This window comes from Gabonia massiliensis (assembly GCF_001403595.1).
Taxonomy (GTDB): Bacteria; Bacteroidota; Bacteroidia; order Bacteroidales; family Coprobacteraceae; genus Coprobacter; species Coprobacter secundus.
Genome location: NZ_LN877938.1, coordinates 150445 through 265787 on the forward strand (window position 1 = coordinate 150445; position 115343 = coordinate 265787).

Here is a 115343-nt window from a genome sequence, read left to right on the forward strand (position 1 = left end):
TTTATTTGCTTGACATAATAATGTTACCGAATAATATAAAGTTTTTGAGTATTCTTACTAAAAAAATGCAATAAATAATAAGGTAAGGGATAGGGGAATCATATAGAAGGAATTAAAAAAATTGTAATTTTTTAGTATATTTGGTAATGTGTCAATTAGCAAATTTAGAGCTTCAATAATCAAAAATTATAGATGACTCTTTTTTAAAAGAAAAATTTACAGGAAGAAAAAATATTATTTTATTTCTTTTGATTTTAAAAACAAAATAAAAAGTATGCTATAATCTTTTATTGTTGATTAAGACTTAATTTTGAAAGAAGTTTCATTCAATATTTAGTTTATAATTCAGTCGTTTATTCGAAATAATTTTCTTGATACAGTCTTTAGTAGAACAATTTGAAATTGTTTTGATAAAATCCTAAGATTTGAAATTAATGAAGCTTCCTAAGCTTTAGTATTTTCATTCCATGATTTTTTAAATGCTATCTGTCATCCTATTCATGGATACAGCTACTTCATAAGGTTGGAATCGTGCGAAATAAATAAAAAAGAGGAAGCCAATTTTACTTAACTTCCTCTTTTTTTCAGTGTCGGGGTACCAGGATTCGAACCTGGGACCCCCTGCTCCCAAAGCAGGTGCGCTAACCGGACTGCGCTACACCCCGTTGATTTCTCAATTGCAGTGCAAAGATACTGCTTTTTTTTATACTTGCAATACTTTATTGAAAATTTATCGAAAAAAACTTTCACTTTACTTTGCTTGTATAAATAATGATTTGTTATAATTTTGCATAAATATTACAGTTACAATGCTATTGAGAATATTTAGTTGTAATATCAAAAATTGCCAAATCTAAAAAATAATTATATGTTTAGAACTCAAACTTGTGGAGAATTACGTTTGAAGGACGTAGACAAAACTGTAACCTTATCTGGATGGGTACAACGCACTCGTAAAATGGGAGGGATGACCTTTGTCGATATTAGAGACAGATACGGTATTACACAGTTGGTATTCAATCAAGAAATTAATCCTACGTTATGTAATGAAGCCAATAAATTAGGTCGTGAATATGTAATTCAAGTAACAGGAATTGTAAAGGAACGGTCTAATAAAAATTTTCATATTCCGACGGGTGAAATTGAAATTATTGTATCAGAACTGAAAGTATTACATTCGTCTGATATTCCTCCATTTACGATAGAAGATGATACAGATGGAGGAGATGACTTACGTATGCAGTATCGTTATCTTGATTTGCGACGCAATTGTGTGCGGCAAAATCTGGAGCTCAGGCATAAAATGGCCTTTGAAATTCGCCGTTACCTTGATGAGCAAAATTTTTTGGAAGTAGAAACTCCTATCTTGATAAAATCGACACCTGAAGGCGCACGAGATTTCATTGTACCGTCAAGAATGAATCCCGGTCAGTTTTATGCTCTTCCACAATCTCCTCAAACATTAAAACAACTTTTGATGGTTTCAGGATTTGATCGTTATTTTCAAATTGCCAAATGTTTCAGAGATGAAGATTTGAGGGCAGACAGACAACCTGAATTTACTCAAGTAGATTGTGAAATGTCATTTGTCGAACAAGAAGATATTCTCCAAATTTTCGAGGGGTTAATGAAACACCTTTTCTATTACATTAAAGGTATAGATATGAAAGAGCCTTTTCCTAGGATGTTATGGAGTGATGCCATGAAATATTATGGCAGTGACAAACCCGATATCCGTTTCGGTATGCGTTTTGTAGAATTGAAAGACTTAACTGAAGGGAGAGGATTTAGTGTTTTTGATAGTGCGCCATATGTTGCAGGAATTTGCGCTGAAGGTTGTGCTACATATACAAGAAAACAATTGGATGGATTGACAGATTTTGTAAAAAGACCACAGATTGGGGCGAAAGGTTTAGTATATGTTCGCTGTGAAGCCGGAGGTTCATATAAATCGTCTGTAGATAAATTTTATTCACAAGAAGATTTAAAAATGTGGGCAAAGCGTTTTGATGCAAAAGAGGGAGATTTGTTATTGATACTTTGCGGAGATAAGGCGAAAACGCAAAAAGCATTGGGAGAATTACGACTTGAAATGGGGAATCGCTTAGGGTTGAGGAATAAAGACGTTTATGCTCCCTTATGGGTCATAGATTTTCCGATGTTCGAATGGGACGATGAAACAAATCGTTTTTATGCAATGCACCATCCCTTTACATCTCCCAAAAGTGAAGATGTTCCTTTATTAGAAACTGACCCAGGCAAAGTAAGAGCTAATGCTTATGATATGGTTATCAATGGAGTTGAATTGGGTGGTGGTTCTATCCGTATTCATGATAGCCAACTGCAAGATAAAATGTTCAAAATACTTGGTTTTACCGAGGAACAAGCACAAGAGCAATTTGGATTCTTAATGAATGCTTTTAAATATGGAGCTCCTCCTCATGGAGGTTTAGCATTTGGACTCGACAGGATGGTGTCCATGTTTGCAGGTTTAGATTCTATCCGTGATTGTATTGCATTTCCTAAAAATAACTCGGGTAAAGACACCATGTTAGATGCTCCTTCGGCAATTGACTCTTTCCAACTTGAAGAATTGCAACTTAAGCTCGAACCTAAAGCCAAAAATTAAAGTTGATTCGAATGAAAATTTCCGAAATAATCGATGCAATAGAAACCATAGCTCCTCTTGCTTTACAAGAAAGTTATGATAATGCAGGCATACAGGTAGGAGATAAATCGGTCGAAGCTTCATCTGCTCTTCTTTGTCTTGATGTAACTGAAGAAGTGATAGATGAAGCAATATCTATTGGTGCTAATTTGATAATAGCTCATCATCCATTACTATTTAAGGGAATAAAATCGATAACGGGGAGTAATTATATTGAACGGATACTGATAAAAGCTATACAAAATAATATCGTAATTTATGCTTCTCACACTAATATGGACAACGCATATAACGGTGTTAATTATAAAATTGCGAAAATAATAGGCTTAGACTCCCTACAAATACTTGACCCTTTACAAGGACGATTGTTAAAATTAGCAACGTATGTACCGAAAAAATTCACCGAATCTGTTAGAAATGCTCTATTTAACGCTGGTGCCGGTTATATAGGCAACTATGATAACTGCAGTTATACAATAAAAGGGGAAGGAACATTTAGAGCAGGGGAGAATGCCCATCCTTTTTGTGGAGAAATTGGTCAAATGCACAAAGAAGAAGAGGCAAAAATAGAAGTCATTTTTCCCGATTATAAAAAAGTATCTGTTATTAAAGCTTTATTGGCCATTCATCCTTATGAAGAACCAGCTTTTGATATATTACCTTTAAATAATTCTTGGAATCATGCAGGAAGTGGCATAATCGGAAATCTCAGTACAGAAACCGATGCTATCGATTTTTTAAAAGACGTAAAATCAAAATTCCAGGTAAAAAGCATTAAGCATTCTTCAATTTTAGATAAGAAGATAAAAAGAGTTGCTTTATGTGGTGGGGCAGGGTCTTTTTTGATTCCTAAAGCAATTTCGTTAGGAGCAGATATATTCCTTACGGGAGAAATCAAATATCACGATTATTTCGGTAATAACGATCGTATTATTTTGGCTGAATTGGGTCATTATGAGAGCGAACAATATACAAAAGATATTTTTTGTGATATTATTACAAAAAAATTCCCTACATTTGCAGTTCATTATACTAAGGTAGAAACAAATCCGATAAATTATTTGTAAGCATATGGCTACTGATAAAACAAAAGTTGAAAAAGAATATACAGTGGAAGACCGCCTAAAAGCCCTGTATGAATTACAAACTATGCTTTCTGAGATTGACAGAATCAAGACTTTACGTGGAGAACTGCCTCTCGAAGTTCAGGACCTGGAGGACGAAATAGCGGGTCTAGAAACTCGTGTACAGAATTTTCATACTGAAATAGAAGAATTGCAAGCTGCTGTTGCTGCAAAAAAAGTAGAAATTCAAAATGCGCAAACTTTAATCGATAAGTATACAGCTCAGCAAGACAATGTTAGAAACAATCGTGAGTTTGATTTTTTGACCAAAGAAATCGAATATCAATCACTCGAAATCGAACTATGTGAAAAACGAATCCGAGAATTTACAGCACAAGAGAAAGCAAAAAGAGAAGATGTCGAAAATTGCCAGGCTCTTTTAGATGACAGAAAACATGATTTGATCGAGAAAAAGAGTGAATTAGATGAGATTGTTTCAGAAACAAAACAAGATGAAGAAAAGCTTCGAGAAAAGGCAAAAAAACTGGAACAACATATTGAACCTCGTTTGCTAGCAGCATTTAAACGTATTCGTAAAAATGCCCGTAATGGCTTAGCTGTCGTATATATACAACGTGATGCTTGCGGTGGATGTTTTAATAAAATTCCGCCACAAAGACAATTAGACATCAAATTGCGTAAAAAAATTATTGTTTGCGAGTATTGTGGCCGTATTATGATTGATCCAGAATTGGCCGGTGTAGAATAATAAATTTCTATATAGTAAAATAAAGACGGGTATTATATCAGAGTTATAATACCCGTCTTTATTTTATATAATTGACTGTTATAATTCGTTATAATCTGGTATTTCTTTTAAGAAATGAGGACACATATTATCATAATCCATTACACAACAATAGTGATTAATGCCATTTGAAACTACCAGATATTTCACTTTTAAGGCTATATTATAGCGAATAACTTGATTAAATACTTCCTGGTTCAATGTAATATGAGGAGCCTTATATTCTATAATCATAAGCGGACTTCCATATATATCATATATAACAGTATCACATCTTCGGTTTTGTCCATTCAGTCGAAGAGATATTTCATTTCCTATAAGCCCCAAGGGATACCCTTTGTAAGATATTAAATAGGAAACAAAGTGTTGGCGTACCCATTCTTCAGGAGTAAGAGCAATGTAACGTTTTCTAATAATATCAAAAATAAACAACCTATCTTTTTCTTTCTTTATTTTATAATCAAAAGACGGTAAATTCAGAACTGTCATACTTTATATTTGTTCTTAAACATAGAATTCTGTATTTTTACTCAAAATTAGCGAAAAATGAAAACAAAACAAGAAATTGTAGAAAATTGGTTGCCCCGGTATACCAAAAGAAAAATTGAAAATTTCTCAAAACATATATTATTGACCAATTTTTCTAAATATGTGGAGATATTTGCCAATCATTTTAATGTGCCTATATTAGGTGAAGATGGAAATATGCCTAATGCCTCAGCAGAAGGTGTAACTATTATAAATTTCGGAATGGGAAGTGCTAATGCTGCAACTGTAATGGATTTATTAAGTGCCATACAGCCTAAAGCTGTCTTATTTTTAGGAAAATGTGGGGGATTAAAAAAAGTAAATAAATTAGGAGATTATATATTGCCTATAGCTGCTATACGTGGAGAAGGGGCTTCGAATGACTATTTCCCCCCGGAGGTACCGGCATTACCGGCATTCAGTTTACAACGAGCCGTTTCAACTACTGTAAGAAACCATGGCAAGGATTATTGGACAGGTACAGTATATACAACAAATCGTCGTGTATGGGAGTATGATGACGAATTTAAAAACTATTTGAGAAAAACTCGTAGTATGGCAATAGATATGGAAACTGCAACCCTCTTTACAGTGGGGTTTGCCAATCAAATTCCGGTAGGTGCATTGCTATTGGTAACAGACCAGCCGATGATTTCTACTGGGGTAAAAACTGAAGAAAGCGACATGATTGTAACTCGCAATTTTGTCGATGAACACGTTATGATAGGTTTTGAATCTTTGAAAATGATTATTGATAAAAGAACTACGGTAAAACACCTTCGGTTCGAAGAAGAATGAAATGATAATGGCAAAGAAAGAATCCAATCAACATTTACAAATCATATCTGATATTCAGCAAAAAAAATTCAAGCCTGTTTATTTTTTAATGGGCCTGGAGCCTTATTATATCGACCTGATAACCAATACTATTATAGAAAATGCATTGGATGAAGCTGATCGGGATTTTAACCAAACAATTGTTTATGGTTCAGATGTAAATATGGCTTCAGTAATAAATGCTGCAAAGAGATATCCGATGATGGCTGTTCGTCAGTTAGTAGTGGTAAAAGAGGCTCAACAACTTGATAAGATGGAAGAGCTAAGCTATTATTTACAAAAACCACAAAAGAGTACAATATTAGTCTTAAATTATAAATATGGAACTTTAAAGAATAAAAAACTATTGGCCGAAATAGAAAAAATCGGAGTTCTATACGAATCAAAAAAACTATATGATTATCAACTTCCAGGTTTTATAAATAATTATTTTTTACAGAAAGGGTATTCTATCGGGCAAAAAGAATGTACAATGCTTAGCGATGCTATTGGTACAGATTTAAGCCGGTTAACAGGGGAAATGGAAAAGTTGCTAATATCCTTGCCCAGAGAAGAAAAAAGAATCACTGCAAATCATATAGAATCTAATATAGGTATCAGTAAAGATTTTAATAATTTCGAATTATTAAATGCTGTTATAAATCGAAATTACTATAAAGCATCTCAGATTATTCAGTATTTTGAAAAGAATCCCAAAGCCAACCCTTTTATCGTAACAATAAGCGTATTATTCAATTTTTTCTCAAATCTAATGCTTTTGTACTTCATTCCCAATAAGTCAGAAACGAGTATTTCAACTGAGCTTAAATTAAAAAATATCTATCAAGCTAAAGATTATATGATTGCTTTACGCAATTATAATGCTTATAAATGTATTGATATAATTTCCTTAATAAGAATTTATGATACTCGGTCAAAGGGAGTTGGTACAGCTCCAGGAACAGCCGATTCTGATTTACTTAAAGAATTAATATTCAAGATAATGCATTAAAGAAAAATAAGATTTTTAATGTTATACATCATCTATTAGCCTAAAATCCTTTCAATATTTTTTATCAATTTAACCCCAGAGTATGAAATATCAAAATACTGTGGGGTTAATTTCTATATTGTTCAAATTTAATTTATATTCATATTTGCAAATATGAATATAATATTATTATTTTCATTTGTGATATTCAAAGTTGAATAGTTAAAGTGAAGAAATCGAAATTTGCAAATGAAAACAATTAAAAATTACAATATTAGATGAGATTATAAGAAAAACGCATAAAAGGATATCTCAAATATAATAGCAGTATTATTTGTTATTTAATTTGTTGTTTATTAATAGTTTAATTATATAATTATAAAGTTTTACTTTAGGTTTGTTGTTCTTTATGTCGAAATTATCTAAATCTGACAAAATGAAGACACTATTTATTATAAATATATATTTGTATATCAGATATATATTATAATAAATATAAACTTGTACTTTAATAATATACATAGTTGTGATTTATGAAATTCATAAACGAAATTTATAACTTTCCGATTTGGTATTTTGTGTTTACAAATGAAATTTGCAAAAATCAAACTATATTTCTACATTTGTAAATTGATGGTATTTACAAATGAAAATATTGTGAATATATATTTTTTTCGATAAAATCGGTAAAGATGAATGAAAGAATAAGATTATTGATAGAGCAATTAGGGCTAACTCAAGCGGAATTTGCAGAAAGGGTAAAAATTCAACCGTCTACACTATCAAATGCATTAAGAGGGCGTAATGAGGTGAGTAATTCTATCATTATTAAAATACATGAAGCCTACCCCGAGGTATCTATTAATTGGCTTATGTTTGGAGAAGGAGATTTAAATATTGATAATATGGTTACAAATCCCAAGAATCAATCTAATGAGATTCCTTTTTTCTCGGACAAGCCATCAAAATCTTTAGAATATTCCAAAGATTTTGAGTTAAGAAAGGATGTATTACCATTTAATGATGGACCATCTCCTATTGTTGAGAAGATTCCGAAAGATAGAAAGGTGGTAAAAATAATGATTTTTTATTCTGATAATACTTTCGAATCATTTTCTTCAGACCAAATAAAGTAAAATCAAATAAACTAAATATAAACTTTTATATTTTTCTGTAATTTCAGACTCTTTCCCTATCTTTGCAAACACATCATATGTTATTTGCTCAAATGAAGAAATACGTTCTGGATTTAAAAGTCAATACAAAGACACATCTACATGAGAATTATGTATTGTTGAAATTTACGACACAAAATGGAGAACAATTACCGGATATGCTTCCGGGGCAATTTGTAGAAGTACGAATAGATGGCTCGCCGACAACTTTTCTTCGGCGACCTATTTCTATAAATTATATTGACAAAAAATCAAATGAATTATGGCTCCTTATACAGCTTGTCGGAGCCGGAACCCGCCAATTAGCTATGGCGGAACCGGGAAATATTGTAAATATGATACTCCCGTTAGGTAATTCTTTTACATTTCCCGAAAATAAGCGAAATAAATTATTATTAATTGGTGGTGGCGTAGGTATTGCACCTATGCTATATTTAGGACAAACTCTTAAAAATAAAGGATATACACCGTCTTTTTTGTTGGGAGCTCGTTCTATAAGAGATATATTGCAATTGAAAGAATTCAAATCCCTTGGAGAAACATATATAACAACAGAGGACGGTTCTCTTGGAGAACGAGGCTATGTAACTCAACATTCAGTTTTACAAAAAATTCATTTTGATTATATTTATACTTGTGGTCCCAAGCCTATGATGATGGCTGTAGCCAAATATGCCCGAAACAACAATATTTGCTGTGAGGTTTCTCTTGAAAATATGATGGCTTGCGGGATAGGTGCATGTCTTTGTTGTGTAGAAAATACAATCGAAGGACATGTATGTGTATGTAAAGAAGGGCCCATTTTTAATATAAATAGACTGTCATGGCAAATTTAAATGTAGAAATTGGAAATTTAAGACTGAAAAATCCGATAATGACTGCTTCTGGAACTTTTGGTTATGGAGAAGAATTCGCCGATTTCATCGATTTATCACGGTTAGGAGGTATTCTTGTAAAAGGCACAACGCTTCATCACCGTGAAGGCAATCCTTATCCTCGTATGGCCGAAACTCCAGCTGGAATGTTAAACGCAGTAGGTCTTCAAAATAAGGGTGTCAATTACTTTGCTGAAACAATATATCCGAGAATACGTACTATAGATACAAATATTATTGTCAATGTTTCGGGGTCTACTGTAGAGGATTATATTGCAACGGCTGAAAGAATTGCCCAGTTGGAACAAATTCCTGCAATTGAACTGAACATTTCTTGCCCTAATGTAAAAGAAGGAGGGATGGCTTTCGGAACATCTTGCAAAAGTGCTTCAAAGGTTGTAAAAGCTGTTAGAAAAGTTTATCCGAAAACATTGATAGTAAAATTATCTCCCAATGTCACAGATATAACAGAAATAGCTAGAGCTGTAGAGGCTGAAGGTGCAGATAGTGTTTCTTTAATAAATACATTATTGGGTATGGCCATCAATGCCAAGACACGTCGCCCCATGTTATCGACCGTAACTGGAGGATTATCGGGAGCTTGTGTTAAACCTGTTGCTTTGCGAATGGTATGGCAAACTTGTAAAACTGTAAAGATACCTGTTATTGGATTAGGCGGGATAATGAATGCAATGGATGCTGTTGAATTTTTATTGGCAGGTGCGACTGCAATTCAAATAGGTACGGCAAATTTCATTGATCCTCAAATAACTATAAAAGTTATAGATGGTATCAATGCTTATCTTGAAGAGCAGGGATGTGATGATATTAAAGATATAATAGGGGGACTAATTTATTAAAAGTATACTAAAAAGCCCTGTGAAATCTCAGGGCTTTTTAGTATACTTTTAATATGTACTTATTATAACAATTCTACTGAGCGTTTTACAAACTGGCTTAAAGCTTCACCTTTTAACATATTGTTTGATAATAAGGCTAAATCAACTAATTGTCGAACCAGATTGTTCGATTTAGCGTAATTAGAAAGAAGTTCTTCTTCTTTTTTCTTCAATTCGGTTATTTTTGATTCTTTCGTTTTGATATCCTCTTTCTCGGTTACAGATATTTCATCGTCCTTCTTTCCTTTATGATTCTCTCTCAATTTTTCAACACTTTCCTGTAAAGTTTTGATTTCTCCTTGTATGGGTTCTATTTCTGTTTTGCAGGCATTTTCCGTGTCTTCTATGATTTTTTTAGACAATGGATGTTCTGTATTGACGATTAAATTGAAACTATCGGGAAGCTCTCCATAGAAATTCATTCCTGGCTGCATGGCTGACATATCTTTCATACGACGCATAAATTCATTTTGAGTAATAATGACCGGTTGGGCATTTTCTCCAATAGGTTCAAACATTACAAGAAAATCAGCTTTTTCAATTGCCGGAATTTGTGATTTGAAAACAGTCGTCATCATCTCGCGTTCTTCCGAAGTAAGGACAGTAGCACTCTTATCCTCTTTCTTGACCAAATTTTCTACAATATCACTATCTACACGAACAAATCGACTTTTTTCCAATTTTTGTTCCAACAAACCGATAAAGTGGATATCTAATTGTCCATCCATCAGCAGCACATCATATCCCTTGGCTTGAGCCATCTCAATATAGTTATATTGTGCTATATGGTCTGTTGCATAAATGTATATCAAATTCTTATCTTTATCTGTCTGATTGGATTCTATAAGAGTCTTATATTCATCAAGAGTATAATATTTATTTTCAGTATTTTTCAATAAAGCAAATTTTTGAGCCTTTTCATAGAACTTCTCATCTGACAGCATTCCATACTCGATAAATAACTTAATATCATCCCATTTATCTTCAAATTGCTTGCGATCATTGTTAAATATCTCTTGTAAACGATCTGCTACTTTTTTGGTAATGTATGTCGATATTTTCTTTACATTAGAATCGCTTTGCAAATACGAGCGGGATACATTCAACGGAATATCAGGGGAATCTATCACTCCTTGTAGTAACATCAAAAATTCAGGGACAATACCTTCTACTGAATCAGTGACAAATACCTGGTTACTATATAACTGTATTTTATTCCGATTCAAATCAAAGTTTGATTTTATCTTTGGAAAATACAAAATTCCAGTCAGTTTAAATGGATAATCGACATTTAAATGTATCCAAAATAAGGGTTCATCTGAAGCAGGATATAATTCTGAATAAAAGCTTTTATAGTCTTCATCTGTTAATTCAGTAGGCTTTTTAGTCCATGCCGGAGCCGTATCGTTTATAATTTTGTCTCTGTCGGTATCTACATATTTACCATCTTTCCATTCTTGTTCTTTCCCGAATATAACAGGTATAGGTAAGAAACGACAGTATTTTTTTAACAGAGATTCAATCTTTGGTTCTTCCAAAAATTCTTTATTTTCATCATCAATATACAGAACAATATCGGTACCTCTTTCTTTTTTATCAATGTCAGACATTTCAAATTCAGGAGAACCATCACATGTCCACATTACTGCTTGGGCATTATCTTTATAAGATAAAGTTCTGATTTCAACTTTTTTAGAAACCATAAAAGATGAATAGAATCCTAATCCAAAATGGCCAATTATAGCATTTGCATCATTCTTGTATTTATTTAAAAATTCTTCAGCTCCAGAAAAGGCTATCTGATTGATATATTTTTCAATTTCTTCTGCGGTCATACCAATACCATGATCAGAAATTGTTAAAGTTCCCTTTTTCTGATCAAGAGAAACTTTCACATTCATATCACCCAGTTCTCCTTTAAAATCACCAAATGAAGACAGCGTTTTCAGTTTCTGTGTAGCGTCAACAGCATTTGAGACTAATTCACGAAGGAAGATTTCATGATCACTGTACAAGAACTTTTTGATAATGGGGAAAATATTATCCGTAGTAACCCCAATTTTACCTTTTTGCATAGTTATTTTATTTTAAATTTATTTTTACACAACTGAATAGTAAGAAGCAAAAAAAATGCCAGACTCAATGGAATCTGACATTTTGACTTATTCAAGATGGTTCTGTCACTTTTCAGTTTTCGAATCTTTTATTTGAGTAACGATTTTCTGGTTCTCTTTATCAAAGTCGACAATAATAGTGTCTCCTTCATTTACCGTTGCTCTAATTATCATTTCTGCCATTTCATCTTCAAGATATTTTTGTATAGCTCGTTTCAATGGTCTTGCCCCAAATTGAATATCATAACCTTTCGATGCGATGAAATCTTTTGCTGCATCTGTTATAATTAATTTGTACCCTAAGGCTTCAACTCTTTGATAGAAACCTTTCAATTCCAAATCAATAATCTTATAAATAGCATCTTTACTCAACTGATCAAACATAATAATATCATCTACACGATTCAAGAACTCAGGAGAAAATGCCCGATTTAATGCTTTTTGAATAACTCCACGAGAAAAGTCTTTATTATCATTTGAGGATGTAGAAAAACCCACTCCATGTCCAAAATCCTTCAACTGACGGGTTCCGATATTTGATGTCATAATCAGAATCGTATTTTTAAAATCAACACGTCGGCCCAAACTATCAGTCAGCCGTCCCTCGTCCATTACTTGTAAAAGTAAATTAAAAACATCTGGATGTGCTTTCTCTATTTCATCTAAAAGCACAACAGAATAGGGATGACGGCGTACTTTCTCTGTCAGTTGTCCTCCTTCTTCATATCCTACATATCCAGGAGGGGCTCCAATCAATCTTGAAACAGTAAATTTTTCCATATATTCACTCATATCCATTCGTATCAATGTATCTTTTGAGTCGAACAGATATTCAGCCAACATCTTGGCTAAATGTGTTTTACCAACACCGGTAGGACCTAAAAACATAAATGTACCGATAGGTTTATTCGGGTCTTTCAATCCAACTCTATTTCTCTGTATTGCCTTTACAATTTTATCCACAGCTTCGTCTTGTCCTATTATTGAATGTTTGAGGACATCAGCCATCTGCAAAAGTTTACTCCCTTCTGCCTGTGCTATTCGTTGAACAGGGACTCCTGACATCATTGCTACGACTTCAGCAATTTTTTCTTCATCAACTACTTCGCGTTTTTCCTGAATCTGTTCTTCCCAACGTCGCTTTGCAGCGTCTAATTCAGACTGATATTCTTTAGTCTTGTCACGAAAACTTGCAGCTAATTCATAATTTTGAGATTTTACAGCTTTCATCTTGTCCTCACTTGTTGCTGCAATCTTCTTTTCAAGTTCCTCAATCTCTTTGGGTACAGTAATATTTGATATATGTACTCTTGAGCCGGCTTCATCCAATGCATCAATTGCTTTGTCTGGGAAATTACGGTCACTGATATATCTCTCTGTTAATTTCACACAAGCCTCAAGAGCCTCCGGTGTATATATTACATTGTGATGATCTTCATATCTACCTTTGATATTTTTAAGTATCTGTAAAGTTTCTTCAGGAGTTGTAGGATCTACCATAATCTTTTGAAAACGGCGTTCTAAGGCTCCATCTTTTTCAATATTTTTACGATATTCATCCAATGTTGTAGCTCCAATACATTGTATTTCACCTCGTGCTAATGCAGGTTTTAGCATGTTAGCTGCATCCAAAGTACCTGTAGCACCTCCCGCTCCGACAATAGTATGTATTTCATCAATGAATAATATTATATTGGGGTTTTTTGAAAGTTCATTTAGAATAGCTTTGATTCTTTCCTCAAATTGTCCTCTATATTTTGTCCCTGCGACGATAGATGCCATATCTAAAGAAACCACTCGTTTATCAAATAAAACCCGAGATACTTTTCTTTGAATAATGCGAAGAGCCAGGCCTTCCACAATTGCTGATTTTCCGACTCCCGGTTCGCCAATTAATACTGGATTATTTTTTTTTCTACGGCTCAAAACTTGGGCTAATCGCTCTATTTCTTTTTCGCGACCAACAACAGGATCAAGCCTATTTTCTTCTGCAGCTTTGGTCATATCTGTACCAAAATTGTCTAAAACTGGAGTATCATTAGAGGTTTTGGTATATGAATTTCCAAGGCCTTGTTTACTTTGCTCGCTCCGATAATTCTTTTCATCTTCTAAATCATCGTCATCATCATCAGAAAAATCTGCTCCCATGTTCCTTGGCATAACATTCTCTTCTGAACCTTTTTTCAAAAAGGACAAAACATCATTATATTCTACATCGTTTAATTTAAGAATATTGGCTGCAACAGTATCCTTTTCTTTCAAAATTGCTAGTAAAAGATGTTCTGTATCAGTTACATCACTTTTTAGAAGTCTGGCCTCTAATATGCTCATTTTTAAAACTTTATCTGTGCTTTTACTAATAATCAATTCCTCTCCGGATACATGTTCCGGCAATTCTCTTAATGCTTCTTCAACTGCGGATTTCAGTGAGCTTGAATTAACACCAAGATAATGTAAAGCATCCAGAGCACGTCCTGTCCCGTCTCTCAAGATACCCAATAAAAGGTGTTCCGGTCCAATATAATGGCTTTGTAAACGCTCAGCCTCTTCACGACTATAACCTAACACATCTTTTACTCTTTGTGAAAAGTTTCTTTCCATATATAATCCTTCTCTATCTTTTTTTCTAATTATTCTAATACAAAGATACAATTAATATCTCAATAATGTTATATCACAAATATTATGCCGTTTTTGTTCATATCAAAATGCATGAAATAAAATGCTATCAAAAATACTTAATAATAATGTATATACCTAATTATGTAGAGAGCCTAAATTTGGTGTTCTAAAACCCTAAAAATACCTCAAAAAACTTTTGTAATCGGAATGAATGTAGTAATTTAGTGCAGTTTTTCGTAAAAAAGTTTAATGTATAACCAATCTATATTTAAATGATTGACCAAGATAGAATTATAAAAGTAAATATTGAAAACAAGATGAAATCGGCTTACATCGACTATTCGATGTCCGTCATTGTTGCACGGGCTCTTCCCGATGTAAGAGATGGATTTAAGCCGGTACACAGACGTGTTTTATTCGGGATGAACGAGTTAGGAAATACGTCAGACAAACCGTATAAAAAATCTGCGAGAATTGTCGGTGAGGTATTAGGTAAATATCATCCTCATGGAGACTCTTCTGTCTATTTTGCCATGGTACGTATGGCTCAAGAATGGTCTTTACGTTATCCATTGGTGGACGGACAGGGAAATTTTGGTTCAGTAGATGGGGATAGTCCTGCGGCAATGCGTTACACAGAAGCACGTTTAGCTAAGCTTGCCGAAGAAATGTTGCGCGATATTGATAAAGATACTGTAGATTTCAAAAATAACTTCGATGATACATTAAGAGAACCTGTAGTATTACCTACACGAATTCCTAATCTTTTAATAAACGGAGCATCCGGTATTGCCGTTGGTATGGCAACTAATATGCCTCCACATAATCTTTCTGAATCAATAGATGCAACAATTGCACTTATTGACAATCGGGATATGGAGATAGCAGATCTTATGCATTATATAAAGGCTCCAGATTTCCCGACAGGAGGTTATATATATGGATATAGTGGTGTAAAAGAAGCATTTGAAACGGGACGGGGACGTATTGTAATCCGTTCGAAAGCAGAAATAGAAACAGATAATAACAAGGAAAAAATTGTTGTAACTGAAATTCCTTATCTGGTAAATAAAGCTGAACTGATTAAAAATATAGCCGATTTAGTCGAAGAAAAACGATTGGATGGAATATCGAATATCAATGATGAATCTGACCGAACTGGTATGCGCATTGTTATCGATATTAAAAAAGATGCGAATTCGAGTGTCGTACTGAATAAGTTGTATAAAATGACAGCTTTGCAGTCTTCATTTAGTGTCAATAATATTGCTCTAGTCGATGGACGTCCACAGATGTTAAATCTAAAACAATTACTAGAAGCATTTATCGAACATCGGCATAGTGTTGTTATCCGCAGGACTCGCTACGAATTGGCCGAAGCAGAAAAGAAGGCTCATATTCTCGAAGGATTAATCATAGCATGTGACCATATCGATGAAGTCATCCAAATTATACGTTCTTCCAAGAGCCCTGATGAAGCCCGAGAACGATTGATGGAGCGTTTCAGTTTAACAGAGGTACAATCCAGAGCTATCGTAGAAATGCGTCTACGTCAGCTAACCGGTCTTGAACAGGACAAACTTCGTGCTGATTACAAAAATCTTATGGATCAAATCGATTATTTCAATCGTATATTGTCTGATGAACAACTTTGTATGCAGGTTGTGAAAGACGAATTAATCGAGATCAAAGAAAAGTATGGAGATGCGAGAAAAACAGAAATAATATATGCCTCTGAAGAATTCAATGCCGAAGATTTCTATGCTGATGATGAAATGATTATTACGATTTCTCATATGGGGTATATAAAGCGTACCCCATTGACCGAATTCCGAGCTCAAAATAGAGGTGGAGTAGGTGCCAAGGGTAGCGATACTCGCGAAGAGGATTTTATCGAATATATTTATCCGGCATCTATGCATAACTATATGCTATTCTTTACTCAAAAAGGCCGGTGTTATTGGTTAAAGGTATATGAAATACCAGAAGGTGCAAAAAATGCAAAAGGACGGGCAATACAAAATATGTTGAATATTGATGCGGATGATAAAGTCAATGCATTTATTAGAGTAAAACAGTTGCAAGATCCTGAATATAATACTACTCATAACCTTGTATTCTGTACTAAACGAGGAGTCATAAAGAAAACAAAACTCGAAGCATACTCAAGACCTCGGCAGAATGGGGTCAACGCTATAACAATCAGAGAAGATGACCAAGTAATACAGGTAAGACTTACCACCGGAGATAGTCAAATTATCATGGCAAATCGAAATGGTCGGGCTATTCGTTTTCATGAAAGTACTGTTCGTGAAATGGGTCGTATTGCAACTGGAGTACGTGGTATGACCCTTGATGGCCCGGATGATGAAGTAATCGGTATGATTTGTATTAAAGACCCAGAAAAAGAAACTGTAATGGTCGTTTCAGAACAGGGTTATGGCAAACGCTCAGAGATAGAAGATTACCGTATTACTAACCGAGGCGGAAAAGGAGTAAAAACTTTGAATATTACGGAAAAAACAGGTAAATTAGTTGCCATAAAAAGTGTTACTGATGAAAATGATTTGGTAATTATAAATAAATCGGGAATAACTCTTCGTCTAAAAGTTTCAGATGTACGAGTTATGGGTCGAGCAACACAGGGTGTACGCCTGATCAATTTGGAAAAACGAAATGATGAAATAGCATCTGTATGTAAAGTTCTTTCAGAAAGTGTAGATGAAGATATGCAAGATGAGAACGTTACAGAAGTAGGAGAATAATATTTAAATGTAATAAAGTTCAAGCTTAAAAAACGGAAAAATGAAAAAGACCTTTTTAACTGCAACACTTTGCCTGGCAGCCACTGGAGCTTTTGCACAGATGAAATCTGTCAACCAGGCTTTTAGCGAAGCTAAAATGGAGAATCCGAACTTTAAAGAAGCTCGTGCCACCATTCAACAGACTTTGACAAATCCAGAAACTGAAAATGTTGCTAAAACATGGTATGTTGCTGGCTTTATCGAAAATAAAGCCTTCGGAGCAGATCAGAAAAAACAATTGTTAAACCAAAAAGTTGACGAAAAAAATTTGTACAATGCTTTATATGATAATTACAAATATTATATAAAAGCTGTAGGGTTAGATACTTTGCCTAATGAAAAGAATAAAGTAAAGCCTAAATATCTGAAAGATATTCGCAACACACTAAAGAATAATCATGTTTATTTCTGGAATGCAGGTGGATATTTTTTCAATGCAAATGATTTCAAGACAGCTTACAAAATGTGGAATGTTTATCTTGATATTCCCAAATTAGGTTTCATGGCTCCTGCTGAAATCAAGATGGATTCTACCTACACTATGATTAAGTATAATGCTGCAATAGCAGCTATTCGAGCTGAAGATAATAAGTTGGCAATCAAATGTCTGGAGGAATTAAAAAAGGATAATTACAATCCTCAAGATGTATATAAATTATTGACTTATGAATATGAATTAGAAAAAGATACAGTCAATTTGATCAATACATTAAAAGAGGCAGTAAACAAATTCGGTAGTGCCGATAAAGATTCTCAATTTATGCTTCGACTAATTAATTTGTATATCTATACGGGTAAATCTCAAGAAGCTATTGATTACTTAAAAAAAGCTGTAGAAGCAGAGCCTCAAAATGCTGAATATTGGAAAGTAATGGGAGGGCTTTATTACGAGAGTCTTAAGGATGAAGAAAAGGCCATTGAATGTATCCTAAAAGCTATTGAAATTAAACCCGATTATGCAGAGGCTTTAGGTGAACTTGGACGCATATATTATAATAGAGCTGTAAACTTCAATACGGAAATCAGTAATATCAGAGATAATAAAAAATATCAAGAAGAAAAAGAGAAAAAAGTTATTCCAGCATTCAAAGAAGCATTGCCTTATTATGAAAAAGCTCATCAATTAAAACCAGACGAGAACGAGTACAAAATAGCGTTAAGAGGCATTTACTATAATTTGGATGATGCTGAAAACTTAAAGAAAATTGAAGCAGAAATGGGAGCTTTGGTTCAATAAAAATATTATGAGTCTTATTAAAAAAAAGAGTTGCAAAATTTTATTGCAACTCTTTTTTTTGGCATAAAATGAATTTTAATTAGGTAAATATATTAATACATGGGAAAAGTGATATTTATAAAGAAAGAGGTTATATTGACGTTTACTTCAGAAAATTCTATTTAACATAATATTGATTATGTAACAAATAAGGGAATGTATATTTAAATCAAATTTCACCAGATAAACGGATATCAATCTCAAAATATAAGGAAGAAAATAAGTATATTTGTTCAAAAATATTTTTATGCTTATGCGACTGAATGAGGCTTTCTACAAATATATTTATGAACATAAAGATGACAATACGAATGTTTTAAGATTACAACAAAAAGAAAGTGAAGAATTTGATGTACTATTTGCAATTGACCAAATTGAAGCTCGAAAAAAAATAAAAAACAAATTACCTCATTGGCATCAAAATATTTATTTGCTATTTCCATCTGTTATTTCTACGGAACAAGCTTCTTCAGAAGAAACCGCTATTTACAAATCAGAATTATTATCGGATAAAGATGTAATCAAATTGTGTGATTTGACTGGAGGTTTAGGTATTGATACCTATTATTTTGCTCAAAGAGCATCTTCTGTTACATATATAGAACGATATCCCCTATATTGTGAAATTGCTCAACATAACTATAAGGTATTAAAAGCCAGTAATATAACTATAATAAATGATGATTGTAATAATTTCGTATTAAAAAATAATCAGTATTTTAACATTTGTTATATTGATCCTGCTCGACGTGGAAAAAATAATAAACGAGTATTTGCCTTTGAAGATTGTGAACCTGACATTTTATCTTTACTTCCTAATTTGTATCGTTTTTCCGACCAGATAATTATCAAGGCTTCTCCTATGATAGATATAACATCTGCTATAAATCAGTTGTCCGATATTGCAGAAATACATATCGTTTCTGTAAAAAACGAATGTAAAGAATTACTTTTCATTTTACAAAAAGACATGTTGTCTATATCTAATCCTCAAATAATATGTGTCAATATTTGCTCTAAAAATAAAGAAGTTTTCTCTTTTTCTTATTTGCAAGAACGTATGCTCCCCTGTTCAAATTACGCATCGTCTATTTTGACATATCTATATGAACCTAATTCTTCTATCTTAAAATCAGGAGCATTCAAAATGTTAGGACAAGTGTTTTGTGTAGATAAATTACATGTTAATAGTCACTTATATACATCAGATAAGTATATGGAAGATTTTCCTGGAAGGAAATTCAAAGTCATAGATATTTATGATTTCTCGTCCAAAAACTCAAAAATAATAGCTCAAAAATATACAAAAGCCTCTATTTCTTCCCGAAACTTTCCTTTGCGACCCGATGAGTTGAAAAAAAAGTTGAAAATAAAAGATGGTGAAGAATATTATTTGTTTGCGACTACTTTATATCCTAACAAAAAAATTATTATAATAACGCAAAAAGCACAAAAATAAAAGGGGATGATTAACGCTTAAATGCTCTATCCATTGTACGTTTATCTTCACGTTCTTTTATAGATTCTCTTTTGTCATAGGCTTTCTTACCTTTTGCAACAGCTACGACAACTTTAGCCAAACCTTTATCACTTATAAATATTTTAGTTGGAATGACAGAATATCCAGCTTCCTTCGTCAATCTTTGAATTTTTTGCAGTTCTTTTGCTGTTAAAAGTAATTTTCTATCACGACGAGCATTATGATTATTATATGTACCATAGAAATACTCAGCAATATACATATTTTTTATCCATAATTCTCCATTATTAAAGAAACAGAATGTATCTACCAAACTAGCTTTTCCTAATCGTATAGATTTTATTTCTGTACCAGTCAGCACTATACCTGCTGTATAAGTATCAAGCAATTCGTAATCAAATGATGCCCGTTTATTCTTTATATTTATCTGTGGTAACTTCATATTTCAATTTATAACCTAATTTCTAATACCTGGCATTAATATAAACATAATCCGCTCAATAATAATCGGTGATAGCAATATAATAAGCGAAACCAAGACAATAAAAGTCATTCTTTTAGAGTCAGGAACATTAAAAAAATACTTCAGGCCTTCCCATGCAACATAAATAACATATAGAGGAGCAAACCTGATAAATGAAAAATTATCAGGTAAAATATTCATAGCAATTGTTACAATCATAAGCAGGCTTAATAAATAACCAGCAAATTTTTGGGATAACAAGGGATTTTTATCTTCTTCCAAAAGTTTTTGACGAATTTCATCTATCAAAAATGCTGATACAAAAAAGCCTACAAAATATTGAACAAAGTTAATGGTTACCCATTTTAAAGCCTGTTCCAGAGTAAATCCTGGAGTTAAAAAGCCTCCAAATGCAGACAGAGCAGTCAATCCCATCATCGGATATAGAAAGTAATTCAAGAAATGATCATGAGATTCTTTCTTCTCGGCAATCTGCTGCCAGGCTTTCGCGGGAAATACTACTAACAAAAATAAGCTACTTATTATATTCCTTATCATTTATTTTTCCGATTAATCTTGACAAAAATAATAATTTATATTGTATTGCTTGCAAGCGTTTTTATATTATGAACAAAAAATACTTGTTTTATATGGCAAAGAGTAATAAATTTGCAGAGAGAAACAGAAATTAATATAGAAAATAACAGACAGAATAAACATAATGCCGACAATATCCAACCGGGGAGAAATTATGCCAGCATCTCCCATACGTAAACTTGTTCCTTTAGCTAATGAAGCAAAGCAAAGAGGAATAAAGGTATATCATCTAAATATCGGTCAACCGGATCTTCCGACTCCAGAAGTAGGATTAAATGCGGCCCGTAATATTGACCGCAAAATTTTGGAATATAGTCCCAGTGAAGGAATACGAAGTTTTCGGGAGAAATTGGTGAAATATTATGCAAAATTCAATATTATTGTTGATGCGGATGATATAATTATTACTACTGGAGGCTCAGAAGCTGTTTTATTTTCTTTTTTAGCATGTCTCGATCCCGGGGACGAGATTATTGTACCTGAACCGGCTTATGCTAACTATATGGCATTTGCAATATCTGCTGGAGCAAAAATCAAGACTCTCCCCTCCTCTATTGATGAAGGTTTTGCTTTGCCTTCTGTTGAAAAATTTGAAGAGCTCATTACTGAGCGCACTAAAGGCATTTTAATCTGTAATCCTAATAATCCTACAGGATATCTTTATACACAGAAAGAAATGAATCAAATTAGAGATTTAGTAAAAAAATATGATTTATTTCTGTTCTCCGATGAAGTATATCGCGAGTTTTGTTATACAGGAGCACCCTATATTTCTGCTTTTCATTTGAAAGGTATTGAGGATAACGTGGTGCTAATTGATTCGGTATCAAAGAGATACAGTGAATGTGGAATACGTATAGGTGCATTGATTACGAAACACAAAGAGCTAAAGAAAAATGTGATGAAATTTTGTCAAGCTCGTTTAAGTCCACCTCTTATAGGACAGCTCATAGCTGAAGCTTCTTTGGATGCTCCTGATGATTATTTATTATCTACTTACAATGAATATGTCGAACGTCGAAAGTTTCTTATTGATGGTTTGAATCGTATTCCCGGATGTTATTCTCCTATTCCGATGGGTGCTTTTTATACAATGGCCAAACTGCCGGTAGATGATGCTGATAAGTTTTGTGCTTGGTGTCTTAAAGAGTTTGAATATGAGGGACAAACTGTGTTTATGGCTCCAGGATCTGGTTTCTACACAACACCCGGATTGGGAGTAAATGAAGTTCGTGTTGCATATGTTTTGAAAAAAGAGGATTTGGCGAAAGCTTTAATTGTATTAGCTAAAGCATTAGAAGCCTATCCTGGACGAATATTATGAATCTAGAACTCTTTATAGCAAAGAGAATACATTTCGGCAAAGGTGGCGAGATTCAAAAAGTCTCGCCTCCTGCTATTCGTATCGCGACTATCGGTGTAGCATTAGGCCTTTCTGTAATGATTTTAGCTGTAGCTATAGTCATAGGTTTTAAAAAAGAAATTAGAGATAAGATTATAGGATTCAATTCTCATATTCAAATTTCAACTTTTGATAATAATCTTTCCTACGAAACTCATCCGATATCTATTTCTACACAACAAAAAGACTCTTTAATGCAATATCCCGAAATAAAGCATGTTGAAACTTTTGCGACGAAGCCTGGAATATTGAAAACTAATGATTCGTTTATGGGTATTGCTCTAAAAGGTGTTTCAACAGATTACGATTGGTCATTTTTTAAAAGTAGCCTTAAGGAAGGAACTTTACCTCAAATATCAGATTCACTTGTATCCGATGAAATAATTATATCCCAGTATATTGCAGACAAATTGCATTTATCTATAAATGATAACATCTTATGCTATTTTGTACAAGAAAATATTCGGGCTCGTAAATTTAAAATATCAGGGATATACCAGACTAATTTTACTGATTATGACAAATTTTTTATTATCGGTGACGAAAAACAAATACAAAAACTGAACGGTTGGGAAAAAGATCAGCATAGTGGTATAGAAATACAATTATATAGTTTTAATGATTTGGATCGTCTAACAGAAGAATTGTATTTCAAATTTTTAGACCAAACAGACGCATATGGAGAAAATTATTACGTAAAATCCATAAAAGACCAAAATCCTCAATTATTTAGTTGGTTAGATTTATTAGACCTTAATGTATGGGTTATTCTGATTCTAATGTCTATAGTTGCTGGCTTTACAATGATCTCGGGGTTACTTATTATAATACTTGAACGGACAAATATGATAGGGGTTCTTAAAGCTTTGGGTGCATCAAATTTGTCTATTCGGAAAATATTTTTATATGTTGCTGTATTTCTGGTCGGAAAGGGGCTTTTATGGGGAAATGTAATAGGTTTAGGATTATGTGCAATACAATACTATTTCAAAATAATAAAACTTGATCCCGAAATATATTATATTACATCTGTTCCTATCAGTCTGAATATTACATATATAATATTATTGAATATAGCTTCTATGGCAATATCTCTTCTCATGCTTTTAGGGCCTTCTTATTTAGTATCCCTAATCAGACCTGCCAAGTCAATCAAATTTGAATAAGGTATTTGTTCTACTCGATAATGGTGTTTCACTTCAGCAACTCTTGCAATTTGATGCGAAGTTCTTTTTCATTCATTCCTTTTGCTGCTATAGAACCATCCGGATTAATCAACATTAAATGCGGAATACTATTCACTCCATAAACCTTTGTTGCTTCTGCATCCCATCCTTTAAGATCTGACAATTGTACCCAAGGAATGTGTAAATTTTCAATCGCATTTACCCATTCTGTCGAATCTATATCCAATGAAACTCCCACAACATCTACACCTTTGTTTTTATATTCATTATATATATCAATTAATTCCGGTAAAGCCACTCGACATGGACCGCACCAAGATGCCCAAAAATCTACTATAGTAAATTTTCCCTTTCCTGCATAATCAGATAATTTTCCAGGAGTTCCATTCGGCAATCTCAAGTTCATATCAGCAAACATTTTTCCTTCAGCAACAGAGGCAATACGTCTCAATCTTTCTGCAATTTGTTTCACCCCTATTTCATTTTGGAATGCAGTTTCAGACTTGGATATAATATTTTCAAGTTGTTTATCCTCAAATAAATTTTGGTATCTTACTAATACAAAAGCACCTGACACATTATCTAAATTTGATAAAATGAAATTTTGAATATGTTCGATAAATAATTCATTAATAGAATCGTATTTATTTGAAAGCCGAATTTCTATATCTTCAGTCAATGTATTATCTGCAGCCTTTTCTAAATATATTTTCTCTAATGCTTTCATCTCTTCATCAAAAGTTTCATTTTTCTTTATAAAAGATTGGAGCCGATTGTTTAGGTTGCTTCCCTTTACGCTACTTTCCGAACCTAATACAGCCACTAATTCTGCATTTTCGAGAATAAAAGATGTATATATATCTATATTATCATTAAATCGTAAATAGTATACAGCTGGAATATCCTGAATACCTTTAAATTCGAAATTTCCTTCCTCCACCATAACACTATCTACATTGACTAATTCTTCTCCAGATATCCGTGATAAATAAACTATCTTTCCATTCAATTCCGTATCTGTTACTTGCCCTGAAATATGATATGATTTAGGGGATTGATTACAACTTATAGAGATAATTGTAATAGCTAACAACAAATATATTTTTTTCATAACTCTGATTCTCTACTTTTCTTACAAATATAGTAAAGCTATCCCTATAACTATACAAATCTAATAAAAAAAGCGTTAAGGTAATAATATCTTAATGATAGTTTATAAAGTTATATGTTTTCATATTTCTTATTAGAATAATAATATAATAGAAATATGATAGTAAAAATAATTTTATAAAATCATTATGATAAAAATTATTTTATATCTTTGCAGAAACAAGATATGAAATAATAATATTTAAAATAATATTGATTATGTGTGGAATAGTTGGAGTATTTGATTTAAGTGAAGACCCTCAACAGATGAGAGGCAAAGTTTTAAAAATGGCAAAAAAAATCAGGCATAGAGGGCCTGATTGGTCTGGAATTTATTGCAACAATAAAGCTATTTTAGCTCATGAACGTTTATCAATAGTGGATCCAGAGTCTGGGGGGCAACCATTAAAAAGTAAGGATGAAAAGCTTATATTATCAGTAAATGGCGAAATATATAATCACAGAGAAATCAGAAATGAAATGAAAAATGAGTATGAATTTCTTACGGGATCTGACTGTGAAGTAATATTAGCCTTATATAAGAAAAAAGGAATCAATTTTCTTGAAGATATAAACGGCATTTTTGCATTTGCATTATATGATGAAGAAAATGATTGTTACCTGATAGCCAGGGACCCTATCGGTGTCATTCCTCTATATATGGGTTGGGACAGTAGCAAACAATTCTATATTGCTTCGGAATTAAAAGCATTAGAAGGAATATGCAACCATATCGAAATTTTTCCTCCTGGACATTATTGGTATAGTAAGGAAAGACAATTGCAAAAATGGTATACTCGTGATTGGGAAAAATATGAGAATATAAAAAATAATGCAGTAGATATAAATGAGTTACACGAAGCTTTAGAGAATGCTGTAAAAAGGCAGCTTATGTCAGATGTTCCTTATGGAGTTTTATTATCTGGAGGTTTGGATTCCTCTATAATTTCAGCTATTGCTAAAAAATATGCATCCAAACGTATTGAAACAGATAACAAATCTGATGCTTGGTGGCCACAATTACATTCTTTTGCTATAGGACTTAAAGGTGCTCCGGACCTGAAAGCTGCTAAAGAAGTAGCTGACTATATTGGCTCAGTACACCACGAAATCAATTATACTATACAGGAAGGATTAGACGCTATACGAGATGTTATATATTACATTGAAACTTATGATGTAACTACCGTCAGAGCTTCTACTCCCATGTATTTATTAGCAAGAGTAATCAAATCAATGGGTATCAAAATGGTCCTTTCGGGAGAAGGGGCCGATGAAATATTTGGAGGTTATTTGTACTTCCATAAAGCTCCGGATGCAAAATCTTTTCATGAAGAAACCGTTCGAAAATTGAGTAAGCTACATCTTTATGATTGTTTAAGAGCAAACAAGTCATTAGCAGCTTGGGGTGTAGAAGGTAGAGTTCCATTTCTCGACAAAGAATTTTTAGATATAGCTATGCGGATAAACCCTGAGGCAAAAATGGTAAAAGATGGAAAAATAGAGAAGTGGATAATTCGCAAAACTTTTGAAAATATGCTTCCAAAGAATATCGTTTGGAGACAAAAAGAACAATTTTCTGATGGTGTTGGATATAGTTGGATTGATACTCTAAAAAAAATTACTTCAGAAAAAATATCGGATGAAGATATGTCTCACGCCTCTGAGCGTTTTCCTTTAAATACTCCCCAAAATAAAGAGGAATATTATTATCGAACTATTTTTGAAGAACATTTTCCTTCAAACACTGCAGCGCTTACTGTTCCTTCTGTACCTTCTATTGCCTGTAGTACAGCTGAAGCATTATCTTGGGATGAGTCTTTTAAAAACATGAATGATCCTTCGGGGCGCGCCATCAAAAATGTTCATGTAAAAAGTTATTAAAAAACGGCTCAAAATATACAAAAAGCCGATGCCTCCCGACATCGGCTTTTCTATGTAACAGATTCTTTTTAATGAATAACATTGCATTTAAAAAACAATGTGTTCGGAGATCAATTGGTATTAAATTCTACAATTTATAAAGATTGTATTATTTAGAAAGTATTTTTACAAATACAAAATAATAAAATCTCTATTACGATTTTATTACAGTGGATTTAAAAATTGATTATGTTATTAAATATCTTTGTTAATATTTTTTTTCCGATATTAATTTCCCTCTTTCATTCCACATATACCAAAAACCAGTTTTACGTCCTTCTTTATATCTCATTTCATATCTTAATATTCCGTTATCATCCCAAATACGCCATATCCCATTTTTTTTACCTTTGTTATAATGGGCTTCAGCAATTAGAATTCCATTTTTGTCGTATGTTCTCCAAGTTCCATGAAATTTTCCTTCATAATACGAACGGACTTCTTCTATTTTTCCACTTTCAAAGTATACAACATATATGCCATCAGGCAATCCATTTTTAATAAACATTTCCAATTTCAACGCTCCTGAAGGATATATCTCTGTATATGGCCCTGTATATAAAGTACTTTGTGTATTATCTGTATAATAATATCCATTGTGTAATACCAGTTGTTGCGAAAATATCTGATATGAATATAACAGAAGGAACAATATAAATGTCAATTTTTTTGTCATTCTTATAAAATTTAATACCCTCATGTATTTATACATGAAGGTATATTTTAGTTTAATTACATGAAGATAAATCAATATTCGGTATTTTGAGGATCAAAATTGGTCCACCCAGCCGTCCAGTCGTTAATTCCATCAAAGGCTCCTTTATAGCTAACCTTATCAAACCCTTCTACTAATTCAGGGTCGTCAAAAGATGCGTTTCCAATCTTTGTCTTATCTACCGACATAAAATCTGCATTTTGAGTAATTATTTCATTAGAGGAGTCATACATAGTGTTCCCCAAAGATGCAGTTTCGAAATATTTTTGACTGGTTACATCCATGAAGTTTTTCCACATTCCAGCAAAAATACAATTCTTCACTGTTGCCCCGGTATTTGCATTTTGTAAATATAAACCATAAGGCCAGCCTGTAAATATTGAATTATATACTTTTAATGACGAATTACGTCGTATATGCATAGCAGCTTGGAACTGACCACCCTTAGCTCCATTGACATTATCCGTAGTATTATACAATATATCATTTTCTGTTTTTGATGAAGAGTTTCCATAAAATGGGCCTATAAGTGTCACATTAGAGAATACAGGAGTAGTCAGTGGCATATTAGTAGAACCTGAAGCATCATTATCTGACTCAAATCCATTAGACTTTGATGTATCTGCAAATTTTGGATCGCGTATACCCAATAAAAATTGTAATTTACCACTGAAGCCATTATCTGTATCAAACTCATCATCCCATCCCTTATAAGCAATAAGATATTTACAATTTACGTTACCACCAAACCATTCATATGAATCATCTCCACAATAAGAGACCTGTATATGATCTATAATTGTGTTTTTTCCTACTGCTCCCAGTGTAAGGCCATTAATTTCCTGGTTAGGGCGCAATGGGTATCCAGGGAACTCGATACGCACATATTGTAATGTGCCAGAATTATCTTCATCATTAGTTCCTCCGTAAATTGTACGAGGTCCTCCCTCTATTTGCGGTCTGTTTGAATTGACACGAGCATTTCCACAAAGGATAAGGCCTCCCCAATCTCCATAATTTCTCTGTCCAGCAGGTTGATCAGAAGTGAATACAATGGGTTTATCGACTGTACCCTTAGCTATGATTTTAGAACCCGGTTCAATAATTAATGCGCCTTTTGTAGCTTTTTCTCCTTTAATTACAGTACCTGCAGGAATAGTCAAAACCGAGGGATTATTTACGTCAGGCGTATACACATAAACAAAGCCTCTCAAAAGATAGACTTTATTGGCATCTAAAGTTTTTTCTCCAATAATTTCTCCTTCGAGAATCTCATCATAATGAGTAGAGCCGATTGCCGGTTGAGGCTCATCGTTATTGTCATCGTTGCTACAAGATGTAAATAACATCGATAAAAAAATCACGGCTATCGAAGCCAATTGAAAAAAAATCTTTTTCATAAAAAACTAATTTGATTAATAATATATTGGGTTATTAAAACTTCACAGATACACCTAAATTGATTTGCATTCCGGGACGATATGATTTTACAAGTTGCTCAACAGTATGGGTACTTTCCTCTTCCGTAATTTTCAAAAATTGTTTATATACGATTTTTGTGTTTAATAAATCAACTATACCTCCTTTAATTTCAACATATTTTCCTATTTTTTTCGATATAGAAAAATCTAACATATTACGAGGCATCTCATAAACATCAGGAATATCATCATTCGGATTTTGTTTAGGTATGCCTACAGTCTCGATACGTTTGCCTATTACATTATAAAGTATTGATGCGGACCATCCAGCTTTATCGTTTTGATAAAACATTCCTGTATTTATAAGGTAAGGAGATTGTCCTTGCATAGGACGGTTACGTTCAAAAGCCCCTTTTGGGAAATAGATGCGACTATATATATAGGCTCCATTGAAAATAAAATTGAAATCTTTCATTCCTAAAAAGGAAAGATTCTTTTTTACATCAAGTTCAATCCCGTAACATACTGCACGGTCGGCATTGTGATAAGTATACTGAACACCCGAGCCGGCTTCATGATATGTCTGTTCTATTGGGTTTTTGAAATCTTTGTAAAACAGTCCGAATGAAACAGTTTCTCCTGCTGTAGGGTAAAATTCATATCTTAAATCATAATTATTAATGTATGCTTTTTTTAGGTCAATATTACCTGAAATATTGGCAAATACATCAAAATTGTAATAGACATAAGGGACAATTTCTCTAAATTCGGGCCGGTTAACTGACCGTCCGTAGGCTACACGAAACAGATTTTTATCAGTCAAATGATATGCTATATTTACAGAAGGAAAAATATCTATATTTTTTTGGTCTATATTCACAGGAGTAAGTCCGTCTGTACTGTAACCATCTATTTTGAGATTATAGTATTCAGCTCGAATTCCAATATTAGTATTCAACTTATCCGAGTAATTGAAGTCTGCAGAAACATATGCTGCTCCCAAAAGATTGTCAGATGTATAGGAATCACATTTCTCTGTTTTATCGATCAGATATATACGATCTTTACCAATATTATTTTCATCAAAGAGATTAGAATAATCCCAATCTGTATAACGAGAATAGCCATCGCCCAAAAGATTATACTGAAATTGGCGTGCATTGAATTTTCGTCCTTTGTATTCACCGTAAATGCCGGTTTTCAACACCGAAGAAAAATATTCAGATGTATTAAATCTATGCTCATAATTAGCTGACAATGAAAAAGAATTATCATGGAGTTTTTGATAATATTTTTTTGCATCATCTACGTAATAACGATTTATTTCTCGATTCTCATTCAATTTAGAATTGATAACTCTCCTATCCGGTTCATTATATCCAGCATAAGCGTATCCGATAACCCATGCCATTTTATTTGTATTTTCTTTTAGCTTATGTTCTCCACTAAGTTGAGAAGAATATGTTGTCCGTGCTGTGTAAAAAGATTCCCAATAACGTACAGCTATATCAGAATAATAGTCATGTCCCTCTCTTTGGGTTAAAGCAGTAGTTCCACGCTGATTGAAGAAATTGCGAAACTCAAACTTGTTCTTATCCGAAAATAATAGCCAGTTGAATAAAGCTCCTAATTTGGTTGTATTTTTATAAACATCGTCAATATATTTATTATCATACTGGGATGCACCATCTCGATAAGACTGATAACGGTTGTTCTGCATATTGTTATATGCATTATAACCGGTACTGTAATTTACCGCTGAAATATTACTCAGTTTCCAATTCTCTAACTCAAATTTGTGTTGTAAAGAAAAACTAAGTTTCTGGTCAGGTATAGCTGTAAAGGAGTTGATTCCCCATTTGCCATTAATCCTTTTTGTAAAATCTACAGCATCTTGTATCGGAACAACTCTTAAATCAGAAGGTGTGTTGGTTGGTAAACTTCTTTTTCCTGCACCAAATCCAATATAATCACATTTATATCCGTCAAGCAATCTTATATTAGAGAATGTAGTTCCTGTGATAAATGATGTACCATATTGAAATGAAACCTGATTATCGACCGGTGTATTCTGTGTAAGAATGCTTACAAAACCACCGGTAAAGTCTGCTGGCAACTCTGCTGACATGGACTTATATACCATCATATTATCTATTAATGAGGACGGAAGGACATCAAAAGAAAAAGCTCGGCTATCGGCCTCACTGGATGGAGTAGTTGCATTATTTAGCCATACATTGTTATATCGTTGGGCTAATCCTCTGATAATGACAAATCGATCATCTACTATTGTAATGCCCGGTATGCGACGCAAAACTTCAGAAGCATCACTATCTTGCGTTTTAGATATCTGCTGATGAGATATACCACTCATTACCGGTAATGAATTTTTTACTGTATTCAACACTGATAAATCGGTATTCAACCTCCGTTGAGCCATTACAACAACACCTTGCAAATCAAGAGAGGCATCTTCCATTTCTATATCCAAAAGAATTTTTTTGCCTTTCTCTACTTTTATATTATTTAGAGTAACGGTTTTGTATGATATATAACGCACTGTAATTGTATATATCCCTGGTTTAATATTATCAATACTATATTCTCCGTTGAGATTTGCAGCAGTACCATATGGCGAGTTATCCAATTGAACTGTTGCTCCCATAAGGGGTTCTTTTGTTTTCTTATCTGTAATTACACCATTGACACTGCCTCTTTCAATATTAACAGCAATTGAGGAATAAGAAATTAATATATACAAAATGCAATGGATAATTCTTTTTAATTCTTTTTTCATATAACTCACATATATTTTGCACTGCAAAATTGAGAGTTAATAATTACAAAAAAAGAACAACGGCTATACAAATTCAATACATATTTATTACAAAAGTGAAACATATATTTATATTATAATACATCTTTCAATGTAGATTTTTTCTACAAAATTCCCCAAATATTTCTACATTTGCAGCCGATTTTGTTTCATAAACATTTATTAATAGGTAGTTGTTTATCAGTAAACTATAATCAATAACACATAACTGGCATATATTTTGTATAACTGTCAGCATATGAAAGAATAGTATTCACTTTAACCAGAGTAAAAAATTTTATGAAAAAAAACAAAGTAACACTAATCATTATTGCCATAATTCTATTAGCGGGGTTGATAATATGGTATATCTTGCATAATAAAAAAGAAGAAGATATACGTCCTGTCGTCGAGATAGAAAAAGTAACAACTGATGATGTAAGAATCTACGGAGAATACGTCGGTCGTATCCGTGCCCAGCAGTTTGTTGAAGTTCGAGCCCGTGTAGAAGGATATCTTGAAAAAATGCTCTTTGATGAGGGTTCGGTAGTGGAAAAAGGACAACCATTATTTATAATAAATTCTGCTCTGTACAAAGCTAAAGTAGATAAAGCTAAAGCTCAATTAAAAAAGGACGAAGCACAAGAAGCTAAAGCCCAAAGAGATGTTGAGCGTTTAAAGCCTCTATATGAACAAAATGCTGCCAGTCAGCTTGATTTGGATAATGCTATTGCTGCCTACGAAAGTGCCCAAGCTAATGTTGCTATGAGCCAGGCAGATTTGGCTCAAGCAGAATTGGAACTGGACTATACTACAGTACGTTCGCCATTTTCTGGGCGTATCAGTGAAAGAAATGCCGATATAGGGACTCTGTTAGGGCCGAACGGAAAGTCATTATTGGCAACAGTTGTAAAAAGCGATACGGTTCTTGTAGATTTCAGTATGACAGCTTTAGATTATCTTCGTAGTCAACAAAGAAATGTACGATTGGGAGAACAAGATACTACCCGTTCTTGGCAACCTAATGTTACCATCACACTTGCCGATAATTCTGTTTATCCTTTTACCGGATTAGTAGATTTCGCAGAACCTCAAGTAGACCCTAAAACTGGGACATTCTCAGTTCGGGCTGAGTTACCTAACCCCAAACAGCAATTATTACCTGGACAGTTTACTAAAGTAAAGCTCTTGCTCGATATACAAGAAAATGCAGTCGTTGTGCCCAGAAAAGCAGTTTCCATTGAGAAAGGTGGTGCTTACATTTGGGTTATGCGTTCAGATGAAACTGTTGAAAAACGATTTATAGAACTTGGTTCTGAGCTTGATAATCGTATAGTTGTTGAACGTGGTTTGGGCAAAAAAGATATTATTGTTACGGAAGGATATCATAAATTATCTCCAGGAATAAAAGTTCATCCCATAAAAGCTGAGAGCAAAAAAGGTATGTCAGATTCAGAGGGTAAAAAGCAATAAAGTCGAATGTATTATCATTCATCCACCTAAATAAAAATATAGAAATGAAACCAGGATTCTTCATAGACAGGCCCGTATTCTCTATCGTTCTTTCCATACTTATTGTTATAATAGGGATAATCGGGCTTATTATGCTTCCCATAGACCAATATCCACAAATTACACCTCCTGTAGTTAAAGTGAGTGCCTCTTATCCTGGAGCCAGTGCATTGACTGTATCCCAGGCAGTAGCCACTCCTATAGAACAAGAATTGAACGGAACTCCTGGAATGATTTATATGGAATCAAACAGTTCCAATTCCGGAAGTTTTTCTGCTACAATAACTTTCGATATCTCGTCAAATCCAGACTTAGCTGCAGTTGAAGTGCAAAATCGAATAAAATTAGCAGAAAACCGTTTACCCGCAGAAGTTATACAAAACGGTATATCAATAGAAAAACAAGCTCCGAGTCAATTAATGACTATTAGTTTAAGTTCTTCTGACCCTCGTTTTGACGAAATATATTTAAGCAATTTTGCAACGATCAATGTTTTAGATGTTATTCGGCGTATACCTGGTGTCGGAAGAGTATCAAATGTTGGCAGCCGTTATTATGGAATGAATATCTGGGTCCAACCGGATAAATTGGCCAACTTCGGATTGACAGTAAAAGATTTACAAGATGCACTGAAAGACCAAAATCGAGAATCTGCAGCTGGTATATTAGGGCAACAGCCGATAACAAACTTAGACATAACTATTCCTATTACTACTCGTGGAAGACTATCTACCGTCTCCGAATTTGAAGAAATTGTATTAAGAGCAAATTCTGATGGTTCCATTATCCGTTTAAAAGATGTGGCAAGAGTTTCACTGGAGGCCTCCTCTTATAATACAGAAAGTGGGATGAATGGGGAAAATGCAGCTATTTTAGCCATCTATATGCTTCCTGGGGCTAATGCAATTAAAGTTGCAGAAGAAGTAAAAAATGCAATGGATGAAATCAGTAAAAATTTTCCAGAAGGTATAACTTATGACATTCCGTTCGATATAACGACATATATATCAGAATCGATTCACGAAGTATATAAAACTTTGTTTGAGGCTCTTTTTCTTGTAGTCTTGGTTGTTTTCTTTTCTCTTCAAAGCTGGAGATCGACATTAATACCTATCATTGCTGTACCTATATCTTTAATTGGGACGTTTGGTATAATGCTTATTTTCGGATTTTCACTTAACATGCTTACCCTACTGGGGTTGGTATTGGCAATTGGTATTGTCGTGGATGATGCTATTGTTGTGGTAGAGAATGTAGAACGATTGATGGAGGAAGAGCATCTCAGTGCCTATGCAGCGACACATAAAGCGATGGAGGGATTAACAAGTGCCCTAATAGCAACATCTTTGGTTTTAGCGGCCGTATTTGTTCCTGTTAGTTTTTTAGGTGGAATCACAGGCCAATTGTATCGTCAATTCACCATCACAATCGTAGTATCGGTACTTATATCGACAGTTGTAGCCTTAACGCTTAGTCCTGTCATGTGTTCTTTATTATTAAAACCGGTTGATATACGGAAAAAGAAAGTTCGGATATTCCGTATTATCAATTATTATATAAACCGATGGAATGCAAAGTATTTAAGTATTATAGGTCTTTCTATACATCATCCTAAGCGAGTATTATCCATGTTTGGTTTTGCTGTTATTATCATATTGATTTTAAATAGAATTATACCTACAGGATTTATTCCAGAAGAGGACCAAGGATATTTCAAAGTGGAACTTGAACTGCCAGAAGGCGCGACACTTGAGCGAACCAGAGTTGTAACCAATCGTGCTGTAGAGTGGTTAAAAGCACAGCCAGGAATAGAATATATACAAAATGTTACCGGTTCAAGTCCTCGTGTAGGAAGTAATCAAGCAAGGGCTGAATTAACAGTAATTTTGAAGCCATGGGAAGAACGGGAAGATGAAAACATTACTTTGGAAGAACTTATGGATGCAACATATAAAGAATTTGAAACATATCCTGAATGTAAAGTGTTTTTAAGTAAACCGCCTGTAATACCGGGGTTAGGTAGTGCTGGAGGTTTTGAAATGCAGCTCGAAGCAAAAGGGGACGCAAGTTATGACGATTTGGTAAATGCATCTGACACATTACTATATTATGCCTCGAAACATCCAGGTATTTCCGGTATTTCATCTTCTTTACAAGGAGAAATACCTCAATTATATTTCGATGTAGATCGTGATAAAGTAAAATTATTGGGTATCCCGCTTGCTGATGTTTTTTCAACAATGAAAGCATATACGGGCTCTGTGTACGTAAATGACTTCAATATGTTCAATCGTATCTATAAAGTATACATACAAGGGGAAGCTCCCTATCGGGCACATAAGGAAAATTTAAATTTATTTTTTGTCAAGGCTCAAGACGGAACAATGGTACCGTTGACATCCTTAGGTGCAACTGATTATACTACAGGTCCCGGTAACATGAAACGGTTCAATATGTTCAATACAGCTGTAATACGGGGTACTGCCGCTAATGGGTATAGTTCTGGTGAAGCGATGACCATAATGGAGGAGATTGCAGAAAGACATTTACCTTCAAATATGGGTGTAGAATGGAGTGGTTTGTCCTATCAGGAAAAACATGCAGGAGGACAGACCGGCATTATTATGGCTCTAGTGTTCCTCTTTGTATTTCTGTTTTTGGCAGCTTTATATGAAAGTTGGCTCGTTCCTGTTGCTGTCCTCCTCTCTCTTCCTATTGCCGTATTAGGAGCTTATGTAGGTATTGGAGTTTGTGGACTCGAAAATAATATCTATTTTCAAATCGGACTGGTCACACTTATCGGACTGGCAGCAAAGAATGCAATTTTAATTGTGGAGTTTGCAAAAATTCAAGTTGATAAGGGTATTACACCAGAACGAGCAGCCTTTCATGCTTCACAGTTAAGATTCAGGCCTATTCTTATGACATCACTTGCCTTTGTTTTAGGTATGCTCCCTATGGTATTGGCTTCCGGACCAGGCTCTGTAAGTCGGCAGGCAATAGGAACAGGTGTATTTTTTGGTATGATATTGGCAACCACTATCGGTATTGTCATGGTACCGTTCTTCTTTGTAATGATTTATAAAATAAAACGGAAGGTAAGTTTTTTGACTCCACAACGGATTGAAAATGAGGTAAAGAAGGTAAAAAAAATTAGATTGAAACGAAATGCAGAAAAATAAAATTCGTATGAGAAACAAATATATAATAGGATTGTTTTCTATAGCTTGTATATTTTCTTCTTGTAAGATAGGGAAAAAATATACCCGTCCGGAGCTGAATCTACCCGATAAAATTATAGCGACACAAACTGATTCTCTAACTATTGCAGATGAAAGTTGGTGGACAATTTACTCCGATACCATATTACAAAATTTAATTAAACGTGCTCTTGAATATAATAAGGATATGCTTACTGCTGCATCTCGGGTAAAAGAGATGGCCGAACGAAAAAGGATATCTTTCTCAAAGTTATTTCCAGAATTGGGAATTAACATCCATGGAGAGAGAGAAACTTTTAATTTAGGCAAGGATAATGCAAAAAATGATGATACTTTCGAGGCTAAAGGTATCCTTTCTTGGGAACTTGATTTATGGGGTAATTTACGTTGGTCGAGAGTTGCTGATATTGCAGAATATTTAGAATCTGTGGAAGCTCAAAGAGCTTTGCAAATGACATTAGTGAGCGAAGTAGCTCAAACATATTTCGAATTAATTGCTTTAGAACAGGAGCTTCATATTGTAAACCAGACAGTAGAAGCCCGAAAAGAGGGTGTGCGATTAGCAAAATTGAGATTCAATGGTGGCCTGACATCTGAAACAGCTTATCAGCAATCGGAAGTGGAATTGGCCAAGACGCAGACATTAATACCTGAATTAGAACGAGATATAAGATTAAAACGAAATGATCTTGCCTTTTTGACCGGGGATTATCCTCATGAAATAGAGACCGGAAAATTGATGCAAATGCAACAATTACCTTTAGAAATACCGGTAGGATTACCTTCTACCCTTCTCCAACGTAGACCTGATATACGTCAAGCAGAACAAAGACTTATTGCAGCGAATGCTAATGTAGGAGTTGCTTTTACCGATATGTTTCCTCGTATAGCTTTAACAGGAAAGTTCGGATTGGAGAGTGAAGCTTTAAGCGATTTTCTAAAATCTCCATATGGTTTTATTAGTGCAGATTTACTTTCTCCATTATTTGCTTTTGGAAAAAATCGGGCTAACTGGAAAGCTTCAAAGGCTGCTTATGAACAAGAAGTATACCAATATGAAAAAAGTGTTTTACAAGCCTTTAAGGAGGTAGACAATTCATTAATGAACTATCAGAAAATGAAAGATGTCTATAAAACTCAATATAATTTAGAACAAGCAGCATATAGTTATCTAAGATTAGCGAATCTGCAATATATAAATGGCATCATTAGTTATATAGATGTATTAGATGCTCAGCGTGCATATTTTTCAGCACAAACAGAATTAAACAATGCTATTCGGGATGAGCTGATTTCTATGGTACAATTATATAAGGCTCTTGGTGGTGGTTGGCAATAATAATCTGAAAATCTCTCCTTTTTATCTTCAATAATTTACAAATATAAAAAATCGACGTGGGAACAGAAAAATGTAGAGACTAAAATAGGTTGTTATAAACAATAATATCTTCGCTAATGTATTAGTTTGCTGCGAATCCCTTGTAGAGTGTAATTAAAAAAATAACTGAAGAAGATAAAAATAAATATATGAGATGACCTAGAACCTGCGAATGGATGTTCTGATACGACAGTTGGGGCAACAAGTTATATAATCCTCAAAAAACACAGTAGAATTTGGTTTACATTTTTGTAAGATATAATTACAAGTTAGGGATAATTTTATAATTTAAATACGATATTATTCCCTTATTTTCGGAACTGCGTTTCCATTCCGAAATTCTAGTGGAGAACAACCAATTTTGCAGCGGAAGAATCGGCACATGTAGGATGTGTCCTCGAAATTTAACCGCTCGGCGATTTCAGAGACGGGCAGTCGGGTATCTGTGAGATAGCTTTTTATCTCAACAAGAAGTTGCTGTTCTATCAAGGCTTTGGGAGACATTCCGTATGCACGGTGGCAGACCTTGTTCAGGTAGTCAGGAGTGATATGCAGCGCATTCGAGTAAAACTTGACAGCTCGTTCACGGAACGAATGCTTCGTCAGGAGCGACCAAAAACGGCAGGTAATATCCCACGCCCTGTCTTTCCGTGTCATAGTCTTGTTTTTGAGTGCTTTATCAAGTTCTTTGTCAATGGCGAAGAACAGATTGTAAACGTTGTTGTTCAGCAGCGTAATGCGGTCTGGGTCGGTGAACTTCGCCAATATCCAATCCATTTGCTCCATCCATCCCATTACGAGGCTTCGTTGTTGTGGTGACAATCTCAATATAGGAACATGATGAAGGTAATCCCACATGGAAGCGCTGGTTATCTTATAATAAGCAGCCTCAATCATGGTTTCCGATAAGGCGACGTAACGCGAGGAAAAACCGCTTGAAACTTCCGATACTGAAAACCATACATCGGGGGTCAGTACCGCCATATTTCCCTGTCGGAAAATCATTTTCTGCATATTTACGGATACGGACGCTCTTCCACCTGTACAGAAGAGAAACACACAGCCGTCGGTCTTTATGGCGCGTCCGACGCTTTTCCTCCAATCGGTTGTGCCGCTTGATTCATTCGGGTAAGTTGATGTAATCATACCGCAAAATTAGCTAAAATAGGGCTGTAATGGAAGCTATTGTATTGAAAAGTTCCATAAAACACCGAAAAATCACCTAAACCGTTCCAAGATAAATCTCTAAATTTGCATTCGCTAAATTTAGAGATAAATATTGTGTTGGAAAATGATGCGTAAACTATTTCATAACATACATTTATGGTTCTCCATTTCGTTTGGATTGCTCATAACACTCGTGTGTTTTTTGGGGCCATGCTTGGTTTTCGAGGACAATATAAAACAAATTATCCATAAAGAAACTTACCATATCGGACACAATGAATCTTTGCCTATAGGACAGTTGCTTGAAAAAATATCCGTAGCCTTATTGGACAGTGTGAAAATTACAGGAGTCACAATCCCTTCCGAAAATGAAGGGACTATATGGTCAGCTTGTCGCAGCCTCATCGTGCCGCGGTATATGTCAATCCTTATACGAGAGAAATAATGGGACGTAACAAACAATTCGGATTTGCCTTGCATTGGACAGTTATGCTTTTGACGGCATGGGCGGAGAGATTACCGGCTTTAGTTTGCATAAGGGTATCGACTGGGAAACGAAAGTATGGGACTGGACTTACTCCGTTCATGTTGGTAGTTGAGGAGGTATATTGACCAAATTCCTCATGTTCATAGCCGCTATACTTGGAGCGATACTTCCTCTGACCGGTTATTATTTGTGGATAAAACGATTGAGAAGCAAACGTAACTGATAATGATTTTAATGAAAAACAAGTTATATGGAAAATAGAAATTTGGATCGGGATAAACTTGATTTTGCAAAAGGCGAAATCGGCCCGTTGTTCCGGGCTTTGTTTTTCCCGACGCTTGTCGGGATGATTTTCAACTCGGCCTTGACGCTCATCGATGGGATTTTTGTTGGTCAGGGTGTCGGAGCCGAAGGTATCGCGGCAGTAAATATCGTCGCACCGATCTTTATGGTCGCTACCGGTATCGGACTAATGTTCGGTATCGGCTCTTCGGTGGTAGCAAGCATCCGGCTGTCGGAAAACAAGGTGAAAGCTGCCCGTATCATCATGACACAGGCCTTCATCGTGGGGTTGGTGCTTGTCGGGATTATCTGTGTCGGAAGTATGGTATTCCCCCGGCAGGTCGTTCACCTGCTTGGATGCAGCCCGCTGCTTGAACTGAAAGCTGTAAGCTACCTACTTTGGCTGCTACCGGGGCTTCCGTTCCTTTTCATCGAGTGCGTGGGCATGATGCTCATTCGTCTGGACGGGTCGCCGAAGTATGCCATGTCTGTGCAGATCGTGGCAGCGGTCGTTAATATCGTGCTCGACTGGTACATGGTATTCCCTCTAGACTGGGGTGTGATGGGGGCTGCATTGGCTACCTCGATAGCTTGTGCTACCGGAGGGATGATGGTCTTGGTCTATTTCCTTTGTTTCCCGAATAAGCTGAGGTTTTACCCGTTAAAATGGTCGCTGACCTCGCTTTTGTTGACTTTGCGCAATACGGGATATATGGCACGCATTGGTTTTGCCACTTTTCTGACCGAACTGGCCATGAGCGTCATGATGCTCACGGGTAACTACATGTTCATCTCTCTGCTCGGTGAGGACGGTGTCGCCGCATTCGCCATTGCTTGCTATCTTTTCCCGGTGGTCTTCTCTATTAGCAATGCCGTCGCACAGTCGGCACAGCCGATTATCAGCTACAACTACGGAGCGCATCTGACGGAACGTATCAGCCGGACTCTGCGCGTATCGCTTTTTACCGCTATTGTCTGTGGTTTGTCGGTAATGGTGTGCCTATGGTTAGGTGCGACGGGAATTGTGCGCCTGTTTCTCGACCCACAGGAAAACGCTTACGGTCTGGCTGTTGAGGGCTTGCCGCTCTTTGCCATGTGTGCCGTGTTTTTTGCGGTCAATATCGCCTTTATCGGCTATTACCAAAGCATAGAGAAAGCAATGGTGTCCACCGTTTATACCCTGCTGCGTGGAATATTCTTTCTCGTACCGTGCTTTATCCTATTGCCCTGTCTGATTGGTGTTCCGGGTTTATGGCTCGCCATTCCCGCTGCAGAGCTGCTGACCTGCATCGTTATTTCTGTCCGATATGTCCGGAGGGAATAACGATGTAAAGAAGGGATATATTCAGTTGATTGCCTTGTATTCGTTCGGTGAAATGCCTATTTCCTTCTTGAATAGCCGACTGAAGTATTTCGGATATTCGAACCCTAATTTATAAGTAATCTGGCTCACGGTTTTGTCACCTTGATGGAGTTTGTCTTTCGTATCATTTACCTCTATTACGCTATGTGTATAGGTTTGGCAAGGTTGACGAACCTATTGCAATACGATTTGCCCAGTGGGTACTGTATTAGGATTCCTTTCCCGTTATTCATTGTTCTGTGTCATCATAGACGAATTGAGATGTATCATCTGTAGGGTGTGTTAACGGTGATATATCCAACTATCGGGCATTTGCCTGATTCCTTTATTTTGCTTATGTTGAGATAGAGCAGTATACCAGATTTGCTTTTATTTATTTCATGGCATCAGTTACGAACGCTATTTTTCTATTCAACAGTTACTGACTTTGCCAGATTTCTAGGTTGATCTACATCTCTCCCTTTATTGACTGCAATGAAATAGGCCAAAAGCTGTAAAGGTATAGAAGAAACAATAGGTTCAAATTCCTCTATCGTCTTAGGTACTTCAATACACACATCAGCTATATCCTTGACTACAGTGTCACCTTCTGTTACAATAGCAATTATTTTCCCTTTTCGGGCTTTAATTTCTTGAATATTACTAATCGTTTTTTCATAAATACGATCTGCCGTAGCTATGACAACAACAGGCATTTCTGTATCAATCAACGCAATTGGCCCGTGCTTCATTTCTGCAGCTGGATAACCTTCAGCATGTATATATGAGATTTCTTTCAGTTTCAATGCCCCCTCTAATGCTGCCGGATAATTATATCCACGTCCTAAATAGATGAAATTATGTGCGTAAGTAAATATTTTAGAGAGTTCTTTGATTTTATCAGACTGTTTCAAAACTTCGGTAAGTAATGCGGGAATATTTTTTAGAGCTTGTACCTTCTCCTCATATTTTTTATGGGGGATACTTCCCTTTTCCTTGGCAATAGTTAAAGCCAACATACTCAAAACTGTCACTTGTCCAGTAAATGCTTTGGTAGATGCGACTCCAATTTCTGGTCCCACATGAATGTATGATCCTGAGTGAGTAGCTCGAGCAATAGACGAACCGATAACATTACAGATACCGTAAATAAAGGCTCCTTTTGACTTTGCAAGTTCGACTGCGGCAAGAGTATCGGCTGTTTCTCCAGACTGAGATATGGCAATAACTACGTCGTCAGCATGTATCACCGGATTTCGATATCTAAATTCCGATGCATACTCTACTTCGACTGGAATACGGCACCAATCTTCAATCAAATATTCTCCTATTAAAGCTGCATGCCAAGAGGTACCACAGGCAACAATAATAATGCGAGAAGCTCGAACGAATTTGTCACGATTATCGATAACCCCGGACAGAACGATATTATTACCTTCAACATTGATACGGCCACGAATACAATCAAGTAATGTTTTAGGTTGTTCGTAAATTTCCTTTAACATAAAATGTGGATATCCGCCTTTTTCTAACTGACTGAGATTCATAGCCAATTTTTTTATCTGAGGAGTAATAATCACATTTTTCAAATTTATGATTTTTAGAGGTTTATCTCTTTCAATTTTAGCGATCTCTTCATCATTAAGATACACAACTTTATCTGTATATTCAATAATAGGTGTTGCATCAGATGCTAAGAAAAATTCATTATCTCCTATACCTATTACTAGTGGACTACTTTTACGAGCCGCAATTATACAATTTGGATTACCTTTTTCTATGACAGCTATCGCATATGCTCCGACAATTTGATGAAGGGTCAATTGGACAGCTGTACATAAATCTACATGATTTGTTTGTTGTATATATTCTACTAAATAGACAATTACTTCGGTATCTGTATTGCTTCTGAACGTATATCCTTTGCTTTCCAACTCGGTCCGGATAGTACTGTAGTTTTCTATAATACCGTTGTGTATCAATGCTAAATTTTCAGATTGAGAATAGTGTGGATGAGCATTTACATCATTAGGTTCTCCATGTGTAGCCCAACGCGTATGGGCAATACCTATAAATCCAGTTACATCTTTTGACTGGGCAAATCGTTCTAAGTCAGCGACTTTACCTCTCGACTTATATACATTCAATGTTTTATTATCTGCAGCTATTAATGCCAGGCCGGCACTATCATAGCCTCTGTATTCCAATCGATGTAATCCTTTTATCAATATAGGATAAGCATCCCGAGTTCCTATATATCCTACGATTCCACACATATTCAATTTTTATTTATAATTCAAGATCTCTTCTGATAGTCTCCTTCCATGAAATTAATAAATGCATTATTTACTAATCGGTTTCCTCCTGGTGTTGGATAATCTCCAGAAAAATACCAATCACCTGGATGATTCGGTATAGCCCGATGTAATCCGTCTAAAGTCTGATAAACAATTTCCACTTGGGCATTTGTACCAGTTGGCGTCAGCATTTCTGCAATTTTTAAAGAAATTTCTTCTTGAGAAAAAGGAGCATAAATATTTTTTACATAATTCACAATTTTTTCTTTAGGCAAGAATTGTTGTTTTTTCGATTTTTCATATACTTCGGTTAATAAACTTCCCATACCTTTTTCTTTCAGTAATCCTACGGCAGCTTTAAAAGCGATAAATTCGCTCATACGAGACATATCTATACCATAACAGTCCGGATAGCGTACTTGCGGAGAGGATGAAACGATTACGATTTTTCGAGGTTGTAGTCGGTCCAATATTTTAATAATACTTTGTTTCAGCGTCGTTCCTCTTACAATACTATCATCTATAACAACTAAATTATCAACCAAGGGAGTTACTGTTCCATATGTTATATCATAAACGTGTGCTGCCAAATCGTCCCGAGTTTCACCTTCTGCAATGAAGGTACGTAACTTGATATCTTTTATAGCGACTTTTTCCGAACGGACTTTCATTTTCAGAATTTGATTCAGTTCATCGCTTTTCATGTCAGGTAATTTCCTAATTTGTTCAGCTTTGTATTCATTGAGGTTGCTTTCTAACCCTTCCAGCATTCCATAAAAAGCGACTTCAGCAGTATTCGGAATAAAAGAAAAGACAGAGTGTTCTAAGTCATTATCGATATTTTTGAGTATCGGTTCTACTAATAAACGACCCAGTTCTTTCCTCTCTTTGTATATATCGACGTCACTTCCTCTTGAAAAATAAATTCGTTCAAAAGAACATGCACTGTAATTGAGTGGTGGTTGAATTTGCTCGAGAATAACTCGCCCACTTTTATTGATAATGATTCCTTCTCCAGGATGCAATTCTTTTACTTTGTCTGTAGTCAGGTTCATAACAGTCTGTATTACCGGACGTTCCGAAGCTATTACCACAATTTCGTCATCGACATAATAAAATGCAGGTCTTATACCTCTCGGGTCTCTAAAAGAAAAGGCATCACCACTTCCGGTAATACCACAAATTACATATCCTCCATCCCATATATGCGAAGCTGAACGCAAAATTGCACCTATATTTAAATTATCTTCTATCTTTTTGGTAAGTTCTATACCTCGCAGGCCTTCCTGTTTAAACTGGTCATATAAACGCTGATTTTCTATATCAAGAGCGTGTCCGATTTGTTCTAATATAATGAACGTGTCAGCGTAATTTCTGGGGTGTTGTCCTTCTGATACGATATGTTCAAAGATTTCATCAACATTGGTCATGTTGAAGTTTCCGCAAAGTGTCAAATTACGGGCTTTCCAATTATTTCGTCGTAAAAACGGATGGACATAGGATATTCCCGATTTTCCGGTCGTACTGTATCTAAGATGGCCCATATATATTTCTCCGACAAAAGGTAAATGTTGCGCTGACCATTCAGTATCAGATATATCTCCGTGAACGTTCGCCATTTGAATATGTACATTCGAAAAAACTTCCTGGATAGCACCGGTTCCCATAGCCCGTTCTCTGAAAATGTATTCTTCTGCCGGTTGGGCTTTAAGTTTAACACAAGCCAATCCAGCGCCTTCTTGCCCCCGGTTATGCTGTTTTTCCATTAACAGGTATAACTTGTTTAGACCGTATAAATATGTTCCGTATTTTTTTTGATAATACGATAACGGTTTTAGCAATCTTACCATAGCTATACCGCACTCATGCTTAATTGCTTCTGCCATTTTCTTTATTCTTGTTATAAACGTATTTCCTTGAAAAAGCACTACAAAGAGAAATGTTTCTCCTCACTTCTGAAAGAAAAATATGTTTATTTTCGTCTACATATAACATAATTTAATACCGATAAAACGACGTAGTCAATATACACGATTACTTATTTAATGTTTTTAACGTATTCGTCTATTTTCGATGCGGTCTTTCTTCCTGACGCAATAGCTTTGACTACAAGGCTGGCACCAAAAGCAGAATCTCCTGCAGCAAAGACTTTATCTACAGAGCTTTTGCCATCGACTACTTCCACATTCTTTCGAGCATCCAACTTGACCCCCAATTCTTCCAATAGACCTTCGTAAACCGGATGTACGAAACCCATAGCTAATAAAACCAAATCTGCCTCAATAATTTCAGAACGATTGGTTCGTTTCAATTGGGGATGTCCGGCCTCATCTTTTTCCCATTCGACTTCTACAACCTCTACTTTTTTTACAATCCCATTTTCACCGATAAATCGTTTGGTATCTAACAGCCAACGTCGATTGCAACCTTCTTTATGGGAACTCGAAGTTTTCAATATCATAGGATAATAAGGCCACGGTGTATCGGGATTATAATCTACGGGAGGTTTAGGCATAATTTCTATCTGGGTTACTTCCGTTGCTCCTTGCCGGATAGATGTACCGACACAGTCGGACCCGGTGTCTCCGCCTCCGATAACTAATACTTTTTTCCCTTTTGCCGAAATACGGTCTTCTTCAGGAATCGGACAACCGGCAATTACCCTATTTTGTTGCTTTAAAAGGTCCAATGCAAAATAGATACCTTTCAAATTCCGACCTTCGACTTTCAAGTCTCGGGGAACTCCTGAACCGATAGCTATGCATATTGCATCGTATTCATTCAAAAGTTTTGCAGCTTTTATTTGTTTTCCGACTTCTACTGAACATTTAAATATTATGCCTTCTTCTTTCATCAGTTTTATTCTCCGGTCGATAACCGATTTATTCAGTTTGAAATCAGGAATACCATATCGAAGTAATCCTCCGGGCTTTTCATCTTTCTCAAATACTGTTACCGTATATCCTTTTCGATTCAAGCGGTTGGCACAAGCCAATCCTGAAGGCCCCGACCCAATAACAGCAACTTTCTTGCCATTCCGAATTTTCGGCATTTGGGGTGTAATATATCCTTCTGCAAAGGCTTTTTCTATAATTGCAGCTTCATTCTCACGAATCGTCACGGGTTCACCGATTTTATTCAAGACACAACCTTTTTCGCACAAAGCCGGACACACACGGCCTGTAAATTCAGGAAAATCATCAGTAGCAACCAATAGTTTGTAGGCCTCTTTCCATTTTCCTTTGTATAGTGCATCTTGCCACTCCGGTTGTTTATTTCCCAGCGGACAACTCCAATGACAAAATGCTACTCCACACTCCATACAACGGGATGCTTGTAATTGCCGATCTTCTTCATTGAGAGTCTGTTCTACTTCCCCATAATCATATATTCGTTCATTCACGGGACGATATCCCGCTTCTTTTCTTTTTATAGTCAAGAAAGCTTTTGGGTTTCCCATATCATTTCATCCTTTAAAATAATGTATCATCTCAATTAATAATCTCTTTGTACTTCGGCTATTTTTTGTTGCAATGCCAACATTTTTTCATCGTGAAGTACTTTTTTATATTCTATCGGTATTACTTTAATAAACTGATTGACATATTCGTTCCAATTGTCGAGCATACGTTTTGCCAAGGGGCTTCGAGTATAGTCAAAATGTCGGGTAATCAGTTCGTGTAATTCCCGATTGTCGGTTGTTTCTTCGATTAAGGAAAGTTCAACCATCTCCATATTGCAGAAATAATCGAAATTTTCATCTTTATTCCATACATAAGCAATACCTCCGCTCATACCTGCAGCAAAGTTACGTCCGACCGTTCCTAATACCACGGTTCTTCCGCCAGTCATATATTCACAACAGTGGTCTCCGACTCCTTCAACAACAGCAATGGCTCCACTGTTTCTCACACAAAATCGCTCGCCTACTCGTCCGTTTATATACACTTCTCCTGAAGTAGCACCATAGAGCAAAGTGTTTCCCGCAATAATATTTTCTTCAGGAGCAAAAGACACTCCCCGAGGAGGAACAATCAGGATTTTCCCTCCGGATAGTCCTTTACCCACATAATCGTTAGCGTCACCTTCTAATCGGAAAGTTATTCCATGTGATAAGAAAGCACCGAAACTTTGTCCGGCAGAGCCTTTAAATTTGCAGTAGATAGAATCGTCAGGTAATCCCTTCTCTCCATATTTTTTGGCAATAACTCCCGACAGCATAGCCCCGACAGCACGGTCAGTATTATAAATAGGAAAGTCCAGCTCGACCGACATTTTTGACTCTATCGCCGGAGCGGTTACTTTGATAAGCATACGATCGGGGATATCGTCTATCTTATGATCTTGTTCAACAATTTTTCGGACAGCATTTACCGATGCTTCTTCCGGTTGATAAATTATTTTAGAAAAATCCAAATTTTTCGTTTTCTTGACAGATGTATCTTTTATCGTTATCAAATCCGAGCGTCCTATGATGTCTTCAAATTTTGTGAACCCCATTTCTGCCAATAATTCCCTGACTTCTTCTGCCAAAAATGTAAAGAAATTAATCAGATATTGAGAACGTCCAGTAAAGCGTTTTCTCAGTCTTTCATCTTGAGTCGCAACACCTACAGGACAAGTATTCATGTGGCACTTACGCATCATTACGCAACCTAAGACAATAAGAGCACTTGTGGCAAATCCGAATTCTTCTGCTCCGAGCAAAGCTTGGATAATTATATCGTGACCGGTTTTGAGTTGTCCGTCGACTTGTAACTTTACCTGTCCTCTCAGATTATTTATAACTAAAGTTTGTTGTGTTTCGGATAATCCTAATTCAGAAGGTAATCCTGCATGACGGATAGAACTTGTAGGACTTGCCCCTGTTCCCCCTTCACAACCGCTGATAACAATCAAATCGGCCTTTGCTTTGGCTACTCCGGCAGCAATAGTTCCTACCCCACTCTCTGATACCAATTTCACACTGATACGAGCTTGTGGATTGACATTTTTTAAATCAAAAATCAACTGCGCCAAATCCTCGATAGAATATATATCGTGATGAGGAGGTGGTGATATTAAAGATATACCCGGAATAGAATGCCGAGTCTCTGCAATAATTTTATCCACTTTAAATCCGGGTAATTGCCCTCCTTCTCCCGGTTTAGCACCTTGTGCAATCTTTATTTGTATTTCATCTGCATTGACCAAATATTCAGCCGTAACTCCAAAACGACCGGATGCCACTTGTTTTATTGCACTACGAGCAAGGCTGCCATCTTCTCTCGGGATAAAACGAGAAGGATTTTCTCCTCCCTCTCCTGTATTACTTCTACCACCGAGAGCATTCATCGCTATAGCCATAGCTTCATGCGCTTCTTTGCTAATGGAACCGAATGACATAGCTCCGGTAACAAACCTTTTAGTAATTTCCGACACTGGTTCTACGAGAGAAATATCGATAGGATTTCTTTTGAAATCCATAAAATCTCGGATAAATACAGGTTTTGGTTTATTATCTACATAGGATGTATACTCTTTAAACTTCTTATAACTACCCAGCCTTGTGGCCAATTGCAATGTAGCAATAGTTTCAGGATTCCACGCATGGTATTCTCCATCTTTACGATAAGTATATATTCCATCGTGTCTTAGAGGAGAATCTGTCTTGAAGTCAGCTGAATAAGCTGCTTGATGGGATAATAATATATCGGCTACCAATTCATTGATATCGATACCTTCTATTTTCGATACCGTACCTTTGAAATAAGTCTCTATCAATGTAGATGATAATCCTATAGCTTCGAATAATTGTGCTCCTCGATAACTGCAGATTGTCGAAATACCCATTTTCGATATAATTTTCAACAAACCTTTATCTATGGCTTTGATATAATTTTTCTCGGCTGTATGATAATCCAATTGTATTTCTTTACGTTCTACCAAATCGTTGACAACAGCAAAAGCAAGATAGGGATTTATGGCACTGGCTCCATATCCTAATAAAAGAGCAAAATGCATCACTTCTCTTGCTTCGGCTGTTTCTACAACTAATGCAATTTGTACCCTTTTTCTTTGAGATATGAGATAGTGATGAACAGCCGAAACAGCTAATAAAGACGGTATGGGGGCTGTATCTTTATCGATATTTCTGTCGCTCAATACAATATAGTTACAGTCTTCATCTACAGCTTTTTCAGCTTCATGACAAAGATTTTCTATGGCTTTTTCTAATCCCCGAGTACCTTCTTTTACAGAGAAAAGCATGGGTAATTTCCGAGTACGGAAACCTTTGTATCTTAAATTGCAAAGAATGTCAAGTTCGGTATTCGTCAATATCGGACGTTTCAGTTCGACCATTTTGCACAACTCTGGCGAGGGTTCCAGTAAATTTTGATGAATCGCCCCGATGTAGCTACTTAAAGACATTACCAGTTCTTCTCGCAGAGGATCAATCGGAGGATTCGTTACTTGGGCGAATTGTTGACGGAAATAACTGAACAATCGTTGAGGTTGGTCGGATAATACGGCCAAAGGTGTATCGTTTCCCATTGAACTAACCGGTTCTTTGGAATCAACTATCATAGGAGTCATTATTTTTTCGACATCTTCTCTATGATACCCGAATACTTGTAATAGTTGAGGATAGTCTTCTATACTATGTTTTACTGTACGTCCCGAGCTGATTTCATCCAATTTAATCCGATTTTTCGAAAGCCATTCTTTATATGGAAATGCTCCTGCCAATTCTTCTTTCAGCATCGCATCTTTATAAATTTTACCTTTTTCCATATCGATAAGCAACATCTTTCCCGGGCGTAAACGTCCTCTTTCTTTAATTTCGGCCGCTTCAAAAGCTAAAACTCCGGTCTCCGATGCTATAACCATCATATCGTTTTGGGTAATCAAATAGCGTGCTGGTCTCAAACCGTTCCTGTCGAGCATACCTCCGGCATATCGTCCGTCTGAGAAAAGTAATGTTGCGGGGCCATCCCACGGTTCCATCAAAATACTATGGTATTCATAAAAAGCTTTCAAATCTGTCGATATTGGATTTTTATCATTGAAACTTTCAGGAATCAACATCGCCAATGCTTGAGGTAAGCTCATTCCCGCCATAACAAAATATTCGAGCACATTATCCAATGAGGCACTATCACTCATATCAGGCTGTATAATTGGAGTAAGAGGTTCTTTTCCGAGATTCGACGGTTGCAGAACGCTTTCACGGGCTTCCATCCATAAACGATTGCCTCGTATAGTATTTATTTCTCCATTATGTCCCAATAGCCTAAACGGTTGTGCCAAATCCCAAGTCGGAAAAGTATTGGTACTGAAACGGGAATGCACCAATGCCATTCCCGACGTAAAATAAGGGCTTATTAAATCGGGGAAATAATAACGCAATTGTAAAGATGACAACATCCCTTTATATACGATGTTTTGAGACGAAAGACTGACAATGTAAAAGGCTCTTTTATTTTTAAAAGCCGAATCTAAGATTTGTTTTTCAATCTTTTTGCGAAGGACATATAATTTGGGTTCAAGTAAGGTATTCTCGGTTGTGTCGGTAATGAATAACTGCTTAATATCTGGTTCAGTGGCTAATGATCCGGTACCTAATACAGAACTGTTAACAGGAACGTCTCTAATTGCCAACAGGGAAAGGCCTTCTTCTGTAATGATCTTACGTATTACGTCCAACATCTCAGATTGTTCCTCAACATCTTTTGGTAAAAATACCAATCCTGTGCCATAACGACCTTTTTCGGGTACAGCGATTCCTTGTAACAGAATAAATTCGTGAGGTATCTGCACCATAATGCCGGCACCATCTCCGGTTTTCGAGTCGGCACCTTCAGCTCCGCGGTGTACCATATGCTCTAAAACCTGTAATCCTTTTTCTACAATTTGATGAGACTTAACCCCATGTATATTAACCAATAGCCCCACTCCACAAGCGTCATGCTCGTAGCTGGGGTCATATAATCCTTGTCGATGTGGTAATCTATACTGTTGCATAATTTAATAACTTGGTAAAAACGGTTACGGAACTTGAAAAGTAACGATAAGAATTTGAAAAACGTGAAACGAGAAACATGAACTAAAAACTATATCTTTTCTCCTTCCGTAACCGTAAAAAAACTATCGAATAAATAACAATTCTCTGTATTTGGGCAATGGCCACATTTCATTATCGACCATCAGCTCAAGTTTATCAATATGGTAACGTATTTCATCCATCAATGGGGCAACCGTATCATGATATGCTATGGCTTTTTCTCTCTCAGATTCTATTTTATTGGCAACCTTCCGGGCTTCGATCATCGTATGAACTTTCTCTTTTATCACCAATAAATGGGCTGCAATTTTTTCGATTACTTCCATATCCTGATTTGCGATAACTTCACTCTTTTCGGCTGGGAACAAACTCTTAATCTTAAAAACATTATCCAGCAAAAGAGATTGATAACGAGTCGCAACAGGGACAATATGATTTATTGCCAAATCTCCAAGTACACGAGCTTCTATCTGTATCTTCTTGGTATACGTCTCCCATTTTACCTCATTTCTGGCATGAAGTTCTACTTCTGAGAATACATGTGTGTCGGTAAACATCTTCACACTTTCTGGTTTCAAATAATTATCGTAAATTACAGGAACACTGGTTTCGCAATCTAATCCGCGGCGAGCAGCTTCAGCTTTCCATTCATCGCTATAACCGTTTCCATCGAAACGAATATTTTTCGATTCGTTTATATATTCTTTTAATACGGATAGTATTGCTTTCTCGGTAGATTCGCCTTTAGCGATACGACTATCCACTAACGTTTTGAACTCTTGTAACTGATCGGCTACTGCAGCATTTAAAGCAATCATTGCCGAAGCACAGTTTGCCGAAGATCCTACAGCTCTGAATTCAAATCTATTACCAGTAAAAGCAAATGGTGATGTTCGATTACGGTCGGTATTGTCACGAAGTATTTCTGGGATTTGGGTAACTCCCAAATCAAACCCTTCTTTACCGTTCATCTTAAAATCATCTTTTGAATTGAAAGATGCCATAGTATCTAAAATCTCGCTGACCTGTTTTCCCATAAATATAGATATGATAGCGGGCGGTGCTTCATTGGCTCCTAAACGGTGTCCATTAGTAGCCGATGCAATACTTGCTTTCAATAGTCCATTGTGGCGATAAACTGCGGTCATCACATTAATAATAAATGTCATGAACTGTAAATTTTCTTTCGGAGTTTTTCCCGGTGCAAAAAGTAATATGCCGGTATCAGTACCTAAAGACCAGTTATTGTGCTTACCTGACCCATTGACTCCCTTGAACGGTTTCTCGTGTAACAAAACTCTGAAATTGTGACGACGTGCGACTTTTTTCATCACACTCATCAACAAGAGGTTGTGGTCGTTTGCAAGATTCACTTCTTCAAATATAGGCGCCAACTCAAACTGGTTAGGAGCAACCTCGTTATGACGGGTTTTGGCTGGTATACCTAACTTCAGACATTCTATTTCGAGGTCTTTCATAAAAGCCGAAACTCGGGTAGGTATAGCACCGAAATAGTGGTCTTCAAGCTGTTGGTTTTTCGCGCTATCATGTCCCATCAATGTGCGGTCTGTCAACAAAAGGTCAGGGCGAGCCGAATACAAAGCTTCATCTACTAAAAAATATTCTTGTTCCCAGCCTAAATATGAAAAGACTTTCTTTACATTAGGGTCGAAGTAATTGCATACAGCAGTAGCGGCTTTATTCACACTATTCAAAGCCCTTAACAAAGGTGTCTTATAATCTAACGACTCTCCGGTGTACGAAACGAATATCGTAGGAATACATAGAGTATCGTCTACAATGAAAGCGGGAGATGATGGGTCCCAAGCAGAATATCCCCTCGCCTCAAACGTATTACGAATACCCCCGTTAGGGAAGCTCGATGCATCAGGTTCTTGTTGAATCAATAATTTTCCGGAGAATTCTTCTACAACACCACCTTTACTATCGTGTTCAATAAAAGAATCATGTTTTTCGGCCGTGCCTTCTGTCAAAGGGTGAAACCAATGGGTATAATGAGTAGCTCCCATTTCCATTGCCCATTTTTTCATTCCAGCTGCAACACTATCTGCTATTTCTCGATTAAAAGGTGCACCGTTATCAATTACATTTACCAAGGCATCATATGTTTTTTTCGGTAAATATTTAAACATTTTTTCGCGATTAAACACATACTTGGCAAAATATTCTGAAGGACGTTCTGCAGGTTTTTCCACTGCTACAGCTTTATGGGTAAAAGCCTCTTCTACTACTTTGAATCTTAATGTTGACATAACAGATAAATTTATTCGTTATCGTGTGTAATTATTTTTTATATTTTCCAGTTTTTCAGACGTTCTATAGCTTCGAAGGTGTCTTCATACTTTCCGAATGCAGTAAGCCGCAAATACCCTTCACCGGACGGACCAAATCCAACACCTGGAGTTCCGATGATATGTCTTTCAAAAAGTAGTCTATCGAAAAACTTCCACGAAGTAATACCCTTCGGAGCTTTCACCCATATATAAGGAGCGTTTACACCTCCGAAAACTTCTAATCCTATCGATTTTAAATTATCGTGCAACAATTTCGCATTTCTCATATAATAATTGATACGAACTTTAGTCTGAACTTTCCCTTCAGGAGTATAGATTGCTTCTGCTGCTCGTTGTACTATGTAAGCAGTACCATTGAATTTCGTACTTTGCCGTCGGTTCCATAATCGGTTCAATGAGATTTTATCTCCAGCGAAATTAAAGGCCTTTAGTTCTTTCGGTACAACCGTATATCCACATCTTAAACCAGTAAATCCTGCTGTTTTAGAGAAACTTCGGAATTCAATTGCAACTTGTTTTGCTCCTTTGATTTCATAAATACTATGAGGAACATCCTCTTCCTGGATAAATGCTTCATAAGCAGCATCAAACAAAATAAGGATATTATTGGATATTGCATAATTCACCCATTTTTTTAGTTCCTTTTTTGATAAAGCTGTTCCGGTAGGGTTATTCGGATAACACAAATAAATCACGTCGGGACGTATCTCTGGAAGTTCCGGAATAAAATGGTTTTCTGCATTGCAAGGAATATAAACAATATTGCTCCAACGGCCGTCCTCGTTTTTCTCTCCTGCACGACACCCCATCACATTGGAATCGATATATACTGGATACACCGGGTCGGTCACCGCAATGCGATTGTCTTTGCTTAATATATCTCCTATATTCCCTGTATCGCTTTTGGCTCCATCATTGATAAAGACTTCATCCGGGTCTAAGGAAATTCCTCTTGTTTCATAATCATGTTTGATAATCGTATCGATTAAAAAACGGTATCCCTGTTCTGGACCATACCCTTTGAATGTCTCTGAAACGGACATTTCGTCTACAGCCTTGTGCAATGCATCAATAACTGCTTCTGGCAAAGGAAGAGTTACATCTCCAATTCCCAATCTGATTACTTTTGCTTCAGGATGAATCACTTTAAAAGCGTTTACTTTCTTAGTAATTTCACTAAAAAGATAGCTCTCCGATAATTTTAAAAACTGCTCATTAACTAATGCCATATAACTAAATATTTCTCGTCTCTTTTCATACTTTATTAAAATCGATCGACTGTCTCCCCTTCAAAAACGGTAATTGCATCTCCCGTCATATAGATATGATTATCCAAATCATTCCATTCTATTAGCAAGTCACCTCCTAATAAATGAAGCACAGCCTTCCTTTCTGCAAATCCATTCAGTACCGCAGCTACTAACGTAGCACAGGCTCCTGTTCCGCAAGCAAGAGTTTCTCCTGTCCCTCTTTCCCACACTCTCATCCGTATATTGTTTTTTGATTCTATTATTGCAAATTCAACATTTGTTCGTTGAGGGAACAGAGGATGATGTTCGATAGAATAACCTGTCTGATGTAAATCTATATTATCAAAACTTTCCAAAAAGATAACGGTATGAGGATTTCCCATAGATATGCAAGTTATCTTATATTGTTCATCCCCGACAGAAAATGGTTCTCCGATGATGGAATCACCTATTTTCGATACGGGAATTAGAGAAGGAGAAATAATAGGTTCTCCCATATCAACACACACGTTTTTTACTTTATTTTTTGTAACTGTAAATTTCAGCTTTTTTATTCCGGCTTTAGTTTCAAGAGTAATTTCCTTTTTATCAGTTAACCCTTTATCATATACATATTTTCCGATGCATCTGGATGCATTACCACACATCTCCGCTTCCGAGCCATCTGGATTGAACATTCTCATTTTGAAATCACACCTTTTCGACGGCAAAATAATAACCAATCCATCTGATCCGACACCAAAATGCCTGTCACTCAATTCTATGGCCAACCTTTCAGGATTTTTTATATTTTCTTGAAATCCGTTTACATATATATAATCGTTACCAGCACCCTGCATTTTAGTGAATCTCATCTTATTTTTACATTTTGTAAACTGAAAAACTAAATAATATATCTTTTTGTTATTATTTTTCTGCAAATATAAACATATTGATATATTATATACAAAAATATTGTGTACAAAAATTACATAAAAAAATTATTTATTACAATATAATCATAAAAAATACAATATATATAACAAATTGTTATCATATTACTATATATACTGTGCAATTTGTTATTTCAATTAAAAATAGAAAAATAATATATGAATATATGCCGATATTTCATTTTTTTTCTTTAGCTTTGCATGGTTTTTACGATAGAAACCACCTTACTATAACAATAATCACATTAATCTATCGTATATGCAGAATATAAAAAGCGTCTCTCTAATCTTAGATGACGGAACTGTATTTCGGGGAAAATCATTCGGTTATGAAAAAGCTACAGCCGGAGAAGTTGTTTTTAATACGGCAATGGTGGGATATCCCGAGAGTCTGACAGATCCTTCTTATTCAGGTCAAATTTTGGTTATAACATTTCCGTTAGTTGGAAATTATGGGGTTCCTCCCCGTTCTTTTAACAATGACAATTTATCCACTTTTTATGAATCGGAGAAAATACACGTCGAAGGCGTTATTATCTCCGATTATTCGTTTGAATATAGTCATTGGAATGCGACCCGAAGTCTTGCCGCTTGGTTAAAAGAGGAAAAAATACCCGGTATTTTCGGAATAGACACGCGGGAACTGACGAAAAGGTTGAGAGAAAACGGTTCGATGAAAGGAAAAATCGTTTTTGATAACGATAATGAAATCGATTTTATAGACCCTAATATGGAAAATCAGGTAGCAAGAGTTAGTTGTAAAGATATTATCACATATGAACGGGGTCGAAAGCGTATCGTTTTGGTCGACTGTGGGGTGAAACATAATATAATTAGATGTCTATTGAAACGAGATGCAACAGTGGTACGAGTTCCCTGGGATTACGATTTTAATATGCTCAGTTATGACGGATTATTCATATCGAATGGTCCGGGAAATCCAGATTTATGCAATGCTACTGTCGAAAATATTCGAAAGGCCATGAAAGAGGATAAACCGATTTTCGGTATCTGTATGGGAAATCAGTTATTGGCGAAGGCCAGCGGAGCTTCTACTTATAAGTTAAAATACGGACATAGGAGCCACAACCAACCGGTACGTATGATTGGTACCGACCGATGCTTTATAACTTCACAAAATCACGGTTTTGCCGTAGATAACAACACACTAAGTGATGAATGGGAACCTCTTTTTATCAATATGAATGACGGTACAAATGAAGGTATAAGACATAAAGCCAAACCGTGGTTTTCTGCTCAATTCCATCCAGAAGCGGCCAGTGGACCTACTGACACGGAATTTCTCTTCGACGAATTTGTAAATATGCTTTAAACTTGTAAAAATAGAAATAGATGAGCCATATAAAAGATAACATTAAGAAAGTTTTGATTCTGGGTTCCGGTGCTTTGAAAATCGGAGAAGCCGGGGAATTTGACTATTCAGGTTCACAAGCTCTGAAAGCTTTGAAAGAAGAAGGTATTTATACCGTACTGATAAACCCTAATATTGCTACGGTACAAACGTCGGAAGGTGTCGCTGATAAAATATATTTTCTGCCTGTGACTCCGTATTTTGTCGAAAAAGTAATACGAAAAGAGACACCGGATGGTATTTTACTGGCATTCGGAGGGCAAACAGCCCTGAATTGCGGTGTCAAATTATATCAATCTGGAGTATTGGAAAAATATAATGTGGAAGTCTTAGGAACTCCGGTACAAGCAATCATTGATACTGAAGACCGAGAACTTTTCGTGAAAAAACTGGATGAGATAAATGTAAAAACAATAAAGAGTATTGCTACCGACAATTTAGGAGGTGCTCTGGAAGCAGCTGATGAATTGGGTTATCCGATTATAATCCGTGCAGCTTATGCTTTAGGTGGTTTAGGTAGTGGGTTCTGTGACAATCCTGAAGAACTGAAACGTATGGCCGAAAAAGCGCTATCGTTTTCTCCCCAAATATTGGTCGAAAAGTCGTTGAAAGGCTGGAAAGAAATCGAGTATGAAGTGGTGCGGGACAGATTTGATAACTGTATTACAGTATGTAATATGGAAAATTTCGACCCATTGGGTATTCATACGGGAGAAAGTATCGTTGTGGCTCCATCTCAAACTCTTACCAATAGTGAATATCATAAATTACGAGAGCTGGCGATACGAATTATCCGGCATATTGGTATTGTAGGGGAATGTAATGTCCAATATGCTTTTGATCCACAGTCGGAAGATTACCGGGTTATCGAAGTCAATGCCCGATTGAGCCGTTCTTCGGCCTTGGCCTCGAAAGCAACGGGGTATCCTCTTGCTTTTGTCGCAGCAAAGCTGGGTTTAGGATACGGATTATTTGATTTGAATAATTCGGTTACAAAAACGACATCTGCATTTTTCGAGCCTGCATTAGATTATATCGTGTGCAAAATACCTCGTTGGGATTTAGCCAAATTTCAAGGTGTAGACAGAGAGTTAGGCTCGAGTATGAAATCAGTGGGTGAAGTTATGGCTATCGGTCGTACATTTGAAGAAGCTATTCAAAAAGGGCTGCGCATGATTGGTCAAGGAATGCATGGATTTGTTAGCAATAAAGAGCTTATTATTACAGATATAGACAAGGCTTTAAGAGAACCGACCGATAAACGTATTTTCGTTATTTCGAAAGCATTCCGGCAGGGATACACCATAGATCAAGTACATAAACTGACTCATATAGATAAATGGTTTTTACAAAAACTTCATAATATCATCAGGACAGCTATTGAACTTGAAACTATCCAGGATATAGAGAAAATACCTGAAGATTTATTGAGAACAGCTAAAAAGCAAGGCTTTTCGGATTTTCAAATAGGCCGCTCGATATTGCAAGACAAAATGGACGATGCCGAAGCTACGATACTTACGATACGGAATTTAAGAAAAAAGAAGGGCATAACTCCTGTAGTGAAACAAATCGATACTTTAGCTGCAGAGTATCCAGCACAAACCAATTATCTATATTTGACGTATAACGGTGCAGAAAATGATGTAAAATACTGGGGAGATCAACGGTCGATTATCGTTTTAGGCTCTGGAGCCTACCGTATCGGTAGTTCGGTTGAATTCGACTGGTGCAGTGTCAACGCTCTTAATACGATTCGAAAAGAAGGCTGGAGATCGGTAATGATTAATTATAATCCTGAAACTGTCTCTACCGATTATGATATGTGCGACCGACTTTATTTCGATGAATTGACTTTCGAACGGGTGATGGATATCATCGAACTCGAAAATCCTCATGGTGTCATACTTTCTACCGGAGGACAAATCCCCAACAATTTAGCAACTCGCCTTGATGAACAGAATGTAAATATTCTGGGAACTTCAGCTACATCTATAGATAATGCGGAAGACCGACATAAATTTTCGTCGATGCTTGACAGACTGGGAATCGACCAACCTCGTTGGAGAGAATTAAGTACTCTCAACGATATTTTTGATTTTGTCGACGAAGTGGGCTATCCAGTATTAGTACGTCCTTCTTATGTATTGTCGGGTGCTGCAATGAATGTATGTTCCAATGATACGGAGTTGAAACAATTTCTTCAATTAGCAGCTAATGTTTCGAAAAAACATCCGGTAGTTGTAAGTGAATTTATACAACATGCAAAAGAAATCGAAATGGATGCTGTTGCTTGCAACGGAGAAGTAGTTATGTATGCTATATCGGAACACATAGAATTTGCCGGAGTACATTCTGGGGATGCAACGATACAATTTCCTCCTCAAAAATTATATGTGGAGACCGTTCGTCGCATAAAGAAAATTGCCGGTCAAATCGCTAAAGAATTAAAAATATCCGGACCTTTCAATATCCAATTTTTGGCTAAAAATAATGATATCAAGGTAATCGAATGTAATTTGAGAGCATCGAGAAGTTTCCCATTTGTTTCAAAAGTATTGAAAATAAACTTTATAGAATTGGCGACAAAGGTGATGATGGGACTTCCGGTAGAGAAACCGAACAAAAACGAATTTGATTTGGACTATGTCGGGATAAAAGCATCTCAATTTTCTTTTTCCAGATTGCAAAAGGCAGATCCGGTTTTAGGTGTAGATATGGCATCTACCGGAGAAGTCGGTTGTATTGGAGACGATACTTATGAAGCTGTGTTGAAATCGATGCTATCTGTAGGATACTCTATTCCAGAGAAAAATATCTTGTTATCAACGGGTACGGCAAAGCAAAAAACTGATATGCTCGATGCTGCTGTCATGCTACATAACAAAGGATACAAGCTTTTCGCAACAGGCGGGACCCATAAATTCTTGGCAGATAATGGAATCCCTTCTACACGGGTATATTGGCCCAGCGAAACTAAGCAATTTCCCCAGGCTTTGGATATGATTCACAATAAAGAAATAGATTTTGTTGTAAACATTCCTAAGAATCTGACTCAAACTGAATTAGACAACGGTTACAAAATACGTCGAGCAGCTATAGACTTCAATATTCCATTGATTACAAATGCTCGTTTAGCTTCGGCTTTTATCGGAGCATTTTGTAGTATGAATATCAGTGAAATACAAATTAAGAGTTGGGAAGAATATAAATGATTCTGTAAAAAGATAGAAAGAAGGAGGTATACTGTTTTCGGGATACCTCCTTCTTTCTTGTGATTACTTCAATTAAAATCTCACGTCGATACCTCCCATCGCGATAATTCCCGGCATGGGAAAGCCTTCGTTGATTGTATACGAAGTATTCGTTAAATTCTCACCTTTTACAAATAAAGTTATATTACGTTTGTCATTTCCGAAACGATATGCTATCCGAGCATTCAAAAGAGTATAGTTTTCTTTATCTACCGGTTTTGTAGTAACATAAAGATTGAAAATGGACTGAGTATTAAGTGTAAAGCTCCATTTTCCAGGGGTATAGTCAATTTCTCCGAATAATTTATGTTCAGGAGCACCGACCAAAGGTTTATTCATGTGTAAATAACTATAGTTAGTTCCGAAATTCCAGTTTTTAAGAAAGTGGTATGATAAATCAAATTCCACCCCTTTGTTATAAAATTTTCCCGTATTTATATTTTTCATTTTCCCGTTAACGGGAGTCGCCACAATGGTATTTTTTCCATCGATATAAAATGCTGTAATTTCCGCATGCAATTTCCCATTTAAGAATTGTTGTCCGACCGATATTTCATAATTGAGCATACTTTCCGGTTTCAAATCGGGATTAGCCGGAGCATACATGTATAGTTCTCTTATATTCGGACTTCTGAAACCTTTAGAAAAGGATGCTTTAATCGTATTTCCGTGGAAGGGATTAATCGTCAATCCGGCTTGCGGAACCCATTCGTTTCCGAATGTAGTATTATGTTCATAACGGACTCCGGCATTCAAGTTCAAAATGCTCCACAATTCTTGTTGCATAACAATATATCCAGCCAGTTCATGCACGCTTTTATCTATAATTAGTTTTTCTGTTCCGTCGAAGTTATCATTCCATGCATGTCCTCCCCAATTCTTATAATCTACCCCTAAAGTAAATTGATTTCCGGGAAACAGAAAGAACGATTCATATGCCAAAACGCCATAATTGAAATCGGTAGAACGGAAATAATATGTGCTGGGGATATCTGTATTCTGTCCATCGTCTATTTTATGATTCCCCCAATTATAAAACAGTTGTATTGCACCGTTATGTTTATCGAATTTATTGGACAAGGAGGCAGAAGCTGTACCTCTCCATATTTTCATCCAGTTATGATACATAGGTTCATCTATCGTACCGGGATTATGAGTGTCATAGTATGCTAAACTGACATCTCCCATCACTGAAAAGTGGTTATTTATATTATAGCCTAATTTGCCGAAACCATTAGTTATATTAAATTGAGAATTGGGACGATGACCATCAGTACGGTCGTGATTGATAGAGAAAAAGCTGTTGAATTTACCCAATTTCACTCCATTGTTCACCATATATTTCTGCGTATTATACGACCCATACATTATCCGGGCATGTGTTGTAACCCCTTCTTCGTGTTGGCTACGGGTTATGATATTCACGACTCCGCCCATAGCATTGGAACCATATAGTAAGGAGCCTGGGCCTCGTATCACTTCTACTCTATCTACGTCGGAAGCTACATAGGTATCGGGTAAGCTGTGCCCAAAAACTCCTGCCCATTGAGGTTGTCCGTCGAACAACATCAGGACTTTGTTCCCAGCCCCGACCCCTCGAATATTTACTGCCCCTGCTCCTCCATTCGATACACCGAATCCTGTGATACCTTTCTGAGTAACGAATAGTCCGGGAACTCGTTGTGACAATACTGGTAATAGAGCCGATTCACTACTTTTATCTATTTCTTCCCTTGTTATAACAGATACAGATAGTGGAATATTGTTCTTATTTACCAAAGTTTTATTAGCAGTTACAACGACTTGCTCTATTTCTAAGGTATCAGATAATGAACGGTCTGCTTTAGCGGGATTATATCCTGCCAAACAAAACACGAATAATGCTGTAATTTGAAGTTTTTGTTTCATTTTTTATTTATTATTTGTAATATCTTTTCATAAAATCGTGTTACGATAGAATCGTATTTAGTTAGTTGTAAAATATTTCAACCTACATTTTTCAAATATGATACATAAAATAATTATTTCTTAATATATTATTTGAGCACAAAAAAAATGACCCTTAATTCGTGTTATTATTTTTCTGAATCGTGTTACTTTGTACCCCAAAAAAATTAATCTGCCCGACTCATAACCAATTTACCGTGTTTAATATCCCGTATGGAGACCAATTTGTCTGATAACTCTGTCAATCGATAAGCTTCTCCTTTAACCGTAGCAATATGCAAGCAAAAGTTTTTATTCAGATAATATTGTGCCGATGATAAAATAACATCTTGATAAAATTGTTGTATTTCGTCGATTCGCTGAGGTATATTTTTCTTAGACTGGTCATACATAATAATTATCGTTCCTGCAACGATATGATTGCATTGCCATTTTTTTTCCGCTATGTTTTTTTCTACAAGAAAACGAATAGCCTGTGAACGATTGGCAAAACCATTATCTATAACAAACCGGTCAAGAGAATTGACCAATTCCTCATCTAATGAAACACCAAACCTCTTTAATGCCATATTGCAAATTTTATCTTATTTAATACTAATTTCGTTTGCCATAAGTTAAAACAAGTTCAATAAATATTTGTTTACATAATAAGTAAAAACATTTCTGCATTAATCTTGTTTTAACCTAAGAAACAACATTAATATGACAAATTATTTTATCATAAAATACACCCACAACAAAGACTATATAAATGCCACCATTGACCAGCAATGTGATGATATATCTCTTGGTGAAGGTCTCAAAGATATATGTCTTTATTTGAAAAATAATCATTCTCAAATATTTACAGAAATACAATTATCTGAAAATAGAGAATTTACTATTTCGTGGGAACAAGATATTACATCCTCCAATTATCTTTTAATGCCTGGTCACGATATTATCCATCGGCTGAAAGAGTTAAAGAATGTCATAGAAAATTCCCAAAATTTTGAACAAAAATACAAAAAATTTGACTTTATAACAGACAATATGAATATTAATATCGACGATATCATTGTCTGCCTCTCAGATAAAGGAAAAAAAGAAGCAATAAGTAAATATTCTGAAGAATTGGCTTTTTTGATGACAAAAGTCGTTCCGAAGTTAATTCCTCTAAATCAAATAAAAATAGAAGTTTCCGGTATGAGTTTTATTATGGTGAAAAATATTCTATCGGAAATATACGAGCAAATACCCGGCGAAAGAAAAAACAAGTTCCACTATCAAATAGATTTTGATGAACTTGTTTTTAGATGATTATGTGTTGATGAAAACGAGGCTGTCTCAAAATATATATTGAGATGGCCTCTATTTTATTCTAAACATGAATCATTGATATTCTTTAAAAAAGAAATTTTCCTCATTCCTTTTCCGTGGTTTCTCTTACCGGAGATTTTCTTGTACAGTTTTGAATATCATTTTTAATATATGATACAAAAATAAGCTTTGACAGAAAAAAGGTAGGTTTTGTCAGATATTTTTATCAATAAGCATTGACACAAAAAAGCTGCCCCAAATTTATTTTGAGACAGCTTTTCTATTTTCTTATGAGTTAAAGATTTTCTTTTTCTTTGGCTGGATTTTTATAATATATCTTCCCTTCAATATATNTGGATAATAATTGGCTATACAAAATTGTCTTATGGAGTTTAAAATAGTTTCTTCATATAAACCTACCGGAGACCAACCGGAAGCTATTGATGAATTGAGTCAGGGCATTAAGGATAATATTCCTTATCAGACTTTGTTGGGGGTAACCGGTTCAGGAAAGACTTTTACAATGGCTAACGTCATTGAAAGGGTCCAAAAACCGACGTTGATTCTTAGTCATAATAAAACTTTGGCAGCACAATTGTACGGTGAGTTTAAGAGCTTTTTCCCGGATAATGCTGTGGAATATTTTGTATCGTATTATGATTATTATCAGCCGGAAGCTTATATCCCAACCACAGATACGTATATAGAGAAAGATCTTGCGATAAATGATGAAATAGAGAAACTCCGGTTATCGACTACATCGTCTTTGCTATCCGGGCGGAAGGACGTCATTGTGGTTTCGTCTGTGTCTTGTCTGTATGGTATCGGGAATCCTGAAGATTTTCATAGTAATGTTATCGACCTTCATGTAGGCATGAAACTGGAGAGAAATAATTTTCTTCGTTCTTTGGTCAATAGCCTTTATTCAAGAAATGAAGTCGTACTGGATAGAGGTAATTTCCGAGTGAAAGGCGATACTGTCGATATATTTTTGGCTTATGCAGATATTATATTAAGAGTTATTTTCTGGGGTGAAGAAATAGAATCCATTGAGAGTGTAGATCCGGTGAGTGGACATACTATTACTCTTTTCAATGATTATAAGGTATATCCTGCTAATATTTTTGTTACAACAAAAGAACGTATAGATAGAGCAATAGGAGAAATAGAAATTGATTTGGGTAAGCAGGTTGAATTTTTTCAGTCGATAGGGAAAAATCTGGAAGCCAAGCGTATACAAGAAAGGGTTACTTATGATTTGGAAATGATTAGAGAGGTTGGCCATTGCTCTGGAATAGAGAACTATTCGCGATACTTTGACGGACGAGCAGCCGGGACACGGCCTTTCTGTCTTATGGATTACTTTCCAAAGGATTTTATGGTTATCATAGATGAAAGTCATGTTACTATACCTCAAATACGAGCTATGTACGGAGGGGATAATTCTCGTAAAGCTAATTTGGTGGAATATGGGTTTCGCCTGCCAGCAGCTATAGATAACCGTCCGTTAAAGTTTGAAGAGTTTGAGGAATTGGCCAAACAGGTAATTTTTGTGAGTGCTACTCCTGCCGATTATGAACTGGAGAAGAGTGAAGGTGTCATTGTAGAACAGGTGATACGTCCTACAGGATTATTGGATCCTGTTATAGAAGTTCGTCCAAGCCTAAACCAGATAGATGATTTGTTGGAAGAAATTCAAGTACGTATAGAAAAAGATGAACGGGTATTGGTAACTACGTTGACCAAACGTATGGCGGAAGAGTTGAATACATATCTTCTGCGTCTCGATATCCGTTGTAACTATATCCACTCGGATGTAGATACTCTGGAGCGGATAAAAATCATCGACGATTTACGTAATGGATTGTATGATGTCCTTATCGGAGTTAATTTATTAAGAGAGGGGCTTGACTTGCCCGAGGTATCATTGGTAGCGATACTTGATGCTGATAAAGAAGGTTTTTTAAGGTCTCATCGGTCCCTGACTCAGACTGCAGGTCGTGCTGCCAGAAACTTAAACGGAATGGTAATCATGTATGCCGACAGGATTACGGAAAGCATGCAGAAAACTATAGATGAAACCAATCGCCGAAGGGAGAAACAGTTAGCTTATAACGAAAAGCATAATATTACTCCTCAAGCCATTCAAAAGGCCAAAAATTCTGTTCTTAATAGGGAAAATACCGGTGCAGAACCTATTTTGTATAGAGAAGAATACAGCCAGAGTGCGAATATAGCTGCCGACCCGGTAATACAATATATGAGTAAAGACCAATTGNTATATATTGAGATGGCCTCTATTTTATTCTAAACATGAATCATTGATATTCTTTAAAAAAGAAATTTTCCTCATTCCTTTTCCGTGGTTTCTCTTACCGGAGATTTTCTTGTACAGTTTTGAATATCATTTTTAATATATGATACAAAAATAAGCTTTGACAGAAAAAAGGTAGGTTTTGTCAGATATTTTTATCAATAAGCATTGACACAAAAAAGCTGCCCCAAATTTATTTTGAGACAGCTTTTCTATTTTCTTATGAGTTAAAGATTTTCTTTTTCTTTGGCTGGATTTTTATAATATATCTTCCCTTCAATATATTCTTGAGTTGCAATCAATGTGGGTTTTGGCAACTTTTCATAATATTTGGAAATCTCAATTTGTTCCCGGTTTTCGAAAACCTCTTCCAGATTATCATTATAAGAAGCAAATTCTTGTAATTTTTTTTCCAAATCAGCCTTCATTTCAACCGCAATCTGATTGGCTCTTTTACCAATAATACAAACTGTTTCATATACATTACCTGTATCTTCTGACAATGCGATCATATCGCGGGTCACCGTGTTAGTGGGTGCATTCGATTTTTTGTAATCCATATCTCTTTTCGATTATTCTTTTACGTATTTATTTGCTACATTAAACATGCGTTTGGCCTCTTTCATATTAGAAGATTCGGGAAATTCATTTATGAAACTGTAATATTCATCAATTACGTCCCGAAAACGGTCTATTTTCTTTTCTTCAACACTTTGAGTAGCTTCCTGAAACTTAGCTTTCAAAATAAGGAAAGATAATGTTTCTCTATATTTTGTGTAGGGATAGTCTCTCAATGCATTTTGAGCCGTTATTACTGCCGACTCATAATTATTGCCCATATAGTTCCCTAAATTATAGTACAATTGAGCACTTAACAATTCTTTTTCTACCAATTTTTCTTGTAAAGAAATGATTATGTCTTGCGCTTCTTTGGCTCTTTCACTTTTGGGAAAGTATTCCAAAAACATTTGTAACTCATCTATTGCCTTATATGTTCCTGACTGGTCGAGTGCCGGTTCGGGAGAATCCAGATAATATCCATATCCTGCGTAGAATCTGGATAATTCGGCATATTGTCCTTTAGGATAATTGGTATAATATGTTGTAAAATATTGCCCTGAGGTGATATAATCTTTGGCCAGATAATGACTTCTTGCCAGTAAATAAAGTGATTCCTCAGCTTTGTCGGTACCTTTGAATATGGTTACCAACTCTTCCAATAATGTATACGCTCTCGAATATTTTTTCTGTTCAAAATATTTCTTAGCATATTCATATTTTAGCTCATAATCTTGGCTTTTAAGTATTTTATTGTATTCGCTACATGAAGCGAAAAGCATGATTATGGCAAATAAATATATAATTTTTCTTTTCATATGCTTAAATAATGTGCAAATGTAGGAAATAGCATCGAATAACAAAAACAAAAAAATGAATTTTAACGGATATACTCTATTAAATAAATAAAATAGCACAGGTCTCTGCTGTGTATTGCCGACCTGTACTATTCTATATATATGATTATTAAAAAAGATTACAATTGATATAGTTGGTGTGCAGCCATCAACTCAAGGCTGTGTCTACGCAAAATATCGATACACATATTTATATCGTTGGGGCGAATTACCACATGTGCAACGTCGCCTGAAGAAAAGGCATACATGTATTCAATAAATACTCCTGCCTCTGACAGATAGTGCAATGCTTTTGATAAGGCTCCCGGGGTATTCGGACAATTTAGGCAGACAACTTCCGTCAATGTTACTCCGAAATGATTGTCTTTAAGTAGTTTGTAGGCCTTATCCGGGTCTGACACAATGACTCTAAGAATACCAAATTCTGCATTTTCAGCCATACTGAATGCCGATAAATTGATTCCAGCATTTCCTAACACTGAGGTCACTTCATTTATACGTCCAGTTTTGTTTTCGAGAAAAACCGATAATTGCTTTATAATCATAATATTTACAGGTTTATTGTATATTTCGGTTATCTATCACTCGTTTGGCTTTTCCTTGACTGCGTTCGAGGCTACGTGGTTCCACTAATTTTACATTTGCGGCAATGCCCAGTACGCTTTGCAAACGGTGAGCTATTTTCTTTTTTAATTCTACCATTCGGGTAATTTCGTCGGAATAGCATTCGGGACGCACTTCAACCAATACTTCGAGAGTATCCAAATTATTTTTGCGATCGACAATCAGCATGTAATGAGGTTCGAATTCTTGCATTTCAAGTATTACACTTTCGACTTGGGACGGGAATACGTTTACACCTCGAATAATCAACATATCATCGCTGCGTCCTGTAATTCGGGTCATACGAACTGTGGTTCTACCGCAAGGACATGGTTCGTATATTAACGAGCATAAATCTTTGGTACGATATCTTAGCAAAGGCAGACCTTCTTTAGTGATTGTAGTGAATACTAATTCTCCTGACTCTCCGGGGGCTAAGGGTTCTAATGTTTTAGGGTCTATTATTTCCGGATAAAAATGGTCTTCACTGATATGGGCTCCATGCTGATATTCGCATTCATGGGCGACTCCCGGTCCCATAACTTCACTGAGCCCGTAAATATCGTAAGCTTTTATGCCTAGTTTGGATTCTATTTCACGGCGCATATTTTCGGTCCAAGGTTCTGCACCGAATATGCCAACTCTCAATTTAAACTCTTCTCTCGGTATGCCAGAATCCTGTATGGCATCTGCCAAATATAATGCGTAAGAAGGTGTACAAGCCAGAGCTGTGGGCCCGAAATCTCGCATCAGTTGTATTTGTTTTGCAGTATTTCCACTTGACATGGGTATGACTGTCGCACCTAGATTTTCGACACCGTAATGTAGTCCCATTCCTCCAGTAAATAAACCATAGCCATATGATACGTGAAATATATCATTTTTATCGGTTCCGTAAGCAGAGAGACATCGCGCTACTGATTCGGCCCAAGTTACAAGGTCTTGACGAGTATATCCAACGACAGTAGGCCGTCCAGTAGTTCCTGACGATGCGTGTAAACGCACAATCTCAGACATAGGTACGGCAAAGAGGCCAAACGGGTAATTGTCCCGTAAATCTTGTTTTGTTGTGAACGGTAATTTTACAATATCGTCAATAGAATTTATATCATTAGGTGTTATTCCTATTTCCTGCATTTTTTTTCGATAAAAAGGTGTATTATGATATACTCTCTCGACAGTTTGTTTCAAGCGTATCCCTTGCAATTTGCGCATATCTTCACGCTTCATGCATTCCATGGTTTCGTTCCAAATCATTTCTAATATTCCTGCTTTTTATTGTTATTTTATGTATTTTAGGCAAAGTAAGCAAAAAATGCCGATTCATACATATATTAACGGAAAAACTTTTAATATGTTATAAAAATGGATTGATAAAATTTTATTTGAAATAAATATTCTATTATATAGAATTATAATGCTTTAATTCTATATAATGTCTCCCTAATATTGTACCATTTTTTCGTATATTCGCATCAAAATATCCATACAAATTATGTCTGAAAAAAAACTTTTACGGTCAAACAATAAAATAATAGCCGGAGTCTGTGGCGGGCTGGCCGATTATTTCGATATAGATGCTACTCTCATGAGAGTAATCGTCGTATTAGCTGCGGTATTTACCGGTTTTTTCCCGATAACTGTCGCTTACGTGATACTTATATTCATCATACCTGAAGCTCGATAATAACTGGATAATAATTGGCTATACAAAATTGTCTTATGGAGTTTAAAATAGTTTCTTCATATAAACCTACCGGAGACCAACCGGAAGCTATTGATGAATTGAGTCAGGGCATTAAGGATAATATTCCTTATCAGACTTTGTTGGGGGTAACCGGTTCAGGAAAGACTTTTACAATGGCTAACGTCATTGAAAGGGTCCAAAAACCGACGTTGATTCTTAGTCATAATAAAACTTTGGCAGCACAATTGTACGGTGAGTTTAAGAGCTTTTTCCCGGATAATGCTGTGGAATATTTTGTATCGTATTATGATTATTATCAGCCGGAAGCTTATATCCCAACCACAGATACGTATATAGAGAAAGATCTTGCGATAAATGATGAAATAGAGAAACTCCGGTTATCGACTACATCGTCTTTGCTATCCGGGCGGAAGGACGTCATTGTGGTTTCGTCTGTGTCTTGTCTGTATGGTATCGGGAATCCTGAAGATTTTCATAGTAATGTTATCGACCTTCATGTAGGCATGAAACTGGAGAGAAATAATTTTCTTCGTTCTTTGGTCAATAGCCTTTATTCAAGAAATGAAGTCGTACTGGATAGAGGTAATTTCCGAGTGAAAGGCGATACTGTCGATATATTTTTGGCTTATGCAGATATTATATTAAGAGTTATTTTCTGGGGTGAAGAAATAGAATCCATTGAGAGTGTAGATCNAAAAATTCTGTTCTTAATAGGGAAAATACCGGTGCAGAACCTATTTTGTATAGAGAAGAATACAGCCAGAGTGCGAATATAGCTGCCGACCCGGTAATACAATATATGAGTAAAGACCAATTGAAGAAAACAATCGAGAAAACTCGTAAAGCAATGGTTGAAGCGGCCAAGAAGATGGAATTTATTGAAGCAGCGCAATTACGTGACGAACTGATAAAGTTAGAAGATAAATATGCAACCCTTTAAATTTACTGATATATCGTATGAAATCGGATATAGAAATTGCCAGAGAGACCAAGTTGGAATTAATAAATAAAGTAGCTTGTTCTATAGGAATAGATGATGATGAACTGGTTCATTACGGCAAATATATAGCCAAAGTTCCGATACATCTGATAAGTGAATCAAAAATAAAACGGCATCGTCTGATACTGGTAACATCTATTTCCCCTACTCGGTTGGGAATAGGTAAAACGACAGTCAGTATAGGACTCGCTTTAGGATTGAATAAATTAGGTAAGCGGGCCGTTGTAGCTTTGCGTGAACCGTCTTTAGGTCCATGTTTCGGAATCAAAGGAGGGGCGGCAGGAGGCGGATATGCTCAAGTATTGCCCATGGAAGACATTAACCTTCATTTTACAGGGGATTTCCATGCAGTTACTTCTGCCCATAATATGATATCTGCTTTACTGGATAACTATATATATCAAAATCGCAATCAGGGAACGGTATTGAAGAGTGTTGTATGGAAACGGGTTTTGGATATTAATGACCGGGGATTGCGACAAATAATATCCGGACTGGGTGGTGGTTACAATGGCGTTCCGGCAGAAACCGGATTTGACATTACTCCGGCATCGGAGTTGATGGCAATATTGTGTTTGGCTTCGGACTTGGTTGATTTGAGGAGACGCATCGACAAGATTTTGTTAGGATATCGTATCGATGGTTCCCCTTTTTTGGTAAAGGACCTTGGTATAGGCGGTTCGATTACAGCTTTGTTGAAAAATGCGATTCTTCCCAATCTGGTACAAACGACAGAAAATACGGCAGCATTTATTCATGGAGGACCATTTGCGAATATCGCTCATGGTTGCAATTCTGTGATAGCTACTAAAATGGCTTTGACATATGGTGATTATACCATTACCGAAGCCGGATTCGGTGCAGACCTCGGAGCGGAAAAATTTTTCAATATTAAATGTCGACAGAGTGGTTTGTCTCCCAGCCTCACAGTTATCGTTGTTACTTTGCAAGGATTGAAGTTGCATGGGAATATTCCTGAAGAACAGATTAAATTGTCAAATGTGGACGGAGTTAGAAAGGGTATTGATAATCTTGACAAACATATAAAGAATATGCAGGCTTTCGGACAGACCGTATTGGTTGCTCTAAATCGTTTTTCTACTGATAGTGATGAGGAAATCGACATACTCCGTAAGTATTGTGCCAAAAAAAGTGTTCGTTTTGCAATAAACAATGCTTTTTCCGAAGGCGGTAATGGTGCACTGCATTTAGCTAAGGAAGTTGTAGAGGCGATAGGGTCTCAGCCTTCTCTTCCTCTTAAATTTACGTATGAAAATGAAGACCGAATACGTACTAAAATAGAAAAAGTGGCTTGTAAAATATACGGTGCGGGAAATGTAAAATTCAGTAAAAAGGCGGAGGAAAAGCTACTGCAAATCGAGAATTTAAAACTCAATCATTATCCGGTATGTATTGCCAAGACTCAATATTCGTTTACAAATGATCCAAAGCAGACTGGAACTGTTGAAAATTTTGAATTCGAAATAAATGATATAGTTATCAATAACGGGGCAGAATTTGTTGTCGCATTGGCAGGTGATATTATACGTATGCCGGGACTTCCGAAGATACCGAATGCTTATAAAATAGACGTCATCAACGGGGAAATAACGGGATTAAGCTAAAGGATATAATGAAAGAATATAAATTACAGGACTGGTTGCCAACTACTAAAAAAGAGATTGAACTCAGAGGATGGGATTATATAGATGTGATTCTTTTCTCGGGTGATGCTTATGTAGATCATCCTTCATTCGGGGCTGCAGTTATCGGGCGGACTTTGGAATCTGAAGGGCTACGAGTGGCAATTGTCCCCCAACCGAACTGGCGAGATGATTTGAGAGACTTTAAAAAATTAGGTCAACCCAGATTGTTTTTCGGAATTTCGGCGGGAGCTATGGATTCGATGGTAAACCACTATACGGCCAATAAACGGCTTCGGTCGGACGATGCCTATACTCCCGATGGCCGGGCCGGCATGCGTCCGGACTACCCTACCATCGTCTATACTCAAATATTGAAAAAACTATATCCTGATGTTCCGGTTGTTATCGGAGGGATAGAGGCCTCTTTGAGACGGCTTACCCATTATGATTATTGGGAAAATCGTTTGCGTCCCAGTATATTAGTCGATTCGAAAGCCGACTTATTGATATATGGCATGGGAGAAAAGCCAATAAGAGAGTTAGTTGCCCGTCTGCTCGACGGAGAAACAGTGGACTCTATAAAAGATATCCGACAAACAGTTGTAATCACCTCTATTCATGAAATTCCCAAGGAGACAGAAAATGATACGGATGTTGTTTTGGCTTCTCATGAACAATGTCTTGCGAACCGAAAATTGCAATCGGCCAATTTTAAACATATAGAAACAGAGTCGAATAAATATGAAGCTCGCCGATTATGGCAAAAATGCGGGGACGTTGTCGTAAAAGTCAATGTTCCTTTTCCTCCGATAAGTGAAGAGGAAATAGACGCTTCATTTGATTTGCCTTATACCCGCTTGCCTCATCCTAAATATAAGGGGAAAACCATTCCAGCTTATGAGATGATAAAATTTTCGGTAAATCTCCATAGAGGATGTTTTGGAGGATGTGCGTTTTGCACTATATCTGCACATCAGGGAAAATTTATTGCTTCCCGCTCGAAACAGTCGATATTAAAGGAGGTGAAAGAAATTATAAGTATGCCGGATTTTAAAGGTTACTTGAGTGATTTAGGCGGCCCGTCGGCCAATATGTACCAAATGCACGGTTCTGACCAGAGGATATGCCGTAAATGTAAACGCCCTTCCTGTATTTATCCGGAAATATGTCCGAATTTGAATACGGACCATACTCCATTGCTGGATATATATCATAGCGTGGATGCTCTCAAAGGGATAAAAAAGTCGTTCATTGGCAGTGGTGTTCGTTATGATTTACTACAATATCGTCATAAAGATGAAAAAATAAATGAAGCTAATAAAAGATATACTAAAGAACTTATTAGCAGACATGTTTCAGGAAGGTTGAAAGTTGCACCGGAACATACATCCGACCGGGTTCTAAATGTTATGAGAAAACCTTCATTCAAACAGTTTGAAACTTTTAAAAAAACATTTGACACGATAAATCAAGAAGAAGGTCTAAAGCAACAGATAGTCCCGTATTTCATATCAAGCCATCCGGGTTGTCATGAAGAAGATATGGCTGAATTGGCTGTCATTACAAAAAAACTGAATTTTCATTTGGAACAGGTTCAAGACTTCACCCCTACCCCGATGACGCTGGCAACAGAAATATATTATACCGGATATCACCCTTATACCGGAGAAAAAATATTTACAGCTCACAGCCAAGAAGAAAAATTGGCGCAAAGGCAATTTTTCTTCTGGTATAAACCTGACCAGCGGAAAAAGATAGAACAAGAGTTGATACGCATACATCGTAGAGATTTATTGCAAAAATTGTATGGTAGTTTTATTCGATATGATAATTTTGCCGATAAGCAGAAACGAAGAAAGAAATAATATAAAATAATTGTTATATATGAAACGAACAATAAACAGTTTAATTATGGCCGGAACCGTTGTATTATCAGCCTGTCAAACACAAAAAAGTGATACAGGCGAGATTATCGGCAAAAGTTCTCCGAAGATTGAAAACGGAATTATGACTCCTGAAGTTATGATGAGCCTCGGAAGAGTCGGAGGTGTAGAATTATCGCCTGATAAACAAAAGATTCTGTATGGAGTTACTTATGTAAGTATCCCAGAAAATAAAAGTAACCGGGAGCTTTTTGTCATGAATATTGATGGAAGTGATAAAAAGCAGATTACCCGGACTCCGAAATCGGAACAAAATGCTGTATGGTTCCAAAATGGAGAAAAAATAGCATTTTTGTCGACCGAGAGCGGGAATTCACAGCTTTGGGTAATGAATGCGGATGGCAGCCAACGTGTTCAGATAAGTAATCAGGAGAATGGAATAGATGGATTCGTTATATCTCCGGATGAAACCAAGATAGTGTTTTTTTCCAATATAAAATATGGACAAAGGGCTTCTGACTTATATCCTGACCTTCCCAAGGCTACGGGTCGTGTTATTGATGATTTGATGTATAAGCATTGGGATGAATGGGTCGAGAGCATTCCGCATCCATTTGTTGCTGATTTTAATGGAAAGGATGAGATAAAGAATATTTCTGATATTATGGAAGGGGAACCTTATGAGGCACCGATGAAGCCTTTTGGTGGAACAGATGATTTTGCGTGGACACCTGACAGTAAAAATATTGTGTATACATCTCGTAAGAAACAAGGTAAGGAATATTCTCTATCTACAAATTCTGATATATATATTTACAATATAGAGAGTAAGAATGCACGAAACTTGACTGAAGGAATGATGGGATATGATACTAATCCACGCATATCTCCTGATGGACATTATATGGCCTGGATGAGTATGGAGCGCGATGGTTATGAGTCGGATAAAAACCGATTATTTATTCTTGATTTACAAAGTGGGGAAAAGCGTTACTTAACAGATGAGTTTGATTACAGTCTCGATCAGCTTGTATGGGCGGAGAATAGCAAAGACATTTATTTTTTAAGTGTTGTCCAAGGGACAGAACAGATATTCAAAATAAATGTCGAAAGTAAAAAAATAGACCAAATTACTAATGGGGATTTTGATTATGCTTCCGTCTCTCCGGTTAATGATGAAACGTTGATTGCTTTGCGTCATTCTATTTCAAAGCCCGATGAAATTTATTCTATAAAAATGTCGACTAAAGAGGTGTCTGAACTGTCTTTTGAGAATAAGGATATTCTGGATCAACTAACGATGGGTAAAGTCGAGGGGCGCTGGATAGGCACTACGGATAACAAAAAAATGTTGACGTGGATTATATATCCGCCTCATTTTGACCCGAATAAAAAATATCCGACATTACTGTATTGTCAGGGAGGACCTCAAAGTCCTGTGAGTCAATTCTGGTCATATCGTTGGAATCTACAACTGATGGCAGCTAACGGATACGTTATCGTTGCACCTAACAGACGAGGATTATATGGATTCGGACAAGAATGGCTCGAACAGATAAGTGGTGATTATGGTGGTCAAAATATGAAAGATTATTTTTCGGCTATAGATACGATGAAAAAGGAAAGCTTTGTTGATGAAGACCGTTTGGGAGCTGTAGGAGCAAGTTATGGAGGATTTTCCATTTATTGGCTGGCCGGACATCATGAAAAACGATTTAAAGCTTTTATTGCTCATGCCGGAATTTTCAATTTAGAACAGCAATATGTAGAAACTGAAGAAATGTGGTTTGCCAACTGGGATTTGGGTGGAGCATATTGGGAAAAAGATAATGCTATCGCTCAACGGAGTTATGCAAATTCTCCTCATAAGTTTATTGATAAATGGGATACGCCTATATTAGTTACTCACGGTGAGCATGATTACAGGATATTGGCTTCGCAAGGTATGGCAGCATTTAATGCTGCTGTATTGAGAGGGGTTCCGGCAGAGATGGTTGTATTCCCTGATGAAACTCACTGGATATCTCAACCACAAAATGCAATTTTGTGGCAACGTGTATTTTTCCGTTGGCTTGACCATTGGCTGAAACCGGAAGAGAACAAGTGATTTGTTGCTTTATTGAAATAAGGAAAGAAGGTGTCTGAAAAGGGTGCCTTCTTTTTTGTGTACACTCCCTTTTTGAAAGGACTGTATTTTTGTTTAAAATAAAAGCGAATTATTGAGTGTATATAAGATAAGGTGTGCTATCCACATATTACTAAATAGACTCTTTGCCTCAACGGGCAATTGATTTAAGGAGCAGTTTGACAATAAACTAATCGACAGCCAAATAGGAAAAGAAACGAAATAAACTATAGAAAATTAATGTGTTAAAAACGAATGATTATTGGTAATATTTATTATTTTTGTAATTGGATTGAGCTATAATTCTTTCCGGACATATTAGAAATAAGAAGAAGCGTTATGCTTATCTTGTAGTTTGAAAACCTGAGAAACTTTCAAAGAATGTACAAGGGATAGCATAGTGGTTCTCGCGCATATAGCGTGGGCTGCTGTTATCATATCTGTACATTCGGGTTTTCTCAGGACCTTCAAACTAAGATGTGATATTTGTAGTACCACGCTTTTTATGTTTTTCAATAAGTGTAAATAGAAGAACCATTAAAATAGTAAATTTATGAGGAAAATTGTTATTACCCTTTTGTTATTCTTTTGTGCAATTGAGTTCTTTGCGCAAAGTGAAAGCGCCAAACCTACTTTTGGAGTTGAATTGGATAGAGAAGTGACTATTGCCATAATAGAAAAAGAAACCTACCAAGACGTAATAGTCGAGTTGAAATCTGCGGATTTAGGAGACTTATTTGTAGAAGGGGTAAAGATAACTGTAAAGGATGCTAAAACAGGGGAAAAAATATATAAAAAGCGTTTTTCAAAGTCTTATCTTTATGCTTTTTCAGATGGTACTATTCAAGTAGGTAAAGGTAATGCACTAACTCAACTTACATTATACAAATCTAAAGAATACGGTGTTTGGTTAATGAAAATAAGAAAAAATGGAATTTACTAATTTGAATAGTTATGTACCCAAAAGATAATATTTTCAATATTTACTACAATATAGGCAAACGAATTCCATTCTTGGTTAAACGATGTGAGTTGGGACTAGAGCGGTCGTCAAGTGAGGAGAGGCGTATTGACCTGAATCAAGATAGAATCTTTTTAGTTGAAATAGTAAAACCGCGTGGTAGGTATGGAAAAGCTTATGGCAAATGCTTTGTGAATGGTAAACCTGATAACACTTATAGACAAGAGTGCTATCCGAATATCAAAGACGAAGAAATCCCTTGTGCCGGATGTGGAGAATGGGTTTTAATTGATGTCCCAGGTGTATCTCTTGATGAAATATTTCCTATTCACAAAGCAAATGAGATACTTATGTTTGGAAAATACAAGGGAAAATCTTTTGGTGAGATCTATAAAGCAGATTATCAATATCTCCATTGGTTGGAGACAACAGATAGATTTTTCAAAATTGACTTTGAGGAACTTAAACGACTATATCCAAATATAGAGCAACATTCGGATGTATTTATTTCAGATAGAACAATTGATTTTGGGAAATATAAGGGACAAAAGTTTAGCGATATTAAAGACGATATCCTTTATCTTGAATGGCTTGTCTCAATAGGTAAAATATCCATTAAGGATTTCGATTTATTAACCACAATATAATTGATTAAAAATAATGAGTATGAAGAAAATTTTAGTTAATTTAACAATACTCTTTGTTGCCATTAACATTATGGCGCAAGAACATCTTTCATTTAAAGGTATTCCTATCGAAGGAAGTATGACAGAATTCTGTCAAAAACTCAAAACTAAAGGATTTACCTCAATTGGTCGTGAAAACAGTATAACTTTGTTTTCAGGAGACTTTACAGGTCGCAAAGCAACGGTAGGTGTGACTGCTACAGACGATGGAAAAAATGTTTTTGCTGTAGTCGTTTTATTTGACCCAAGTAAAGAGTGGAATACCCTTGTTAATACTTACGACTATTATAAAGATTTATACACTCGTAAATATGGCAAGCCAACAATTTCAAAAGAAAACAATCCTGCCTATTCAGATTCCAATATTGCTTTAATGGCAGAGGTGCATGAAGGAACAGTTGTATACGGTAGCGCATGGGAAGTAACAGGTGGAGATATACAACTTTCAATTGAAAAGTCCTCTGAAATTTACGAAGGTATGGTAATGATTCGTTATCGAGACTTTCAAAATGTTGAAACTAAAATCCAAAATGATTTGGATGATATTTAAAATCAACATGGAGTGAAGAAATATGGAGGCTGTCCAAAAAGTGAAATGCACCCCAAAAGTTAGACATAGAACTTTTGGGGTGCATTTCTTTTAGACACCTTCTTTTTGTTTAAAATAAAAGCGAATTATTGAGTGTATATAAGATAAGGTGTGTTATCCACATATTACTAAATAGACTCTTTGCCTCAACGGGCAATTGATTTAAGGAGCAGTTTGACAATAAATAAAGTGTACACTAATCGACAGCCAAATAGGGAAAGAAACGAAATAAACTATAGAAAATTAATGTGTTAAAAACGAATGATTATTGGTAATATTTATTATTTTTGTAATTGGATTGAGTTATAATTCTTTCCGGATATATTAGAAATAAGAAGAAGCGTTATGCTTATCTTGTGGTTTGAAAACCTGAGAAACTTTCAAAGATGTACAAGGGATAGCATAGTGGTTTTCACGCTATAGCATGGGCTATTATTGTTACATCTGCATATGTGGTTTCCTACAACCTTCAAGTAAAGAGTATGGCATACAGCTCTACGCTTCGTGGTTTAATAAAAGTCCTTGTGGAAACTAAAGGAAAAAATGGAGGATGAAATATGAAGAACTTTATGTTGCCTTTTTTGTTATTTCCCCTTTTTGCAATAGGTGGATGTACAGACAATGCGTCTAAAACGGGAACAAAAACAGAAGCGCACGAGCAACTTGTGCAAACATATACCGTAGAACGGTATAAACTCTTTCCAACACAAAATATGTGGACATTTATCAAACTTGATACACAAACAGGTCAAATGTGGCAATTGCAATATAGTATAAATGATGATAAAGGACGGTTTGAGTATGACCTTAATCCTAATGCACTTGTTGTTAATGGAAAGAAAGTTAATGGTCGCTTTGAACTTTACCCGACTCAAAATATTTACAACTTTATCCTTCTTGACAAAATAGAAGGAAAAACATGGCAGGTTCAATGGTCGCTTGACGAAGAAAATCGTGCAGTTCTTCCTATCATTAAATAAAATGCAGTTTGATAATCAATCTAATACGATTTGAGTTATGAAAAAAATCTTCTTTTCGCTGTTTCTCACATTTACAATTTTTACAACAGCATTCTCCCAGAAAGAATCGGAACACTTAACATTCAAAGGTGTTTCAATTGATGGTACACTGAATGAGTATGTGGTATAAATGAAGCAAGCAGGTTTTACGCATATTGGCACACAAGATGGCACTGCAATTTTACAAAGAGATTTTGCAGGGTTTAAGAGTTGCACTGTCGATGTTTCAACACTTAAAGCAGTAAATGTAGTTAGTACAATTGGTGTTATTTTCCCTGTATGTGAGGATTGGAGTTCACTTGAACGTGACTATGAACACCTTAAATCTATGCTTACTCAAAAATATGGCGAACCTGCCGAAGTTGTCGAGAAATTTCAAGGAAGAGTAACTTCTGATACTAACAATGAAAAATTGCATGAATTATATATGGATAGATGTACTTGGTACACTACATTTGAAACTAAAAATGGCGATATACAATTGTCTTTACAAAAAGGCGAATACGGACAATGCTTCGTTTTGTTAGAGTATTATGACAAAATAAATACTGATACCGTTCGCTCGGCAGCTATGAATGATTTATAATCAGTATTTTGCTTCAATAATATGACTGGAGAATCCATTTCAATAATAGCGATAATCATTGCTTTGATATTAATTCTATGGCTTTACGTTTTTCTCCCTGCAAAAATGGCAAGAAAAAGAGGTCGTAGCGCCATTGGATGGGTTTTACTCTTTTGGATAATTTCTCCACTTTGGGGGATTATCGTGTTGTTTGCATTAGGCGATAGCAAACAGAAAATTCGTGAAGATATAATGGAGGAATTTCATCGTAATTAGTATTAGAATTGACATATGAACTTTTTGCTTGCCATACTTATCTGTGTCGTTGCTACCTCTATTGTTATTATAGTAACCATCCGAAAACGCCTAAAAAACAAATCCAAAGAATTATCAGAAAAATTAAATCATATATCCGCTTATAGTGAGAAGTCCAGTTACGAGCAAGCCCAAGAGAGATTATCTAAACTCAAAGACGTTGTATTTGCTGATATTCCGACAGACCTTAATAACGGCTTTTATGGCAAGATAATCTCTGCAACGCAAGAAAAAAAATTTATCAATTATTATAAACCACATTTTCAAGAGGCGTATTCTCTTCTGAAGAAACTTGAAGTCTTTAACATCACTCCATCTGAAACCATTACCAAATTCATCAATGATTTTGGAGCCATCAATAAACTTGTAAAACAACATAATGATACGGTAATAAATTCCTTACTTGATACATATGAAGATTTTTTCGACCATTGTCTAAAATATCCATTAGACAAGCAACAAAGACGCTCTATCGTTTCAGAAGAAGATAATTGCTTGGTCGTTAGTAGTGCAGGTAGTGGAAAGACCTCTTCTATTGTTGGAAAAGTCAAGTATCTCACAGAAGTAAAGGATATTGCACCTCATAAAATCTTACTAATTAGTTACACAAACAAAGCAGCAGCTGAACTTACGGAGAGAATGACCACTGATGGTTTGAAAGGTTATACATTTCATAAATTAGCCATTGATATTATAGGGAGAGCAACAGGCATAAAACCCTCTATTTGCGACAATACTGATGCCTTATTTATAGATATTTATCACACTCTATTAGAGAATAAAGCTTTTAAGAATAGCGTAGTTGAATACTTCATTGATTACCAAACCTATGAAACAGATTGGGAACGACGCAAGAATGAAAGGCAAGAAAAGTTGTCGGAACAAAAAAATGTGCAGCTAAAAGCGATGTTTCCCGATATGGACGGTAGGGCCATATATGTGAAAAGTGAACAGGAACAAAAGATATGCTTTGTTTTATCAGCGCTTGGAGTAAAATTCAGATATGAAGAGCCATACGAACATCAATTAGCAGATGAGATGCACTCTCAATATCGCCCCGATTTCTCAATATATTTTGAGCAAGCAGGAGTAACCAAACGCATCTATTTAGAACATTTTGGAGTTGATGAACATAGTCTTGTTCCTGCTTGGTTCGCAAAGGATAAAAATATAACATACGAAGAAGCCAATCAAAAGTATAATGATGGTATAACTTGGAAGAAAGCTGCTCATGAGAAATTTAACACTCAGCTTTTAGTAACATCAAGTACTGATTTCCACTACTCTAATATAAGGGCTAAACTCAAAAAAATGTTAGAGGATGTGGGTGTGCCAATCCAGGAAAAAACAGATGAAGAATTATATGATTTGGTTTTGCCCAAAGGTAGTAAGCAAGAAAAGGCGTTTATACGACTTGTAGTTACTTTTGTAACATTGGTAAAATCAAGTTGTAAATCAGTTAAAGAAGTCCTGAAACAAGCAAAGAATGCAGATGATGAACGAAGTGTTTTTATTATCAAGAACATATTTCAACCTGTATATGAACGCTATATAAGTGCATTAAGCGATAGTAACCAAATTGATTTTACCGATGCTATTCTTCAAGCCACAGAAATATGTCGTACTTCACACCCTGTTGAGTATGATTATATCATTGTGGACGAGTTTCAAGACATATCAGTTGACCGTTACAATTTCTTAAAGGTATTACGAGAGGGAAATCCGCCTGCAAAGTTGTATTGTGTGGGCGATGATTGGCAGTCTATATATCGTTTTTCGGGAAGTGATATGGCTCTTTTTAATCAATTCCCTGAATACTTTGGAGTAACAGAGATAAATAAAATTGAAACTACATATAGATTTGGAGAGCCTTTGGTTTCGTTGTCCTCTCACTTCATACAACGTAATAAAGCCCAAATACAAAAGGATATACACTCGTTCAGTTCTGAAATGAAAACAGAGTTGGAATTCCATTCTTATGACAGACGAGATTATTGCAATACGATAGGACAACTTGTGGCTTCTATTCCATCAGATAAATCTATATTTTTGTTGGGGCGTTATTCCTTTGATGATTATTACCTCTCTTTTATATATCAATCCATTAAAGAGGGTAATAGGTTCTTTTACGTAATAGGAGGACGAAAAATCGAGTTTTTGACCGTACATAAGTCAAAAGGTCTTGAAGCTGATTATGTAATACTTTTACAATGCAATAAAGATACCTATGGTTTCCCTTCTCTTGTGAGTGACGACCCTGTGCTTAACTATGTACTTACTAAAAGCGACCAATTTCCATATGGAGAAGAGCGTAGATTGTTTTATGTGGCAATAACAAGAGCAAAGATGAAAACACTTGTGCTATATGACAAGCGTTTCCCATCTGTATTTGTGAATGAGTTTTTACATCCTGAAAAGGTTTCGGAAGAAAATTATGTGAAACACCCCAACGCCAATAAAAGATGGACAAGAAAAGCAGACCAATTTTTATTGAAACTACACAGTGAGGGCAAGAGCGTAAAGTATATTGCGGCCAAAATGGGCAGAAGTCAAACTTCAATTGTAATGCGATTAAATAAACTCATCCAATAGTCGGCATTTTATTTATTCTTCAACATTGCATGTATTGGATATTTCCTTATTTTGTAAAAGAAACAAGTTATTTGACAGCATAGCCCCGCAAATCGCTAAAAACAGCACGATTTCTAACTCATTACCGCAGCTTCTCAAATAATCCGTTAAATGTTTATTCCTCAAATGGTTGTATCAAGCTGTTGAAAATCTAAAATAAATTGAAATTTGAAATTGATCCTGATTGCTTATCTAAATTTCCTAATAAAATAATATATTCTAACTTTTTGAAATTTTTTCCAGTCTATTTTTTTCCTGTGTGTTACGCGCCTTATCAGTAAAACATTTTTGAGAATTGCTCTTAAAAGATGTCGATGTAAAATTTAGACAGGCTTTTAGAGATTATCGAAAAATTCTATATCTTTACTCATCAATAGACGAGGATTTAGTTTTCTCTTTTATTATATTTATATGGAATAAAATTATGAAATATATAGGTTTTATCGTTTGTTTCATCTATTGTTTTAATATTTCGTATGTTCTTTCCCAGAAAGTGGAGATTTCCAAAATGCCTGATCGCTCTCTCGATAAGACTTTAATGAAACATGATTATCATCCGACGAATATATCTATAAAGGAAAATTCCGTTAATGAGAAGTTTGATTCTTTATTCTATGAATTGCCGATTGTGACTTCTTATTATATTGGAAATTCACCAGCGTCTTTCTACCACGGTTCTTTATTGCCAGGGAACAATCCTTTTGCTCAAGATTATAGTTTTTATAGTTATTTAAGGAAAATGCAAACATATAGTATGCATCAAACTCTTCCTTCTTTAGGTGCATATACGTATGTACGTTTTACTCGTTCGATTCCAGTTACTTCCAATTTGTCAGCGTATATAGGTGTATTTCTTAGCAAATATTCGTTGGGGAGAAGAGTCAATGATGATTTCGGTTTGAACTTTGGTTTGTCATATCAATTTGTACCTCATTTTTCGTTTAATATAGAGCATCAGCAATCTTTAAGAGAAGGTACTATCAATATGTCTCCTCATATAGCTCCTTTATATCCGCATACGAATACAGAGATTAATCTTCAATTCAAACCTGCGTCGAATGTGAAAATTAAGGTTGGGTATATAAAAGAGTGAATTTTTATAGGATTGAGAAATTCAGGATTTTACCGGATGTCAATATCAATGACCTGTATTGTTTCATTTATTGTTTTCGTTATTTTATGATTTTCTGATTATAAATGCGACCAGATTGTTCTTTAGCTGAGATAATATACACGCCTTTGGGTAAATCCTTTATTGATATTGATGTTTCCTTATGATGTGATTTTACAACACATCCATTCAAATCGATAATAGAAACTTCAGTTATATAGGGGCTTATATTAATTATTTCCATGTTTATAACTGAAATTTTATTCTGAATTTTTACATCTATTTTTTGAGTACCATGATCCGGGTAGTTATCAGTATTAATATAGAGTGGTTCTGAATTTGTATAACCTCTTCTATTGGAGGCTGATACAGTAATGGTGTAATTGCCGCTTTTATATATTCCATGGAGAGTTTCTGTGATATATCCGGATTTATGTACTGGTATATCCCAAATGGAAAATGCATCCTCATCAATCACTTCTATATCGTAAAATTCTGCTCCGAAAGCTCCAAAACCTAATACTATATCACATGTGTAATCTCCTGTCGAAATTATGTCAATTATTTCAATTTCCGGTGCTTGAGGATAATAGTTAATAAATAGTGCATAATCAGCTTGTAATGTTTTATTATTTATAGTCGTTGCTTCTATGTGTATTCTGCCCTTTGTGGCCCCGGTGGAGATATGATCGTCCGTATTTTCGTATTTAGAAGATAATTGTATTTGAAATACGGCCTCTGTTCCTGTTGATATATTACGGAAAGTCGCATCTTTCTGAGTTATATCGAACGACCATTTATAGTTATTTATGGATGTATTAGGGGTACAAAAAAATGTCAATATTCGTCCGGGTTGGTGCTCAACAATGCCGGATTCCGGAATCTCATTGTTATAAATTTTAAATTTCTTATTTCTTTGCCAACCGATGTCTTCAAGAATATCCAATATCTTCGATCCTATATGATGTACTCGTCCGTTACATTGGGGCATCATCAGCAATTTTTCCCGGTCTTCAAAGGAAGAAGGGCTAAAGTACGTCAGTGTAGCATATTTATTGAATGTATTTTCCGAAGTATATAGTTGATAATCGGTATAATTGTCCCTGTCCCAGTATAAAGGATTCTTTACGAAAGTATTCAATTCTGATGTATATGGGCTAAAGGATATCAAATAAGTATTACTTGTATCTTTTATGTGGCTATCAAAAATATAGCTTGTCCCTGATCTGACATTGAATGAAATCTGATTTTCTTCTCTAATTAAAGAACTTCCAAATCCCAACCCTTTGGCTATTGCTCTCAGAGCCTCAGTAACGAAATCATACTTTCCATTAGGGAGTGGTATATTCGGGTCTGTACCAAAATCCCATAAATCCATATTTTTATTGAAATTTATGGTCATATCCGGAATTGACCGTAATTGATGTTCATTATCAAAAATATTTGTTTTCTGGGCATTTAGAGCCATCGGATAATTTATTGTTGATTGCGGATCTTCGAATGTATTTGTCCTGATACTAACTGATGTAGTATACGCGTTTGATCCAGAAGCATTAAATGTTACTTTGATATAAATAGGTTTGGAAAATGGAATGGCTTCTTCCCATAATTTTAATGCATGCTGGAAAGCAAATTTCTGTTCGTCATTGAACTCTACATATTCGACATAAAACTTACCAAATACATCGTTTTTGAGCCGAATGTTATCGGGTTGGGCTGCCACGTATTTTTGAGGGACAGATATTTCAGGGAATAAATCCTCAAACTCCAATGTTTCCTGTGCTTGTACAATACATAGGAAAATGGAAAAGAACACAAGAAGTAATGTCTGTTTCATAATGATATTATTTTGAAAGGTTAGACGTTCTCTTCCTTTAATGTTGAGACTGATATCATTATTGTTGACTCGAATTCTATTCTATATAATGGATTATAACTACTTCATTAAATTTATGTATAATTTATTATAAAAACAAATTTATTAGTTGATTTTTTATATATTCATTAAAAATATGTTTGTAGATATATAGAAAACAAAATAATCTTGTATAAATTTTATAGAAATTATTTGTTACATTTATGCCCATTTTCATTTAAGCATCATAATATGGATAGTTTCGATATAAAAGTAATGGCTGAAGAAAATCAGCGTAAAGCATTTGAGATTATCAATGATATCCAGATAGTCAGTTGTTGGGAGTCGATAGGAGCAGTTCCCGGCCTTGTAGGATCTTTATCGACGGGTCTTCTGATGAAGCATAGAGATATCGATTTTCATATCTATTCGTTCCCTGTCGATATTAAAAAAAGTTTTGAGGCAATAGCTAAAATTGCCGAACATCCTCGAATTATACATATAGAGTATACTAATCTGTTAGATACGGATGAGGCTTGTATTGAATGGCATGCCTTATATGAAGATAAGGATAAAATGCACTGGCAAATAGATATGATTCATATAGAAAAAGGGTCAAAGTATGATGGTTATTTTGAAAATGTAGCCAGGCGAATAAATGAAGTGTTAACTCCGGAAATGAGAATGGCTATATTGTCTCTAAAATATTTTACTCCGGATGATGTTTCGATAATGGGAATAGAATATTATAAAGCGGTCATAAAGGACGGTGTACGGACTTATCCGGAATTTCTCGAATGGAGAAAAAAATATCCGGTTACCGGAATAGAAGAATGGTGTCCGTAATTTAATTTCTAATATAACGTTTCCTTTCAGATGATAAAAAGATGATATGGGATAAACCTTCTAATTTTATATATAATAAACGTTTAAATAGCCATTACGCTATCGAAACTTTTTGTCTTATAACGGAAACGCGCGTAAAACAAACATCCGGCGGTTGTCAGCCCCAGAGGGAAGCCCCACCAAATGCCCATGGGACCGCCATCGAATATAACTCCGAACAAATATCCGCAAGGCAAGCTAATCATGAAATAACTGATAAATGCAATTACAGCCATGGGCTTCATATCGCCTACTCCTCGGAGTGCATTGGCATAAGCTACTTGTAAGCCGTCTCCGAACTGATACACGACTGTTGGGATTATCAGTAAGGCTACGATATGGCTGACTTCGTCCGAATCGGTAAATAAGTATCCGATATGCTCTCTCAAGAAAAGCATAAGCAGGGCGATAAATAAAGACATTGTCAGTATAACATGGAAGCCTGCATTCGCTATGGGCTTTATATCGGTATAACGTCCGGCTCCTCCGGCATTACTTACTAAAATTGTAGTTGCAGCTCCAATACCGTAATATAGCATGAACCCGATGGTTGTAAATGTCGCTACTACTTGATGGGCTGCTAATGCAGCACTACCAAACCATCCCATCATGATTACGCTGAGATTGAAAGCTCCTGTTTCCATTCCCATTTGGAGTGCTATGGGTAAGCCACTCTTTACTAAAAAAGAGAATGTATTTTCTTTATCTTTATAGTGGTAGAACCCTTTTTTGAAACGACTATAACGGGTTGTAAAGAAAAATATAAATATGAAAAGCAGTAAATTGGATATTCTGGATGTCAATGTAGAGATACCGGCTCCTAACAATCCAAGCTCAGGCATCCCTATATGACCGAAGATAAGAATATAATTTCCTATAATATTCAGTACATTGCCGCTTAATAGAATAAACATAGAAGTGCGGGTATCCATTATACCGTCGGCAAATTGCTTGAATGAGTTGAACAACATAATAAAAACCAATCCGGATAATTGAACCAGATAGTATGGTTTGATTAATGGATACAGGTCTTCGGGCTGTCCCATTTTCTCAATATTGAAATAGACAACGGTCATAATCAGTATGAGGCACAAAGAAAGGATGAAATTGGTATATAGGCTGTATCTTAAACTTTGACCTGCTTTTGCTACATGATTTTTGGCAACTAAAGCCCCGATTAAAGGTGTCAGTCCGAGAGAAAATCCCATGCCGAACATGATCGGTAAATTGAATAGGTTATTTACGAAAGATGCCGCGGCCAATTCTTCAGAAGTATGGTGTCCTACCATTATATTATCTGCGAAACCGACGATGATAATGCCTAACTGCCCTATCATAATAGGTATACCGAGCTTTAATAACTCTATATAATTCTGTTTGTAACGATTAATGAAATTACGCATACCGACTTTTTCAAAACGGATGCAAAGATAAGTTTAAAAATAGTTCTAAATATATTATTTTACAAATAAAACCTATATTTTGATAGAAAACGTTTTAAAAATTTATCAGAGAAGTCATGAACTTATCACGGGGGAGAAATGTTTTAGAAGTGCAACAATTATTTTGGTCCTATATGGACTTCTTAAAAAAGGTACAGGGGCATTCTCTATTTTGATTGACTTTTCCATTCTCTTTACTGAATTGCCCGAATGTCTCTGTACCTATTTTTTTATCCAATGCAAAATAGTATCGACTTTTTCGTCCATAGGGAGTAGTGCATCGAGCCAATGTATTGTAAAGCCTCTGCGTTCCATTCCGCGAAACCATGTCATTTGTCTTTTGGCAAACTGATGTATGGCAATTTCTAATTTCGAAATCATTTCTTCATAGGATAATTCCCCGATGATATATTCTGTCAGATATTTATATTCCAATCCGTAATATATCAAATCTTCGGCAGGTATGCCTTCGTCCAATAATTTTTTTACTTCTTCGACCATCCCTTCGTCCAAACGGGAACGCAAACGTGCCGATATTTTTTCTCTCCGCTTTTCTCGTTCAATATCAACACCGATAATAAAACTTTCGATGGGTTTGTCTTCCAAGGTACCAGGGGGCTGCAAACGATAATATTCGGCTATTTCGATGGCTCTTATCGCCCTTTTGCAAGAATCTACATCTGTAGTATTGTGTAACGTCTTATACGTTTTCAGAATGGCTTCCAGCTCAGGGAGGCTTTTTTGTTTTAAACTTTCTCTTAAATCTTTATTTTCCGGAACTTGGGGCATACTATATCCTTTGAGTACCGTTTCGATATATAATCCGGTGCCGCCACATAATATGGGAGTTTTCTTCCGGTCACAGATATTTTTGTATATGATTTTGAAGTCTCGTTGGTATTCATATAGATTATATTTGTATCCGGGTTCGCATATATCAATCAGATGATAGGGAATAGTTGTATCTCCTATTGTATATTCAGATAAATCTTTTCCTGTGCCGATATCCATACGCCGGTATATCTGTCGAGAATCGGCACTAATGATTTCTGCATCTAATTTTGCCGCTAAAGAAACAGCTAAAGCAGTTTTGCCTGATGCCGTCGGTCCCAGAATAGTAATCAGATTTGACATAATTTATTTTATGGTGTTTTCCGCTTTATATTGATATGCTAAAAGTATGGTATTTTTCAAAAATTCAAACTCTTGTTCGAAACACTCGCTGAATATATGGTGATTCAGATTATCTTCAATATGAGAATTATTCCAGAACCATCCCTTCAAATTGGCAATGCGTTTCAGGTCATCTTCATTCTTTACATTCAACACACATAACAGAATGATACGGCTCATGTTTTCTTTTTCATATTTAGTCTTTAACAACTGACGTACAGCCAAGTGGGGAGATTCGGACAGTCCGGAGAGCACTCGGTCTATACTTTCTTCGACACTTTCTCCGTATTTCAAATCATAAGAAAACGGAGTATCTACCGCAGCTTCAGATATGGATAAGGGGTTGTTATTTTTCTGCAAATATATCTTGGAGCCACATAATGCTATGATACGTATGTGTGGATGAGTATATCTTTTCCCGGCTTCCAAACTTGCTTGTTCTTCTATACATCCGGTGACATTCATATTTTTGTCTATAATAGGGAGCCAGGTTTCTTTACTCAACATCTTATTGAGAAGAATGAATCGAATGATATCGTAAATAAAGAATATGAGTATTAAAATCAGATTTAAATAATAGTTTAGAAAACGAAACAATCCCGGATATAGTTCTCGTCCTTCGACATTAAATAAAATGAGGATTGTCAGGTAAAGACTGAATCCGTACAATAGTATTTTCGATATATAATTGAACTCATGTACTTCGGTTCCATTTTTTATTTTACGCGAAAACTTCCGTCGCAAAAAATTGCGTATCATAGGATATACATCCCTAACTGAAATCAAACTTATTAAATACAGTATAAATATGATTACGGTATTGGATACGATAAATAAGGAATTGTAAAAGTAAAGTTTCAGAAAAGAAAATCCGACCAATGTTATTGCTGAGGCAAAAAACATATATAGTGGATGAAATCCTTTTATTTTTCTAAATAATAACCAAAAAAATAGTGAGATACCTATCCACAAAGAGAGATTTACGGTTTCCCTCTCTGTTATATAGTTATTGGCCAGCATCACTATAAAACCTGGTAATAATCCTAATGTCTGAAGAGATAAGAAACGTCGTTTATATATTTTCTTATGTTTCATTTCCAAATAACGCTCGGCACTTTATTCTATTAATCTTAATAGCTACTTACTATGATAACCAACATTTGACGACACCTAACCATTCTTGCTATTATTTATTTGGATGTCCATCGTAAAAGCTCTAACACTACCGATTATAGCGATTGTACCTTCCCTACAAAATATTAAACTTATTTATTCAAAAAAGAATTGATGCAGCTAAGATGCGCTAAATTTGTGGATTATGCAAAAATAAAAGTATAATTAACATTATGTCGGAAAAATCTGATTATCGTTTTAGCATAAAATATTAAAAATTCGAATGTTTGCTGATTTACAGCATTTAACTGTAATTATGAATCATGGAGTAAAGCTCTTTAAAATATCACATATTATAAAAAAATATAGGGAAAAAGTTTTACTTTTACTCTTTCCCTATATTTGTTTTTTTTGCAAAGACGATTTATTTATTATTTGTTAACTGTGTTTTTAAGAAATTGCAGACTTTAGTATATAGATGCAAGCGTGTATTGCATCCGGTTATATGATGGTCACGATTTGTATATATCTGCATATCAAATTGTTTATTTGCCTGCACTAATGCTTCGCTATACTGCAAAGTATTCAGATAATGGACATTGTCATCGGCGGTACCTGATATAATCAAAAGGTTTCCTGACAGTTTATCGGCTTTTTCTAATGGAGAGGATTCTATATAGCCTTCCATATTTTCTTTTGGTGTACGCATATACCGTTCTGTATAAACTGTATCGTAATACCTCCAATCGGTAACGGGAGCTATGGCAACTCCTGCTTTAAACACACCAGACGATAAAGACATCGACATCAAAGTCATATATCCTCCAAAACTCCAGCCCCAAATTGCTATATTTTTATTATCTACATATTCTAATGAGCCTAAGTATCGAGCTGCTGCAATTTGGTCTTGTGCCTCGGCAATACCTAATTTAAGATATACTGATTTTGTAAAAGCTTCACCGCGACCTCCTGTACCGCGGCCATCGACACAAGCTACGATAAAACCATTGGAAGTCAGGTACTGTTCCCAATCGAATGCCCATTTGTCCAAGACCATCTGTGAACCGGGACCGCTATATTGTACCATGACAACCGGATATTTTTCTCCTTCTTTAAAATTTGAAGGTTTCATTATATATCCGTTCAAATCGATACCCACATCATTTTTGAAAGTAAAGAATTCTTTATGGGAATAATGGGTAGATGACAGCAGGGTAATCAATTTTTTGTTATCTTCCAAAACTCTGATTTCTTTGCCTTGTTTGTCATTTACAGTATATCTGAGAGGTGTATCTGCATTGCTGTATGCATTTACAAAATATGTGCATGATGGATTGAATGTCGCTGAGTTTGTCCCTTTTTTTGTAGAAATCTTGGTGATTTTACCTTTAGTATCTACTTTATAAACTGCTTGGTACAAAGGCCCTTCTGCATTTGATTCATAGTAAAATTCATTTTTCCCATCATATCCTAAGTATCCGGTTACATCCCAGTTTCCTTTGGTAAGTTGCCGAATAAGGGTTCCGGTCAAGGAGTGTTGATATAAATGACGATGTCCGTCTTTTTCTGATGCAAATATGAAAAATTCCGGATAGAAAGTTACATAATTTTTGTTATCCGGGTCTATCCAATATTTGCTTTGATCCTGAATCGTCAATTTGCTTATCCCGGATTTCGGATTTGTTGCATACATTCTAAATTCATCCTGATGGCGATTCAATGTCATGACTGCCAATTGGTCGGGATTTTTAGTAAAACAGATACGAGGAATGTACCCATCGGAATCTAAAGGGACATTCATTTTTTTTACTGCTCTGGTCTCGACGGTATATGTGTATACTCCGACTGTAGAATTCTTTTGTCCGGATACTGGATATTTATATTTGAATTCACCCGGATACAATGCATATTGTGTCAACTGAGGGCATTGTCCCTCAAATAACTGAATCGAATATTCCGGCACCTCAGTTTCGTCAAATCGAAGGAATGCAAGGATTTTATTATCAGAAGACCAGGCTAATGTATTAGTTTCTGCAAATTCTTCTTCATACACCCAATCGGTAGTTCCATTTATTATTTTGTTTTTGCTCCCGTCTGTTGTCACTTCAGATTCGGTTCCATAATCCAATTTTTTCAAATAGATATTGTTGTCTCGAACAAAAGCTACCATACGACCGTTGGGAGAAAATGTTGCAATTTGCTGTTTACCTTTGTCGGATAAAGGTTTTACTAAATTTCTTTTTATTTCAAAAGTGTAATAATTTGCTTTGAAAGAACGCCTATATATACGTTCTACGTCTGTGTATAGCATGATTTTAGTCTCATCCTCACATAGAACAAAACCGTCAAAAGTCTCAAAAGGGCACTCTCTTGCTTTTTCTGCATTGAAAAGTGTATCTACTGCTTTTCCTGTACGGTACGCATATTTTACAATCATCTTTTTATCCGGAGTTTTTTGTAAATAATGTATGCCATCGCTCAATGGATAAAAGGTCTCCTGATATTTCTGAGTGTATTTGCCCGACACAATGTCCTTTAAATCCAAATCTCCTGCATACACTGCAGGCTGTAATCCCGCAAATAAAATTGCAGCCATATAAAATATACGCTTCATGATATAATTTCGTTTTTAAATTTTCACAAAGGTACATAATCATAAAGCAAATGAAAAATTCATATGCAAAAACTCCGTTAAATTGTCGTTTTTTTGTTGGCAAATCATCAAAGCACAATCAAAATTAATACATTTGCATTCGTTATAAATATTGAAATATGGACTATGGATTCGTGAGGGCTGCTGCAGCCATACCTAATGTGAAAATAGCCGATTGTGTGTTTAATGTGGAACATACGGCTCAACTGATAAAAGAAGCCTCTTCAAAGGGAATACAAATAGTGGCTTTTCCTGAGTTGGGCATTACCGGTTATACTTGTGGAGACTTGTTCGGACAAGAATTGTTATTGGAGGAGGCTGAGAAAAATTTGGGTGATTTACTCGATATGACGTCTTCCCATTCTATTTTATGTGTCGTCGGAATGCCGGTGCAGGCCGATAATCAGTTGTTCAATGCGGCAATAGTCTTCCAGCATGGGAAAATATTAGGGGTTGTTCCTAAATCATATTTGCCTAATTATAAAGAATTTTATGAAGAACGATGGTTTGCTTCGGCCCATGATACAGGTTGCAACGAAATATGTTTATGCGGCCAAGAGGTTCCTTTTGGCAACAAATTACTTTTTAGCGGTGGCAATCTTGTTATAGGAATAGAGTTATGTGAAGATTTGTGGGTACCGATTCCTCCCAGTTCTGATTTGTGCTTAAACGGAGCGAATGTTATCATTAATTTATCGGCCAGTAATGAGCTGATAGGCAAACATGATTATTTGAAATCATTGATAAAACAACAGTCGGCCCGGTGTATGTCTGCATATGTATATTCTTCTGCAGGCTTTGGAGAATCATCTACTGATGTTGTATTCAGTGGAAACGGTATCATTGCCGAAAATGGAGAATTACTTGCCGAAAGTACGCGATTCTGTATGGATGAGCAGTTAATTTATACTGAGATAGACATAGAAAGATTACAGAATGACAGACGGCAGAATAGCAGTTATATGTCATGCAGGACCGGAAAGGATAATAATTACCGTACCGTAAAATTTGAACTACCGACTACGCAAGTCAATCTTCTTTCGAGAAAAATAGGTGCATATCCTTTTGTGCCGAGTGAAAATGAAAAATTGTCTTCGCGATGTGAGGAAATATTTAATATCCAAATTTCCGGTTTGGCAAAGAGAATCGTGCATACCCATACGCAATCGGCTGTAGTAGGAATATCCGGGGGATTGGATTCGACGCTGGCTTTATTGGTGTGTGTAAAGACTTTTGATAGATTGGGCATATCCAGAAAAAATATATATGGAATTACCATGCCCGGATTTGGGACAACCGATAGAACATATCGCAATGCCATAGGTTTGATGAAGTTTTTGGGTATTTCTGTTAGGGAAATTTCTATAAAAGATGCTTGTATGCAGCATTTTAAAGATATAGGACATGATGTTTCCGTACATGATATTACTTATGAAAATTCACAGGCGAGAGAAAGGACCCAAATACTGATGGACATAGCAAACCAGGTTAACGGGTTGGTTATCGGTACCGGAGACTTATCAGAACTGGCTTTGGGATGGGCTACGTATAATGGAGACCATATGTCTATGTATGGTGTCAACGGCAGTATTCCTAAGACTCTGGTTCGTTATTTGGTACGATGGGTAGCTCAAAATGAGACAAATGATGATACTCGTAAGACTTTGCTTGATATTGTGGATACTCCTATTAGTCCGGAATTGATACCAGCAGATGAGCATGGAAATATAAAGCAAAAAACAGAGGACCTTGTAGGGCCTTACGAACTTCATGATTTCTTTTTATATTATTTTCTCAGGTTTGGTTTTCGTCCGCGAAAGATATATTTTTTGGCTCTTCATGCTTTTAAAGGTAAGCATGATTCTGCAGTTATACAAAAGTGGCTATATACTTTTTTCAGGCGTTTTTTTAGCCAGCAATTCAAAAGGTCTTGTCTTCCAGATGGTCCAAAAGTCGGTTCGGTAAGTTTATCTCCTCGAGGGGATTGGCGTATGCCCAGCGATGCAAGCAGTGATTTATGGTTGACTGAATGTAAAAGTTTATAAAAAAATCCGGTAACCACCTATATTTAATGCGGTTACCGGATTTTTTTATATTGTTTGTCTTCGAGAGAATAAAGAAACAAATTCTTGTTTGATATTTGTACGATATCATTTTTTTTCGCAATCGCAATCTTTAAATTTCCGTTCTTCTTTTACAATTTCTTGTTTTATGAGTTTTGAATTTTGGAATGTGAAAGATGTGGTGACAATATACCAACTACCTTTATATAGTTCTTCTTTATATAATAATTTTTCTTCTTTCTGTCCGTTGTCGTTATAATTCATTTCTTGACTGAAAGGCAGGCCATATTTTGCTAAAAAATCTTGTTTACTTATACCCAGGCTTATAGCCGAAGTTACGAATTTACTTGCTTGCTTATTTGTATAGCAGCCGCCTAATAGGAAAAGACTTATATACCAGATAAATAATTGCTGTTTCATGTACAAGCCGATTATGTGAGTGTGAAAATGTATGTTTACAAAAGTTTGATTTATCAGTTTTTCATAAAACTTGTTTTTAGTTAGTTATATGGACTGATGAAATTTTATTACAGAGTTGCTGGCAATGTTTTATTCTTTAAAATTGATTTTATTTTTTTCTGCATCCCATATTAATTCTTCTCCCGGTACCAGATATATTTCTAACCGGCGGTTACGGTCACGATTTACTTCCGAAGTATTGGAATATAAGGGGTTCTTGCTGCCTTGAGCATAAGTGACTACGTATTCCGGAACAGCTCCGTATGCCAAAAGCCACTCTTTTACAGCTTCAGCTCTGATGCGGGTCAGATTTTCGGTATATGCTTGAGTTCCTGTATCATCTGAGTGGGCGACAATAAGGATATGATAATAATCGGGAATTTGGGTATATCGTATGAAAGGCCGGAGCATCAGGTTTGCCCTATTCCAGAGGGTTGTATCGTTGGGCTGAAACAGTTGGGACATGGGGATTACGACTTTTATGACTTCTCCGTTTCTCACTGTAGATACTTTTATTTGTTTTATCTTATACAACCGACGCATCTCCTGCAATACTGTTTTCCTTATTTGGGGCAAGGCTTTAGCCGAGATGGCAGGTACCATGCAATTTCCTTCTAAAGTGAAATTTTGTATGTTAGGATGTACATATACCGTATCTTTTTTGTTCCACCAGAAAATTTTTTTCCAAAAAGGAATTTTTTCACTTTTAACAACGGTAATGGGTGTGTTATCTTGGGAAAAAACCGATGTCATCGGAAATAAATATATACACCCGATTAGAGAAAACGATAATATAATCTTTCTTTTTATCATCAAATTTCAAACAATCATCTAAAAACCATAAAAACAAACACAGAAAAATAGTTATTGCAAGCAACCTTTTTTCTGTGTCAATATACTATCAAACTTTATATCGTTCTATGTATAGGGCACAATCAATTTATTATTCTTCGAACATCCCCAATGAATCACAATAGCCTAATTCCCCTTGAACCACGAATTGTATTTCGTCCGGTTCGAAATTAGTAAAGCCATTTCTTTTTGCATTTTTTATGACGTAATCAATAAGTTCGTCTTCGTCTATGTTGACTTCGTCATCAGCTTCGTCATCCATGAAACCTTTCTCTTCATAATATTCATAAATCAGGTCGATGATATAATTAATATCGTCGTCAGAGAATTTTTCCTTTAATTCCTGTGGGAGATAATTTCGAATGAATTTCACAGAATCACCTTCGTCATAATCGAACAAATCATCTTGCTGGCTCATAATCTCATTAATTAGCGGTTTATTGGGTAAAAGTAAGAAACACGATTGAGTTTTGCAAGGGATGTTTCAAAAAAATAAGCTTCCGTGTCTGTCAACCATATTCAAAAGCGATATCGTAATCCGGCAGAGAATAGTCCGGTAGTCCCGAAGCCCAATTCTAAAAATCCGGCAAGAGACTTCCCTATTTCGATACCTACCGGGGAAACTTGCCATGCCAAATATGCATTTTTACTGTGGTAATCCCCTACTCCCGTAAAGTATTCTTCTTTGTCGAAAGATAATACTAGCCCAATTCCTATCCGAGTATACATTGTAACCAAGGGCTTATTGAACCAATTGAACTTGAACATCGGCATGATAGTATGGAAAGAAGTCCGAGATTTACCTATTTGTAAATTGTCAGAATAGATGTCTTCTTTCATTCCTGAATAGGAATATATGGCTCCGAAAGCAACTCTTGAGTTTATCCGATAATTATACATCAGATTCAGTGCACCCCAGCTGGTACTGTTTCGCGAACGGGTTTGTGCACCTTCGATTGCACCAGTAATTGCATCTGAAAATAAATCGGTAAACGTATCCATCCAGCCGGTTATAGGTAGAATACCATAACTAATTGAAACTTCATGGCGTTTGTGAGCATAAGATGATTCGGCAAATGATGCCGAAAAAAGCGGTATGGTCAAAAAATTGGCTATAAATACTAAAATATATTTTTTCATCATATTTCTTTATTTTCATAGTAATAACCATGTTATAGAAACATTTGTTTTTAACGATGTGAAGAATATTTTCCGGAAATGTTTCAGACTTTCAGATAACTGCTCTTTTTCCTGTTTGTCTGATTGAATGTTGTCCTCTTCATAAAAAGGAAGATTATAGCCCGAAGAGATTTCCTAAGATAATTACGGGAAAAATATAAATAGGGCCTAAAAGTCCCTAATATTTTTGGTTATTAGTCAGGTTCTATATACATTTACACCTCCGAAAAACAAACTGAAATATATTATATGAAAAGAAGAACCTTAGTTCTTGCATTGGTAGCGGCCGTTACATTAAGCGGGATGACGCCTAATGTTTATGCAAGAAAAAACAAGAAGAGTAAGAAGAGTGAACAGGTAGCCAAAAAGGATACTACCGCTAAGGAATCAAAGTATGACAAACTGATTAAAGGGGCTAAGACTCAAAAGGGGCTATTTACAACTCATGTCAATAAGGATAATGTGTTGTATGTGGAAATACCTGATTCAATTATGGAACGTACTTTTTTGATTTCTAATCGGCTGGCTTCTACCAGTAACAGTTCGTACTATGTAGCAGGCCAGATGATTACGAAACCGTTTATGGTAAGGTTCAGTAAGAATAACCAAAGTGTATTTATGCATTTGGTACAGAACAGTAATGTCGTAGATAAGAATGATCCTATTGCTGCATCTTTTGAGAAAAACTTTACAGACCCGGTGTTGAAAGCTTTCAAAATTGAGACTACTCATGGAAAAAGTGTTGTCATAAATATGACGGATTTTTTCAAGGGTAATGAGAAAGCCATTACTCCTATGCCTGTATCATTGTCCCGTTCTGCACCAAAAGGGACATATGACGGAAGTGCATCCTATATAAAGGAGGTAAAAGCATTCCCTCAGAATGTAGAAATACGTTCGGTAATGAATTTCAATTCGGATAAAGGCCCGTATACTTTCACTATGCATCGTTCTATCGTATTGTTGCCGGAGACACCGATGCAACCACGTTTACAGGACAATCGTGTGGGATATTTCTCAAGCAGTAAAAATATATATACAAGTAATGCCGATAAAATTGACAAAGAAACATATATACATCGTTGGAGACTTGAGCCGAAAGATAAGGATGCTTATCTCAGAGGTGAATTGGTAGAGCCGGTAAAACCTATTGTATTCTATGTGGATTCGGCGTTTCCTGATAAATGGCGCGATATTATTCGTCAAGGAGTGGAGGACTGGCAAAAGGCATTCGAAGCTGCCGGATTTAAAAATGCTATTATAGCTAAAGATTATCCTAAAAATGATCCTAATTTTGACCCAGATGATATGCGCTATAGTTGTATAAAATATGCAACTACAAGTGTTGCTAATGCTATGGGACCAAGTTATGTTGACCCTCGTAGCGGTGAAATTCTGACAGCTGATGTTATCTGGTATCATAATGTAATATCGTTGTTGCACAACTGGCGTCTGGTACAGACAGGCGCTGTAGACCCTCGTGTACGAAAAGCCGTATTTGACGATGATGTCATGCGCGAATCTCTCCGTTATGTAGCATCGCACGAGATAGGGCATACTATCGGCCTTATGCATAATATGGGTGCCAGTTATGCCTTTCCTGTAGATTCTCTTCGTAGTGCATCATTTACGCAAAAATATGGGACAACTCCCAGTATTATGGATTATGCCCGCAATAACTTTATCGCACAACCTGGTGATTATGAAAAAGGTGTGCGTTTGATACCTCCTATTTTGGGTGTATATGATATATATGCAATCAACTGGGGATATCGCCTTATTCCTGGTGTGAAATCTCCGAAAGAAGAAAAAGCTACTCTAAACAAATGGATTGCAGAAAAAAGCAATGACCCGATGTTTGAATTTGGGGCACAACAGTATCCTATGACTTTCGACCCGACCGACCAAACGGAAGATTTGGGCAATGACCATTTAAAAGCGGGCGATTTGGCTATCAGCAATTTGAAGTATATCATGAATAATTTTGAAAAATGGTATTATAATGAAGGTGATACATATGATGATGTCATCGATGTATACAAATCTATATTATCTCAATATGCCCGTCATTTACGCCATGCCTATCCTTATTTGGGTGGGTTCATATTCAAAGAAGTACGTCAGGGAGATGACCAGTATGCTGTAAGCTATGTAAGTAAAGCTGAGCAGAAAAAAGCGATGAAATGGATTCTAAATCAGGCAAGGACTTGTGAATCATGGATAGCTCCTACCGACCTTTTACGCAAGATAGATGCCAGTTACGGTATGACGGCCGGAGTCCTTGTAAAATCAGTAGCTTCTGCCTTACTCAACTCAGGAACATTGTATCGTATACAGGAAGCTAGTTTGGCAGATCCCAAAAACAACTATACATTGAATAGCTATATGGATGATGCCATTGCAGAACTATTTAAAGCAACGTACCAAAATAAGGCTTTGGATTTGGTAGAGAAAGATATACAGGCTAATGCTGTTGCTCTGATGATAAAAGCCAGTGGTCTGAAAGCTTCTGAACCTATTAAGGTTAGAGCATTAGAGGCTGAAAAAGCATATGAGTCGGTTATTCACGAAACTGCATCAGCTACCCTACCCTGTAGTCTTGAGAAATGTGAACACAACGATATGGACAATAATGAAGAGTCGTTTACCCGTATTCTCCTCGGACCGGGGTTGAATCAAACTTATTTAGCTCCTTTAATGGCTGGAAGTCTGAAAAAAATATCGGCTTTGTACAAACAACACAGAGCGGCTACCAGTGATGCTGCTACTCGTGATTTTTATGACTACCAGATTATAACTATCGATAATCTTTTCAAAAAATAATCACGATATTTTTATTATATAAAGAGAGGTTATTCATGATTTGGATAACCTCTCTTTGTATTTTATTAGTTATGAATCTCAATAATTTATTCAAATAATTGTCGAGACAAATATTTAAAGTCAGTTTAAATTTTTCAGTAGAAGGTTCATAAAGCTGATTCAAAAGTTAAACAGATTCTTATATTTGATTATAGAAAGTAATAGAATGGTTGCAGGCTGGGCTTGATGTTAATGATGTTTATTTCTGCTCTTACATTCTGCGGATTTTTGTATATGCCCTATCCGCTCTTTTATTTATATATGATATAAAAATAGGTCTACATGTTTGTTTTTCCAAAATATAAAATTAACTTTGCAAAACAAAGTACTTTAATTATGAAAGAAATAGAGGTTTATAATACTTTGAATGAGATAAAAGATTTGATGGAGAAATCATCTAAATTTTTATCATTGAGTGGTTTGTCTGCTATATTGGTCGGTATATATGCTCTGATAGGAGCTGGTATAGCCTATTATATAATCGGTTGTCAAAATGCAAGTTATCCACTTTACAATAACTCATTAGGCGAAGTTGGCGGTATTGTCATTTTGGCTTTGATATTATTGGGTATTTCTTTACTCACTGTATTTGCTTTTTCATGGCAAAAAGCAAAAAGAAACGAACAAAAACTCTATTTTGACAGTATTTCTAAACGGTTGTTGGTCAATTTTTTCATACCTCTATTAGCCGGTGGAATATTGTGCTTTGCCCTGATTATGCAACATCATTATGGGCTTACTTCCTGTATCATGTTGATATTTTATGGTATGGCTTTAATAAATGGTTCGAAGTATACATATTCAAATACTCGTTATCTAGGATATGCTGAATTGTCATTGGGATTAATCGACAGTTTTACGGTGGGATACGGACTTTTGTTTTGGACTATAGGTTTCGGTTTGTTTCATATTGTATATGGGATTTTCTTTTACTTGAAATACGATTGTAAAAGGCAATGAAATACAATCTTGAACATATAAACAAAGCTTTTGAAAGTAAAGTCAGATTGGGCATTATGTCTATTTTGGCTGTTAACGAATCGGCCGATTTCACGACAATAAAAAATTTATTGAACTTGACCGATGGAAATTTGGCCAGCCATACTCGAAGTTTGGAGGAATTGGGATATATATGTAGTAGTAAACAATTTATCGGACGCAAACCGAATACTCAATTTTCGATTACTCCGGAAGGTCGGAAAGCCTTTGCTGAGCATATCCGCGCATTAGAAGATTTTTTGAAAAATCAAAAGTTATAAGAGCCTGTCTAAGGAATGTTATCAGGACATTTTTATGTTTTCTTTTGGTTTTTTCCCGCTTTCACTCGTCAGATAGCCCGCTATCCTCTTTATGAAAACGGAAAAACCTCCTCGAAAGGGATTCCTAAATCTGACCTGAGTAAAATTTAGACAAGTTCCAAGAGGTGCAGGGCAAATTTTTTTACTTATATACTTTGAAATACAAAGTACTTTTAAATTTATATATAAAATTCAGAAATTATGGAAGAACCCAAATTGTCAGAAAGTAAAGAAAAGAAGTTTATAAATAATAAACTTGCTTTGAAAATTTTATTTATCGGTTTCCTAATTGTCTTATTGTTGATTCCGATAAGCATGATTGAAAATCTTATTTCCGAAAGGTCGGATACTGCCAGTAAAGCCATGAATGAAGTCGAGGAAAAATGGAGCCGTTCACAGCAAGTTACCGGTCCTTTTCTGATTATACCCTATCAGGTTATTTATGAAAATGATAAAAAAATGGTAGAAAGAGATATTCGATATCTCTATATTCTACCTGAAAGTCTACAGATTAACGGAAATGTGAAGACAGAAGAACTTAAAAGAGGCTTATATGATATTATTGTTTATCATACACCTCTTAATTTTACAGGGAAATTTAGTTTTGCATCTTTGTCCGAAGAGAATATATCTGCCCAAGATATGTTGCTGTCGGAAGCACGGCTTGTAATAGGTATAACAGACTTGCATGGTATACCACAGCAAGTTCAAGGTTCTTGGAATAAAAAAAATTTGGCATTCAATCCCGGAGTCAATAATGTGCTGACTTCGTCGGGAATTTCATCTCCTGTGCAGTTGAGTTTAGAGGAACTTTCAGAGGATATTTCTTTTTCTATATCTATGAATATAAAAGGTTCGGAATCTATCACTTTTGCGCCATTGGGGAAAACTACTCATGTGACATTGGAGTCGGATTGTATAACTCCGAGTTTCTGTGGTGCTTTCTTGCCGGAAAAGAGAGAGATTTCAGAATCTGGATTTTCTGCTGATTGGACAGTGCTGCATCTCAATCGCAATTATCCTCAAATCTTCAGAGACGGGACATGGAGTGAGAGCATTCAAAATTCTATTTTCGGAGTTAATTTGCTGTTGCCTGTAGACCAATATCAAAAATCTATGAGGTCGGTAAAATATGCATTCTTGATTATTATATTATCATTTGTCGTTTGTTTTTTTACTGAGATTATGCACAGAAGGAATATCAATCCTATACAATATCTTCTTATCGGGCTGGCTCTTTGTCTTTTCTATACACTTCTAATCGCTATATCGGAACATCTCAATTTCTCGCTTTCGTATGCTTTGGCCTCATTAATGACTATTGCACTTCTGACATTGTATTTAGGTGGTATATTGAAAATATGGAAGACAGCTATTACAATAGGAGCTTTGTTATCTCTTCTCTACATTTATATTTTTATTCTTATACAAATGGAAATTTACGCTTTACTCGTAGGCAGTATCGGACTGTTTATCATTCTTGCCATTATCATGTATTGTTCTCAAAAAATAAACTGGGATGAACCGAAAATAAAAAATCGAGAATAACAGTACATTTGAGACATAAATAGTTATCATAAAAAAACGTATATAGATTACAATGTCTATATACGTTTTTTATTTTAGAGCAATTATCAATTATAAGTTGTTTAGCATCAATTTTTGAATATCAAGCCATTACCATCAGAATCGATAATAATCGGTTTACTCTTGTTTACCTTTTGAGCCAACAGGTCTTTCGACAACTGGTTCAAAATGTAGCGGTGAATTACCCTTTTTACAGGACGAGCTCCGAATTGAGGGTCATAACCTTCTTTTGAAATAAACTCAAGCCCTGCCGGTGTTATATCTAATTCCACGCCATTGTTTTTCAATAATTTCTGTACCGATTTTATCTGTAACATGACTATCTCCTGGATTTCTTTTTCATTTAACGGTGTAAACATAATCGTTTCGTCAATACGATTTAGAAATTCGGGACGTATGGTTTGCTTTAATAAATCGAGAACTTCAATTTTCGTTTTCTCTGTAATTTCTTCCCGATTTTCCGGAGTCATTTTTTCGAAATTCTCGCGAATCAAAGCAGAGCCCATATTAGAGGTCATGATGATAATCGTATTCTTGAAGTTAACTAATCTTCCTTTATTATCGGTAAGACGCCCGTCATCCAAAACTTGCAATAATATGTTGAAAATATCGGGATGAGCTTTCTCTATTTCATCGAATAACACTACCGAATATGGTTTACGCCTGATGGCTTCGGTCAGTTGCCCTCCTTCTTCATATCCAACGTATCCGGGAGGCGAACCTATAAGACGAGTTACACTAAATTTGTCTTGATATTCACTCATATCGATACGAGTCATCATATTTTCATCGTCGAACAAGTATTCGGCCAGTGCTTTTGCCAATTCGGTTTTACCGACACCTGTGGTCCCCAAAAAGATAAATGAGCCGATAGGTTTACGAGGATCGCTAAGTCCTGCACGGCTACGACGTACAGCATCAGAGACAGCTTGAATGGCTTCGTCCTGCCCTACTACTCTTTTGTGGAGTTCTTCTTCCAAGTGCAGGAGTTTTTCTTTCTCACTCTGCATCATCTTATTGACGGGAATACCTGTCCAACGAGAAACGACATCGGCGATATCTTCGGCATCGACCTCTTCCTTTATCATTGCTGCACCGCCTTGTTGCTTATGGAGTTGTTCTTGTATCGATTTTATCTCGTTTTCTTTGGCTGTAATCTTGGCATAGCGTATCTCTGCTACTTTGCCATAATCTCCTTCTCGTTCAGCTCTGTCGGCTTCGAACTTAAGATTTTCTATATCGATTTTATTTTGCTGTATTTTATTGAGCAATTCTTTCTCAGCCTGCCATTGTGCTTTATATTTCTTCTCTTCTTCTCTTAGATTGGCAATTTCTTCTTCGAGTTGTTTCAACTTTGCAGTATCATTTTCTCTCTTAATTGCTTCACGTTCGATTTCGAGTTGCTTGATACGACGGCTTATCTCATCCAAATCTTCCGGTACAGAATCGACTTCGAGCCTTAATTTGGCAGCAGCCTCATCCATCAGGTCTATAGCCTTATCGGGTAAGAACCGGTCAGTTATGTATCTTTCCGATAATTGTACGGCTGCAATAATAGCATCATCTTTGATACGTACTTTATGATGGTTTTCATATCGTTCTTTCAGACCACGCAAAATTGAGATTGTACTTAATTCGTCCGGTTCGTCTACCATGACAATCTGAAAACGACGTTCGAGGGCCTTGTCTTTTTCAAAATATTTTTGGTACTCGTCCAAAGTCGTTGCTCCTATAGAACGTAATTCTCCTCTGGCTAAAGCAGGTTTCAAGATGTTAGCTGCATCCATAGCACCCTCACCTTTACCGGCTCCTACGAGTGTATGTATCTCATCAATAAATAATATTATTTCACCTTCAGCTTGTGTCACTTCATTGACAACGGCTTTCAGCCGCTCTTCGAATTCTCCTTTATATTTTGCTCCGGCTACCAATGCACCCATATCCAAAGAATAGATTTGCTTACTCTTCAAATTTTCCGGTACATCTCCGCGGACAATACGATGTGCCAGTCCTTCGGCAATAGCTGTTTTACCTGTACCAGGTTCTCCTATCAGAATAGGATTGTTCTTGGTTCGACGACTCAGAATCTGTAATACCCTACGTATTTCATCGTCACGACCGATAACAGGGTCAAGTTTTCCCGAACGGGCTCTTTCGTTCAGGTTTATCGCATATTTACTTAATGCATTATAGGTATCTTCTGCCGAGGCATCGTTTACTTTCTTGCCTTTTCGTAATTCATCGATAGCCGCTCCCAATTCTTTTTCTGCAATTCCTGCATCTTTCATGAAAGTAGAAGCTGAACTTTTTACTTGTAGCAAAGCCATCAGAATTGATTCCAATGCTACAAACTGGTCGCCCATCTTGGAAGAATAGTCAACTGCCTTTTGCAAAACGTCGTTTGATTCTCTACTTAAGTAAGGTTCACCGCCACTTACCTTTGGCAGCATCTCAATTTCCCGGTTTATCGCATTATTTAATATACCGGTGTTGACCCCTAATTTTTGAAAGATATAGTTGACGACGGTTTCACCTACATCAAGTACTCCTTTCAGTAAATGCACAGGCTCTATGGACTGCTGGTTATGAGCAGAGGTAATCTGTACTGCTTTCTGTACCGCTTCCTGTGATTTAATTGTAAAATTGTTAAAATTCATATCTTGTTTACTCCTTTCTCTTTATTATACCTTGCATGTTTCCATACAGTATTTTTTATTGTTCTGTTTTAAAAATACCAAAGAAAATGCCAATGTGTAAATAAGACAAAACGTCTGTAAATGAATGACTTAATATGACAAATTGACGTATTGAAAAGAATAGAGAATGTTCTTTATTATATATAAAGGTCTCATATAGAATCAATTTCTTATACTGTCATTTTGTCTTTTTTTCAATTTTCTAAAACAGTAATTGTCTGAAAAGAAAACAATGATATTATTTGATTTGTTCAATCTTTAGGGTATCTGTGTGCAATGAGTCTTTTTTTACAAGAAACACTGTATCTTTACGTAAGGTTATACCTAGGGAATCTTGTATCTGAACCGATACAAATGCCTGTAACACTTTATCTGCGTCTAATTCTGTTTCATTTTTTAAGAAACCCGATTGCAATGTAGAGGTCTGTGATTTTTCGGGTAACCGATTTAGTTCGGCAATGACGGCCCATGTTTTTTCTTGTTGCTTCTCTCGCTTATAATTTCTTATCAACTCAACCGGGTCAAGGGTCCCGGAAAAAGATGCGACACGTATCATCGGGCCATTCGGAGTCACCGGGGTTCCGTATCCTGCTGATTTCAGCCATTTGTTTACCTGTTTTGCCACATTAGCGTAAGCCCTGTCTATCATAAATATCTGGGAAACTGCTGCATCTGGGGTAGTAGCCATATGACGAAGCATGGCACGTTTCATTGTTTCAGACGGATTGGCCGGGAAAATTCTTGGTTTGGTAATATATTGTTTAAAATCAATCGGTTGTATATACGTATCAATAGAAAGTGATTTCAAATCGTTTGCTTTCAAGGCTTCTTTTATTTTTGCTCCAGGCAACGGGATAGTCAGCGTCTTGCCATCGAATGTCATGGATTGCACATCGTTGTTTGCTTTTTGTGCTGATATTGTCAACGGAAGAGCAATCAATATCGGGACTATAAATTTATAAATTACCTGCTTATTCATTTATTTACGTATTTTACGTATAACAAAGATATTGTTTTATAATGTATTATCGTATTTTGCAATCAAAATTAACTAAACAAAACAATAAAAAACAGAATGGAATATATGTAAAAATGTTTATTTATTTCTTAGTAATTATGCACTGTTAAAGAATCAGAGCAAAAAGATGCATGAACTCTTTTGAAAAAGAACTATATTTGCAACAAATTTGAACGTACGAATGGATTTTACTTTAGAATATACCGACGCTAACAGTGACGCCAGAGCCGGAACTATTACGACAGATCATGGGATTATCACGACTCCTATTTTTATGCCTGTAGGTACTGTTGCCTCGGTCAAAGCGGTACATCTGCATGAATTGAAAGATGACATTAAAGCCCAGATTATACTGGGAAATACTTATCATTTATATTTGCGTCCAGGACTTGATATTTTGGAGAAAGCCGGGGGACTACACAAGTTCAATGGCTGGGACCGTCCAATACTTACTGACAGTGGCGGATTTCAGGTATTTTCGTTATCAGACAACCGCAAGTTAACAGAGGAAGGTGCATATTTCCGTTCACATATAGATGGTTCGAAACATTTGTTTACTCCTGAAAACGTTGTCGATACGCAACGTATTATCGGTTCGGATATAATGATGGCCCTTGATGAGTGTACTCCGGGGCAAGCAGACTATCAGTATGCAAAAAAATCTCTGGCACTGACGCAACGTTGGTTGGAACGGGGGTGGAAGCATTTTTGTGAGACGGAGGGCCTATATGGATATCGGCAAACATTTTTCCCAATAGTACAAGGATGCGTGTATCCAGACTTACGCCGTGATGCGGCCATGCATGTCGCTCAATTAGGGGCTGATGGAAATGCTATCGGGGGATTGGCTGTGGGAGAGCCGACTGAGAAAATGTATGAAATGATAGAAGTTGTCAATGAAATTTTGCCGAAAGACAAGCCTCGTTATTTGATGGGGGTCGGGACTCCTGCTAATATACTTGAAGGGATAGAACGGGGAGTAGATATGTTTGACTGCGTAATGCCTACCCGTAACGGTCGTAATGGAATGTTATTTACCCGAAATGGTATCATGAATATGCGAAATAAGAAGTGGGCCGATGATTTCTCTCCTATAGATGAAGATGGTACTTCTTATGTAGACCGACAGTATTCTAAGGCCTATTTGCGTCATCTTTTCATCAGTGATGAAATATTGGCCATGCAAATAGCTTCGATACATAATCTCGCATTTTATGTATGGCTTACCCAAGAAGCTCGTCGGCAAATTATTTCAGGAACTTTTAAGTCCTGGAAAAAAGACATGGTACAAAGAGTAACTCACCGTTTATAATCGCTCCGAAAAGCAATGTTGAAAAAGATAGATTTCTATATCATCAAAAAATTTCTCGGTACATATTTCTTCGCTATTGCGTTGATTATATCTATTGCTGTCGTTTTTGATATAAACGAGAAACTCGATAAATTTCTGAATGCCCCGATGAAGGCAATTGTTATAGATTACTATCTGAACTTCATTCCGTATTTTGCCAATTTGTTCAGTCCATTGTTCACCTTCATCGCTGTCATATTTTTTACGTCCAAACTTGCCGATAATTCCGAAATCATAGCTATGTTATCGAGTGGAATCAGCTTTAAAAGACTTATGGTTCCTTACATGATTTCTGCGGCTATTATTGCCGGAGTTACGTTTTATCTGAACAGTTTTGTCATACCTCCGGCTAATGCAACACGTATAGAATTCCAAAATAAATATGTCAAAAATAAACGGGTCGACTATGCTAGTAATATACAACTGCAAGTAGAACCAGGAGTTATTGCGTATCTGAGTCGTTTTGACAACAGTACGAAAACCGGATATCGTTTTTCCTTGGATAAGTTTGAAGGAAAGTTGTTGAAATCGAGGTTGACTGCACAATCGGTTACTTATGACTCGGCTTATCACTGGGTTATAAAGGATTATATGATAAGAGATTTTAATGGTTTGCGGGAGACCCTCCGTTCGGGCAATCAATTGGACTCGATTATCAGTATAGAGCCGTCGGATTTTCTTATATCCCGATATGACAGCGAAATTATGACAACGAAAGAACTTCGTACTTATATAGATAAACAGAAAGAACGAGGTGTTGCCAATATAAAAGATTTTGAGATAGAATATGAGCGTCGGTTTGCGATGACGGCGGCTTCATTCATACTGACTACTATCGGAATGTCGCTGGCTTCCCGGAAAGTCAAGGGAGGTATGGGGATTAACATCGGTATAGGATTGCTATTGAGTTTTTCTTATATATTATTTACCACAGTATCGTCTACTTTTGCTGTCAGTGGAGCGATGTCGCCCCGATTGGCCATGTGGCTTCCCAATATTATATATACGGTAATCGCAGTATTCCTATATTTCAAGGCTCCTAAATAATTCGAAAAAAAGAATAATCGGGATGATTATCGTTATTTAATCGAAAAAGGAATTTCGAAGCAAATAAAATTTGTGTATTTTTGTTAGAAAAGAAATCGTGAAATGCTTCAACCATTAGCAGAGAGATTACGGCCCAAGACATTAGATGAATATATCGGACAAGAGCACCTTGTGGGCAAAGGTGCCGTATTGCGTCGCATGATAGATGCGGGACAGGTATCGTCTTTTATTCTTTGGGGACCTCCCGGAGTGGGGAAAACTACATTGGCCAAAATCATATCGAATCAGCTTGATGCACCCTTTTATACTTTGAGTGCTATACACTCAGGAGTAAAGGATGTGCGGGATGTATTGGATAAGTGCCGAAATAATCGAATGTTTCAGAAAGGACGTCCGATTTTATTTATCGATGAAATACACCGGTTCAATAAATCTCAACAGGATTCTTTGTTAGGTGCCGTAGAGAACGGAACAGTGACTCTCATCGGAGCTACGACAGAGAATCCGTCTTTTGAGGTCATACGACCATTGCTGTCTCGTTGTCAAGTATATGTTCTCAAGTCGTTGACTGCCAAAAATCTGGAAAAATTATTGGATAGAGCTATCCATGAAGATAGTGTACTTAAGGAAAAAGATATAGAAATTCAGGAAACAGATGCTTTATTCCGGTTTTCAGGAGGTGATGCCCGTAAATTATTAAATATTATCGATTTGATTGTAAACTCGGATGATAGTAAAAAAATCATATTTAATGATGCTGTCGTGACTGACCGTTTGCAAGAAAATCCGGCTGCTTATGACAAAGGTGGAGAAATGCATTATGACATAATATCGGCTTTTATAAAATCGATACGGGGAAGTGATCCTGACGGAGCTATTTACTGGTTGGCCCGAATGGTAGCCGGAGGTGAAGACCCTAAATTTATCGCCCGCCGGTTGGTTATATCAGCAGCAGAAGACATTGGATTGGCCAATCCCAATGCTTTATTACTTGCTAATGCTTGTTTTGATGCTATCCAGAATATAGGATGGCCCGAAGGACGTATCATTCTGGCAGAGGCTACCATATATCTGGCCAGCAGTCCTAAAAGTAATTCAGCATATAAGGCCATCGGAGATGCTCTTCAGTTAGTAGAGCAGACGGGAAATTTGCCGGTACCCCTTCATTTGAGAAATGCTCCAACTTCTTTGATGAAAGAATTGGATTATGGCAAGGATTACAAGTATGCTCATGACTATGAGAATAATTTTGTAAAACAACAGTTTCTTCCTGACCAGTTGAATGGTAAATCGATATGGCATGCACAATCCAATCCTGCAGAAAGTAAATTGAAGGAACATCTAAAACATTTATGGGGCGACCGGTATAATAAATAGAAAAACTTTTGCAGCTGCCCTTAGAGCCAGCCTAACCTTTTCCAATAAAAAAATTATCCGGACATTTTGTGTGTTCTTTCGGTCTTTTTCCTTGTTTTTCCTCGTCAGATAGCCTGCTTCCTCCTTATAAAAACAGAAAAAATATCTCTGAAAGAAACTCTCAAATCCGGCCCGTGCAAAATTCAGACGACAGGCTCTTGAACTTTTTTGTGGAAGTGAAATATTATTTTCTTTTCTGAAAAAGTTGGAATCGATTTTATAAGAGGTTATCGTACAATTGCCATTGGGTTGCCCCATACTTCTAAATCTGAGGCATCGACGCATTCGGCTTTTCCGTCTGTTATAATAACTACTTTCATATGTATATCAACAATTACGACCCTGTCTTTAAGAACTCCAAAGTAAGATATATCAGACTCTTGCAGTCCACTGTAAATTAGTTCTTGTTCAGAAGGATTGGAAAGCTTGATTCGATACAGGTCTCCTGCTTTAAATGCATATATATAATGTTCTTGATATGGGTATAGATTGTTGTAATAATGAAATTTATCGATTGAAGGCGAATAGTCTTTACCACTATCTATATCATTATTCTTCTCAAGTACATAGTATCTATTTGTTCCTGTAAAATATAATTTGCCATTGGAGAGGGTCACTACAGTAAAAGGAGAGAGACCTAATTCAAAATATTGATAATGTACATTCCATTTAAGAGATGGACTAATATACTCTGTTTGTGGACCATTTGATGTTCCTCGCATAGCAAGAATAGAGCCATTGGGAGTCCTGAATACAGAGGGTGTTCCAATCAGGCTTCCTGAATAGTTGGAAGGAGAAATATTCATAATCCGATGATTTATCACCATTTGCGATTCATTCAGAAGAATACTTCCATCGGCATCTACCACCCAATGACGACTTTCTCCATTAAATACAGAGCAAGAGCCATCGTAAACTTCGGTTATTTCAACTCCGCTCCTTAAACTAAGATATTCGTCTTCTTCTTTAAATACGTAACCGTCAGTTGGAATCTGACTAACGTCTATTTCGATTTTATAGATCGGCTTATTGCTAAAACCGGAGGAGTATTCTCTATCGGGCATAAAATAAAATATATTTTCTTCATAACAACGGAATTGTGCTTCGTATATTTGGTCCGAGAAAACAGGATTTTCATTTTCATAATAGGATTGTAAAGGTATCAATAATCCATCAGCAGATCGAATGATTACCGGATAAGTAACCTCAACTGGTTGTTGAATTGCAACAAAATCTGTATAATCTTGATATATTGTGTCTACATTGGAGACGTAAGTCATATACGAAAAACAGTATTTGTCAGAGATAGTTTTAAATCCGTAAATTTCGGCATCTGATAATGTTTCTCGTTTATAATCCAAACATTCAATCTTTTCTACTGTATTTTTCTCCGTTATTTTGTATCCAGGGTAACCGTTTAAGTTTGAATGGTCCTCTCCCCTTGCCGTCTCGATCAGTAAAATAGCGTCTTCAACAGAGGCATAAGCCGGACGACCTACCTCAAAGTCTTTAGATTCTTCCATTTGATATATTTTTACTTTACCGGCATCAAAATCATTTCTTTGTAAGTCGGGATAATCTGCAACACCGGCAGAAACTCTGATATGATACTCTCCTTTATAGGATTCAGGAATCTTTATTTTTAGGAAATATCCTCTTTTTACGTTTGTATCTGAAATCGAAGTATCGTTGTCTGATAGTGTATTGTCTTCTATTTCTACATTAACGGCATCTCCGTTCAAAAAGACTTGGGGTTCTGTAAGTTTTTGGTTTACTTGGATTTCTAATATTTTCCCAGATAGTATTTTCTCTTCGAAAAAGAATTTTATTTCCTCTACATTAAAATCTGTATCAGATTCATTGTCGGGGAATTCTTCACATGATTTTGTTATTATAGACAATACAATAATAAATAAGTAACAGCCAATTCGTTTCATAAGACCAGTTCAATTATCGATTATGTTTGAATAATATAGGATGTGTCTTTAACATAGCCCAATTTGAAAATTGTATTTCTGTTTGTCTCTGTATTTGACTTCCGTTATATTTCTAAATAAATTTGATTATATATAGATTCTATCTATTTAAATACAAAGATAATCGAATCTGTTCGTTAAGTGAAATGTTCTGTTAAATTATATATTTATATTAAATCTTATTTTCAGTAACAAATCAAATATTTTATGTAGTTAAGAGCTTGATTATTTTTTCGATAGAAATAGTTTGTTTATGTTTGCCAATGGTGTGTGTCTTTTCTGAAGAGAACCAAATATATTTCTATATTTTAGCTATTTCTGTATTCTTTAGGACTCATCCCTACATGTCTCTTAAAATATTTACCAAAGAATGAAACATTGGGAAAGTTCAGAGAGTACGAAATTTCCTGTATTGTTTGATTTGTCGATTTTAATTGTGCTTTAGCATCCATGATTACAATACTGGCAATAATTTCGGAAACTGTCTTTCCGGTCATTTTTTTCACGGTAGAACTAAGATGTTGGGGAGATATGCTCAACTGGCTGGCATAAAACGATATCTGTCTTTCTGAAACATAATGTTTCATGATAAGCTGTACCAAAGTTTTGCATATTTCTTCGCTTCTGTTTTCGGCTCTGCCTTCGATGTTTTGCACCCGGTAAAAATTACCTACCCCATAAAGAACGCCTGTAAGAATACTCTTTATTATTTCCGGATCGAGATTTTCATTGGCTTCTGCGGATGCCCGTTCAAGTAATGAGAAATAATCACTGAATAAATTGGCAATGGAATCCGTCAATGGGAATACAGGGTTGTTGGAAATTACCGGAAAAAAATCCATTGTTGTTTTTATCAGATTCACACTACTGACAAACTTATTCGAAAATCCGATAAAACTAAGACGAACATTACTTTTCTGTTCTCGATATTGGATAATACTTCCGGGTAATAGACTTATAAAATCGTTTTTTTTCAGGTTGTAATTTGTTAGATTTATAGAGACCTCTACATTTCCTTCGAGACATAAAGCAAATATACCGGCTCTCAAGCGACAAGATTGCCTATAAAAGTTTAGGACATCTTCGGTTATATTAGTTCCGACTATAAAATCCTGAGGTATGTCGACTTGAGGGAAATCAATCTTTATCATTTTTCTCCTCTTTTAATTATTAGCACAAATATACTAAAATATGTGTTGCATAAATCAAAATATTAAAAATAGACTAATGAATCCTTAATATTGACTTCGTTTTTTTTATCTTATATTGCTAATAGTATTTCTAAAAAATTAACAAATATTTGTATTGATGCAAATAAATATTGTCTATTAGAGTATTTGTAAAGCATTTTCTTTAAAATGGATATTATTAATGAATATTCATATAAAAGCAAAAATATCTAATAATATATCTGAACTTGTCAATCTTAAATTTTGACTAATAGACCTGATGCCGTATTTAAAAATACTTGATAGTAAAAACGCTATTTACATTTTAGAGACCGGCTGTATTTCCAGGCTTGAATGCAAATGGAAAAGGGGCTTTCCATGTAATCTTTTACAGATGAAATTGAGAATTGCCAAAAACATATGGTTAAAGGGAGTATTTGATTTTTTAATGGAAATGACTATATTGGCATTAATGTGACTTGGAAAAGGAAAGTTTGTATTGTAAATGAGTGTAAAAAACAATATAGTGAGTTAAGACAGGAGGAGATTGATTTTACGTAAATCTAAAAATTCATAATCTGTTTTAAAAATACGTGTATTAAAGATGGATGCAATAAAATGGGAAAAATAAAACCATAAATTGCTCCATAGAAGTGTGCGTTGTGGTTTATATTATCACCGGCTTTTTTTTCCATATATTGACAATATGCCAAGTATAAAATACCAAAAACAATCCCTGGTATGGGAATTATGGCAAATAACAGGATTTTGCCCCATGGTTCGAAAA

Annotated in this window: 83 protein-coding genes, 1 tRNA gene and 3 pseudogenes (1 of these 87 running past the window's edge); 47 read left to right on the top strand and 40 right to left on the bottom strand. The window is 35.9% G+C overall.

The window, feature by feature from the left end; all coding sequences use genetic code 11:
* Nucleotides 1–590 precede the first annotated feature (590 nt).
* A tRNA-Pro gene (locus BN2628_RS02825) sits at nt 591–665 on the bottom strand.
* Nucleotides 666–868: 203 nt separating this feature from the next.
* Between BN2628_RS02825 and aspS the strand changes: the two genes are divergently transcribed.
* The 3 genes from aspS to BN2628_RS02840 are packed head-to-tail and all read left to right on the top strand — an operon-like array spanning nt 869 to nt 4501.
* Nucleotides 869–2629, top strand: a complete 1761-nt coding sequence (gene aspS / locus BN2628_RS02830; RefSeq protein ID WP_055095972.1) for an aspartate--tRNA ligase — start codon at nt 869–871, stop codon at nt 2627–2629.
* Between the two features lie 11 nt (nt 2630–2640).
* On the top strand, nt 2641–3735 hold the full coding sequence (locus BN2628_RS02835; RefSeq protein WP_021930194.1) for a Nif3-like dinuclear metal center hexameric protein: 1095 nt from the start codon (nt 2641–2643) through the stop codon (nt 3733–3735).
* 4 nt (nt 3736–3739) lie between these two features.
* Nucleotides 3740–4501, top strand: coding sequence for a zinc ribbon domain-containing protein (locus tag BN2628_RS02840; protein ID WP_021930193.1), 762 nt, complete (start codon nt 3740–3742; stop codon nt 4499–4501).
* A 78-nt stretch (nt 4502–4579) separates the two neighbouring features.
* On the opposite strand, the gene BN2628_RS02845 is transcribed toward BN2628_RS02840, so the two are convergent.
* On the bottom strand, nt 4580–5029 hold the full coding sequence (locus BN2628_RS02845) for a type I restriction enzyme HsdR N-terminal domain-containing protein (RefSeq protein WP_044228906.1): 450 nt from the start codon (nt 5027–5029) through the stop codon (nt 4580–4582).
* A gap of 57 nt (nt 5030–5086) precedes the next feature.
* Between BN2628_RS02845 and BN2628_RS02850 the strand changes: the two genes are divergently transcribed.
* The 5 genes from BN2628_RS02850 to BN2628_RS02875 all read left to right on the top strand — a co-directional run bounded on the left by BN2628_RS02850 (nt 5087) and on the right by BN2628_RS02875 (nt 9785).
* Nucleotides 5087–5866: an AMP nucleosidase gene (locus tag BN2628_RS02850; RefSeq protein ID WP_021930191.1), complete on the top strand. Its 780-nt coding sequence runs from the start codon at nt 5087–5089 to the stop codon at nt 5864–5866.
* Nucleotides 5867–5873: 7 nt separating this feature from the next.
* Nucleotides 5874–6896 carry a DNA polymerase III subunit delta gene (holA, locus tag BN2628_RS02855; protein ID WP_044228986.1) on the top strand — a complete coding sequence of 341 codons (1023 nt, stop codon included), beginning with the start codon at nt 5874–5876 and terminating at the stop codon, nt 6894–6896.
* A 671-nt stretch (nt 6897–7567) separates the two neighbouring features.
* Complete coding sequence (locus tag BN2628_RS02865) at nt 7568–8011, top strand: helix-turn-helix domain-containing protein (protein ID WP_044228900.1); 444 nt, start codon at nt 7568–7570, stop codon at nt 8009–8011.
* A gap of 92 nt (nt 8012–8103) precedes the next feature.
* Nucleotides 8104–8886, top strand: coding sequence for a dihydroorotate dehydrogenase electron transfer subunit (locus tag BN2628_RS02870; protein WP_044228983.1), 783 nt, complete (start codon nt 8104–8106; stop codon nt 8884–8886).
* Nucleotides 8874–9785 (top strand): dihydroorotate dehydrogenase, encoded by a 912-nt coding sequence (locus BN2628_RS02875; protein ID WP_055095974.1) that lies wholly within the window; start codon nt 8874–8876, stop codon nt 9783–9785. Before BN2628_RS02870 ends, BN2628_RS02875 begins: the two co-directional genes overlap by 13 nt.
* Before the next feature lie 62 nt (nt 9786–9847).
* Here BN2628_RS02875 and htpG read toward each other — a convergent pair whose 3' ends face one another.
* Both htpG and BN2628_RS02885 read right to left on the bottom strand, forming a co-directional pair.
* Complete coding sequence (gene htpG / locus BN2628_RS02880; protein ID WP_044228895.1) at nt 9848–11899, bottom strand: molecular chaperone HtpG; 2052 nt, start codon at nt 11897–11899, stop codon at nt 9848–9850.
* 105 nt (nt 11900–12004) lie between these two features.
* Complete coding sequence (locus BN2628_RS02885; protein WP_044228980.1) at nt 12005–14539, bottom strand: ATP-dependent Clp protease ATP-binding subunit; 2535 nt, start codon at nt 14537–14539, stop codon at nt 12005–12007.
* Between the two features lie 293 nt (nt 14540–14832).
* On the opposite strand from BN2628_RS02885, the gene gyrA reads away from it, so the two are divergent.
* The 3 genes from gyrA to BN2628_RS02900 all read left to right on the top strand — a co-directional run bounded on the left by gyrA (nt 14833) and on the right by BN2628_RS02900 (nt 20099).
* Nucleotides 14833–17325 carry a DNA gyrase subunit A gene (gyrA, locus tag BN2628_RS02890; RefSeq protein ID WP_044228893.1) on the top strand — a complete coding sequence of 831 codons (2493 nt, stop codon included), beginning with the start codon at nt 14833–14835 and terminating at the stop codon, nt 17323–17325.
* A gap of 40 nt (nt 17326–17365) precedes the next feature.
* The gene (locus BN2628_RS02895) at nt 17366–18601 is read left to right on the top strand and encodes a tetratricopeptide repeat protein (protein ID WP_055095976.1); all 1236 of its coding nucleotides are present in this window, start codon (nt 17366–17368) and stop codon (nt 18599–18601) included.
* Nucleotides 18602–18887: 286 nt separating this feature from the next.
* Entirely contained in the window at nt 18888–20099 is a 1212-nt protein-coding gene (locus BN2628_RS02900) for a THUMP-like domain-containing protein (RefSeq protein ID WP_055095978.1), read from the top strand.
* Nucleotides 20100–20109: 10 nt separating this feature from the next.
* On the opposite strand, the gene smpB is transcribed toward BN2628_RS02900, so the two are convergent.
* Together smpB and BN2628_RS02910 are read right to left on the bottom strand one after the other, a co-directional pair.
* Nucleotides 20110–20562 carry an SsrA-binding protein gene (smpB, locus tag BN2628_RS02905; RefSeq protein ID WP_044228884.1) on the bottom strand — a complete coding sequence of 151 codons (453 nt, stop codon included), beginning with the start codon at nt 20560–20562 and terminating at the stop codon, nt 20110–20112.
* A 15-nt stretch (nt 20563–20577) separates the two neighbouring features.
* A complete protein-coding gene (locus BN2628_RS02910) occupies nt 20578–21141 on the bottom strand; it encodes a YIP1 family protein (RefSeq protein ID WP_044228881.1) in 564 nt (187 codons plus the stop codon).
* 163 nt (nt 21142–21304) lie between these two features.
* On the opposite strand from BN2628_RS02910, the gene BN2628_RS02915 reads away from it, so the two are divergent.
* Together BN2628_RS02915 and BN2628_RS02920 are read left to right on the top strand one after the other, a co-directional pair.
* Nucleotides 21305–22504: a pyridoxal phosphate-dependent aminotransferase gene (locus BN2628_RS02915; protein WP_044228878.1), complete on the top strand. Its 1200-nt coding sequence runs from the start codon at nt 21305–21307 to the stop codon at nt 22502–22504.
* Nucleotides 22501–23748, top strand: coding sequence for an ABC transporter permease (locus BN2628_RS02920; RefSeq protein ID WP_044228875.1), 1248 nt, complete (start codon nt 22501–22503; stop codon nt 23746–23748). Before BN2628_RS02915 ends, BN2628_RS02920 begins: the two co-directional genes overlap by 4 nt.
* A gap of 28 nt (nt 23749–23776) precedes the next feature.
* On the opposite strand, the gene BN2628_RS02925 is transcribed toward BN2628_RS02920, so the two are convergent.
* Nucleotides 23777–24880: a TlpA disulfide reductase family protein gene (locus BN2628_RS02925; protein WP_044228872.1), complete on the bottom strand. Its 1104-nt coding sequence runs from the start codon at nt 24878–24880 to the stop codon at nt 23777–23779.
* Nucleotides 24881–25137: 257 nt separating this feature from the next.
* Between BN2628_RS02925 and asnB the strand changes: the two genes are divergently transcribed.
* Nucleotides 25138–26802, top strand: coding sequence for an asparagine synthase B (asnB, locus tag BN2628_RS02930; RefSeq protein ID WP_044228868.1), 1665 nt, complete (start codon nt 25138–25140; stop codon nt 26800–26802).
* A 247-nt stretch (nt 26803–27049) separates the two neighbouring features.
* Here the strand turns inward: asnB and BN2628_RS02935 are convergent, their stop codons facing one another.
* The 3 genes from BN2628_RS02935 to BN2628_RS02945 form a co-directional block, all read right to left on the bottom strand.
* The gene (locus tag BN2628_RS02935) at nt 27050–27517 is read right to left on the bottom strand and encodes a toxin-antitoxin system YwqK family antitoxin (RefSeq protein ID WP_044228977.1); all 468 of its coding nucleotides are present in this window, start codon (nt 27515–27517) and stop codon (nt 27050–27052) included.
* A 71-nt stretch (nt 27518–27588) separates the two neighbouring features.
* Nucleotides 27589–28956: a hypothetical protein gene (locus BN2628_RS02940; protein WP_044228865.1), complete on the bottom strand. Its 1368-nt coding sequence runs from the start codon at nt 28954–28956 to the stop codon at nt 27589–27591.
* Nucleotides 28957–28990: 34 nt separating this feature from the next.
* Nucleotides 28991–31774 (bottom strand): TonB-dependent receptor, encoded by a 2784-nt coding sequence (locus BN2628_RS02945; RefSeq protein WP_055095979.1) that lies wholly within the window; start codon nt 31772–31774, stop codon nt 28991–28993.
* A 318-nt stretch (nt 31775–32092) separates the two neighbouring features.
* Between BN2628_RS02945 and BN2628_RS02950 the strand changes: the two genes are divergently transcribed.
* The 3 genes from BN2628_RS02950 to BN2628_RS02960 are packed head-to-tail and all read left to right on the top strand — an operon-like array spanning nt 32093 to nt 37864.
* Nucleotides 32093–33265, top strand: coding sequence for an efflux RND transporter periplasmic adaptor subunit (locus BN2628_RS02950; RefSeq protein WP_044228860.1), 1173 nt, complete (start codon nt 32093–32095; stop codon nt 33263–33265).
* Nucleotides 33266–33309: 44 nt separating this feature from the next.
* A complete protein-coding gene (locus tag BN2628_RS02955) occupies nt 33310–36486 on the top strand; it encodes an efflux RND transporter permease subunit (protein WP_055095981.1) in 3177 nt (1058 codons plus the stop codon).
* Between the two features lie 7 nt (nt 36487–36493).
* Nucleotides 36494–37864, top strand: coding sequence for an efflux transporter outer membrane subunit (locus BN2628_RS02960; protein ID WP_055096288.1), 1371 nt, complete (start codon nt 36494–36496; stop codon nt 37862–37864).
* A 339-nt stretch (nt 37865–38203) separates the two neighbouring features.
* Here the strand turns inward: BN2628_RS02960 and BN2628_RS02965 are convergent, their stop codons facing one another.
* Nucleotides 38204–39049, bottom strand: a complete 846-nt coding sequence (locus tag BN2628_RS02965) for a helix-turn-helix domain-containing protein (RefSeq protein ID WP_021930169.1) — start codon at nt 39047–39049, stop codon at nt 38204–38206.
* 402 nt (nt 39050–39451) lie between these two features.
* Between BN2628_RS02965 and BN2628_RS17710 the strand changes: the two genes are divergently transcribed.
* Both BN2628_RS17710 and BN2628_RS02975 read left to right on the top strand, forming a co-directional pair.
* Complete coding sequence (locus BN2628_RS17710; RefSeq protein ID WP_317614737.1) at nt 39452–39682, top strand: hypothetical protein; 231 nt, start codon at nt 39452–39454, stop codon at nt 39680–39682.
* 125 nt (nt 39683–39807) lie between these two features.
* The gene (locus tag BN2628_RS02975; RefSeq protein WP_055095984.1) at nt 39808–41163 is read left to right on the top strand and encodes an MATE family efflux transporter; all 1356 of its coding nucleotides are present in this window, start codon (nt 39808–39810) and stop codon (nt 41161–41163) included.
* Between the two features lie 21 nt (nt 41164–41184).
* On the opposite strand, the gene BN2628_RS17745 is transcribed toward BN2628_RS02975, so the two are convergent.
* From BN2628_RS17745 to dapF, 8 genes are all read right to left on the bottom strand, one after another.
* Nucleotides 41185–41340 (bottom strand): helix-turn-helix domain-containing protein, encoded by a 156-nt coding sequence (locus BN2628_RS17745; RefSeq protein ID WP_082430121.1) that lies wholly within the window; start codon nt 41338–41340, stop codon nt 41185–41187.
* A gap of 269 nt (nt 41341–41609) precedes the next feature.
* Entirely contained in the window at nt 41610–43457 is a 1848-nt protein-coding gene (glmS, locus tag BN2628_RS02980) for a glutamine--fructose-6-phosphate transaminase (isomerizing) (RefSeq protein ID WP_021930165.1), read from the bottom strand.
* Between the two features lie 20 nt (nt 43458–43477).
* The gene (locus tag BN2628_RS02985; protein ID WP_021930164.1) at nt 43478–45364 is read right to left on the bottom strand and encodes an amidophosphoribosyltransferase; all 1887 of its coding nucleotides are present in this window, start codon (nt 45362–45364) and stop codon (nt 43478–43480) included.
* Nucleotides 45365–45516: 152 nt separating this feature from the next.
* On the bottom strand, nt 45517–46938 hold the full coding sequence (locus BN2628_RS02990) for a glutamate synthase subunit beta (RefSeq protein ID WP_021930163.1): 1422 nt from the start codon (nt 46936–46938) through the stop codon (nt 45517–45519).
* Between the two features lie 35 nt (nt 46939–46973).
* Nucleotides 46974–51482, bottom strand: coding sequence for a glutamate synthase large subunit (gltB, locus tag BN2628_RS02995; RefSeq protein WP_021930162.1), 4509 nt, complete (start codon nt 51480–51482; stop codon nt 46974–46976).
* 123 nt (nt 51483–51605) lie between these two features.
* Complete coding sequence (locus BN2628_RS03000; RefSeq protein WP_055095986.1) at nt 51606–53795, bottom strand: glutamine synthetase III family protein; 2190 nt, start codon at nt 53793–53795, stop codon at nt 51606–51608.
* A 38-nt stretch (nt 53796–53833) separates the two neighbouring features.
* On the bottom strand, nt 53834–55066 hold the full coding sequence (locus BN2628_RS03005) for an LL-diaminopimelate aminotransferase (RefSeq protein WP_021930160.1): 1233 nt from the start codon (nt 55064–55066) through the stop codon (nt 53834–53836).
* A gap of 35 nt (nt 55067–55101) precedes the next feature.
* A complete protein-coding gene (gene dapF, locus BN2628_RS03010) occupies nt 55102–55941 on the bottom strand; it encodes a diaminopimelate epimerase (protein WP_021930159.1) in 840 nt (279 codons plus the stop codon).
* A 337-nt stretch (nt 55942–56278) separates the two neighbouring features.
* On the opposite strand from dapF, the gene carA reads away from it, so the two are divergent.
* Both carA and carB read left to right on the top strand, forming a co-directional pair.
* Nucleotides 56279–57352 (top strand): glutamine-hydrolyzing carbamoyl-phosphate synthase small subunit, encoded by a 1074-nt coding sequence (gene carA, locus BN2628_RS03020; protein WP_021930158.1) that lies wholly within the window; start codon nt 56279–56281, stop codon nt 57350–57352.
* A 29-nt stretch (nt 57353–57381) separates the two neighbouring features.
* Entirely contained in the window at nt 57382–60606 is a 3225-nt protein-coding gene (gene carB, locus BN2628_RS03025) for a carbamoyl-phosphate synthase (glutamine-hydrolyzing) large subunit (protein WP_055096290.1), read from the top strand.
* A gap of 72 nt (nt 60607–60678) precedes the next feature.
* On the opposite strand, the gene BN2628_RS03030 is transcribed toward carB, so the two are convergent.
* Together BN2628_RS03030 and nikR are read right to left on the bottom strand one after the other, a co-directional pair.
* Entirely contained in the window at nt 60679–62553 is a 1875-nt protein-coding gene (locus BN2628_RS03030; protein WP_021930156.1) for a TonB-dependent receptor plug domain-containing protein, read from the bottom strand.
* Between the two features lie 206 nt (nt 62554–62759).
* Nucleotides 62760–63161, bottom strand: a complete 402-nt coding sequence (gene nikR, locus BN2628_RS03035) for a nickel-responsive transcriptional regulator NikR (RefSeq protein ID WP_021930155.1) — start codon at nt 63159–63161, stop codon at nt 62760–62762.
* Between the two features lie 133 nt (nt 63162–63294).
* On the opposite strand from nikR, the gene BN2628_RS03040 reads away from it, so the two are divergent.
* Nucleotides 63295–63891 (top strand): hypothetical protein, encoded by a 597-nt coding sequence (locus BN2628_RS03040; RefSeq protein WP_021930154.1) that lies wholly within the window; start codon nt 63295–63297, stop codon nt 63889–63891.
* 295 nt (nt 63892–64186) lie between these two features.
* Here the strand turns inward: BN2628_RS03040 and BN2628_RS17750 are convergent.
* A pseudogene (locus BN2628_RS17750) lies at nt 64187–64297 on the bottom strand (RNA polymerase Rpb6); the annotation flags it as partial.
* Between BN2628_RS17750 and uvrB the strand changes: the two are divergent.
* Nucleotides 64277–66053, top strand: a pseudogene (uvrB, locus tag BN2628_RS03045) (excinuclease ABC subunit UvrB); the annotation flags it as partial. The pseudogenes BN2628_RS17750 and uvrB overlap by 21 nt on opposite strands.
* Before the next feature lie 379 nt (nt 66054–66432).
* On the opposite strand, the gene BN2628_RS03050 reads toward uvrB, so the two are convergent.
* The 4 genes from BN2628_RS03050 to BN2628_RS03065 form a co-directional block, all read right to left on the bottom strand.
* Nucleotides 66433–66765: a DNA-directed RNA polymerase subunit omega gene (locus tag BN2628_RS03050; RefSeq protein WP_021930153.1), complete on the bottom strand. Its 333-nt coding sequence runs from the start codon at nt 66763–66765 to the stop codon at nt 66433–66435.
* A gap of 12 nt (nt 66766–66777) precedes the next feature.
* Entirely contained in the window at nt 66778–67581 is an 804-nt protein-coding gene (locus BN2628_RS03055; protein WP_044228823.1) for an outer membrane protein assembly factor BamD, read from the bottom strand.
* A 158-nt stretch (nt 67582–67739) separates the two neighbouring features.
* Nucleotides 67740–68165, bottom strand: a complete 426-nt coding sequence (locus tag BN2628_RS03060; protein WP_021930151.1) for a hypothetical protein — start codon at nt 68163–68165, stop codon at nt 67740–67742.
* Between the two features lie 13 nt (nt 68166–68178).
* On the bottom strand, nt 68179–69480 hold the full coding sequence (locus BN2628_RS03065; protein ID WP_021930150.1) for a phenylacetate--CoA ligase family protein: 1302 nt from the start codon (nt 69478–69480) through the stop codon (nt 68179–68181).
* A 238-nt stretch (nt 69481–69718) separates the two neighbouring features.
* Between BN2628_RS03065 and BN2628_RS03070 the strand changes: the two genes are divergently transcribed.
* The 15 genes and pseudogenes from BN2628_RS03070 to BN2628_RS03135 all read left to right on the top strand — a co-directional run bounded on the left by BN2628_RS03070 (nt 69719) and on the right by BN2628_RS03135 (nt 84444).
* Entirely contained in the window at nt 69719–69910 is a 192-nt protein-coding gene (locus BN2628_RS03070) for a PspC domain-containing protein (RefSeq protein ID WP_055095990.1), read from the top strand.
* A gap of 35 nt (nt 69911–69945) precedes the next feature.
* Nucleotides 69946–70623 (top strand): annotated as a pseudogene (locus tag BN2628_RS03075) (DEAD/DEAH box helicase family protein); the annotation flags it as partial.
* A gap of 107 nt (nt 70624–70730) precedes the next feature.
* Nucleotides 70731–70871: a UvrB/UvrC motif-containing protein gene (locus tag BN2628_RS03080; RefSeq protein ID WP_257606373.1), complete on the top strand. Its 141-nt coding sequence runs from the start codon at nt 70731–70733 to the stop codon at nt 70869–70871.
* 17 nt (nt 70872–70888) lie between these two features.
* Nucleotides 70889–72556 carry a formate--tetrahydrofolate ligase gene (locus tag BN2628_RS03085; protein ID WP_021930147.1) on the top strand — a complete coding sequence of 556 codons (1668 nt, stop codon included), beginning with the start codon at nt 70889–70891 and terminating at the stop codon, nt 72554–72556.
* Between the two features lie 8 nt (nt 72557–72564).
* Nucleotides 72565–74442, top strand: a complete 1878-nt coding sequence (locus tag BN2628_RS03090; RefSeq protein ID WP_021930146.1) for a YgiQ family radical SAM protein — start codon at nt 72565–72567, stop codon at nt 74440–74442.
* Between the two features lie 19 nt (nt 74443–74461).
* Entirely contained in the window at nt 74462–76567 is a 2106-nt protein-coding gene (locus BN2628_RS03095) for a dipeptidyl-peptidase Dpp5 (protein WP_021930145.1), read from the top strand.
* Between the two features lie 571 nt (nt 76568–77138).
* Entirely contained in the window at nt 77139–77528 is a 390-nt protein-coding gene (locus BN2628_RS03100) for a hypothetical protein (protein WP_021931594.1), read from the top strand.
* A gap of 11 nt (nt 77529–77539) precedes the next feature.
* A complete protein-coding gene (locus BN2628_RS03105; RefSeq protein ID WP_021931593.1) occupies nt 77540–78193 on the top strand; it encodes an exodeoxyribonuclease X C-terminal domain-containing protein in 654 nt (217 codons plus the stop codon).
* A 19-nt stretch (nt 78194–78212) separates the two neighbouring features.
* Entirely contained in the window at nt 78213–78782 is a 570-nt protein-coding gene (locus BN2628_RS03110) for a hypothetical protein (RefSeq protein WP_021931592.1), read from the top strand.
* Nucleotides 78783–79378: 596 nt separating this feature from the next.
* Nucleotides 79379–79801, top strand: coding sequence for a hypothetical protein (locus BN2628_RS03115; RefSeq protein WP_021930514.1), 423 nt, complete (start codon nt 79379–79381; stop codon nt 79799–79801).
* 37 nt (nt 79802–79838) lie between these two features.
* Nucleotides 79839–79970: a hypothetical protein gene (locus tag BN2628_RS17465; protein WP_021930513.1), complete on the top strand. Its 132-nt coding sequence runs from the start codon at nt 79839–79841 to the stop codon at nt 79968–79970.
* Nucleotides 79971–80426, top strand: coding sequence for a hypothetical protein (locus BN2628_RS03120; protein ID WP_021930512.1), 456 nt, complete (start codon nt 79971–79973; stop codon nt 80424–80426). It abuts the gene before it with no gap.
* 21 nt (nt 80427–80447) lie between these two features.
* Nucleotides 80448–80681, top strand: coding sequence for a hypothetical protein (locus BN2628_RS03125; RefSeq protein WP_055095994.1), 234 nt, complete (start codon nt 80448–80450; stop codon nt 80679–80681).
* Nucleotides 80682–80696: 15 nt separating this feature from the next.
* Nucleotides 80697–83312, top strand: a complete 2616-nt coding sequence (locus BN2628_RS03130) for a UvrD-helicase domain-containing protein (protein WP_021930511.1) — start codon at nt 80697–80699, stop codon at nt 83310–83312.
* A 463-nt stretch (nt 83313–83775) separates the two neighbouring features.
* Nucleotides 83776–84444, top strand: coding sequence for a hypothetical protein (locus BN2628_RS03135; protein WP_021930510.1), 669 nt, complete (start codon nt 83776–83778; stop codon nt 84442–84444).
* Nucleotides 84445–84523: 79 nt separating this feature from the next.
* Here the strand turns inward: BN2628_RS03135 and BN2628_RS03140 are convergent, their stop codons facing one another.
* Complete coding sequence (locus tag BN2628_RS03140) at nt 84524–86299, bottom strand: T9SS type A sorting domain-containing protein (protein WP_055095996.1); 1776 nt, start codon at nt 86297–86299, stop codon at nt 84524–84526.
* A gap of 270 nt (nt 86300–86569) precedes the next feature.
* Here BN2628_RS03140 and BN2628_RS03145 point away from each other — a divergent pair, with 270 nt between their 5' ends.
* The gene (locus tag BN2628_RS03145) at nt 86570–87163 is read left to right on the top strand and encodes a hypothetical protein (protein WP_021930508.1); all 594 of its coding nucleotides are present in this window, start codon (nt 86570–86572) and stop codon (nt 87161–87163) included.
* An 83-nt stretch (nt 87164–87246) separates the two neighbouring features.
* Here the strand turns inward: BN2628_RS03145 and BN2628_RS03150 are convergent, their stop codons facing one another.
* From BN2628_RS03150 to BN2628_RS03165, 4 genes are all read right to left on the bottom strand, one after another.
* Complete coding sequence (locus tag BN2628_RS03150) at nt 87247–88605, bottom strand: MATE family efflux transporter (protein WP_055095999.1); 1359 nt, start codon at nt 88603–88605, stop codon at nt 87247–87249.
* A gap of 261 nt (nt 88606–88866) precedes the next feature.
* On the bottom strand, nt 88867–89778 hold the full coding sequence (gene miaA / locus BN2628_RS03155) for a tRNA (adenosine(37)-N6)-dimethylallyltransferase MiaA (RefSeq protein WP_055096001.1): 912 nt from the start codon (nt 89776–89778) through the stop codon (nt 88867–88869).
* A gap of 3 nt (nt 89779–89781) precedes the next feature.
* On the bottom strand, nt 89782–90912 hold the full coding sequence (locus tag BN2628_RS03160) for a hypothetical protein (RefSeq protein WP_055096003.1): 1131 nt from the start codon (nt 90910–90912) through the stop codon (nt 89782–89784).
* Nucleotides 90913–91354: 442 nt separating this feature from the next.
* Nucleotides 91355–93544, bottom strand: a complete 2190-nt coding sequence (locus tag BN2628_RS03165) for a S9 family peptidase (protein ID WP_055096005.1) — start codon at nt 93542–93544, stop codon at nt 91355–91357.
* A gap of 158 nt (nt 93545–93702) precedes the next feature.
* Here BN2628_RS03165 and BN2628_RS03170 point away from each other — a divergent pair, with 158 nt between their 5' ends.
* The gene (locus tag BN2628_RS03170; RefSeq protein ID WP_055096006.1) at nt 93703–95628 is read left to right on the top strand and encodes an NAD(+) synthase; all 1926 of its coding nucleotides are present in this window, start codon (nt 93703–93705) and stop codon (nt 95626–95628) included.
* A 105-nt stretch (nt 95629–95733) separates the two neighbouring features.
* Here BN2628_RS03170 and BN2628_RS03175 read toward each other — a convergent pair whose 3' ends face one another.
* From BN2628_RS03175 to BN2628_RS03190, 4 genes are all read right to left on the bottom strand, one after another.
* Nucleotides 95734–96066 carry a hypothetical protein gene (locus tag BN2628_RS03175; RefSeq protein ID WP_055096008.1) on the bottom strand — a complete coding sequence of 111 codons (333 nt, stop codon included), beginning with the start codon at nt 96064–96066 and terminating at the stop codon, nt 95734–95736.
* Between the two features lie 129 nt (nt 96067–96195).
* Nucleotides 96196–96858: an OmpA family protein gene (locus BN2628_RS03180; protein WP_200755500.1), complete on the bottom strand. Its 663-nt coding sequence runs from the start codon at nt 96856–96858 to the stop codon at nt 96196–96198.
* 190 nt (nt 96859–97048) lie between these two features.
* On the bottom strand, nt 97049–97375 hold the full coding sequence (locus BN2628_RS03185) for a hypothetical protein (protein ID WP_021930499.1): 327 nt from the start codon (nt 97373–97375) through the stop codon (nt 97049–97051).
* Between the two features lie 101 nt (nt 97376–97476).
* A complete protein-coding gene (locus BN2628_RS03190) occupies nt 97477–98100 on the bottom strand; it encodes a hypothetical protein (protein ID WP_154668386.1) in 624 nt (207 codons plus the stop codon).
* Nucleotides 98101–98385: 285 nt separating this feature from the next.
* On the opposite strand from BN2628_RS03190, the gene BN2628_RS03195 reads away from it, so the two are divergent.
* From BN2628_RS03195 to creD, 4 genes are all read left to right on the top strand, one after another.
* Nucleotides 98386–100959, top strand: coding sequence for a zinc-dependent metalloprotease (locus BN2628_RS03195; RefSeq protein WP_021930497.1), 2574 nt, complete (start codon nt 98386–98388; stop codon nt 100957–100959).
* Between the two features lie 375 nt (nt 100960–101334).
* On the top strand, nt 101335–101958 hold the full coding sequence (locus tag BN2628_RS03200) for a hypothetical protein (RefSeq protein ID WP_055096293.1): 624 nt from the start codon (nt 101335–101337) through the stop codon (nt 101956–101958).
* The gene (locus tag BN2628_RS03205) at nt 101955–102257 is read left to right on the top strand and encodes a winged helix-turn-helix domain-containing protein (RefSeq protein ID WP_055096013.1); all 303 of its coding nucleotides are present in this window, start codon (nt 101955–101957) and stop codon (nt 102255–102257) included. Before BN2628_RS03200 ends, BN2628_RS03205 begins: the two co-directional genes overlap by 4 nt.
* Before the next feature lie 240 nt (nt 102258–102497).
* A complete protein-coding gene (gene creD / locus BN2628_RS03210) occupies nt 102498–103844 on the top strand; it encodes a cell envelope integrity protein CreD (RefSeq protein ID WP_021930493.1) in 1347 nt (448 codons plus the stop codon).
* Between the two features lie 107 nt (nt 103845–103951).
* Here creD and clpB read toward each other — a convergent pair whose 3' ends face one another.
* Nucleotides 103952–106540, bottom strand: a complete 2589-nt coding sequence (clpB, locus tag BN2628_RS03215) for an ATP-dependent chaperone ClpB (protein WP_055096016.1) — start codon at nt 106538–106540, stop codon at nt 103952–103954.
* A 277-nt stretch (nt 106541–106817) separates the two neighbouring features.
* On the bottom strand, nt 106818–107558 hold the full coding sequence (locus BN2628_RS03220; RefSeq protein ID WP_055096018.1) for a hypothetical protein: 741 nt from the start codon (nt 107556–107558) through the stop codon (nt 106818–106820).
* A gap of 220 nt (nt 107559–107778) precedes the next feature.
* Between BN2628_RS03220 and tgt the strand changes: the two genes are divergently transcribed.
* The 3 genes from tgt (at nt 107779) to BN2628_RS03235 (ending at nt 111372) form a co-directional block, all read left to right on the top strand.
* Entirely contained in the window at nt 107779–108909 is a 1131-nt protein-coding gene (tgt, locus tag BN2628_RS03225; RefSeq protein ID WP_055096020.1) for a tRNA guanosine(34) transglycosylase Tgt, read from the top strand.
* A gap of 15 nt (nt 108910–108924) precedes the next feature.
* A complete protein-coding gene (locus tag BN2628_RS03230; protein WP_021929919.1) occupies nt 108925–109995 on the top strand; it encodes an LptF/LptG family permease in 1071 nt (356 codons plus the stop codon).
* Between the two features lie 102 nt (nt 109996–110097).
* Nucleotides 110098–111372: a replication-associated recombination protein A gene (locus BN2628_RS03235; protein ID WP_021929920.1), complete on the top strand. Its 1275-nt coding sequence runs from the start codon at nt 110098–110100 to the stop codon at nt 111370–111372.
* A 266-nt stretch (nt 111373–111638) separates the two neighbouring features.
* Here the strand turns inward: BN2628_RS03235 and BN2628_RS03245 are convergent, their stop codons facing one another.
* The 3 genes from BN2628_RS03245 to BN2628_RS03260 all read right to left on the bottom strand — a co-directional run.
* Nucleotides 111639–113348: a hypothetical protein gene (locus BN2628_RS03245; protein ID WP_055096023.1), complete on the bottom strand. Its 1710-nt coding sequence runs from the start codon at nt 113346–113348 to the stop codon at nt 111639–111641.
* A 347-nt stretch (nt 113349–113695) separates the two neighbouring features.
* On the bottom strand, nt 113696–114535 hold the full coding sequence (locus tag BN2628_RS03250) for a helix-turn-helix domain-containing protein (protein WP_154668407.1): 840 nt from the start codon (nt 114533–114535) through the stop codon (nt 113696–113698).
* Nucleotides 114536–115119: 584 nt separating this feature from the next.
* On the bottom strand, nt 115120–115343 hold the 3' end of the coding sequence (locus tag BN2628_RS03260; protein ID WP_021929923.1) for a rhomboid family intramembrane serine protease. The gene runs 379 nt beyond the window's last position; only the last 224 of its 603 coding nucleotides appear in the window; the start codon falls outside the window, past its right edge; its stop codon occupies nt 115120–115122.

Coding starts and splice junctions, on each gene's coding strand:
- BN2628_RS03140 (WP_055095996.1), bottom strand. CDS start 86,299: ATGAAACAGACATTACTTCTTGTGTTCTTTTCCATTTTCCTATGTATT.
- BN2628_RS03160 (WP_055096003.1), bottom strand. CDS start 90,912: ATGAAACATAAGAAAATATATAAACGACGTTTCTTATCTCTTCAGACA.
- BN2628_RS02835 (WP_021930194.1), top strand. CDS start 2,641: ATGAAAATTTCCGAAATAATCGATGCAATAGAAACCATAGCTCCTCTT.
- BN2628_RS02900 (WP_055095978.1), top strand. CDS start 18,888: ATGCTTATGCGACTGAATGAGGCTTTCTACAAATATATTTATGAACAT.
- BN2628_RS02865 (WP_044228900.1), top strand. CDS start 7,568: ATGAATGAAAGAATAAGATTATTGATAGAGCAATTAGGGCTAACTCAA.
- BN2628_RS03100 (WP_021931594.1), top strand. CDS start 77,139: ATGAGGAAAATTGTTATTACCCTTTTGTTATTCTTTTGTGCAATTGAG.
- BN2628_RS02920 (WP_044228875.1), top strand. CDS start 22,501: ATGAATCTAGAACTCTTTATAGCAAAGAGAATACATTTCGGCAAAGGT.
- BN2628_RS02940 (WP_044228865.1), bottom strand. CDS start 28,956: ATGAAAAAGATTTTTTTTCAATTGGCTTCGATAGCCGTGATTTTTTTA.
- BN2628_RS03145 (WP_021930508.1), top strand. CDS start 86,570: ATGGATAGTTTCGATATAAAAGTAATGGCTGAAGAAAATCAGCGTAAA.
- gltB (WP_021930162.1), bottom strand. CDS start 51,482: ATGCAACAGTATAGATTACCACATCGACAAGGATTATATGACCCCAGC.
- nikR (WP_021930155.1), bottom strand. CDS start 63,161: ATGGCATTAAAGAGGTTTGGTGTTTCATTAGATGAGGAATTGGTCAAT.
- tgt (WP_055096020.1), top strand. CDS start 107,779: ATGGATTTTACTTTAGAATATACCGACGCTAACAGTGACGCCAGAGCC.
- aspS (WP_055095972.1), top strand. CDS start 869: ATGTTTAGAACTCAAACTTGTGGAGAATTACGTTTGAAGGACGTAGAC.
- BN2628_RS02990 (WP_021930163.1), bottom strand. CDS start 46,938: ATGGGAAACCCAAAAGCTTTCTTGACTATAAAAAGAAAAGAAGCGGGA.
- BN2628_RS03000 (WP_055095986.1), bottom strand. CDS start 53,795: ATGTCAACATTAAGATTCAAAGTAGTAGAAGAGGCTTTTACCCATAAA.
- BN2628_RS03055 (WP_044228823.1), bottom strand. CDS start 67,581: ATGAAAAGAAAAATTATATATTTATTTGCCATAATCATGCTTTTCGCT.
- BN2628_RS02975 (WP_055095984.1), top strand. CDS start 39,808: ATGGAAAATAGAAATTTGGATCGGGATAAACTTGATTTTGCAAAAGGC.
- BN2628_RS03195 (WP_021930497.1), top strand. CDS start 98,386: ATGAAAAGAAGAACCTTAGTTCTTGCATTGGTAGCGGCCGTTACATTA.
- BN2628_RS03060 (WP_021930151.1), bottom strand. CDS start 68,165: ATGATTATAAAGCAATTATCGGTTTTTCTCGAAAACAAAACTGGACGT.
- BN2628_RS02845 (WP_044228906.1), bottom strand. CDS start 5,029: ATGACAGTTCTGAATTTACCGTCTTTTGATTATAAAATAAAGAAAGAA.
- BN2628_RS03080 (WP_257606373.1), top strand. CDS start 70,731: ATGAGTAAAGACCAATTGAAGAAAACAATCGAGAAAACTCGTAAAGCA.
- BN2628_RS03165 (WP_055096005.1), bottom strand. CDS start 93,544: ATGAAGCGTATATTTTATATGGCTGCAATTTTATTTGCGGGATTACAG.
- BN2628_RS02935 (WP_044228977.1), bottom strand. CDS start 27,517: ATGACAAAAAAATTGACATTTATATTGTTCCTTCTGTTATATTCATAT.
- BN2628_RS03185 (WP_021930499.1), bottom strand. CDS start 97,375: ATGAGCCAGCAAGATGATTTGTTCGATTATGACGAAGGTGATTCTGTG.
- glmS (WP_021930165.1), bottom strand. CDS start 43,457: ATGTGTGGAATCGTAGGATATATAGGAACTCGGGATGCTTATCCTATA.
- miaA (WP_055096001.1), bottom strand. CDS start 89,778: ATGTCAAATCTGATTACTATTCTGGGACCGACGGCATCAGGCAAAACT.
- BN2628_RS03135 (WP_021930510.1), top strand. CDS start 83,776: ATGAAATATATAGGTTTTATCGTTTGTTTCATCTATTGTTTTAATATT.
- BN2628_RS03235 (WP_021929920.1), top strand. CDS start 110,098: ATGCTTCAACCATTAGCAGAGAGATTACGGCCCAAGACATTAGATGAA.
- BN2628_RS03030 (WP_021930156.1), bottom strand. CDS start 62,553: ATGAAACAAAAACTTCAAATTACAGCATTATTCGTGTTTTGTTTGGCA.
- BN2628_RS17465 (WP_021930513.1), top strand. CDS start 79,839: ATGAAAAAAATCTTCTTTTCGCTGTTTCTCACATTTACAATTTTTACA.
- BN2628_RS03115 (WP_021930514.1), top strand. CDS start 79,379: ATGAAGAACTTTATGTTGCCTTTTTTGTTATTTCCCCTTTTTGCAATA.
- BN2628_RS02945 (WP_055095979.1), bottom strand. CDS start 31,774: ATGAAAAAAGAATTAAAAAGAATTATCCATTGCATTTTGTATATATTA.
- BN2628_RS02895 (WP_055095976.1), top strand. CDS start 17,366: ATGAAAAAGACCTTTTTAACTGCAACACTTTGCCTGGCAGCCACTGGA.
- BN2628_RS03170 (WP_055096006.1), top strand. CDS start 93,703: ATGGACTATGGATTCGTGAGGGCTGCTGCAGCCATACCTAATGTGAAA.
- BN2628_RS17710 (WP_317614737.1), top strand. CDS start 39,452: ATGGTCAGCTTGTCGCAGCCTCATCGTGCCGCGGTATATGTCAATCCT.
- BN2628_RS02955 (WP_055095981.1), top strand. CDS start 33,310: ATGAAACCAGGATTCTTCATAGACAGGCCCGTATTCTCTATCGTTCTT.
- BN2628_RS03180 (WP_200755500.1), bottom strand. CDS start 96,858: ATGACATCGGTTTTTTCCCAAGATAACACACCCATTACCGTTGTTAAA.
- BN2628_RS03120 (WP_021930512.1), top strand. CDS start 79,971: ATGAAGCAAGCAGGTTTTACGCATATTGGCACACAAGATGGCACTGCA.
- BN2628_RS03130 (WP_021930511.1), top strand. CDS start 80,697: ATGAACTTTTTGCTTGCCATACTTATCTGTGTCGTTGCTACCTCTATT.
- gyrA (WP_044228893.1), top strand. CDS start 14,833: ATGATTGACCAAGATAGAATTATAAAAGTAAATATTGAAAACAAGATG.
- BN2628_RS02960 (WP_055096288.1), top strand. CDS start 36,494: ATGAGAAACAAATATATAATAGGATTGTTTTCTATAGCTTGTATATTT.
- BN2628_RS03245 (WP_055096023.1), bottom strand. CDS start 113,348: ATGAAACGAATTGGCTGTTACTTATTTATTATTGTATTGTCTATAATA.
- BN2628_RS03065 (WP_021930150.1), bottom strand. CDS start 69,480: ATGATTTGGAACGAAACCATGGAATGCATGAAGCGTGAAGATATGCGC.
- BN2628_RS03190 (WP_154668386.1), bottom strand. CDS start 98,100: ATGATGAAAAAATATATTTTAGTATTTATAGCCAATTTTTTGACCATA.
- BN2628_RS02840 (WP_021930193.1), top strand. CDS start 3,740: ATGGCTACTGATAAAACAAAAGTTGAAAAAGAATATACAGTGGAAGAC.
- BN2628_RS03205 (WP_055096013.1), top strand. CDS start 101,955: ATGAAATACAATCTTGAACATATAAACAAAGCTTTTGAAAGTAAAGTC.
- BN2628_RS02850 (WP_021930191.1), top strand. CDS start 5,087: ATGAAAACAAAACAAGAAATTGTAGAAAATTGGTTGCCCCGGTATACC.
- BN2628_RS03070 (WP_055095990.1), top strand. CDS start 69,719: ATGTCTGAAAAAAAACTTTTACGGTCAAACAATAAAATAATAGCCGGA.
- BN2628_RS02885 (WP_044228980.1), bottom strand. CDS start 14,539: ATGGAAAGAAACTTTTCACAAAGAGTAAAAGATGTGTTAGGTTATAGT.
- holA (WP_044228986.1), top strand. CDS start 5,874: ATGGCAAAGAAAGAATCCAATCAACATTTACAAATCATATCTGATATT.
- asnB (WP_044228868.1), top strand. CDS start 25,138: ATGTGTGGAATAGTTGGAGTATTTGATTTAAGTGAAGACCCTCAACAG.
- BN2628_RS02965 (WP_021930169.1), bottom strand. CDS start 39,049: ATGATTACATCAACTTACCCGAATGAATCAAGCGGCACAACCGATTGG.
- BN2628_RS03150 (WP_055095999.1), bottom strand. CDS start 88,605: ATGCGTAATTTCATTAATCGTTACAAACAGAATTATATAGAGTTATTA.
- BN2628_RS03095 (WP_021930145.1), top strand. CDS start 74,462: ATGAAACGAACAATAAACAGTTTAATTATGGCCGGAACCGTTGTATTA.
- BN2628_RS02950 (WP_044228860.1), top strand. CDS start 32,093: ATGAAAAAAAACAAAGTAACACTAATCATTATTGCCATAATTCTATTA.
- dapF (WP_021930159.1), bottom strand. CDS start 55,941: ATGAGATTCACTAAAATGCAGGGTGCTGGTAACGATTATATATATGTA.
- BN2628_RS03230 (WP_021929919.1), top strand. CDS start 108,925: ATGTTGAAAAAGATAGATTTCTATATCATCAAAAAATTTCTCGGTACA.
- clpB (WP_055096016.1), bottom strand. CDS start 106,540: ATGAATTTTAACAATTTTACAATTAAATCACAGGAAGCGGTACAGAAA.
- BN2628_RS03005 (WP_021930160.1), bottom strand. CDS start 55,066: ATGGCATTAGTTAATGAGCAGTTTTTAAAATTATCGGAGAGCTATCTT.
- BN2628_RS02915 (WP_044228878.1), top strand. CDS start 21,305: ATGCCGACAATATCCAACCGGGGAGAAATTATGCCAGCATCTCCCATA.
- BN2628_RS02985 (WP_021930164.1), bottom strand. CDS start 45,364: ATGGCAGAAGCAATTAAGCATGAGTGCGGTATAGCTATGGTAAGATTG.
- carA (WP_021930158.1), top strand. CDS start 56,279: ATGCAGAATATAAAAAGCGTCTCTCTAATCTTAGATGACGGAACTGTA.
- BN2628_RS03105 (WP_021931593.1), top strand. CDS start 77,540: ATGTACCCAAAAGATAATATTTTCAATATTTACTACAATATAGGCAAA.
- BN2628_RS02910 (WP_044228881.1), bottom strand. CDS start 21,141: ATGATAAGGAATATAATAAGTAGCTTATTTTTGTTAGTAGTATTTCCC.
- htpG (WP_044228895.1), bottom strand. CDS start 11,899: ATGCAAAAAGGTAAAATTGGGGTTACTACGGATAATATTTTCCCCATT.
- creD (WP_021930493.1), top strand. CDS start 102,498: ATGGAAGAACCCAAATTGTCAGAAAGTAAAGAAAAGAAGTTTATAAAT.
- BN2628_RS03040 (WP_021930154.1), top strand. CDS start 63,295: ATGACAAATTATTTTATCATAAAATACACCCACAACAAAGACTATATA.
- BN2628_RS03125 (WP_055095994.1), top strand. CDS start 80,448: ATGACTGGAGAATCCATTTCAATAATAGCGATAATCATTGCTTTGATA.
- BN2628_RS03175 (WP_055096008.1), bottom strand. CDS start 96,066: ATGAAACAGCAATTATTTATCTGGTATATAAGTCTTTTCCTATTAGGC.
- BN2628_RS03200 (WP_055096293.1), top strand. CDS start 101,335: ATGAAAGAAATAGAGGTTTATAATACTTTGAATGAGATAAAAGATTTG.
- BN2628_RS02925 (WP_044228872.1), bottom strand. CDS start 24,880: ATGAAAAAAATATATTTGTTGTTAGCTATTACAATTATCTCTATAAGT.
- BN2628_RS03220 (WP_055096018.1), bottom strand. CDS start 107,558: ATGAATAAGCAGGTAATTTATAAATTTATAGTCCCGATATTGATTGCT.
- BN2628_RS03090 (WP_021930146.1), top strand. CDS start 72,565: ATGAAAGAATATAAATTACAGGACTGGTTGCCAACTACTAAAAAAGAG.
- BN2628_RS02870 (WP_044228983.1), top strand. CDS start 8,104: ATGAAGAAATACGTTCTGGATTTAAAAGTCAATACAAAGACACATCTA.
- smpB (WP_044228884.1), bottom strand. CDS start 20,562: ATGAAGTTACCACAGATAAATATAAAGAATAAACGGGCATCATTTGAT.
- BN2628_RS03085 (WP_021930147.1), top strand. CDS start 70,889: ATGAAATCGGATATAGAAATTGCCAGAGAGACCAAGTTGGAATTAATA.
- BN2628_RS02875 (WP_055095974.1), top strand. CDS start 8,874: ATGGCAAATTTAAATGTAGAAATTGGAAATTTAAGACTGAAAAATCCG.
- BN2628_RS03050 (WP_021930153.1), bottom strand. CDS start 66,765: ATGGATTACAAAAAATCGAATGCACCCACTAACACGGTGACCCGCGAT.
- BN2628_RS03110 (WP_021931592.1), top strand. CDS start 78,213: ATGAAGAAAATTTTAGTTAATTTAACAATACTCTTTGTTGCCATTAAC.